This window comes from Paenarthrobacter sp. TE3676 (assembly GCF_056279165.1).
Window position 1 is genome coordinate 171,860 of record NZ_JBWBQU010000003.1, and the last position, 111,931, is coordinate 283,790.

Sequence of the window (111,931 nt, forward strand, 5' to 3'; positions counted from 1 at the left end):
TCCGCGCGTGTTGCTCGAGAAGTGGCGATGGGCCGAAACCAGCGATATCGCGTCGGTTCTGTGCATTGTGTCCGTGCTGGTGGGGATCGACGTCGTAGTGGTCGGCTTTCTGGACAATGGCTCGGTTGAGGCGGCGGGTTTCCAAGCGCTCGCCACCATTGCCAAGGGGCCCGTTTACGTGGCTGCAGGAACCGCGCTGGTTGCATTTCCCTTGCTTCGCACCCCTGGAGTCAAGGTCGGCGAGGTGCTGGGCGCTTCTTTCGCCTCGTTCGGACAGCTTGTGGTGGTGGCCTTCGCCATCATCGCCACGGCACCGCCCCTGATGTCCGGCGTCATTGTTCCGCAGAAGTATCACGGCTCCCTTGGACTCCTGCCATGGCTGGCGGCTTCCGGTCTCGGCTATGCCGTCCTGATGGTGCTCGCCACCATACTCCTAGCCATGCGTGCCTACCGCCGCTGCCAAATCGGCCTCGCTTGTGCGTGTCTTCTGGTTATTGGCGGGCTTTGGATCGGCTGGCAGCTGAACGCCGTCTCGGGAATGGCCGTGGGATCTGCCATCGGGGCCGTGACCGCCGGCCTGGTCCTGACACTATTGGCGCGTCCCGTGTTGGCGTCTGCCAACCCGGGAAAGCGGGCAGGCAGGTTCGCCATCCTGGCGTTCGCCTTGATCGTGGTCCTTGCCGTCGCCGCCCACCTGCAGCCCTTGCTCTGGTTGCTTCTCGCCGGCATCAGCGGTGCCACCGTTCTTGCTCACCAGCGCGGCATGCTGCCGCGCAGGAATGACTTCAAGATTTCCCGACGGCGCCAGGTCGGCAAACGCAGCAAAACGACCGGCCGCCGGTCGCATAGGGCGCTACACCGACGTGCTTCCCAAAGCCGATGCCACTGCTCCGGATTCAGCGGAGTTGTAGCGGGCAGGGTGCCCTCCAGAAATGTAGAGACGGGAAGACAGCTATGAGAGTTTTGCATTTGGGCTTTGAAGATCCACGCATGCCCGGGGCAGGCGGAGGGTCCGTGCGAACCCACGAAATCAATCGCCGCCTGACGGCAAAAGGCTTCCACGTCACAGTGCTGACCACCCGCTATCCGGGCTGGCAGGAACGCGTGGAGGACGGTGTGCACTATGTGCCCATCGGCTTCGGCGCCGGTGGGAACCGATTGACCAGGCTGGTGGCCTATGTGGCCCGGCTACCGTTTGAGGTATGCAAGCGCCGGTCAGCTACCGAGCTAGTGGTGGAGGATTTCTTCGCCCCGTTTTCCACCATGGCCGCACCGCTCTGGACCAAGCGCCCCACCATTGGTGTTGTCCAGTGGCTGCACGCCAAAGACAAGGCGCGGCAGTACAAGCTACCCCTGCACTGGATAGAGCGGCTGGGCGTGCGGAAGCACCGCAGGCTCATTTCGGTCTCACAGGGCATCGGAGATCGGTTACAGGACCTGAACCCGGAGCTGCATGTGGACGTCATCGGCAACGGCGTAGATCCTGGAGTCTGGAACAACCAACCCCGGCTGGGGAAGGATGTCCTCTTCATCGGACGACTGGAGTACGGGCACAAGGGCTTGGATCTCCTTCTGGAAGCCTGGGCTCACGCCTGCGAAAGGGTAGAAGGCGACCTGCTGATCGCCGGTACGGGCCCGGACGAAGAACGGTTGCGCATGTCCGTTCGGGACAAGGGTCTCTCCAAGCGCGTACAGATGCTCGGGTGGCTGTCCGGGGATAGGAAGTTCCAGGCTCTCAGCAATGCCCGGCTGCTGGTAGTGCCTTCGCGGCACGAGACGTTCGGGCTAGTGGCCATCGACGCGCTCGCGGCCGGCACTCCGGTTATCGCCTTCGACATTCCTTGCCTGAGAGAGATCATTCCTCCGGGCACGGGCTGGATAGTCGAGGCCTTCGATGTTCTTGCCCTGGCTGATGAAATTGCCACCCGATACTCCCAAACGGGGCTGGAGGACGTGGCTGAGCAAGGGCGGAAGTTTGCCGCCGGTTACAACTGGGATGCGCTCGCCGACCAGCAGGCGCAGGCCTACCGCACGGCTCTCACTGAACTGAAAAATCCTCAAACCCGGCGGCCCCAAGCCGTCGACGCTGAAAGGGCTTGAATGCCGCTCCAATCACGAATTGAACGTTCCATGGGGGGCGACGCCCCCTGGTTGTTCCTGTCACCCCATCTTGATGATGCAGTCCTGTCATGCGGCGCGCTTATTGAAGCCCAGGCCCAAGGGCGGCAGATCATCGTGGCCACGCTGTTCACTGAGGCAATGCCATCACCCCACACACGGGCGGCTCGGTCCTTCATGCGCCAATGCACCGTTCCGGATGCTGGGGACCTGTTCCGGGCCAGGCAGTCGGAGGACCGCGCCGTGCTGCAGGACATGGGAGTTGAGTCCATCCACCTCGGTGAAGTGGACGCGCTGTTTCGACGACGCAAGCCACCGATGCTGGGGAGCGGCGCGTGGGAGAGGCTGCTCCCGGAGCTCACCCACCGCTACCCCACGTACCGGTTCGACATCGCGTTGGGAAGGATCGCCAAGGGTGATCGAGCCCTCATCCGCCAGCTTCGCTCCGGCGTCGCCGGACTCATGGCACAAACCAAAGCCGAGCTGTTGTTTTGCCCGGCAGGGGTGGGGAAGCATGTGGACCACCTCATTACCCGCGAGCTGGGCCAGGGACACCCGGCCAACGTCGTGATGTACTCAGACTTCCCCTATGATCTGGCTGTCGGCCCGGACGAAACGCATATGTCTAAGTTGGGCTTTGTGCCATGGACCTGGGATACCGGACTCGACGCAAAACCCGGGCGAATCAGGCAGTATTCCACGCAGGTAGATGCCCTATTCCCCAGCGGAGTAATCCCACTGAAACCGGAATCGTACTTTGTACCCGGACTTATTAACGGCAGTGCCTGATGACTTCTATTGCACTCAAGGTATCTCGGCCGAGGAATCGAGCGCGGAGGTCTGCCCGTGCCTCGCAGAGGGCATTGCGGGGACACTTGTGGGTTGCAGTCCTTGTAGGTTTGTTGGCCACGGTCTTCCGGGTGTTCGGTGTTCAACGGGCCAATGACGTCTTCATTGACGAAGTAACCTATGCAGATATTGCAAGGCAAATAGCGGATGGGCACATGCCATCAATCTTTGGCACCCCGTTTTTCCTGCACCCCCCAGGCTCATACGCCCTTAATGCTGTGGTCATCCGCGTGTTGGGCCTGGAAGGCCACTCCACGGATTTGGTGTTGCAGTTGCGCTGGGTCAATAGTGTCCTCGGAGCAGTTGCGGTGGTTGTCTGTTTCCTGTTGGTTCGCCGTCTGGTGAGTGTTGGACCTGCTGTTGTGGCTGGCGTCATCCTGGCCAGCGACCCGTTTGTCCTTCGCATGGATGGGCGGTTGATGATGGAGACTCCAGCTGGCCTGACGGTCCTATCGGGATGGTTATTGGTCCTGTTGCTGCTCGACCGTAAGTCGGGGCGAACCCGTCTGTGGCTTGAAATCAGCGCCGGATTGGTCTTCGGACTGGCCATTGCAATGAAAGACATGACTGCCGTGTTCACCGTTGTTCCGTTACTTGCCGCGGTGGTCTGGCGCAGAACGGTGCCCCTCCAAACAGCCTTGCGAATCCTCGCATGCTCCACAGTTCCCTACCTGATTTATCTGGGTTTGATCGCTGCCAGCGGGCTGTTTCCGCAGTTCATTGAACAAAAATCCGTGGGTGTCCTTCGAATGATGGGCGTCGTTCAGATGACAGGCTTCAATTCAGTCCACAGCGTGAGCCTTACAGACCGGCTCATTGACCTGGCCGGACGCTTCGGCACCAGCTATCTGCTACTGGGCCTTTCCATCGTGGCGGGGGCAGTGACTGCTATGTCTCCGCTGGTGGGACGGCGGGCTATTGGTTTGTTCTCGCTTTTTACCGGCTTGGTGGGTATCTACTCCGTCTTCTTCGGGGCGGCAGAGGAACAGTTTGGCTACTGTGTGGTGCTGGCTGCCCTGGTCTCGGTGCCCGTAACCGCTGTGATGGTGGTGAAATGGCGGCCCAGCCTCCGGGGGGTCGTCATGGTTGCCACAGCAATCATGACCATGCTCAGTCTTTTTCTGGGTGTTCAGGCAAGGTCAGTAGTCGATGACGGACTTGTCCGTGCCCGGGACTGGATGAACGCCGAGCTGCCCCCGTCCTCCAAAGTGGGTTTGACATCAGTAACCGGTGAGTTCGCGCTCATGCCGCATGAGGGGTGGGAGGTCCTGCCATCCTTGCAGTCCCTGCATGACCGCGATGCGCAGTATGTCCTAACACAGGGGAGGCAACTGAGCGAGGGCTACGGTTTCGCTTCGCCTGAGTTCCTGGTTTGGCTGCAGGAGAACGCCCAACCGGTTTTCACTTTCACTGGACCAACCTCCGGTGACACAGTTGTTTGGCAGCTGGACCGAACAAAGCTCGAGGCCGCTATCGCCGGAGGGATGATACTGCCTCCGGTCACGGGCGGCTACCGGTGAGACGCCCTGTCACTTCTATCTTGCTGCCTATAGTCATGGCAACTGTGATCGTTGGTTGCAGTGTGGAGACCCAGCCAACGCCGGAGCCCTTGTCCTTCGGGGTCCTGGGCGCCATGTGCACTCCTGAACGCCTCGCAGCACTTCACGACGCAGGCGTGTCCGTAGTCGAATTACCGTTGGCTTGGGATCGGTATCAGCCGGGAGCCGGACGGGTGGACCGTCACTACGTGGCGGAGGTTCGGGAACGCCTGAACCGTTGCCGTGAGGCCGGCCTGGCTGTGGTTCTGTCCCCTGGCCTGCATTACCCGCCTGATTGGGTAAGGCGTCTGCCCGGAGGTGTGCTGAAGGGAAGCGCAGGGGGTGTGCCAAAGGACGAGGGGGCCGAGCTCGTATTCAGTGCCAATGTGCGGGATGCGGCGCAAAAGTACTTGGCCCTGGTCACATCGGACCTGGGGTTTGTGGGCATAGCAGCAATACGAGTCGGCACGAATGCCAGCGGGGAGCTGGGGTACCCAGGGCCCGGTGACGGTGGAAATGAACGCGAGTACTGGGCATTTGGTGACGCCCCCCAGTACGGCATCGGTTTGGCTGAGGGCGTTGCGCCTTCCCCCATGCCGGGGTGGATTCCGGGCACCCGTTCATGGCATGGGCGGTCCGTAACTGACGAGCAGGTCCAACGGTGGTGGGACTGGTATTCCGGATCCACGGTGGACGCAGCCGTATGGCAGATAAGCGAGCTACGGAAACTTGGGTATCAAGGGCGAGTGCATGTTCCGGTAGCGGGCCGCGGAGTCTTGCCGAATGACAAAGCAAAAGCCATAGAAGGAGGCTTGGACGGGCGGGCCAATCCGGATGGCGCCCAGGAACGCGGCTTGGACTATTCTGTTCAGTTCGCTGTGCTCGCAACGTTGCCGGGCGTGGACGTGGACTTCACCGGCTTGGATGACGTGTCGGCCGTGAGAGCGGCCGCTGCCGTGCCGCGCCAAGACCACTGCCTTCCCACTGACACCGAGAACGTGCTGACGGACGACGTATCACAATGGTCCTCCCACAGGTACACGAGCGCCTTGGCTCGGCGAGCAGGGCTGGGACTGGTCGGTGAAAACCCCGGTCCTCCCGAGTCACCTTTCACTGGCGGCTCACCGCAGTCACACAGCCTTGCCGAACAATTGCGCACTGCTCCGGGGTACGCCTTGGAATGTGGGATGACAATGTTCCTGTTCGGCTTCGAAGAGAACCTCTTTGAGGAGTACGCCAACGTCCTAAACAAAGTCAGCACTGAGGACTACAAAGAAGTCATCCAGCAGCTGCACACGCCACTTTCAGCTTGACACCGACGAACTCAGAAAGAGCTACATCGACGATACTGCAAGTATCCAAGGCAGGATAAACGCGGCCGGAAATGCTGGCGGCGGAGTGGTAAAAATCCCTGGGGGTACGTTCATTCTTAATGGCAAGCTGCGCATGTTGAGCAATGTAAAGCTTGAAGGTGTTGGCCCTGAAACGATCCTGAAAGCTGGTCCTTCCTTCACGAGTAACACTGGCCCCGCTGGCGGATATCCTATCGTTACGACAGCCGGCGCCGACAATACGACGCTCTCCAACTTCACGGCAGATCAATCAGGTGACACACTGAACGGCAATGTGCCGGGCCGCTTGAATGAGTACGTGATTGACGTACGCAATTCGATGAATTCGCTAGTCCAGGGTGTTCATACTAGGAACCCGTTTACGTACTCAATCGCGTTTGTCGGCGGTGTGAAGTGGTGTGTTAAGGACAGCAGCACAGAGTCGGTAACCAACGGAAAGTACGTGGAACTGGATGGCATCCATGCGATGAACACGAGCAACGGAGACATTGTTGGAAATGTTGTGGACCAGCGCAAAGGTACTGACGGCGACGACGGTATCGCCGTTCACACATACGGCGATGAGGACGTTCACGACATCAGGATTGCCAATAACAATGTGCGCGGAGGCCGTCACGGCGCCGGGATCGACCTTGCGGGAGGATCCGGGGTTGTCTACAACATCGACCTTACCGGTAACACCGTCTGGGGTTCGCCGCGGGGGTTGCACGACGCCTACTACGACGGCACGAAGCAAATCCATCACATCCAGATCGTGGGGAACACCTTCAAAGACAACGACATCAAGACCACGGGCGGGGCAGTCGACTTCGAGCGTCCGGTGACGTATGTGACCATGACAGACAATACGGCATGCAACTCAGGCGATTACCGCCTTCCGGCGGGCATCGGGAATGTAAATGCCCGCAACATTCAGAGCTCAACGTGCTGATACAAGTTTGGCTCTCGGGTGGTGAGCCGGGAAGCTGCTGAAATCACCTTGACCCGTGATGTGGCAAGCTCACTCTGAGCGGAGGGCATCGGCCAGGGTCACCCGGTTCCGGCCGGAGGCTTTCGCTGCGTACAGGGCAAGGTCGGCTTCACGCAGGAGTTGCTCGGTTCCTGCACGGCGCCCCTCGGTGTACGCCGAGATGCCCGCACTGATGGTCAGGACGCCGTCGGGATCGCCGGAGTGCTCGATGCGCAGGGACTGCACTGCAGAGCGGACACGCTCCATGACCATACGAGCGCCGGGAGCCTCCTGATCCCGCAGGACCAGCAGGAATTCCTCACCGCCGAACCTGTAGACGGCGTCGGATTTCCTGACTTCGCTAGCCAGCGTCGAGGCGATGGCAACCAATGCGGCGTCGCCCGCCTGATGGCCATAGATGTCGTTGTAGCTTTTGAAGTTGTCCACGTCCACCATGGCCAGGCAGTAGTTGTGCCCGGTCACGCCCCCGCTATGCAGGGCACCCAGGTCTTCGGCCAGTTTCAGGCGGTTGTGGAGTTTTGTAAGGGGGTCGGTACGAGCCTGCTCACTCAGCGCGGAACGGTACCGGGCCAGGTCTGCATGCAAAGAGGTAATGCGTTGGGCAGCCAGGAGCCTGATGTGCAGGCTGAACGGATCCAGGGGCTTGGTGACATAGTCGTCTGCTCCGGCTTCCATTCCGGCCAGTACGTCTTTCCGGGAACCGTGCGAGGTCACCAGGATCACGTAGGTATACCGGTCCTCTTCGGCTGCCCGGATGGCGCGGCAAAGATCCAGCCCGTTGAGGCCGGGCATCATCAGGTCGGTCACGACAGCTTCCGGGCTGTGCTCTTTATAGAGTTGCCACGCCGAGTCGCCGTCGACGGCCACGATGCACTCGTGGCCCGACTGCTCGACGGCGGCCTTGGTGATCATCCGGGAGATCTGGTCGTCGTCAGCAATGAGGATTTTCACGGTGCTCCAGGTGAGTGTGCTTCAGTAAGTGTGCGCTCGAGTGCCTCGTCCACGTGGGCAAGTTCAGTGTGCAATTTATCCAGCAGCAGCGCTCCGGTGGATCCCAGTTCCGGTCCAGCATCGCGTCCGAGCCGTTCCAGTTCCTTGCAAAGGCCGGCAGCGCCGCCCGCTCCAATATTGGCGGCCGCGCCCGCGAGTTTGTGCGCTGCCGCTTCCAATTCCGCGGCTTGTCCGTTTTCCAGTGCAGCACGCAATGTATCCAAGGCTCCCTGGGAGTCCTGCCGAAAAGCCCTGACGGCTTCGGGCAACAGGCCCAAACCGTCGGCGGGTCCAAGTTCGCGCAGGATCTGCAGCCGCTCGAGTTCAAGAACAACGGAGTTCGACGCCGGTGCTGCCGCCTGCTGTTGCGGGACGTCCGCCGCAGCCGCGGCATCCACCCCGACGTCCGCCGTCGATGTTTGCGGTACCCAGCGCGAGAGGACCTCAGCGAGTGTGGCGAGATCCACGGGCTTGCTGATGTAGTCGTCCATGCCCGCAGCGAAGCAGCGCTCGCGGTCCTCATCCAACGCACCGGCCGTCATGGCGATGATGGGAATCCGGGCGGAGTGGCCGTTGCGGGCTCGGATGGCCCGGGTTGCATCGAAGCCGTCCATGACGGGCATGTGGCAGTCCATGAGCACTGCTGCGTATGTGCCGGTCAGCGCGGCGGAAACGGCCTGTTCGCCGTCGTCCACTATGTGCACTTCATAGCCGAGGCGGTTTGCCATGCCGCGTGCCACCAACTGGTTGACTTCGTTGTCCTCGGCCACCAGGAGCTTGCCGAGCCGCGGCACAGGATCCGCCGATTCAACCGGGTGGGCCATTGGCGGCGGGGTAGGCATGCCAGCTGTCTTTGTGGCCAGCACACGCAATAGACGGTTGTAGAGTTCGGAGCTGCGGACGGGTTTGGTGAGGTACTCGCGAATTCCCGCCGAGGTGAGGTCGCTCCTTTCCACCTGCATGGTGGAGGTCAGCAGGATGATCCCCGGGCTGCCGGAGCCGTTGCTCTCGTCCCTGATGTTGCGGGCAAGCTGGAGGCCGTCGATATCGGGCATGCACATGTCCACCACCGCGATGTCGTAGGGGTGGCTGGACAGGGCCGCGGACCGGTACTCGTCCAGTGCGGACGCGGCGTCGGCAACCGAAAGGGGAAACATTCCCCAGCTGGCCAGTTGTGTTTCGAGCACCAGGCGGTTGGTTGCGTTGTCGTCCACCACCAATACCCGGCGTCCGGACAGGCTGGCTGGCAAAGATTCCGTGTCCGAGGCTGCCGGGCCAACGGGGAGATCAAGGTCAAACCAGAACCTGCTGCCAACTCCAACCTCGCTGTCCAGGCCGATCCTGCCACCCATGACTTCCGTGAGGCGCCGGGAGATGGCCAAGCCCAGTCCCGTCCCTCCATAGCGGCGTGTGGTGGAGGCGTCCGCTTGGGCGAAGGATTCGAAAAGTCTCTGGTGATTTTCGGCGGTGATGCCAATGCCGGTGTCCCTCACCTCGAAGCGCAACGACGCCTTGCCGGCGTGCTGGGCAAGAACGGAGACCTGGACTTCCACCTCACCGGAGGGAGTGAACTTGACCGCGTTGGAAGAGAGGTTCAGCAGGATTTGGCGGATGCGGCCAGCGTCGCCCATCAGGCGAGCGGGAACGTCCGGGTGGCAGTAGGAGATGAGCTCCAGGTTCTTCCCCTGCGCAGCTTCCACAACCAGCCCCGCTACTTCTTCCACCAGAGCCCGGGGGTCGAAGACGTTGATGTCCAGGTCTACTTTCCCGGCTTCGAGTTTAGAGAAGTCGAGGATGTCGTTGATGAGGGTCAGCAGTACTTCGCCGGCGCCCTTCACTCCCTGGGCGTACTGCCGCTGGCCCTCGCTCAGGGGCGTGTCCATCATGAGCGAGGTCAGGCCGATCACCGCGTTGAGGGGAGTCCGGATCTCGTGGCTCATGGTGGCCAGGAACTCGGATTTGAGACGGCTGGCCTCCAAAGCTGCTTCGCGGGCGGCGAGGAGTTCCTTCTCGGCGGCTTTGCGTTCGGTGATGTCGCGGGAGATGGTGGCGACGCCACGAATGCCGGAGTCACCCCGAACCGGCGAGAGTGTCACGGACACCGGGATAACCTCTCCGTCACCGCGTAGGCGCTGGCTTTCGTAGTTCTGCACGCCGCCGCTTTGGGCAGTAACTTCCAACGCCTGGCGTTCGTTCTCCACCAAGTCCTGTGGAACAAAGAAGTCGCCTTTCCGGCCAACGGCTTCCGACGCCGGGTAGCCGAAAATACGCTCGGCGCCCGGGTTCCAGCTGGTGATGACGCCATCCGGGGTTTCGCCGATGATGGCGTCGCCGGAGGAGTTCACGATTGCTCCGAGACCCTCAAGTTCGGCCGTCCGTGCGGCCACCTTTGACTCGAGATCGCGGGTCAGGCTCACATTCTCGACGACGATCAGCACCTGCCGCACGATGACGAACCCCAAAACCACCAAGCCGGTGACCAGCAGGATGGGGTCATTGACGTTGATGGCGCGACTTCGGTTGAAGAAGACAGCCATGAACACCGGGACGTACGGCAAAAGTTCCAGGATGGCGGCGTAGCTGCGGCCGTCCTTCCGGGTGCTGCTTGTCTCCGGCGCCAAAGGACTGAGTGCAACCAGGAGGAAGGCAAGAACCCAGCCCAGCGCCAAGGGAGATCCGGTGATGCCGGTGACACCCTCGCTGGTCAGCCTCACATACGTGAGGTCGGTCAGCGCCAGAACCAGGAAGCCGAGTCCCAGGCACAGCCATGGAAGTCTTCGGCCACGGGCGGCCCTCATGGTCAAGACGATCACCAGAGAGACCATTACTACGTCCACAAACGGGTAGGCCAAGGTGGTCAGGAAAGCCAGAGTATCAGTGTTGCCGGCTTCGATCAGTGGTCCAAGAACGGTGCCCCAGGCGATGAACAAGACGGCGCTCGCCACAGTCCCGACATCCAGCACCGCCCGCCACAGTGACATCCGGGGCCCGTCACCCTTGGGGAGTAGGACAAGCCCGACGGCGACGGGCAACGCATAGCCAACGAACCCGATATCCGAGGCGGAGGGGAAGGGATAGGCGTGGTCCAGTGCCACTCCGTTGAACGCCCAGAATGCTTGGGCGCAGGACCAGAGCGCCAGACCCGCCACTACGAACCAGCGTGCTGCCTTGTGGTCCCGGCGCCTTCGGGCAGCGAGGGTGTGGGTGGTCAGCGCGGTGAGTGCGGCGAGGAGGATGGCTAAGTCACCGGCGAGTTGCGCCGTCGTCGTTCCTACTCCGCTTGCCAGCCCGAAAGCCAGCAGCACCAAACAAACGGCGGCGGGCACCAGAAAGAGTGGCCAAACCTGCTGCAACGACGAGCGCACTGGAAGAACCCCGTGCTTCACTCCTGCCACTGAACCCCTGCCTTCGAACGTGGCCCCACCCAAAAGCGAACAACGCGTCTTGCCTGCGTTGAGGAGAGCATACGCCGAAACCCAAGTAAGTAGCAGTAGATGCCGTTTTGAGGGCTCAAAACGGCATTAACTGCGACTCAGTTGGGTGAGGCTGCGTGGGTTAAGGCTGCGGGGTGAGGGCTTTCGAGTAGATCACCGCTCCCAAAGCATTGCGCAGGCTCACCGTGAACACACCGTCCGCAGCGAGGTCCACGTGGCCAAAGTACTGGTTCTCGCCGTCACGCGGTGACTCTCCCGGGAAGCGCCCGGCCTTGGCAAACAGAACTTCGGGCCCGAAAGTTTTGTCCATCTCGCTCGGACCGAAGGAGCCGGCGTTGATGGGCCCGGCCACGAACTCCCAGAAGGGGTCGAAGTCGGTGAACGACGCCCGCTCGGGGGAGTAGTGGTGGGCGGCGCAGTAGTGCACGTCAGCGGTCAGCCACACTGTGTTCTTGACCCCGTGCTTCTTGAAGGCGCTGAGCACTCCGGCAATTTCCAGCTCGCGTCCCAGGGGAGCGCCGGGGTCACGGTTGGCCAGGCTTTCCTGGTTCACGGCTCCGTCGGGAACGATGATGCCCAGGGGCAGGTCCGCGGCGATCACCTTCCATGTCGCTTTGGATTTGCGGACTTCCTTGATCAGCCAGTCCACCTGCTCTTGGCCCAGGATGTTGGTGGCGTAGGGTTCCTTGCCGTCGGTGTTGGGGGACTTGAAGGTCCTCATGTCCAGGCAGAAGATGTCCAACTGCGGGCCGCGGGAGATTTTCCGGTAGATGCGCGCGGGCTGGTACTGGCCGGCGTCGTACGTCCCGGGGCGCCAGAGTGCGGCGGCATCGGCGATCGGCATGTTCTCCTGCCATGCCTGCCGGCCTCGCGCTGCCAGGACATTGACGTTCCGTTCGGTGTAGCGGGGGTCGTCCAGGATTTCGCCGGGGTACCAGTTGTTGGTGGTTTCGTGGTCGTCCCACTGCGCAATCACGGGGACATCGGCGAACATGGCCCGCATATTGGCGTCCAGGGAGTTGTAGCGGTGCCGGCCCCGGTACTCCTTCAGGGTTTCGGCCACCTTGGATACTTCCTCGGTGACGATGTTCCGCCACACTCGCCCGTCCTTCTCAGTCACGCTTGCGGCGATGGGGCCGTCAGCGTAGATGGTGTCGCCGGAATGGATGAAGAAGTCGGGTTTCGTGGCGTGCATGGCTTTGTAGCCCCGCATGCCGCCGAGTTCCTCGTTGATGCCCCAGCCTTGGCCGGCGGTGTCGCCGGTCCACACGAAGGATTGCCCGTTCGACGACGAACTGCCGCCTCCGCGCGCGTCTTCAGTGCCGTCGTCGTGCTTTCCGTTGGTGGAACCCGGCGCTGTGCTGAAGGTGCCACGCACTGCCTCGCCTGGACCATTCTCGTCCTCGAAGGTCAGTTCCAACGCGAAACGTGTGCCTGCGGGAAGGCCCTTGGCATGGATTTTGGCGGTGAAGTCGCTGGCGTCCGTGGCCAAAGGTCCGCGGATGGTCCGGCTGAAACCGTAGCGTCCGCGAAGGATCTCACCGGCGCCGTCCACCGCCTGAAGCTGTGCCGAGAGTCGGCCCGGGCCGGAAGCGCGTGACCAGAGGACGGCGGAGTCCGTTGTTACGTCGCCGGTGGCAATCCCCGTGGGAAGCGTGAGCCGCTTGCGCACCAGGGGGATGGCGGAAGGGGTAGCGGACGCGGGTGCGGCTGTGCTGGTGGTAACGCCGGCGAGGGCGAGCGTGGCAAGGGAAGTCTTGACGAGTGAGCGGCGCGAGAGGTCAGTCATGGTTCCACAGTGCGTGGCCAGCGTGAACGGAGGGTGAGGGCGAGATGAAACCCAACTGTCTCGCATTTGTGGCTGCTACCAGGGCTGGGAGAGCCACAAATGCCAGTTAGTTAGGGCGGCCGGCGTGCCCGGGAGCAAGTAGTCCAATTCTGGAAACTGCGTAATGCCCAAGTAACCATTCAAGCCTTCAGAAGGAAAGTCGAGTAGTTCCTACTCGTGCGGCGGACATGGACCTATTCCTACCATTGAAATTCCTAGGGTTATAGCAATTCCGTTCCTCCGGCTCAGCGGTGGACCGCACCCCCAACAATTGTGGGCGGTGCCCCTCCCAATACGTAGCTGCGCTTTCCTACCCAGGTCCACAGGGGCCTGTCTTGCGCGGTCCAGAGCCATGGAGTCCGGGGTTTCCCATGAACATAAATGACTTAGATCTTCAATCTTCCCTGTCAACCAAGAGCAATGGCGATGTTCGGCGGCCGCACTCCAGTAAATCCAAACTGTTGATTGCCGGCGCAGTGCTCGCGATATTAGCGTTGATCCCATTATTTTTTGGCGTCGTCAACTGGGCGACGCAACCGGCGGGTGACACCGACCAAAATGTTTCACAGGAACAAGCGCCTTTTTCAAAAGGCGACAGTGCAAAAGCACCCGCAGCTTTGCCGGTCCAGGATGCCGAAGCGGAGGTAGCGCCGGAAGTACAAGCGGCTCCGGCAGCCGAAGCGCCAGCAGCTCCCGCTGCCGAAGCACCCGCTCCCGCTCCTGAGCCAGCCGCACCAGCTCCCGCTCCTGTCGAGGTGGCCCCCGCTGCGCCAGCTGGTGACCCCAACCTCTACACGGTGGCTTCCGGGGACACAGTAGGTGCCATTGCCTCCCGTTTCGGGGTGGATGTCACTGCGATGTTGGCTGCCAACGGGCTCAGCGCCTATTCGGTGATTGTCCCGGGACAGGTTTTGAAGCTCACTGGACCGCCCATCGCGGTAGTCGCTCCCGCACCGGCTCCAGCCGCTCCCGCCGCGCAGGCTGCCCCCGCGCCAGCACCGGCCGCTCCCGCAGCTGCTGCTCCAGCGCCCGCAGCAGCTCCGGCCCCCGCGCCGGCTCCCGCTGTCCGGACCATCTACGTAGCTGGTGCCGGTGGCCAGTCGATGGTGGACGCCTGTATCGGGCCCATCCACTACACGCCCACCAACGCCTACGCGACGTTCATCACGGAGCACGATTTCTGTGGAGGTTGGGGACGGTTCTCGGGAATCGGTGTCGGGGAAACGGTGTCGATCCCAGGTTATGGAACGTTCACGGCCACGGGCCGGGGCCAGGTACCCAACCCGGGAAGCACCAACGACGTCGCAGCAGTGTTCGGCGGATTCCCTGCAGTTGTCCTGCAGACCTGCATCCCCGGCACCAGCCAGATGCTGGTGATCGCCCTCAACTAAGCAATAAACAACTAGGCCGGCGCCGTCAGGCGCGCGAAACGGAGGATGCCTAGGATGGCCGGGGCCAGCTCATCCTCCATCTGGTGGTAGACCTCTTCCGCTCGTCGGTAGGGGTCTACCACATCGTTGTCTGCAGGATCGGACGGTAGCGCGAGGTGGCGGACTGAGGCCGCCCGGGTGGGAAGCGCCCGCCAGAACTCCGTGATGTCCCCGGCCGGGGCCGTATCGCCCCGGTTCTCCAGCACGGACAGCATCCGGGCAAATTCCCGCACGGTGAAGGTGCGCTTTAACAAGGACGCGTCCAACTGGAGGACTTCGCCGCGGTGCTTGGACGTCATGGCCAGCACAAGGTCGGTTTCCTTGAGGATCTTGGGGGTCAGCTGCCTGGCCGCGAAACCGTCAGGGTTTCCGCGGAAAGTGCTGATGATCCGGGCCGAGAGGGGCTGGATGGGCTCACCCACCATGGCGCGAGTGCCGGCGCTGCGGACTTCGAAGGACCCGGGACTGACCTGGTTGAGCCCGGTCTGCAGCAACCGTTCGGCCACGGGGGAGCGGCAGATGTTCCCGGTGCAGACGGTGAGAATCCTGAAGGGATGGGGCGATTCCACGTATGGCTCTTTTCTAGCGGTGACTGGGACAGCTGAGGTCCCACCCCAAGTTAACACGGCGGGCAGCGAGGACCTTGTCAACAACGCAGGGCCACGCAAACAGGTCCAAACGCCGACCGCACCAAAGACTCGAACGCTTGACTGAAATCACCCGCTCCGCATATTCTGAACGAACGGTCGGTAATTTATTAGGAGCAACCATGGCATCGCAGAATCTGCAGTCAGTGCCCGCTGAGCTGTCCCCGGAAGAGCAGGAGCGGGAGGCAGCCGGACAGGCGTATTTTGATCGCATCATTTCGGAGGACTCGCGCATCGAACCGCGCGACTGGATGCCGGCGGCTTACCGCAAGACTTTGCTGCGCCAGATCTCGCAGCACGCGCACTCGGAAATTATCGGCATGCAGCCGGAAGCCAACTGGATCACCAGGGCGCCGAGCCTGAAGCGCAAGTCCATCCTGATGGCCAAGGTCCAGGACGAGGCCGGCCACGGCTTGTACCTTTACTCGGCCGCTGAGACCCTGGGCCAGTCCCGGGACCAGATGATGGAAGACCTGATTGCCGGCAAGGCCCGGTACTCGTCCATCTTCAATTACCCCACGATTTCCTGGGCTGACATGGGGGCCATCGGATGGCTTGTTGATGGTGCAGCCATCTGTAACCAGGTCCCCCTGTGCCGTGCCTCGTACGGTCCTTACGGTCGCGCAATGGTGCGCATCTGCAAGGAAGAATCATTCCACCAGCGCCAGGGTTTCGAGATCCTGCTGGAGCTGTCCAACGGCACGCCTGCGCAGAAGCAGATGGCCCAGGACGCAGTGAACCGCTGGTACGCGCCGTCGCTGATGATGTTCGGCCCGCCGGACGACGACTCACCCAACTCCAAGCAGTCCATGGCATGGAACATCAAGCGGTTCAGCAATGACGAGCTGCGAAGCCGGTTCGTCGGCATGATGGTGGAGCAGGTCCGTGTCCTCGGCCTGACCCTGCCTGACAAGGACATCCGTTTCAACGAAGAAACCAAAAAGTGGGAGCACGGACCCCTGGACTGGAATGAGTTCAAGGAAGTCCTGGCCGGCCGCGGTCCCTGCAACTCGCAGCGCGTCGAGCGCCGCCGTGAGGCACACGAAAACGGTGCCTGGGTTCGCGAAGCCGCAGTGGCCTACGCCCGCAAGCAAGCACAGAAAGAGAACGCAGCATAATGGCTCCTCACGGTAACCCGGAAGCACCGGCCAGCGCCGCCAGCGAAATCAACCGCGAGGCCCCCAAGGTTGCGGCAACCAACGCTGAAAGCACGACGACGGCACCCGCCTCAGGCCCGGACGTCACCTCGCGTGGCGCCAAGGAAGAAACCCCCTGGTCCCTTTGGGAGGTCTTCGTCCGCTCGAGCCGCGGCCTGTCCCACGTACATGCCGGTTCCTTGCATGCGCCGGATGCGGCCATGGCCCTCCGGAACGCCCGCGATTTGTACACGCGCCGCAACGAAGGCGTCTCCATTTGGGTTGTCCCGGCCGAGGCGATTTCCTCCAGCGATCCCGACTCCAAGGGTTCCTTCTTCGAGTCCCCGCAGGGCAAGGATTACCGCCACGCAACGTACTACACCAAGAGCGAAGGCGTGAAGCACCTGTGAGCACTCAAGAAACTGCTAAAGACACTGACTTCGCCATTGAGGGCCACGGCGACATCTCAGTGGGCGTCCATGGAGCCGGCGCGTCCGGCGACGGCTCGGCCAGTGCCACCCGCATCACGCCGGGCAACGCGCTGCGCCCCGAAGACATCGCGCTCGAAATCAGCCGCGGGCAGGTCAAGCCCACTGAGGACGTTGCAGAGTTCGCCCTGCGCATCGGCGACGACGGCCTGATCCTCGCCCAGCGCCTGGGCCATTGGATTTCCCGTGCTCCCGAGCTCGAGGAAGATATCGCCCTGGGCAATATCGCCCTGGACCAGTTGGGCCACGCCCGTTCTTTTCTGACTTATGCCGGTGCCGCTTGGGACAAGTCCGAGGATGACCTCGCCTACTTCCGCAGGGAGCACGAGTTCCGTTCTGCCCACTTGTTTGAGCAACCCAACGGCGACTTCGCGGTGACCATCGCCCGGCAGTTCATCGTGAGCTTCTACCAGTACGAGCTCTACACCAAGCTCATGGAGTCCACCGATGCCACCATCGCAGCCATCTCCGCGAAGGCCGTGAAGGAAGTCGATTACCACCGCGATCACAGTGCGCAGTGGGTGCTTCGCCTGGCTGGCGGCACCGATGAGTCCCGGGCACGCATCATCCAGGGCTTCACGCTCGTGTGGCCGTATGTGGACGAACTCTTCGAAGACGACCAACTGACCACCCGCTTGGCCGAGGCTGGCGTCATTGTTCAGCCTTCAAGCCTTCGCGCAGAATTCGATCGCCTCACCGGAGAAATCATGGCCGAAGCGGAGCTGGAAATTCCCGGCGTCCCGCAGGCACTGGGCGGCGGCCGCAACGGCAAGCATTCCGAATTCCTGGGTTACATCCTTGCTGAAATGCAGGTCCTGGCCCGCGAACACCCCGGCGCGAGCTGGTGAGCAGCATGACGACTCTGTCGCGGACGCAGGAAAAGACCGCTGAGCAGCGGGCCTGGGACATTGCGTCCACGGTCTGCGATCCGGAGATCCCGGTCCTCACCATTGAGGACCTGGGGATCCTCCGTGGCGTGCGGGTTGTCCCGGTGGCGACCAACACAACAAGCCAGCACGACGGCGGCGCCTCAAGTTCCGCCGTCGAGGTCACCATCACGCCCACCTACTCCGGGTGCCCGGCGATGGACGCCATTGGTGACGATCTGCGGAAGGCCTTCGAGAAGGAGGGCTACGCCAGCGTGCACATCAACCTGGTGCTGTCCCCGGCGTGGACCACTGACTGGATGACCGAATCCGGCAAGGCCAAGCTGGAGGAGTACGGGATCGCCCCGCCCAGTGGCATGGCTGCCGCAGGTGGCCATTCCGGTCCCGTCCGCCTGAGCCTGGCCGTGAAATGCCCGCAGTGTTCATCGCTGAACACCAAGGAACTCACCCGCTTTGGTTCCACATCCTGCAAGGCGCTGTTCGTCTGCCAGGACTGCAAGGAACCGTTCGACTACTTCAAAGTCCTCTAAGGAATTCCATGACCACCGAAACCCAGACGGCCAGCCGCCGTCGTGCGTCTTTCCACAACCTGACTGTCTCGGAGGTCCGGCGCCTAACGGACGACGCCATTGAGGTCACGTTCGGTGTTCCTGCCGAGCTTGCCGGGCAGTACGACTACCTGCCCGGCCAGTACGTGGCCCTTCGCACTACGTTGCCGGATGAGCAGGGCGAGCCGCACGAGGTCCGCCGGAGTTACTCGATTTGCGCAGAGCCGCGCAGCTTCGAGGATGGCAGCAGCGAGATCCGCGTGGCTATCAAGAAAGACCTGGGCGGCCTCTTCTCCACCTGGGCCAACGCCGAACTGAAGGCCGGTGATGTCCTGGATGTGATGAGCCCGCAGGGTGCATTCATTTCGCGGCACGGCAAGGACGGCGCGTCGGTTCAGCACAACGTCATGAACTCCATGAACCACCCGGAGGAGCTGGCGGGGGAGCCGGGCAACTTCGTGGCAATCGCAGCTGGTTCGGGCATTACCCCGGTCATCGCTATTGCGCGCACTCTGCTGGCGGCCAATCCGGAGACCACCTTTGACCTGGTGTACGCCAACAAAGCTGCCATGGACGTCATGTTCCTTGAAGAGCTGGCGGACCTAAAGGACAAGTACCCGTCCCGCCTGGCGCTGCACCACGTGCTGTCCCGCGAGCAGCGGATCGCGCCGTTGATGACGGGTCGCATCGATTCGGAGAAGCTGCAGGCGCTGCTCAGCAGTGCCATCCGTGCCGAGGATGTGGACGAGTGGTTCCTGTGCGGGCCGTTCGAGCTCGTCCAGCTCTGCCGTGACACCCTTGCTGCCCGCGGTGTTGAGCCCGAGCACGTTCGTTTCGAGTTGTTCACCACTGGCCGTCCGGACCGTCCCGAGGGCAACGCCGGCCGGCCGGTTGTGGAGGACGAGTCGCAGGACACGTACAAGATCACCTTTACCTTGGATGGTCTCACCGGCGACGTCGCCAGTCCCACCCATGCTCGCGAATCCATCCTCAACGCCGCTTTGCGTGTTCGCCCGGACGTTCCGTTCGCGTGCGCCGGTGGCGTCTGCGGCACCTGCCGCGCCAAGCTGATCACCGGTACGGTGACCATGGATGAGAACTACGCCCTTGAGCAGGACGAGCTGGACAAGGGCTACGTCCTCACCTGCCAGTCCCACCCCACCAGCGAAGAAGTTACCGTCGACTTCGACGTCTAAGGAGTCCCCATGATCGAGCTCTCCATTGCCAACGGCATTGCCGAAATCGTCCTTAACTACCCGGACAAGCTGAACTCGCTCAACGAGGACGCGCTTGCCGAACTGGACAAAGCGTACGACGACGCTGCTGCCGCCGCCTCACGCGGTGACGTGCGGGCGCTGCTGCTTCGCGGAGAAGGCCGGGCCTTCTGTGCCGGCCGCGACATCTCGGGGGTGACCCCGGATACCGACGACGCGCAGGCGTACCTTGGCGGACTCGTGGAGCCGCTGTTGAAGAAGATGGCAGCGTTTCCGGCGCCCACGTTTGCCGCCGCCCACGGGGCTTGCCTTGGGGTCGGGCTGGGGCTGTTGTTGGCCACGGACGTGGTGTACGTGGCGGACAACGCCAAATTCGGTTCACCTTTCGCCAAGCTCGGTGCCACGTTGGATTCGGGCGGCCACTGGTACTTCACGGAGCGCCTGGGCATGCACCGCACGCTGGACCTGATCTACACCGCCGACCTCATTTCCGGCGCGGAAGCCGTGGAGCAGGGGATGTTCAGTCGGGCAATGCCGGCCGATTCCCTTCTGCCGGTGACGCGGGAGATCGTGTCGCGGGTAGCCACGGGGGCGACAGGTGCGTTCAACGCGTCCAAGGAACTCGTGGCACACATCCGAGACCAGCGCCTGGGCCTGTGGGCATCCATGGCCGAGGAAAACACAGAGCAGGCACGGCTTTGCAAGAGCGACGACTACGCCGAGGGTTTCCGTGCCTTCCAGGAGAAGCGGGCGCCGATTTTCAAGGGCTAGGTTCCTTGCGCGCAACGGGTCCCGCCCTTGTTCGCACCCCTCACCGTTGTACGGCGAGTAGGTCGGACAGAGACAGGTTTCGTGAAGCTCGCCTAGACGAAATCCTTGAGGAGCTTGTACCCGGCCACTTTTCCTTCCAAGGAGATGACGGCCATGTCTTGGTCCAGAGTGCTCACGTCGGTGAGGGCACCATAGGTGAATGCGGGGGCCGGGGACCCGCTCTTGAGGCATGGAAATGCGACGAGTGAGCCGGCCCCGATGTCGCCGCCTGGTTGATCCTTGTTGGGCCCGTTTGGCGGCGCGGTGTAGGTGGTTGCTTTCGTGCAAACAAAAGCATCGTCGAAGCTTGCCCCACTGGGTTTGCCGGTCCGGGCGTCCAACAGGGCCGACGAATAGTAGGTGCCGGCAATCACAAAGTCACCGTGGCCCGCTGAAGGTATAAGGCCGGTGGTTTCCCAACTGTGAACTTCCACCGGTTTGCTTTCCCAAGCGGCTTCGCCGGTGATGGGATCGTAGCCCACCACCTTCGAGTGTCCGCCCACGTATTTCCCTGCGGGAAATTCAACGGAGCCGTCGACGTACTCGCACCGAACAGGAAAAGCGTCCCCGCCCTCCAGCTTGGAAGAAGCCGTGCCTACTGTCTCGGCACATTCGAGCTGTGAACCATCAGCAGTCCAGAGGACCCGCCCGCTGGATGCCCGGAAGCCTACCGTTTTGGTGGATTCCCGGAGGTTCAGTGAAAAGTTTTGTTCCGCAAATTCCCCGGGGGCAAAATTTGTTGGGTTGATACCAACGGAGCCAACGTAGAGATCCAGCTTTTCCGAGTAAGTGAAGTGCCAGCCCATGTCTGTGGTGGCGCCCTTCCCGAAAATGCTTCCCAGCTCCACTTCCCACAGGACCTCGCCGTAAGAGACATGGGCCAGGGTTTCAACTCCGCCCGAAAGCACCGAGTAGAGTTCTTTGCCCACCGGCCGGAAGTTCCCGGTCAGCGGGTTCACTTCAGGTCCGGAAAGATTGTCGCCGGATTCCAAGTCCACCCAGTGTTCTACTGTCCCGAACGTTTCATCGAACGCGATAAAGCACATGTCCTGCAACTCGTCGCAAGCAAAGGGACGTGTACTAACTAGTTCTGCCCTCCCGCGGTAGAGCTCATCCCCGGTGCCCAGGTCAAAGGCCACCGGGGTAGTCCACCACTCGTAGCCGCTGTTGTTGGGCGGGGGAGCCGTAGCCTGCAGGAAGATGGCGGCACTCTTCCCTGCAGCGGTTCTCGTGACAACAGGTTCAAGGGGAACAGAAGGCGCGTCTAGCCCCGGGTGAACAGGCTGGGTCCAGAGCTGTTTCCCATCGGCAACAGAGAACGCATGGGCATTGACACCTGTGGGAGTCGACGCGTAGACCAAGGCAACGCCATCAGCCACCACAGGTTGGCCGATGGCGTCGAGCGGCAGTTCCCATGCCGCCGTCGTAATTTCTGTACTTCTCTCCACTGGAGACGTGCTGGGAGGCGGCGTTGTTGCGGCGGGATTCCCCGGAAGGGGAATCATGGTGCACGCGGACAGCAGGCTGGCAGCACCTACGGCCACGATGCCGGATAACACTGGCTTCCAGCGTGCAATGAAACGCGCGGATCGGGACTGAATCATGGTTCCCCCGGGAACGTCCATGGTTCAGCACCTGCAGGGCGTAGTTCCAAACCAGAAAAGGCCAACAAGACGTGGCTCAGATAGAGAATACAAGGCGCGCGGCTTAAACTTAGCCACACGTATGAAACGCGCTTAGCGCGTCAGCGTGCTGAGAACGGAGTGCGCCATGCTCAAGATGATCATGTGCAAGCTAAACCTTCACCACCACTGGCACGTGGAATCCGCGGAGGATGGCAGCGGCCGGTACAGGCGATGCACCCGCTGCGGCAAATACGACCGGGACTGGGACGGTAGCGGCTTTATGCACTGAGAAAGGCTCGAATTCACCATCCGAAAGTGTCTGTTATGGCACGGTCGGTCTTGTAGTCGGCCTTATCCGGGTATGCCCACCGGATGATCTTGTACTCGCCTCCCCGCCGAATTGCTTCAATGGCAACAAACTCCTGGTTTCCTGCCCGGTTGAACTCCACTACTATTCCGAGCACTTTTTCTTCTCCGGGCACCAGCTGGTAGATCTTGGGATCCCAGATTATTGGCTGCGGAACGGCCTCCTGCTTTGCCGCCATGTCCGCTTCGCTTTTCTTGCACTCGTCCACGGTTTGTTCACTGGAACTGTCCAGGAGGTCGCAGAATTTGCCGTCGTGACCTGCCAATGAGTAGGCGAAGGTGATTCCGAGGTCACTTGCTTTGGCGTCATCGTGCCCTTGGGCGCATCCGCTCAAGGCCAGCGCGGCTGCTGCAGAGAGTGCCACTGCTGCCAGGTATTTCCTCATGCTGTGCTGCTCCTATTTTGCCGCTTCGCCAGATAGCACCTTGGTCAGTTCCTCATTGGAGAGTTTCATCCAGCCCGAATCTGTGGACCCCTGCAGCGCGGCTTCCGGACTCTGTGTCTGGACCCACCATTTAGCTTCGAAGACGTGCTGACCCAGCATCACGCGGTCGCCCTTGTGATAAACGCTTGTGGCTGACCATGCCGGATATGTTCCGGCGGGAACAGTGACTTCAGGATTGGGCCGGTCGCCGGGCAGGACAGGGCCGATCAATTTCCACGGCGCAGCGGCCTTGTCCGGAACGGGATCGTTGGGCACGTCATCTTTGGTCCACCACTTGGCCTCGTAGACGTTGCCGTGCCAAACGATCCTGTCTGACTGCACGTACGTGGCCACGGGAGACCAGATCGGGTAAGGGCTGGTAGCGGGGTCGTCTACTACCGCCGTGGCGGTGGTTGTGCTCGTTGGCAGCACCGGAGCGGGGGAGTCCGTGGGTTTGGAGTCAATGTCAGCACCCAGCACATCGGAGAAACGTTTATCACGCTGCGGCACGCCACTGCAGGCGTCGGACACCACAGTCAAAGTGGGATAGTTTGGGCCGCATTCGGCGTCCCGGTTCAAGGACCACATGGACATCCTGCCAATGCCTTTGCCCTGCGCGAAGTCGTGCAAACCTTGGGCGTCGGCGAGGGTGAAAACGTCAGCCACAATGTCGTTCTGGCCGATCATGGGGGTTAAGCCAATTTTGCGCCATAGGGTTTGTGCCCCAAGGTTTTGCTGCGCTGCGGAGTAGATTTCACCCAGCTGGGAGTGGGTCGCCTCGGCTGCGGCGATTGAGGCCTGCAGCATGGACTGTCCGGCCACTCGGCTTTCGCCGTAGTCCATGGTCATGATGTTCACCCCGGCAAGTTCCACACCGGATGAGAGGAACTGCTCGACGGCGGCCGTCCCGTCTGAAGTTAGCCCCGACGGAGCCACGGGTAGCGTCAGCCAGACGGAGATGCTTTTGCCCTCGGCCCGCCTTCCTTGCTGCACTGCGCCGATGGCTTTGGCTTGCCGTGCGATGGCTGCCTTATCCGTCAGGGCGGTTCCCTCGATGTCGAGGTCAATGGTGTTGAGGTCGTAGCGGTCAACCACGTTCGAGTAGGCCTGCTGAAGCCTGTCGTCGTCGGTGCATGCGGTGGCGAGTTCCTTATTCGTTAGCCCACCGAAGGAAACGGCGATGTCACCGCCGGTTTGCCGGAGCCTGGCAATGCGTCGGTCCAGATCAAGGTCTGAGGCGGCCGCGTCCAGGCTGTAGAAGGAGCCCCAGGATGGCGTGCACCCGTCCTTGGCGTCGGCCACGATGAAGGACAAAACCACGGACTTGGTGGTGTCGCTGACTGGCTGCTCGAACGCGTACCGAGGTGTCGCCGTTACGTCGACGTAGCCAGTGAAAAGTGAAGGTGACGCTGCCGCGGCACGAGTATCAGTGTAGTTACGCCAGGACACGACGCCGGCCCCCACCACCACAGCTATGACAGCCAGCAGTACGGAGAGCCGAATCCAGGACAGCTTTCGCCCAGGAAAGTGCTTGGACATTTATCCCCCAACATTGTGACCCAAAAATTCGAGTGAGCAGAGTTAAAACCCATGAATGAGGCCAATAACTGTTCCAACAAATTCCCTGGACCTCACGGGAATCGTAAGGCTCCTGCTATCGATTACTATAAGGGCAATCGGCGAAGCTTTTTTACAGAAGGCGGACGTTCAACCGGCTACAGGGCCGGAAGACGCGGTTCACAGTTTGATGGGGAATAATGACGGACCAGTTGGTTGATTTGTCCGATGTAGAGCGGGAGACCAAAGAGCTTCCCGCGGAGCGTCAGGAAAGTACGGGTCGAAAGAGACAATGGGGGTCGGAGCGGCGGTCTGAACCGTTGGCCATTGTTCATCCAACGCCGTCATCCCGAAAAATCGTTCTTGGCAGGCTTGCCATGCTGGTGACGGTGGGGGCGTGGCTTTATTACGTTGTCTCCACCATTATTCGGCAGCTTGTTGACAATCCGAACTCAGGATTCCGCTTCGGATTTGAGTCGATTTCGTACCTTATTGTCGTCACGTTCCTGACGTTTTCCGCCCTGATGTACCTTATGGCGCGGCAAGGTGCTCTGTACCGGTTCAAGGAACACCGCAGGGTCCCTCGGGGTGAACTTGATAATCACTTCTCCAACTACAAAGAGGCCGTGACGGTGTTGGTTCCGTCCTACGCAGAAGAACCCCAGGTTGTGCGGGGTACGTTGTGGTCGGCCGCCCTTCAGGAGTTCCCGGATCTGCGGGTGGTGCTCCTGCTGGACGATCCTCCGCATCCTACCGAGCCGGAGAAGATCAACCGCCTTGAACAGACCAGGGCGCTGGCGGGGCAAATTGCAGATGCGTTATCTGCTCCGGCAGAGCGCGCAAACAAGGCGTTGGCTACCTTCAGGGAGAGGCACACGTCGCCCCTTGCAGCGGAAGCCCCTGCCACGGTTGAAGCGGACGAGCTCCAACTCCTGATTGCGGAGTATGAGGCCGCGGTGGAGTGGCTGGAAGCGATGGCGGAGGCTGAAACCGTGGAAGACCATGTGGACGAATTCTTCGTGGACCTGGTCATCATGGGACTGGCTCGTGAACTTCGCTTGGTTTTGTTGGCGCTGAATGCAGCGGAGGCGCAGAACACGGCCCCAAACCCGGAGCGGATGGAACAGCTTTACCTGAGGCTCACGTGGATTTTCAACGTTCAAACCGAGACTTTTGAGCGGAAGAGGTATGCCAGCCTGTCCCACGAAGCGAACAAGGCCATGAACCTCAACGCCTACATTTCCCTCATGGGAAAACGTTGGCGGCGGGAAGAGACTGCTGGAGGCGTGGTTTTGCGTCCGTCCCTGGTTCCACGTGATGACGATCTCTTGGTTCCGGACAGTACCTATTTGCTGACCTTGGATGCTGATTCCCTGCTGCTGCGGGACTATTGCCTGCGCTTGGTGTACTTCCTGGAATCTGCGGGTAACGAGCGTGTGGCAGTGACGCAAACACCGTATTCCTCGTTCCGGGGTGCACCTACCCGGATTGAGAGGATCGCTGGCGCCACCACGGATATCCAGCACATCCTGCACCAAGGCATGACGTACTATGGAGCGACTTTCTGGGTGGGTGCCAATGCGATTATCCGTAAGCACGCCCTCGAGGACATTGTTGAAGTTGAGACGGTTGGCGGGTTCGAAATCCGCACCTATATCCAGGACCGCACCGTCATTGAGGATACCGAGTCCAGCATTGACCTGGGCACGCACGGATGGACGCTCGTAAATTATCCGGAGCGCCTGAGTTACAGTGCAACGCCACCGGACTTCGGTTCACTGGTGGTGCAGCGTCGACGCTGGGCCAACGGAGGCTTGCTCATCCTTCCCAAGCTCTGGAACCAACTTTCGCAGCGGCGGAACCAGCGGCAAAGAATACTCATCCGCGAAGTTCTCCTGCGTGTGAACTACATGGCGTCCATTACCTGGGCCAGCTTCGGGCTCCTTTTCCTGCTGGCTTATCCCTATGACAGCAGGCTCCTTAGTCCTGCAGTGTTTATAGCTGCCTTGCCGTATTTCCTGTGCATGGGTTCAGACCTTCGCGATTGCGGCCATCGTTTTAGCGACATCTTCCGGATATACGGTTTCAACCTCATCCTGCTGCCGGTCAACCTCGCCGGCGTCCTGAAATCCCTCCAGCAAGGACTGACGGGGGACAAGATCCCCTTTGTCCGAACCCCCAAGGTCAAGGACCGGACAGCCGCCCCCGCCATTTATGTCCTGATTCCTTACGCCATCGTCGCGTTCTCGGTACTGACCGTTTGGAGGGACGCCCAGCAGGGGAATTGGGGCAACGTCGCCTTCGCATCGCTGAATGCAGTGTTGGCCATGATGTGCATCCAGTCGTATATCGGCTTGTGGAACTCGGCGGTGGATGTTGTCCTGGGAGCAGTCAATTGGCTTTACGTGACGCCCAAAACGAAAGCAAAGCCCGAATCGTTGGTTGAACCCAAAACGGCCGAGGAAGTTGATTGGGAATCGATCCTTTACCACGGCGACCGCAGGCTCAACCGGGACCTTCGCTGCGGAACCGACCGTCGTCGTCGAATTTCACTTCGCTGAACCTTTCGTTGATCAGCGAAACAGTGCACTGATCAACGAAACAGGGCCCTCCGCCATGTGGCGGAGGGCCCTGTTTTCTTGCTCTCAACGTTAGTCGGACCAGATGCCTCCGTCGAGCAGCGCTACGGCACTGTCGAGGATGCCATCACTGGTATCAGCAACGGCAATTTCCACGGTGACAGGTACGCCCGGTTGCACGGGAACCGAACATGTGAGGGCGGTGGTCATCCCGTCCATGGCGGTGTTGAATCCGCTTGCTCCGGCGGCATTGTCAATGTAATAACTTTCATTCGTGTGATCGTTGACGTTGTTCACGCTGATTGGGCTCTGGGTACCGGGTACCAACGCGCAGTTGGTTCCGTTGACGAAGACGCCCATGACGTCGTTGTAGGCACTGCCCACGTATTCGGGGTATTCCTCGCTGGCAAAGAAGTAACGAACATGGAGGGTGTCGCCTGAAGGAATGATTTTGGCCCAGTAGGAGGCTGCATCAAAAGTGGGCAGATCGCCGATGAAGTTGGACAGCGTGGCGTTTCCTGGTGTTCCCAGATCGCTGGACGCCTGCTGTTCGGGTGTGCCAACGGAGTTCTGCATGTTGCCCGTGGACAGGATCCATGCGGCGCCACCGGGACCATAGTCAGTTGCCCTGCCCCACTGGGACGAGTCACCTGCTCCGCCGTCTTCTTCCACGGCGATGCCGTCGCCGAATACTTCCTCAGAGACGTCGCCAACGGGCGGTGTGGGCTTGCAGAGGTCACCTTCCCAAAGAACCAGGTTCTTGGTGATCTCCTTCTTCCACTCGTCTGTCAGCTTCATGCCGAAGACCTCGACGCCGGCGATCACGCCTATGCGGCCAGCCAGGCCTACCTCGTGTGCACAGGTTTCCGGGCCGGTGGCGTAGTTGGCGTATGCATCGAATCCACCCGTAAGTCCCGCGATTCCATACAGCTTTGCGGTCAGGGTGGGTCCGATGGTTACTGAAGATTCACTGGTCAGCTGAGGGCCTTGGAATGTTGCTTCGGCGTTGCCGCCATACTCAGCGACGGGCTGGAAATTGCCGTCTTTGTAGGACATGCCAACCGTAGTGGTTGCAGATGCTGCAGCCGTGACATAGGTATCTGCGGTCCATTCGCTCTTGGCCTTGAGGTCGATGGAGGAGATGAACTGAATGTCTACAGGGACTGGGCCAACTTGGATATGCGCCCAGGTATTGACCGTGCCAAGGTTCTTTTCCGCGGTTCCGGTCAGCGTTCCCGTTGCGCGTGCAGTTGTTTCGGCGGACAAATCAGTGTCCAGCGTGAACTTCGCTTCCTTCAGTGACGCCCAGTGAATATCCACTTCTGCGTTGACAGCAGAATCAACACCGAATTCACTGCTGAGTGCCAGAGTTCCGGTGCCCTCCACATCCACGGTCTTCCACGCAGTTCCTGTGACGGATTTGCTCAGGGTGTCAGAGAATTTGAATGTTTTCTCGAAGATGGGCAGGGACACGTCACTTGGGGTGGCCAACTCGTCCGCTGGAATTCGACCGCCGTTACGGTTCAAGGGAGCCGCGGAGGCCTGCCCGTTATCAATGACGTCCACACCATCCGCCGGAATGAACTCCTGCTTCACGATGGTGGTGGTGGGGGTGACCAAACCGTTGGTGTCGTAAATGGCGTCCGGCAGGGTGGCCTGTTGGACAACAGCTGTCTGTTTTCCGTCCGGAGCATTAGTAACTTGCTGGACGCGAACCAACATTCCGTCCGGAGTAAACTCCGAGAAACCAGAAACAAGCACGTTGCCGGGGTCGATATCCGGTGCTCCCGCACCCACGGAGTTGAACGTGATGGTTGTATCGCCCTGAACGTATTCCTGTGCCAAGGTGTTGGTATCAATCACCAGGGTATCCGGCGATGTCACAACACCATCCGCTGCAGGGGGCAAAGATAAGCGGTACAAGTATGCCGCCATAGCGTCACGGTTGATGGGTGAGAGCGGGCGGTAGGAAGCCGTACCGTCTCCGTTATCCCAACCCGTAGCGATGCCCTTCGCATGCAGCCAGGAAATCTCGGTGTAGAACTGCGTTGTGCTGGTGATGTCAGAGAACGGAGGCGTTGCTGGTGCCTGGAAATCAGGCTTGTTTTCAAAGCGGTAGAGGAAGGCTGCCATGGCGTCGCGGTTGATCGGGGCCGTAGGGCGGTACTCCCGTTTACCGTTCCCCACATCCCACCCGGTGGAGATTTCCTCCTCGTGAAGCCATGCCATTTCCTTGTAGTGCTGCTGGCCGGGGCTGACATCCTGGAACGGGGAGGTGCTTGGTGCCGTGAATTCCGGCGATCCTGCCAGCCGGTAGAGGAACGCGGCCATTGCATCACGATTGATTGCGGTCAAAGGACGGTATGTTCCGTCGGACCAGCCGGTGGAGATGCCTTCATTTGCCAGCCATGACATTTCCTTCGCAAACATCATGCCTGCAGGTACGTCGGTGAATGTCACGGCATTTTCTGTTTCGCCGGCGGCTGTTGCTGCCGTTTGGCCGGTGAGTACCAAGGAAGCACAAAAAATGCCGACCATGACGGTTCGGCTGGATCGGGAAAAGTGGGTCCTTCGGGGGTGCCCCGCTTTGGGGCTGGGCATAGGCGTATCAGGTGATGTGCTCAAGGGGCGCTCTCTCAAAATGAATCGGGCAGCCGCCAATTGCCTCATTGGCGGAAGACCTGGGTGCGAACGGAATTGATGCGAGTCATTTAGGGCGGCTTTGCGATACTGAGCTATCGCAAAGTAGGGCATTTATTTTATTACTCCAGCGGGCTTCGCATGATAACGAATTTCGCTGTTGCCGTGATCATAAAGGTCTTTTAGTTATTAAGTCCATATGCACCACGAGTATGAAGCAAGGAGCCTGTCTGTTGGAGTGTCAACAAAGCCGGAACTTAGCTACCGAGATCGGCGAGGCTTTGCTGTGTGCTCAGAAGATGTGGGAGAAGGTGGTTGTAGGCAGTCCCGTTCCCGTGAGTTGGTAGTCGAGGGTGGTTTGAGAGACCGGGTCTTGCCGGGAGATACCTAGCGTGAATTGCAGGTTTCCGGGCTCCACCGCTGTGCTCGTGCACCGGACTTCTTTTGCGGCGTCGATATGTGCTGCGCAGGACCATCCTGCCGGTTGGATGAGTTTTCCCGGGATCAGGGTTGCCCCTTCGGAGACGGAGAAGATCACTTCAGCGGCTTCGGTGGCTGTTTGGCCGGCAATGGTGAAGGTGATTTTCGCCTCGACATCGGCTGCGTTTACGCCAGCCCCGGTGCTCACGGTGGCCGTGACCTCTGGTGCTACGGACCGGGTCGGTGTTGGGGTCGGGGTTGGCATTGGTGTTGGGGTTGTTGGGCCAGCCGTTGTGCCCATCCCAGGCGCTGTCGGCAGGACTGCAGGGGTCTTCGGAGGAGCGGCCATGGGCGGGGCAGGCAAAGCGACCGGACGGGGCGGCGGCGCGGGGAAGCTCGCTGGGCTGCGTTGGACGCCGTTCAGGGCGGGGAGTTCCTCGGGACCCGCGGGAGGGTCTTCCGGCAATGGGTTGGAGGTCCTCGAGGGGTGAGCCGTGGATACGGCCGGTACCTCACCGGCCTGCGGTGTGCCGGGGTTGTTGGTTCCGGTTCCTGCCAAAGCTATGGTGGCGCCCACAATAATGACCGCCCCTGTCAACCCCGCTGCCCCAACTTTCATCATGGCAGCGATGGACTTCGGAGCAGCCTCGCCGCCGGCACCGGCCACCACCCCGGTACCCGCGATCCCAGCAGTACCCGCGAGTCCAGCCGCGCCGGTGAGTCCAGCGGCGCCCGTGATCCCGGGAGCGGCCGAGGTCAGGGCCACTCCCGCGATCAAGGGGAAGATGATGGCCCTCATGGCAGACTGCACGTCATTGAGATCCAGGAGCAGGGCAGTGCATCTCGAACAGGATTCCAGATGGCTCTGGACTTTCTGGTGCGCCCGCCGACTCAGACCATTCCGCGAGTAGGCCCCCAACTGATCCGGATACCCTTCACATTCCTTGGAAGTTGAGTCTTTGATATGGCCCTGCAAATAGGCTTGCCGCAGGCCTTCACGGGCCCGGATGGCCAGCGACGAGACCCCGTTCGGGGTGATCCCTAAGACTTCCGATGCCGCGGCGGGTTTCATTCCCTCAATGTCCACGTACCACAGGACTTCCTGCCAGCGCTCGGGCAGGGATTTGAACGCGGCCGCCACCGTGCTGGACTCAAACCCGACCACCGCCGGGTCCTCAGGATCCTCAACCCGGTCCAGCACAAAACTATCCGAAACCGGCAGGCTACGGGCCGCCAACCGGTTCTGGGCCTGCGCGATCCGCCGCACCGCCGTCAGCAAATACGCCCTAAAGAAAGTATCAGGACCCTTGCCACGCATCAGGGCCTGATGGATTGAAACAAACGCCTCCGAAACAATGTCCTCAATATCGGCCCTGTTATCCACCTGCCCCGCCGCGACATACCGCGCCATATCCCGATGCCGGTCAAAAAGACTCGCAAAAGCCCCCTGATCCCCCGACCGAACCCTCAAGACAAGATCAGCATCACTCACAGTCTCCATCGCCGTCGCCACAGACGTTCCTATCTTTTAGGTCCTATCTATTAAGCCAGTGTTTCGTTCGGCGTGGAACAACGGGGCTTGGTGTTGGGCTGGGTTGGTCAAGACGTTGGCGTGGCCTCCATCGGTCAATGCCAGGACAGCGCTGGCGATGATGTCGCCGTACCCGCTTTGGTGGCGTAGGCATCACCGAGGCCGCTGGAAAGTGTCTAGATTGCCGCACCCCTTGGGAAGCTCAGTGTTAAGATGCTTAGACCGAATGAAGGAGTGAGTGCGCATGACCACCGAATCGCGGAACACTGACACGGACGCCGTGGACGCCATCATTGAGGACTGGCACCGCGAACGCCCGGACCTTGATCCCAGGACCATCGGCGTCTTTGGCCGCTTGCAGAGCCTGGTGGCACGGCAGCGAGCTGTGCAGGATGTGAACTATGAGGAGTACGGGCTCACGTTGGCATCCTTTGATGTTCTGGCGAACTTGCGTCGATCCGGCCCTCCGCACCGTAAGACTGCTGGTGAACTGGCCAGTTCGTCCATGCTGACCACGGGCGGCATCACCTTCCGGCTGGACCGTATGGAGGAACAAAACCTCATTGAGCGCGTTCGGTCGAAGGAGGATCGTCGGGTGGTCTACGCCCAGATGACGGACCATGGCAAAGAGCTCATTGACGAGGTCATTTCAAAGCATCTGGAAACGCAGCGCAACATGCTCGCCGGCCTGACCGCCAAGGAGATCGAACAACTGGCGCTGCTACTGAAAAAAACCGAAGCCTCCATCGTCGCCTACGACCCGAAGGCTTCCTCCGCGGACGAACTTACGCTGAACGTCTAGATCACGGCGCGGGTTCGTCCATCCACTCCATCAAGCAAGGAATCGAATGAAGCCAGGAGCCCGCAGGATCGGAATCATCGGACATGGAGCCATTGGGGCTCGTGTTGCTGCTGACATTGCAGCTGGAAAGGTCAAGGGGGCCACCCTTGAGGGGATCATTTGCCGCAGCGCCATAGACAACGCGCCGGCACCGCAGCTTGAGATGGAACAAGCGCTGGAGCGCTGTGACCTCCTGGTTGAATGTGCTGGGCAGGAGGTCTTGGTTGAGCATGGCGAGGCTGTGCTTTCAGCGGGGGTAGACCTGCTCGCTACATCACTCGGGGCGCTTGCGGACCCACACCTCTCACAGCAACTGTCGGCCGCAGGCCCTGGCAGGCTCTTCTTGACCCCGGGCTCCATTGGTGGCTTGGACCTGTTGGCGTCGGGCGCCCGCGCAACGGGGTACGACGCCGTCAGGATAACCACAACCAAGCTGCCTGGTTCCCTGATTCAGCCCTGGATGGACGAGGTTGAGGCTGATCGCATTCGGAATACTGCCGGCCCCATCGAGATCTTTGCCGGGTCCGCCGCCCGAGCCACTCAATTGTTCCCCAAGTCGCTCAACGTGGCTGCCGCCGTCGCCCTCGCGGTAGACGACTGGGACGCTGTGGCGGTCTCTGTGAGAGCCGACCCGGCGGCTGAGCTGACGACGCACTTGATCGAGGCTTCTGGAAACAGCGGGAATTACCGCTTTGAAATCTGCAATAAAGTATCGCCCCAAAACCCGCGCACCAGCGGCGTTGTACCGTTCGCTGTGCTCCGGTCCTTGGAACTGATCATCGGCGCGCGCGGCGGGATGATCTAAGCGCGCCTCGCGCCGATCACTTCTCCGAAGACTTCGTCGGGGTCCAGGCGTCGGAGTTCTTCTGCGAGGCAGTCTTTGAGGCTTCTGCGGGGGAGGGTGATGCGTTGTGCGGGCTGTCCCGGCTGGGTCAGGATCACCCCTGATTGACCCGGCCGGGACAGCTGGACATCCCCGTTATCGCGGCGGAGCCTGATGCTGCGGATGCCCATCCCTGTCTCTCCTTCCACAACAGTGGTGGGAGCGTTCAGGGAGTGCTTAAGCCACGCTGCCAAGAGGTGGGTGCTGGGGGAATCGGAGGCGCCTTGAACCTCGACGGCGGTCACGGACTGGGCGTCGACGTGGTCGAAGACGGCGGCGAGTTGCATGCGCCAGTTGGTCAGGCGGGTCCAGGCGAGGTCGGTGTCGCCGGCTTTGTAGGTGGCCCGGATGTTCTCCAGAGCCCGGCGGGGGTCGGGTTCGTTGGCTGAGTCGGTGATGCGCCGGTGCGCGATCCGGCCGATGGATGTCTCGCAGGCGCTTTCCGGGGCGCCGTGCGGCCACCAGGCCACGATCGGTGCGTCCGGGAGGAGCAGGGCCGCGACGAGGGATTCGCTTTCGTGGGCCATGTGCCCGTGTCCGCGCAGGACAATGACTTCGGACGCGCCGGCGTCGCCACCTACCCGGATTTGCGCGTCGAGCCGGTCCGGGCCTTCAACGCCTGCATCGGCCAGGACGATGATCCGGCAGGGGTGTTCCCTACTGGCTTCGTTGGCTGCCTCGATGGCGTCTTCTTCCTGCCCGGACTTGGTCACCACCACCAGGGTCAGCACACGCCCCAGAGCGATCACGCCGCCTTGTTCGCGCAGCGACATGATCTTCTTGGAGATCTTGGAGGTGGTGGTATCGGGAAGATCTACGATCATGGCCTTCTCCAGGTTCGTCCGTCACGGGCCAGCAAGGCGTCGGCCGAGGCCGGCCCCCAACTGCCCGGTGCGTAGGGTTGCGGTTGTTCATCGAGCCCGGCCCAGTATTCCTCGAACGGGTCCAGGATCTTCCAGGACAGTTCCACTTCCTGGTGCCGCGGGAACAGCGGCGGTTCGCCCAACAGCACGTCCAGGATGAGACGTTCGTAGGCTTCGGGGCTGGACTCGGTAAAGGAGTGACCGTAGCCGAAGTCCATGGTCACATCCCGGACTTCCATCTGCGTGCCCGGGACCTTGGACCCGAACCGGATCGTGGCGCCCTCGTCGGGCTGGACCCTGATCACCACGGCGTTCTGACCGAAGTCATCATCGTTGTGGTCACGGAACAGCAGGTTCGGTGCCCGCTTGAACACCACCGCGATCTCGGTCACCCGCCGGCCCAGGCGCTTACCGGCACGCAGGTAGAACGGCACACCATTCCACCGGCGGGTATTGATATCCACCCGGATCGCAGCATAAGTTTCGGTCTTCGAATCAGCCGGAATCCCGTCCTCATCCAAATACCCCAGGACTTCCTCACCGCCCTGCCACCCGCCGGTGAACTGACCCCGCGCCGAATGCGTGGACAGGTCCTCGGGCAGTTTGACCGCCGCGAGGACCTTTTCCTTCTCCGCCCGCAAATCATCGGCATTAAACGAGATCGGCTCTTCCATCGCGGTCAGCGCCAGCAATTGCAGCAGGTGGTTCTGGATCACGTCACGGGCAGCACCCACACCGTCGTAATAGCCCGCACGGCCGCCGGTGCCGATGTCCTCGGCCATGGTGATCTGGACATGATCCACGTAATTGGCGTTCCAGAGCGGTTCGAACAACTGGTTCGCGAAACGCAACGCCAGAATGTTCTGCACCGTCTCCTTCCCCAAATAATGATCAATCCGGAACACCGCATCAGCCGGGAACACCGACTCCACAATGTCGTTCAACTGCCGGGCCGACTCCAAGTCATGCCCGAACGGCTTCTCGATCACCACACGACGCCACTGACCCGGCTTGGCCTGCGCCAGGCCGTGCTTGGACAACTGCCGGCACACCTGCTCGAACGCCTTGGGCGGGATCGACAAATAGAAACCATGATTACCCCGGGTGCCACGGGTCTCATCCAGCTCATCGAGCACATCACCGAGACGCTCGAAAGCGTCATCGTCGTCGAACTCGCCCCGAACAAAACGGATCCCCGAAGCCAACTGCTCCCACACGGCCTCATCGAACTTCGTCCGGGCATGGGCCTTGACGTTTTCCTTGACCTCGGCCGCGAAATCCGCGTTATCCCACTCACGACGGCCGAAACCCACCAAAGCAAAGCTCGGAGGCAACAACCCACGATTAGCAAGGTCATAGACCGCCGGCATCAGCTTCTTACGGGCAAGATCACCAGTGACTCCGAAGAACACCAACGACGACGGCCCGGCAATACGATTCAGGCGCCGATCCCGCGGATCCCGCAAAGGATTCCGCCAGGCGTCTGATCCAAGCTCAAAAGGGGGCATGCATCTAGCATGGGGCCCTGGGCCGATAGCTGGAACGCCATAAATGGATGGGAGATACTGCCCGTTTGTGTAGTGGCGCGGCGGGTCTTGGCATCAGAAGCCAAGACCCGCCGTCGTAATTCCGCTACGGGTGGCCGGGCAGGGACTCGCACGCGATGCGGTCGCCGTCGGAGTCCAGGCGCGCGACGTCGCCGTACCACGGGTAGTAGGTGTCGAACCAGGCTTGGGCGGCCTGCCAAGTACTGAAACTCGTGCAGTTCTTGGTGTCACCAGGGTTGGCCGGAGGCTGCGGCGTAACAGGCGGCGGCGGAGTCACCGGAGGCTGCGGCGTTACCGGCGGCGGCGGAGGGGAACAGCTGTTCCCCGTGATTCCGCCGGCGCCACCATTGACGAAGCGGTACATAAACGCGGCCATGGCGTCGCGGGCCACCGGCTGAACCGGGTTGTAGGCACGGCAGCCGTAGCCAATGTCCCAACCAGTGGAGATGCCCTGCGATGCCAGCCAGGTGATCTGTTGGTAGAACTGGCTTCCGACCTGGACGTCCACGAACGGTGAGGTGCTCGGTGCCGAGAACGCGGGATTGCCCCCGAACCGGTACAGGAAGGCAGCCATGGCGTCGCGGTTGACCGGGCTAAGTGGACGGTAGGTCTTGGAACCGTCCTGCTCCGTCCATCCTGTGGAGATGCCGCTTGCCGCGAGCCACGTTATTTCCTTGTAGAACTGGCTCGACGGCGTGATGTCGGTGAAAGGCGACGTCGCCGGGGGAGTGAAGGCAGGTTTGCCGGCCAGACGATACAGGAAGGCCGCCATAGCGTCGCGGTTTACGGCATTCAGCGGCCGATAGGTCCGGCTACCGTCGGCTTCCACCCAACCGGTGGAAATGCCTTGGGAAGCGAGCCAGGAAATTTCCACGTTGAATTGGGTGGAGCCGCTGACGTCACTGAAAGTGATGGGGCCCGGATCAACGGGTGTGGATTCAACAGCGATGGTCGGCACGGGGACCACGTTGGTTCCGCAGCCGCCCTGCAAGGTGGAGGAAATTGCTGCGGATTCGGCTGCATCAACGGTCAACTGCCAGCGGTATTTCACCAGCACCCAGTCCGTGACGTATTCGCAGGCGGTTCCGGCCAGCGGTGGCATCCATTCTGCTGGATCGCGGTCGCTCTTGGACTGGTTCACGTTGTCTGTCACGGCTTCGAGGGCCACGTCCAAGGTGACGTCGTTGGCGTAGTCGCGCCGCTGCTCGGCCGTCCAGGCGCTCGCGCCGGAACCCCAGGCTTCCGCGAGGGGAACCATGTGGTCGATGTCGACGTCGGACGCAACAGTCCAGGTGCCGCCGTCGTACCAGGAGTTCCACTGACCCGTCGCTACGGTGCAGCCCGAGCCGAACGTCACCGGCGACAGTGACTCCAGTTGGAGCACCTCGGAGCGTGTGTCGCAGCCGTCGCCGTCGGCATCTATCCAATGCTGAAAGAGATCGCGGTCGTAGCCGGTGTTCGTTTCGGCCGTGACAGACAAGGACGAGAAAAGTGTTGAAACGCTTGCCGTTTCTGCGGCCATAGCGGTTTGCGGCATAAAGACAGCCGCCGACGCGGTCAGCGAAAGTGCCGCCAACCACGAAAGTGCCTTGGGCATCTGGGTTCCCCATATTCGATTGTGTGCGCTCTGAGCAGCGCATTCTCTCGGATGCTACCCGCGGGGACCGGCAGATAAAGAACATGGTTTAGTTGTGGCGTGGCGGGGCTGCGTCCGTCAGACTGATGATCGGCACATGGATGTTGGGGATCTTGTTGAAGACTGTCGATGCCCTCCACCTTGGGCTGGATCAACATTCTCCGAAAGGCATCCCCATGACACAGCCGCACCCCGACAACAATCCTGATACTCCGGAGGGCAACCAGCCTCCGGCGCCGCAGCAGCCGGATTATTCCGCTCAGCCGCCGCAGTACGCGCAACCGCAGCCTCCACAGCCGCAGTACGGCGCCCAGCCGCCTCAGCCTCAGTACTACGCGCAACCGCAGGTGCCCCAGCAGCCTCAGTACGGGGTGCAGCCGCCTCAGCCCAACATGGCCTACGGCTACCCTCAGCCGAAGTCGAAGATCGCCGCCGGCCTTTTGGGAATCTTCCTGGGCGGCCTCGGCATCCACCGCTTCTACCTGGGCTACACCACTATTGGAGTCATCCAGCTGGTTCTCACGGTAGTGCTGGGCATCTTCACGTTCGGATTGGTGGGTCTTTGGGGCCTCGTGGAGGGCATTATGATCCTTGCCGGTGCTGAGTACTTCCGGAGGGACGCCAAGGGCGTTCCCCTTCGCGACTGACGCGGGAAGGCAAAACTTTGAGCAACGTCATTCACGACAAGCCCGAGCAACTCGAGCAAATCAGGGCAGGTCTCCTGCAGGGCGAAATAGTCTATGCGGTCTACGACTGCATCGGTGTTGGTACCGGCTTCGTCGGGATCACGAACATGCGGGTCATCCTGCAAGACAAGAGCTTTGTGGGCAACAAGCTCGCCATCGTGTCCGTGCCCTACAAGAACATCCGGTCCGTCTCCATGCTGTCCAACAAATCGATGATGGGCCGGTTCGCTTCTACGTCGAGCATTGGCATAGATACCGGGGGAAGCATTAAAGAAGCTGATTTCCGCGGTGACGACAAAGCCCGGCATGCGCACGATCTGATTCTTTGGAACATGCTGACCACGAAGTAGTTTTCGCTGAAAGAGGGCGGCCGGAGATTTCGGCCGCCCTCTTGGCTTAGATCATTCGTATTTGTCGCATCATCGGGCAGCGGGACCCTGGCATTAGAGCGTGCCGAATTTGCTGTTGTAGCGGAACATGAACGCTGCCATCGCATCGCGGTTCACGGGCAACAGCGGCTTGAAGGACTTGGTGTTGCCTGTTTCAGCCCAACCCGTTGAGATGCCTTGAGCTGCGAGCCAAGTGATCTCCTTGTAGAACTGTGCTCCCACCGGAACGTCGGCGAAAGGCGAGACCTCGGGTGCCGTGAAGTCCGGCTCGCCCGCCAGACGGTACATGAAGGCGGCCATGGCATCGCGGTTCACTGGCTGCAGTGGCCGGTAGGTCTTGGTCTTGTCAGCCTCTTCCCAACCGGTGGAGATGCCCTTGTCAGCGAGCCAGGTGATTTCCTTATAGAACTGTGCTCCGACTGGCAGGTCCTTGAATGGGGAAACACCGGGCGCGGTGAAGTCAGGTTTCCCTGAAAGCCTGTACATGAAGGCAGCCATGGCATCACGATTTACGGGGCTCAAGGGCTTGTAGATCCTGGTCCCGTTCACTTCCCAGCCTGTAGAGATGCCTTTGTTTGCGAGCCAGAGGATCTCGTCCTCGAATTGTGCGCTCAGCGGGACGTCGTCGAATGCTTGAGTGCCTTGCGTGGCTGTGGCGTAGTTGAGGGTCCCGATGTCCGTGTTCCGCCCCGGTGCAGTAGAAACGGACCTGGCGTTCGCTTCGGAAAGGACGTTGCCGGAGAAGATCGGGCCGGAACCACCGTCAGGTCCGGCCGAAACGAAGTAGTTGCCTGTGCTGAGGCCGGTGACTTGGAAGGTTCCGTCCCCCTGGGTGTTCGCTTTACGGGTCACCAGCGTGTCGTCCTTTGTGTACACACGGACCGGTACGTTGGTCAGTGGGGCGCCGCCGGGCCCCAGGATCTTGCCCGAGAGGGTTCCACCCACCCGTGACGTTGGGTTGATGTTGGTGAGGGTCTGCCCTCCCGCTACTGTCACCGACGTCGCGCTTCCCAAACCGGAGCTCTCTGGAAGATTGTTGTAATACTGACCTTCCTGAGCAGTCGTGAACCCGCTGGAGCGGTTGAACTGGACTTTGTAGGTGCCCGGGAAAAGGTTGGGCACCATGAACGATTGGGGCCCTGTGGAGAAACCGCCCTGGACAACGGTCCCATCGGCCGTGACGACCTGAACGTCCGTGTTGGATGCCCCGGAAGCATGGGAACCTGTGATCGTGGCTGCCGGAACTGCCGTGTCCGTCGGACCGGTTAGACGTTCGCCTGCGGCCACTGTGATGGTGGGCGACGCCGCTGCAGTGGGCAGCCCGCCGTGCCACATGGAGGCAATCTTGATATCGCTGGCATTGAAGAACAGTTTGTATGTTCCGGCCTCAAGTCCTCCTATGCTGTAGACCCCGTTTTCGACGTACACCGCGGAAACTGCTTGGAGATCATTGCTCGACCTTGCCTCCGCGAATATGGAAAAAGGTACTGCATCAGCGGGGAGTGCGAGACGACCGGAGATTATCGCGGCCGGCTGCAGGGTTTGGTTGATCCCTGTGACGATGTCTCCTTGGGCCACGGAGATCTTCTGCGCTTGCTCGTGGTCCTTGACTCCTGGGTAGTAGGCCTGAAGCACCGGGATCGGTTGAACCGACGTGCTGAAGTTCAGCGTGTAGTCGCCAGGGGCCAACGGACCCACGTTGTAGGAACCATCCGGTGAAGCAACCGCGCCTTCTTGGTATGAATCTGAGCTAACACCCACGTACATGTCAGCAGCCTTGGTTCCAGCGGGAACCGAGACTTTGCCTTGAATACGCCCGCCGGTGGACATTTGCTGGTCAATCCCGGTCACTGCCGTGCCCGCGGCGACGTCCACCCGTGTCGATTGCTCATAGACGGCGGAGCCGTAGTACGTGCTGTACACGTGTTTGGGGCTGGCATCCTCCTCGAAGCGCACCGAATATTCACCCGCTGCGAGTCCCACTATCGTGTATTCGCCGCTGGGATTCACCCCCAAGGTCCGATAAGTCGGGCCAGATACGGTGACATTGACTTTGTTCACGTCCACACCCGCAGGAACCGTAACCGTACCCGAGATGCTGCCCGTGGCCGCGGCGACGGCGGGGGATGCAAACCCGCTGGGCAGAGTGGCCAGGATAGTTCCTGCAACCAGTATTAGTGCGAGCCTGAAACGGCCACGCGAAATTGCCCTCATGGGTCCCCATATTCCGTGCGATTGAAGAGCCTCGATACAACGGGCCCGAGGTGATCATAAGGGCTCTGTGTGGAGCTAGCCGAAACGCCTTTGTAAATAGTCGCGTGCAGATTCGCGGGAAACTCTACTCGTTGGCTAAACTCATGCTGGCCGTTGACTTGCGGCCCCATTCCGCGCTCTCTCGGGGCGTTTATGCAGAGGGCGTTTCGTAGTGAAAAACCGGCTAATAGCAAGTGTGCGCTCCCGTTTGATGTTTGCCGGTATTGCCGCAATGGTGGGGGCTGCCTTGCCGGTGATTCCCGCCGTCGCCGATGACGCACCGGCGCCGGTCGCCGAACTGCGAGCTATGGCCACCGAGTCCGTGCCAGTTCCCACGGACCAGTTCATTGTGAAGTTCAAGGAACGGGCGGGCATCAAGTCCGCCGACCGTCAGTCCTCCCTTGGCCGCGCGAGCAGCGCCTTGGGCATCGCCGTTAGTTCCTCACGGACTACCGCCTCCGGCCAAGAGGTGCTCAAGATGGACCGGAAGCTGGACGCCGGTGAAGCCACTGAACTCGCGGCGGCGCTGGCAGCGGATCCCAATGTGGAGTACGCCGAACCGGACACCATCATGCGGCCTTTCGCGGTGGCGCCCAACGACCATTTCTATAACCTTCAGTGGCCGCACATCCCAGGGGCTGGCGGCATGAACGTCCTTAAGGCTTGGGATATCAGCCAGGGCGAAGGATCTGTAGTCGCCGTTATTGACTCGGGAATTCTAAGCCACACCGATCTGGACACGAACGTCCTGCCGGGCTACGACATGTTGAGTTTTCCGGAGATGGCCAAAGACGGGGACGGGCGGGATCCCAACCCCCGCGATGAAGGGGATGCTACCTATTACGGTCAATGCGGACCCGGGTCTCCAGCCGAGGGCGACACCTGGCACGGGACGCATCTGGCTGGAATCGTTGCTGCGGTTGCCGGCAACAAGATAGGCGTAGCCGGCGTGGCTCCCAAAGCCAAGGTGGTACCCATTAGGGCCATGGGGGTTTGTGGTGGATATTCCTCAGACATTGCTGAGTCAGTCATTTGGGCCGCAGGCGGAGCCGTTCCCGGCGTACCCACAAACGCCAATCCTGCGCGCGTCATCAACCTTAGTCTTGGTAGTCCGGGACAGTGCACTGCCATCTACCAAGACGCTTTCGACTTTGCCCGGAGCAAGGGTGTATCTGTGGTGGTCTCAGCGGGCAACAACAGGATCGATGCCTCGGCGGTTGCGCCTGCCAACTGCCAAAACGTCCTTGTGGTCGGTGCCACCACACGCACGGGAAGTAAGGCGTGGTACTCCAACTTCGGGGTAAACGTTGACGTGGTTGCGCCCGGGGGAGACATGTTCGGCCAGGCGCTCAATGGTGTGGTGTCCACGCAGCACTCGAACGATTACTTCTTCAAGCAGGGAACCTCCATGTCCGCGCCGCACGTAGCAGCGGTAGCAGCGATGATGTATTCCGTGCTGCCGGCCTTGACGCCTGCCGAGGTGGAACAGAAATTGAAGGCAACCGCACGGCCTGTCAGCGATTGCCCGGGTGGATGCGGTGGCGGCCTCGTGGACGCTGGGGCGGCCCTTGCAAACGTTGCCGCGGACGCTGTCTCGATTGTCCCCGGCACCCCTACAATTTCCGGCGACGCGATAGTTGGTGGGACTCTAACCATGTCTCCCGGCGCGTGGGAGCCTGCTGGTTACGTCGTTACCGAGCAGCAGTGGAAGCGAAATGGCGTTGTCACTAATGCCACCGGAACTCAGTACGTTCTGGGGCCTGAAGACTTGGGCGCTACCATCACAGTGACTGTGACGGGCAAGAAGCCGAAGCAACCCGATGTATCTGTAACGTCAGCGCCCACCCAACCCGTGGCAATTGGGAAACTAACCGTTGCCGAACCCGCCATCAAGGGCGCTCCGTACGTCGGTGGTTTGCTGACAGCCGACGTCGGCACCTGGGCGCCTGCGCCTGTGAACCTCGCCCTGGAGTGGCGACGCGATGGAACTCCCATCGACGGCGCCACGGGACAGACCTACACCATCACTGATGCGGACCTGAGCAAGGCGATCACGCTCAAGGTTTCCGCATCAAAGCCGGGCTACCAGCCACAGTCGCTCCTCAGCGAGCCCACTGGCTTGGTGGTGGCTGCAGATAGAGCAGTAACTCCAGAATCCGTGGTCTTCACGGACGCGCCGTATACGGACAATGACACCTACGCTATCCCCGAGGTTGCGGGCATTAACTACCTTATCGACGGCGGAACGGTCGCCTCCGGGAGTCATCCGGCCACCGGCCGGGTCACGGTCTCAGCAGTCGCCAAGGAAGGTTACGTGCTGCTTCCGGGTGCCACCACCTGGACGGAGCGTTTCAGTGCCAAGGGCCCGGATTTCGTGCCGCCGGCCGAGTCGCCGTTCACGGACGTCCTGACCACCCAGCAGTTCTACAAGGAAATGGCGTGGCTCGCAGATCAGGGCATCTCCAAAGGTTGGACAGCGGCTGACGGGTCGGTGGCCTATAAGCCGTTGACGCCTATTAACCGTGATGCCATGGCCGCATTCCTTTACCGGATGGCAGGTTCGCCGGATTACGCTCCGCCAGCCACCTCGCCGTTCAAGGATGTGCTGACCACCCAGCTGTTCTACAAGGAGATGGCGTGGCTTGCGGACCAGAAGATCTCCTCCGGTTGGACAGAGAACGATGGCTCACGAACGTACAGGCCTCTGACGCCGATCAACCGCGATGCCATGGCTGCTTTCCTGTACCGTCTCGCTGGGGAGCCCCGGATCGACAACATGGATCTCCGGCCTTTCAAGGACGTGGTCCCGGGCCAGCAGTTCTCCTACGAAATGGCATGGATGTCAGAGATGGAAATCTCGACGGGTTGGGTCGAATCCGACGGTAGCCGGGTCTACAAACCCCTTTCGCCGATCAACCGGGACGCCATGGCGGCATTCCTTTACCGCATGCCATAGCCATGGCACAGTGAGCGGCATGACTCGAATCCTGATGATCGGCATCCACGCCAGCGCGCTCGACTACAGCAAGCTCCCTCCCGGACTCGATGAAGCCATCATGACCGAGCGGATCGAGGCCGGATTCGGGGCGACCATTGCCGCCGGCTTTGATGCTGTGTCCTGCCTCATTGGAACCTCACCGGACGAGGCCGAATCGGAGATCCGTGCAGCGTTCTGGCGTGATCGTTTTGGTCTGGTGATGGTCGGCGGCGGCATCAGGATGGTCCCGGATTACACGGAACTCTTCGAGCGGGTGATCAATACCTGTAGCGCAGAGTCGCCGGGAATCCAGTTCTGCTTTAACACCTCGCCGGAGACCACCCTGGATGCTTTGCGGCGCCACATCCACAACTAGGTCACTGTGGTGTAAGTTGTAGCGCGTGCGTGTTAAATGCGCGGCAGTGTGGAGTATGGGCGACTCGGAAGGTTCCCTGCAACCCATGGCCGGACGGGTGGTTCCAACGGAATTTCCCCGCGGCCGTCGCGGATCACCAAGACCACTGCCCCTATCGCAGCGGCCAAGCAGATCATGCCCATCAGGACCAGGGCAATTACCAAAGCCAGAGACATCGCCATACCCTCTGCCTTCAATTTTAGTGCTGTTTCTTCGTGAGGGCGCAGCCATTTCCAGCTCATCGAACATCGCGGCACCCACAAGCGAGTGCGTCGTTGAGCACGGTTGACGCTAGGGTCGAGGACATGGCGGTGTCCTTCAGCGATGTTAGTGAACCAACGATTCACCATTCCGTGACCGGGCACCATCCAGTCCCCATGCGCTGGTACTACCCGGCAGGCGAAGGTTCGGAGACGACAGGTGTTCCGACGTTGGTCTGGGCGCATGGCGGCGGCTTCTTCTCTGGTGGTCTCGATCAGCCTGAAGCACACGATGTGGCCCGGGCGCTTGCTCAACGGGGTCTGCCGGTGGTCACGGTTGATTATCGCCTTGCTCCGGTTCCCGGGCTCTCTTGGCTCCGCAAAGGTGACGTGCGGCCCCGGGGACGGTTTCCCCTCCCGGTGGAAGACCTACTGACAGCTTTTCGAAGTGTTAGCAGCCAGTCTGCAGGAGGGGTGCTCCTTGGTGGTGCCAGCGCCGGGGCATGCCTTGCAGCCGGAGCAGCACTCCAAGCTCTCGACATGGACTCAGCACCAGAGGGTGTCATCTTTGCCTACGGCTTTTTTCATTCCTCGCACATTGGCTCCCGCGAGATCCAACGCCGGGTTCGCGATCACCGCCGGGTGACACACTCCCGGTTGCTCCTGAACGCCGTGAACCGTAACTACGCCGGCACACGGGCGGCGCTGAATGACCGTTACGCGTTCCCGGGAGGCCACGAGCTGGGCGGCTTCCCTCCAACGATGATGATCAATGCAGATCGCGACGCCATGCGCGCATCGGGTGACCGATTCGCTGCCGAACTGCTAAGCGCGGGAGCCGACGTCGAGCAGCACACGCTCCCCGGCACCCGGCACGCTTTCCTGAACCGACCACGCCTGGACGCCTTCACCACGGCTGTTGACCTCATGGCCGAGTGGTCTCTGACTCGTTAGCGGAGGCGACGCCGGAACCCGGCGCCGCCTCCTTCCCGGCTCACAGGATCGGAAGGCCCCATCCCGTGAGGTCTTAGTGCGTCAGGCGCAGGGGTTTCCTCGGCTGACGATGCCGTCTTTCACCTGCTGGTAGCCACGACCGGCGTTGTAGTTGTTAGTTCCGTTGTTGTCCCATGTTCCGGCCCCATTGTTGAATGCTGCGGTTATTCCGGAAGCTCCGTTGAGGGGGATGGAGGTGGTTACCCAGCCAGGGCATGAGGCAGCCATGGTTACGCCAGGCGCAGTGGTCCACGCTCCGGTGCCCACCCGATAGTGGGAGTTATAGGCAGACCAGTTTTTGTTGGTTGAGTAGAACAGCACTGTGGTGTCTGTCGGCTCAGGGGTAGATGCACCGCTGCAAGGATCAGCATGACTAACCACGCTGCCATTCACCGCTGCGATCCCACCGTCCAAGGCATAGTTGCTGGTGTTGTTGTTGTCCCAAACGCCGCTTCCGTTGTTGAACGCGGCCGTTGCCCCGGTTGATCCGGCGGGGATCGTGTACGCGACCCAGCCTGTGCAGGCGGCGGTCATGGTGACGCCCGGTGCAGTTGTCCATGAGCCTGTGCCTACCCGGTAGTGCATCTTGTAGTCACTCCAGCCCTTGGCTGTGGAGTAGTACACCTTGAGGTTGCTTGCCCCCGGCTCTGTTTGTCCGCCCGCTTTAGCGTTGATGTGCAACGCGAGGGCGGCGTTCTGACCGACGGTGGCCTGGAAAGTCCCGGATGCATCCACGGTTACCGCGTCACCCGCCGAGCAGCCGGAAGGGGTGGGCAGTCCCACAATCACGTTGCAGTAGCGGCCAGCCGGCAGGGAGCTCTGGAAGCTCCTGGTGATGGCATTGCCACGGTTGATCGCCACGTAGCCTTTGTCGCCACGACCAAAAGCGAGGGCATTCGAGCCGTTGTCCCACTTGTTGACGATCGGCGCACCATAGCTTGTATTGCGGAAGCCCACCATGTTTTCGATGTTGGTCTGCGCATGCTTGCACGTCCAGCCATTCTGGCCGCACACGGGATCCATGACCTCCCCGTTGGAGGCAACCGCCGGTCCTGTCTCATTGTTGGAGAAGGAATAACCCGAATGGATCGACGGGGACCCGTAGTTCCAAGCCAGTGTGAAGATCTGGGCAAGATCGTAGTTTGCCCCGTCCTTGTAAGTGAGCGTTTCGCCATTTCGCTCAGTGTCATGGTTGTCGACGAAGACCGCGGCGTTCTGTTGAGGAAGGAAACCGGCCCAGCTGGAGCCAATGCCACTACCTGTGATCAGCCAGTTGATGTTCCCGCCGTTGAAGGCCTCTTTGAGTTTGCGGGCGAAGGCAAACTCGTGGATATCACCGTTGCTGGTGTATTCCTCCGGTTGGACAGGTTCGTTGGCCCGGATAACTTCCTGGACCACGTATAGCCTTGCGCGGTCGTTGACCTTGGAGAGAATTCCTTGCATGTCGCTGGCCGCAATATGTTTGACGGCGTCGATCCGGAACCCGTCAACTCCCAGGCCCACCAAGTCATTGAGGTAGCTGGCGATTCTTCCCTGAACGTAGGGGGAGGACGTGTTGAGGTCAGAGAGGTTTACCAGATTGCACTCCTGAACTTCCCATCGGTTTTGGTAGTTCACGATGTCCCGTCGGCATGAGTGAAAGTCCTGCCCTTGGTAGTTTCCGGGATAGTCGTAGTGCTGGAATGTTGTTCCTGCCCAACCCGTACCGCCGGCGCTCTTCCCGGACATGTGGTTAATCACGGCGTCCGCGATCACTTTCACACCCGCGGTGTGGCATGTGTCCACCATGTGCTTGAACTCCGCACGCGTGCCCAGCCGTGACTCAACCTTGTAGCTGACCGGCTGGTAGTGGGTCCACCATTCCGGGCCTTGAACGTGTTCTTGCGGGGGAGATGTCTGTACGTATCCGTATCCGGCCGGGCCGAGGTTCTCTGTACATTCACGGGCTATGGCGTTCCATGTCCAGGAGAACATCACCGCGGTGGCGTCTTTGGGCCCGGGAGCTGCGGCTTGGGCTGGCGGAGCAGAAGCTGTGGAGGAAAACAGGGTGCCGAAGAAGGCCAGGAGGACTATAGCGGCTAGGAGCTGAAAGCGTTTCCTTCTATCAAGGAAGTGGACTGCGACGTCCTTGTCGTGTGCTGGCATGGAGGTGAGTCTCCTCAATGATGGGGCCGCTGCAGGCCGGGAATCCTGGCAACGACTGACACCGCCCTACAGTTCGGGCGGCCGCGTCACGATGACGGCTACCCATCAAGGTAGGCGGAGTTTAGTCATTAAACAAGAGCAAAAGAGCAGAAAACTGGAAGCGCTTGCAGAGGGAAGTGGGCGCGACTGACGCCACCAAAAGCCAAGCGCACAAGAAGGGTTTCCTGATAGTTCAGAAGGGGCTGGACGAGCAAAGGCGCCCGGCGCTAAAGCTGGGCCGTCGCCACTGATGATGGGGCAGGTGCGGGAGGAGCGGTCAGCGCGACCTCCTCGACGACGGGCTGGTACCGGCGTGCGGCGGGCTCCCATAGGGTGTTCCACCGGTCAAGGGTGGTTTCGTTGGCGGGGGTTCCTGAATGGTCCGGGGCTGCATTCATTGTGTCTCCGAAGTTAATTTGGACTCAAAATTTAGTGCCTGAAGTATTATGTGACCTGAGCTACAGAGAGGTCAAGACCCCATGAGCGCCCCTTCCTCCTCGCCGACGCCGCAGATGCTTCGGCAGGCTAGTCTCAGATCGGTCTTGGACTTCATGAGGGCTTCTTCCATCGTGACGATCTCGGACGTCATGGAAGGGACGGGGCTAGCTAGGGCAACTGCCATCTCTGTGTGCGAAGAGATCATGGACCGGGGCTGGATCACAGAGCTGGAAAATCAGCGCGAGTTTGGTGAGTACCTCAAAGGACGTCCCGCCCGACGGTTCGTCCTGAACCAGGACGCCGGGTATGTCGTTGGCTTGGACGTGGGAGTCGCCAAGGTGACGGCCGTGGTGTCCAACCTGCGTGGAGAAATCGTGGGCAGGGCGAGCCAGCAGTTCCGCGGAGTTCAGATCACGGCTGATGACAGCATTCCGGGCTCCGATATCAGTCCCCTCGAGCGTGTATCAGCCATTGACAGTACGGCGTGTGATGCCCTTGGCCAAGCTGGCGTCACACCTGATGCGGTCCTCGCAGTCAGTGCCGGAATTGCGGCCCCGGTGGGCCGTAACGGCGATGTTTTGGTGACTCAACCCTTCTGGGCTCTTCTGGACGTTGGCTTGAAATCGGCGCTGAAGGATCTTCATGGGTGGACGGTGTTGCTGGCCAACGACGGAAACCTGGCGGCCTTGGGTGAGTGTTGGCGCGGTTCGGCAGCGGGCGTGGACGACGTCGTGGTTATCCTTGCCAGTGAGCGCTTTGGGTCCGGAGTGATCGACGACGGCAGGCTCCTGCACGGCTGTGGCGGAGGCGCCGGCGAGCTGGCGTTCCTTAAGCAAGTTGAGGGGGTGGGGGATACCTTTGGCATTGCCCTGATGGCACGAACGTGGGCTGCCGAGGCCCTCGCTGGAAGTGACGACACACAACTTCGCGAATATCCTGCAGAGGCAATCGAAGCTGAACACGTCTTCGCCGCCGCGCTCCAAGGTGACGCTGTGGCACGGCGGATTCTGGATCGGCTTGCCGATCGCATGGCGAGGGTTATCGGGGCCGTCGCTACCATCCACAATCCGGAGCTTGTAGTGATAGGTGGCGCAGTAGCCAAGTCAGCAGGCGCGCTTCTGGACCCAATCGCTGACTTGCTGCCCCAATTCACCGCAACCCCTCCGCGGCTGGCCGTTTCACCCCTGGGCGACTCGGTGGTGACCATGGGTGCTGTCCGAAGCGCGCTGGATTTCGTCGAGAAGGAAACCCTGGATATCGACCTACACCACAGCTAGGTCAGCAGCTCCGATAGTTTCGGGTGCAGATGATCACTTTCAACGGCAGTGCGGGCCTGTGCCGCGGCCGCCGTCAGGGCATCGTCAATGGTGGCGCCGTGGAGTGTCGCGGCCAGGAAACCGGTCATGAAGGCGTCACCGGCACCATTGGTATCAACCACATCGGCGGGAGGAGCACTGACCTCGTGCCGCGCTCCGGAAGCCTCCAGCGCAAAGGCACCCTCTGCTCCGCGGGTGCAAACGGCCAAGCGGGGCCCGCGTTCCAGGCAGGAGCGCATAAGGTCCCACGGGTCCTCTGCGCTGTCATCACTCATGAACACCGTACTGGCAGCGCGAAGGAACGGTTCATGGAATTCCGACGACCCGTCGTAGTCGTGAAGGTCCGTCCAGATGGGCGTCTTCTGAACGTCCAAGCGTTGCAGTAGGAGGGCACCGAGTTCGCTGAGGTCAACGACGGCGACGTCGGCGGCAGCCACCGCCTCAGCAGCGATGCTGAGTTCGTGCTCGGTGGGCGTGGACGGAACCGCAACGTACAGCGACACTCGCTTGCCGTCGTCGGACATTAAATTGACGTGGCGTTCGGTCTGCTCGGACGCCAAGGGCTCGACGGCGACCCCGGCTGCCGTAAGGGCGCTGCGGATCCGCTGGCCCTCGGAATCTGTTCCAAGAGGCGAACACAACCGCACGTTAATGCCAAGGCCGGCCAGATGCAGGGCCTTGCCAGCGGAGGTCCCGCCGATTGTGTGCCACGAGCGGCGGGCAAACTGCATGTGGGGGACAGGCTCCGGAAGGTGGTCGAGGAGGATGAGCTGATTCCACGACGCAGGGCCGCAGACAACTACGGAGGGAGGTACAGGCATGGCCATATCCAATCACTCATCCGACGCGCTGGTACAGAGGGGGTCAAGCGCGGCGCAGCAAGGGCCCGCCGGGCCCTCGTTTCGCGCCGGGAACAGCATCTATATCCTTAAGTGATGAGTGACGTAGCGCGTTCCACCATCGCCTTCGAAGGGCATTTCGCACGGGAGCTCCCGGAGCTGGCTATTCCTTGGCGTGCGGAGGAGGCTCCGGATCCGCAGCTTCTGCTGCTCAACCAGCCGCTCGCCGTCGAGCTTGGTTTTGATCCTGACTTTCTCCGGAGCCCGGAGGGCGTTCGGCTGCTGATCGGCAATGCCATGCCGGAAGAAGCGACTCCGGTGGCCCAGGGCTACGCCGGCCACCAGTTCGGCTGGTACTCGCCGCGTTTGGGGGATGGGCGTGCCCTCTTGCTCGGCGAGATTTCCGGTGCAGACGGGACGCTTCGCGACATCCATCTCAAGGGTTCGGGACGCACTCCCTTTGCCCGGAATGGTGATGGCCAGGCGGCGATTGGTCCCATGATGCGCGAGTACATCGTGAGTGAGTCCATGCATGCCCTGAACATTCCCACTACCCGTTCCCTCGCGGTGGTGGCCACAGGGCGTAAGGTTCAGCGGGAGACTCTGCTGCCGGGAGCCGTTCTGTCCAGGGTGGCCAGCAGTCACCTGCGTGTGGGCAGTTTCCAATATGCCAGGGCATCAAATGACATGGATTTGCTGCGCCGGCTTGCTGATCATGCGATCGAACGCCACCACCCGTCGTCGGCCGATGAAGCAAACCGCTACCTGGAACTCCTCAAGGGCGTCATTTCAGTGCAGGCGAAACTTGTGGCGCAGTGGATGCTGGTCGGATTCGTGCACGGTGTCATGAACACCGACAACATGACGGTGTCCGGTGAAACAATCGACTACGGTCCGTGCGCGTTCATGGAGGGCTTCGATCCCGGTGCCGTGTACAGCTCCATTGACGAAATGGGACGTTATGCCTACCGCAGCCAGCCGGTGGTGGCGGAGTGGAACCTTGCACGCTTCGCCGAATCCATTGCGGCCCTGATCCACCAGGATGAGGAGCAGGCGGTACACCTTGCTGTCGAGGCGCTCAATGGATTCCGTCAGGAGTACAGCGCCACGTGGTTCAACGGCATGAAGGCCAAGATTGGGCTGCCGGAGGGAATTGACGACGACGTGGCCTCACCTTTGGTGGATGACCTCCTTCAGCTGGTTCAAGAGGCGCGCGCGGACTACACCTCGTTCTTCCGGAGCCTTGGAAAGGCAGCCCGCGGGGAGGCTGAGCCCGCGCGTCGGCAGATCCTGGACCTGGCCGCCTTCGATGCATGGTTGGAACGCTGGCGGGCACTCAATCCGGATGCCGAAGCCATGGACAGGGTCAACCCGATCTATATTCCACGGAACCACTTGGTGGAGGAAGCCCTTGCTGCCGCAACCGAGGGGGACACGGGCCCCACGGAGCGGTTGCTAGCGGCCCTATCCGACCCGTTCTTGGAACGCCCGGGCTTGGAAAAGTACGCCCAGCCTGCGCCGGAAAGCTTCGGCCCCTACCGGACCTTCTGCGGAACTTAAGGAACGCTGCATGTGAGGAAAGCAAAGGGCAAGCGACCCGATCGGCGTCGCTTGCCCTTGACTTGTTGTTCGCGTGTCCTAGCTCCAGACGGCCCGAACCACCATGTCTGCGCCTGCAGCCAAATGATGTCCGGTGTGGCCTGCATCCAGAACGCACACGTCCTCGGATTCAGCTGCGCTTGTTGTTACGAGGCACTCTGCTGCCCTGAAACTCAGAAGATCTACGGGGAGGCTGTCGCCTATTTGGAGTTCACTCATGATGCCCTTACTGCTCGTCCGGGTATCACTCTCAGTGGCTATAGCCCGGTGTGGTCGTTGGAGAGACCCTCTCCATGGGACGCCGGACTTCATCAGCGGATAACTCCATATTGCTAGATAGACAAGCTTTCGTCTACGCGGGGTACCCTAACACTCAGTTGAAATTTGCGTGGCGCACGATTGCCAGAAGCTCTTCGCGGAGGTCCTCGGAGTCCAGATTGACGGCTGAGAGCACATTGTTCTCCTGGCGGTGGGACTGCTCCAGCAACGTCAGGCCCAGGTCGGTAATCGATATCAGCTGGCTGCGTCGGTCAAATCTGTTGGGTTCACGACGGATGAAGCCTCGCGATTCAAGCCTGGTAAGCAGCGGGCCCATGGTCTGGGCTTGCACCCGGACGCTTTTTGCCAGATCTCCAGGCGTGATAGGCCCTGCCGTTGCAACGGCATCAAGAGTAAGTACCGCCGGATAGGTCAACCCCAGCGGGCGTAGTCTGTCGTTCCATGCAAGCTCCACGAGCCGCGCTGCCGTGGACAGCAGCCGGCTGGTTGGCCATAGTTCCATATCAGGCATTCAGGCACCCCCACGCTTGTAAGAATAGTCAGCTTACTTACTAAGGCTACATCAGGCCTGCAGCGTTGAAAGCTGACTGCCGGTCAGGGACGCGGCTCGCAATAGGGGCACGACGGCGGAACTCGCCTTTGGGAGCAGATGGTTCCGGTCCAGCTAGCCTTCACATTCGGTGCAGTACTTCTGCCCGTTGGTTTCCCGCGCGAGTTGGCTGCGGTGGTGGACCAGGAAGCAGGACATGCACGTGAACTCGTCGTTCTGAATGGGGACGATCTCAACTTGGAGTTCTTCGCTGGAAAGGTCAGCGCCGGGAAGTTCGAAGGCGTCAGCCAGCTCCCCTTCGTCCAGGTCAATCGTGTCCGTGCGTGTAGCACCCTTGGCCGGTGCCAGCTCGGCCAGAGGCAAGGCCTCCTCTTCGGGCAGGGCCCGCGGTGCGTCGTAATCGGTGGCCATAGTGGTGAACCCCCTTGTAAAAGTGCCTGTTTGGTTATGTGCGCACTTTGTAACTCGGGCCGCTTGATTTGTATTCCCCGCAGTGGAAGACGTTGCCAAAACGATGGTGGACACCAGCCAGGCTGGTGTCCGCCTCTAACTGACTAGGAAAGGTCGAACGCCGAACGTCCCGAGCCTCGCTCGGCGCCGTGCACCTGCAGGGCGTGGCGCATGGCTTGGCGGTTGTCTTCTGCGAGTTCAGGTTGGTCGGCGACTCGGTAGAGGTCCGCTGCCCACTGAAATTCATCGGCAGCGGCACGAAAGCGGGCTTCGTCGAAGAGCCGCCTGCCGATGTGGTGGCGTACGTAGGCTTCCTCTTCCGGTGTCCGGACGGTTCGGAGGGCTTTTTCGTGAAGCACTGCGGCCTCGTGCCATCTGTACTGACGTTGATTGATTTGGGCAAGGACCAGCAGCAGCTCCCGGCGGTCCGGTGTGTGGGGGAGCAGTTTGAAGCCTTCGTCCAGAGCTTCAGTGTCGCGCCCAAGTAGCGCAAGGTACCTGATGCGTTCCACGGGAGGACACTCGCCCGCTAACGCAGCTTCCAGGGCTTGACGGTCGATCACCACGTCACGAAACGTGGCAGGATCAGTACGCCAAAGACTTGCAGTATCTTCCACCGTGATGTGCCCCCCATAGGCTTGTTACGGAGCCAACTGAGTCGCAGCACTGTCAATGGCAGGCTGCCGGAACCTCCATGATCTCATGAACGGTTGGGCCCGCAAGTTCGCCTCAACCTCGCTGGCATCAGTGGAGTTGGCTGTCCGGAGGAGTAGCCCGCCAGGAATGAAAAGGGACTGTCAGCCCTGCGCGTGTTGGTGCGCAGGTGAACGGCCCGGCGAGTGCGACCAGGTCAGGTGCCAACGGCACAACACGTACTAATTGGAGGTCGTCGCTGCCCGAACCAGCGCGGATGCTTAGGGCGTCGCCCGAGCGGCTGATCCGAATGCGGACCCGCCCACCGTTCCAGTCCGGGACAGGCGCCAAGGACCAGTCCGAGAAGCGATCCGTCACCACCGCGCCCACTTGAGCGGCGCCGTCGGCGAATTCCACACCGGCCTTGATCCAATGCTCGGCGCTGATGCGCACGAAGATGCCTGCTTGGTCGAACTGTTGGGAGAACGCGGCAGTGAACTCAACCTCCATGGCACTGTCCTGCGGGAAGGGCGCGAGCAGCGCGTGCTCGGTGTCGTGGATGAATCCGTAGGACGTCACGCGCCAAGCGTCGCTGCTTTCGGCTGCAGTCACCAGAAGGTCACCTGCCTGCTCGACGACGGCGGCCGGCCGGTTTGTCCACTCGCCGCGGCTCCAGGGAATGTCAGTTGGCACTGGGCTCCTCGATGTTCATGAATGGGTAGGTTTTTCGCGGAACACAACGGCCTTCGGCTGGGACTAACCTAGCCGACTCGCTTTGTTTAGACGTTGCTGAATAAGGACTCCAGCCCCTGACCATATGCTTCTGATTGTGCGCACGGCAAGGATGCCAGAGGATAATGCGGTCATCAGGGCGGCGGCGGATGCGGCGACGATCATCACTCCAATGAGGTGAACAACCAAGACAGCCAACATCACTACAGTGTGTGCGTCGATAGATTCCATGCTTCATTTCTGTGCTTCAGGGGGTTGTCCCGCCAGGGGTGGTGGGTCCCGGTCCAACAAGTTGCGCCCTCAGCCGGACAGGGATGCCCTTGGTGGCGAATTCGTCGTCCATGGACTCCTGAACGGTAGTGAATTTATTGTTGGGGTCGTTTTGGAGAGCCGATGAGTGGGACTGCCAGTTGTAGACGCTGGTCCATAACTGTCCGAAATCGGTCAGGTACCGTCCGTTGTCCTGGAGTGTGGCGATGTTGTACCAAGCGTTGCCGCCGTCAAGGCCGATGGCCCTAATTCCTTCATCGGAGATGGAGTAGGCGAGCCATCCTTCGGCGCAGCCGAGGACGGTGTAGTACTGCTGTTCATTGGTCGGGATGGGTTTGATGGCCCTGACTTGATCAGCACGTTGGATGTCGATGTTGGCGGGTGTGCAGGCACCTGCTGCGGGTCCGGGAGGCGCTGCAATGGTGGGCGGCACGGTTGTGGGGGCGGGAACCGGCGGGGCCACCGGCGCAGTTGTGGCCACAGCCGGGATGGTGGGCGTCGGCACTTGGGTAGCCTCCGCCGTCGGGATTGCCGTTGGGGTTGGCGTTGGCGAGGGCGATGACGTGGCCGTCGGCGTAGCCGTCACAGTGGGGGTATCGGTGGTGGCAGGTGCCGGCGCAGACTGAGGTGCCAGGTTCCCGGCTACAACGACTGCCCCGACGACGGCCGCCGCAGCGAGAACCACACCTGCGGTGCCTACCCACCCCGATCGCCGACGCTTGTGCTCGGCGAGAGATACGACGTTGGGATCGTCGGAGAAGACACGGGACCGGCCCGTCAGGACACCCGGGGTGGTGCCTGGTTCGGGGACGTGGGGTTTTGAGTTTTTCATGAGTTGTTCGATGCGGTCCATGGTTAGACTTCCCGTTCTGTCATGAGGTATGTCGGTGCGGCTTTCGCGAAGGCCTTGCGGGCCCGGTGAAGCCTGACGGCTGCAGCCGATGGGGAACACCCCAGGCTCTCGGCCAATTGCGCTGTAGTGAGGTCGTCCCAGTAGGAGAGCATCAGGATCTCGCGGTCCTTGTCCTTCAGCTTGGAGAGAATGTCGGCAACGTTGGCCTGTTGGTCATCTTCGCCTTCGGATGCCCTGATGCGGGCTTCTTCTGCGAGGCGCTCCATAAGCTGTTCGCGCCGTCGCCGGCCTTTGTATTCGTTGCCCAGCACGTTCCGGGCTGTGGCTATCAGCCACCCGATGCCCGGCGGTTCGGCAGGCATTTTTTCCCAGACGATCCGGAACACATCATTAGCCAGCTCCTCGGCCCGTTCCCGGTCGTTGATCCGATACGCGATGTATTGGTAGATGCGGCTGAAGTGTTCAGCATGAAGAGCACTCAGTTCCTGCTCTCTAGTAGCCAACATCTTTATTTCTTTCCCCCGGGCTAGCGCTTGATGATTCAAACACTTAGTTTCCCGGAGACGGCTGTTTCTTACATAACTGCTGAGAACTTAAAGAGAGATACCCGGCAGGCCTCCTGGTGGGCTTGCCGGGTATCTGGAGCGCTTGGTGGTTAGGCAGCGTAGCGGAGACTGGTCAGCAGTGCCCGAAGCTTGACGTATTGATCAGTTTTCATCCACGCTGCAGCGGTTTCAGGCGTCATGGACGCGTCGATCTCGGCAACCGCGGTTGCTGCCCCGTTCGGCATGATCATGAAGCTGTTCACGGAGGTGCTGTCGGGACCTTCTGTCATGAAGTACTCAGCCACAACGCCCATGTAGTAGCGGACCGGAAATTCAGGGAAGGTATAGTCATCCCTCACGAAAGCGAAGTGAGAGGCACCGTTACGACTGTCGAACGCACTGAGTTCCTCTGAGTCGAGGATGGTGCGGTTGACCGGCCCTCCGACCAGACCGCCGGTTCCTCCGCTGGTGATGTGGGCAACTTTGCCACCGGTTTCGTCAAAGATATTGGCAGCCAGTGAGTTCTCCTTTCCACCGGGATGCTCGGCATATTCGTTGTACGGCGCCTGCTCCACCTGTACAGTCCAGCCGGCGGGCACATCGAAGGAGATGTGGCCGTCCGGGAAGGTAAACGTGCCGTTCCCGTAGTCGGGCGAGACGTGCGGGGTTGAGGGGACAACGGGAGTAATCGGCGCCTCTACAGTGACTGTCGGTGGGGTGGTCACCTGAGACGAGGGGACCGAGGGCTCGACAGGGACAAGGGGTGCTGCCGGCACTGAAACCGGCGTTGGCCGTGGGGACGTTCCAACAAGCGGGGTCACTACCGCAGGTGTCGGAACATTGGGCAGGGACTCGTCAGCCTGCGTGAGGGCGCTGGTTGCAGGGGAGGGAAGCCCCTCATCTTCCATGGGAGCAGGAGATGGCGGCGTGAGGGTCGAGATTTCCTTCGAAACTGTAGCCGTGGTTGATCTCCCTGCCACGGGTGGCGCCGACGTGCACGCGGTGAGAGCAAGTGCAAGTGCAAGCGATGTGAGAATGGCGTACTTCGCGTAGTCGGATCGGTGGTACTTCATGGCTGGGTTCCTTCCCCCTTAGTCGAGCCGGGCAGATCAGCCCGCTCACACATGTTGTTTCCGGGTAGGAACGAATGCTTACAACGGCTCCCAAAATCTTTTCAGAACATGCTTCGTTTCCATCTGGAGGGTGCCGCTCAGCCGCTTCTGTGAAGCGTGAGAACATCATTGAGTGACCGACAGTACTTCGCTTGAACTGCCGCCCCTCTACGAGTCCCTGACCTGGCTTACCCCGCTTTCCGAGGAACGTGCTGCACACCTTGTGGCGTTCTTGACCGACCCGGCGCCGGTTGAGGTTCTGGACATGGGGTGCGGATGGGGTGAACTACTACTTCGGGTTTTGACGTCGGCCCCGCCGGCACGGGGACGCGGCGTGGACTGTGTTTCCGCGTTCATCGACCGAGCGAGGCAGCAAGCATTGACTCGTGAGCTGCTCGACAGAGCGACGTTTGATTCGATGCCTGGGCTGGAAGCCCAGGATCGCCCAGCAGACGCTGTCATCTGCATCGGCGCGAGCCAGATCTGGGGGCCGCCGGTAGAGGACGCGCAGCCGCTCGACTACGCCGCAGCCCTGCGAGCCCTGCGAGCCCTGGTGCTTCCCGGCGGCCGACTCGTCTACGGCGAGGCGATCTGGTCAGCAACACCTCATCCGGCTGCCACCGCCCCTCTGGCTGGACGTGATGACGAGTACCTGACACAAGATGCGTTGCGCGAGCAGATCCGCGCCGCTGGTTTCGAGGTGGTGGACGACGACCAGGCAAGCGTTCAGGAGTGGGACGTCTTCGAGGCCGGGTATCGCGACAGGTTTAACCGTTGGCTAGAAGCACATGATGCCGACCATCCCGCCGCAGAGCAGGTCCGTCGGCAATATGAGGAACAGCGCGCTGCATATGAAGAGGGCTACCGAGGCGTACTCGGGATGGCGTATTTCTGCCTAAGGGGGTAGGAGTTCACGGCGACTCACCTTCATGTGACGCATAGACATGCTGGCGTTCCACCAGGGGCTCGTTCACCGAGGGACCTCCCTTGTTATCTGCATGAGGTAGACGCTTCCCTTTGCGACCATATCCCTACCGATCCTTTCGGAGTGCATCGTCCGGAACGACATAGGAGCTGGAGTAGTGAACCCATTGGTCCCTGCGTCCCTCCCTGAAAAGGCGGTCTGCAACCATCCGGCACTCCTGCCAGTCCTTCCGGGAGTCCTGCGGCCCATAACCGACAGCTTGACCGAGTTGATCCAACGTCACCAGCCGTGTGACTCCCGGCGCAGTCGCTACTTCGTAAGTGAAGGTTCCTTTGAGGGAGAACCATCGATTGCGGACGGGAGTTTCGATCAGACGGAAGTAAGTGCCTCCATTGGCGAACATGGCAGCAGCCGCGCTCTCGTTCGATTCCGGCTCAGCATTCATGAAATCCGTGAACTTCTGGAGAAGTTCTTCGTACTCGGCGTTGAGGACTTCATCCACTGCTCCGTCCTTCTGCACGTACCGGTCACTGAGGCTTCCGCTGCCGCCCTTCAGTGACGAGCGGAGCCACAGGCGTACTTCCTCCACAGACTCTTCCGATGGTTCGGTCTGAAGGGCTCTGGCAAGGGATTCGTATGTGAGCGCCACGACAGAGAGGTTCATGTGTCTTAGCAGGGACGCAAATCGCATCATGTTGGCTGCCAGTACTTCAGTGTCCGTTTTCATCAGGCTTCTTTCGCGGGGTAGGGGTAACGCGAACCACGGGAGGACGTCGCCTTCACGGTATCCCGGCTGTGACTTTCAACAGTAAATGGCGGCGTTTTACCGGGCATGGAAGCCGAAACTCGTTCCCATTTACAGGGTGCCCTCGTTTGGTTCATAGTCGAGGCATGAGAGCGGCTGACATTCTCCCCGAGGATGCCCCCGACCCCCGTGCCGAATGGGTCGAGAACCTGAAACTCATGCCTATTCCGGTGCTAGGGCTCATGCCCCAACCGTCGCTGGAGGACACGGACTCCGTCGGTCTGAGCTACGGCTTGGATGATCGTGGGTACAGCGAAATGACGGCGAGCATCACCTACACGCTCTGGCGAAACCCGGATGACCGCTCAGACCGCGTTAACCTCGCGGATCTCGACGAGGAGACACGCAGGGCGATCGAGGAAGTTCCGCCATGGCCGCGGCCCCCTTGGCTGATCGAGCAGGTGGAGCGAATGCGCTATCCGCAACTGTGGGAGGCAGTGCGAACCACCTGGCACCGTGAGCAGTCCGAGCGCTCTTCAGTTCAAAGCCTCCTGGCTGACCATGTCAACCACATCCTCATGAACCAGTACCGGCAGGAGCTCTGGCCGGGCGGCAAACCGTGGGACCAGCACGCACCCGCAGTAACCGGCCGGATGGTCAATGGCCAAGCCAGGACCGTCATCAACGGAATCGATGTGCCCGGTGCGGAGGTCGATACGGACTCGTTCGTGTACGGCATCGGAGCCCGACTGGCAGGCGGTGGCGTCGTAACCGCAGTGCTTCCACGCGCTGAGCTGAGGCGCATCCAGGTCCAGTTCACGACCCGGAGCTAACGGTCACACGCCAGCGTCCGTAAGCCGACGGTTTACCGGGCACCTCTCGAGTCGGATGGGCACGTGCCGTTTGGTTTGAAGACCTAGCCTGACCTAATCGTCGACGCCGGAAAGGCTGCATCACCAGAGGTGGGTACCAACCAAACCGTCCTGATGGGCTCCAATCAAGTTGACACAGTCAAACGCTGGCGGGAAAAATGCACCCGACAGGTCACACAAGTGGACCTCAACTACGAGCCAAGGGGCCTTGGAGGCGGTTTCTGGTGCCCATCGATCCGAATTCGCTTCCAAGGATCGTCTATTGAACTGGAGTTGGGTGAGCCAGGGACGGGCTGTGTTCCAATTCCGTCGTCCAACAACATTATTGTGCGGGAGGAGTCGGTGAGGGATCCTTCACCAGGCTCCCTGCGCAATCCTGGGCTGCGGAGGGATCACGTGAGCGCCTGTGCGCCGACCACCCCAGGGAAGGGCGGCCCGATCCGATCGGAATGGAGGAGAAGTGGAAGGAAACCGACTTGAGATGCAATTTCTGGACGCAATGACCGCGGTAGCCCGGCTGGTACTTCAGCCCGGCAGCGGACGTACCTACGACGTCACCATGGATAACGCCGGTCAGTTCATTTCTGAGTTCTTCGATTGCTCTCAAGGTGGTGCCGCGTACGCCATCTGGATGGAGGTCAGCGACTACTTGGACGACCCAAGGGGCCCGATGACGGAGGAAGCGTGCGAGCAGGTCGGACGCAAAGTGGCTACTGAATGGCTGTCCGTCGACCAGTCATCTCCCGAGGCCGTAAGCACGTTCTTTGCCCGGTGGCGCAGCCCGGAGCCGTGGCCAGCTTAAGAGCTGGGAGAGGATCTGCAATCGGAGGCGTGTTGGCGATGCTTCCTATATGCCACCCTGACAAGTCTGACCGCCGCGACAGCGCCCGGTGAAGGATCCTTGACCGGAGACATTATTGCGCAGCGAGATCCGGATTCACGAGGGTGCGGGCAGGTGCCATCAGTGCATGGGCCATTGCTAGGTTTCTGCGTCGCGAATGATCTGTTCAAGATATGCCACATGGGAGAGGAAGGCTTTTCGGCCCGTCTCCGTCAGCGAGGCCCAGCCGTGTGGGCGGGTGTTGACCGTGCGAGAGGAGAGTTGTATGTAGCCGGCTTCCTCGAGCCGTTTGAGGTGTTTGCTGAGAACTGAGGGGCTTATGTCCAGGCTGTCACGCAGGAGCTGGTATTCGGTGTCGCCGAGCCGGTGCAGGAGGCTGCAGATTCGCAGGCGGTATGGGCTGTGAATTACGTCGTCCGAGGCTGGCAGCGGAGATTCTTGGGCAGGCATTACCGGTTCTCGCGGATCGAAGTGGCGAGTGCATTCTCCATTCGGGCGCTTGACCAAAGGCATGCGGCCCCTGCGAGGACGGATCCGAGCCAGAGTACCCATTCCTCTTTTGTGATGGTGAAGAGGAGGATGCCGGCTGCCCCGAATACGAGTACGGCTGCCGTTTGGAGCAGCCCCCATCGAAGGGCCAGGCTGTCGGCCCAGGGATCGGCTTGGGTCTTGGTCACCCAGGGACGGATAAGGCCTAGTCCTACCGCAGCTGCGGCGCTGATGGAGATAACCAGGATGAACGCGCTACCTTCCAATCCGAAAGCCCGGATAAATGCAACCACCGCCAGTGCAAACCCGAAGCGGTACCAGAATGGAGCACGAGCCCTCTGGGTGGCCCTCGATGTGTCCTGCCGGAGCATTTCAAAGGCTTTGCGAGCTGCGGTTGCCTCAGTTCCCCCGTTTTCATTTTCCATCTTGGAAATCTATCGATTTCTAATGCGGAAAGTCAAGAACCGATGATCGGGTTGAGTTGATTTCAGCGTCCCAAATGCGGTCGTCCACCATGCACGTCAGCGCCCGCATGGGATCGGCTACCGGGCGCAAGTTCGTCGAATCGAATTGTGGTTCAAGGGCTGTCTCTTCTGAAGAAAACGGCGGCGGCCTCTTCTGTCGCCGAAAACCGCACAGAAATGGCTCTTGGCGGAGGCACTTTCCAGACATCGCTGGTGCCAAGCAATTCAAAGGCCTTGGCATCAGGAAGCAGCCTCATCTCGCCGTAAGGCTCCTGGCAGGAGTAGAGCTCAACAAGTCCCATGGCAAGGAGTTCAGAGACGACGTTCATTGCCTCTAGGACTAGGGATTCCTCACTGGCTGAAGGGTAGAGTGCTCGGAGTTCCCAAGGCGATTCCCATAATCCTCCGTAGTCCTCAACGGCCTGCCACAAAAGGATGCGCTGGCTTGCAGAAAGGTCCGGAACCGTCATGGCTGGATCATACGGCCGTCTCTCTCGAAAGCGTCCGTAAGCCGATCCATTACCGGACGTCGTTTGCTGAGCTTCTGAACGTCAGAACCATGAAGCGGAACGTGAGGCGCGAGAGCTTTGTGGCCGGCGGGTAGACTTCCTGATGGCAACGCGGGAGTGCCCGCCACATGCGAGGGGGCACGCCACAATGGGCAAAGAGCAGCAGCCACAGACCGGTCATTCCGATTCAACGGTGCAAGACGACGCACAGACATTGCCAGCTGATGGGACGGCCGCCCTTGTCCCTGACGGTGCGACAAGGTTCAGGCGCTATTGTCTAGGATTTTTTTACCTCATGTCGGGGTCGGCCGTTGCCTGGATTACGATCATGAACACGGTAGCGGTGAATGGGAAGTTTCTGGATTATCAGGCTGCTGGCAGACCCGTGCCGGCTGGTTGGATTGCCACAGTTGTTGCTGTGATCGTGGGCTTCGCCGTGGTGTCCCTCGCCGGCCTCTTTGTGGGAATCTGGAATCTACTTTCTTTGAAAACCATGACCCCGTCCCCACTGATCGCAGGGATTTTCTTCTCTGCAGCGTCCGTCGTGATGTTGATGCTGTTTTTTGACGACTCATCCAAGTTTGCTTGGGCATTCATACAGGCCCTTGTCATTTTTATGACGATCAGAATGCTACGGCAGGAAGGCTGGCGCTCTCTCAGAGCCGTCCGACGGCACAAATACCCCGAAAATGCCCGGTAGAGCATGGCTATGCGGACATATTTATGGGGTGTCTCAACGAAAAGACTAACGGCCTCCTGATGCGCGCCATCATGGTTCCCATGACATCTGAACTTGATTGGGCGCGCGTCCATGAAGCTTTCGGGGATGACCCCGGTGTGCTCCCCGATGGAGAGTTGGTCGGGAGTGTGGAACACGACTGGGATGTGCTGTTTGCGATGCTGCACGACAGCGATTGGAAGGTGACGACCAGTGATGGCCATTCACCGCTTCCACCCGACAGGCACGGTCTTGCCGAGTTTGAGATTGTTGCCGTTTGGCCGATCGATGGAGTGCGTGTCAACTTCTTCCCAGGACCCGACGGCGTATATTTCGACATCGACCTTCGGGAACTCGTCGACCAAGCCGCAATGGACGGGCTAGCCCACTTGATGCGCAAGCTCGGAGCAACGATTCGTCGAGATGTCGTGCTTAGAGACGAGGGGTCAAGAGGTGCCCCAGTCATTCGTTACGCCACTGCGACAGACCTGTTCACAATAAGTTAGACACAAAAAGACCCCTTCAATGACCCATACGTTGCACACCCCAGCCCGCCCGGTGAAGGATCCTTCGCCGGACGTTCCTTGGTGGCTGCCGGCTGTGCAGGCGCCTCACGTGCCGGACTTGTTACGGAGCTATTGTGGCTCCAGTATGTCGAAGTGATGGAGGATGAGCTGTGAATGCGCATGAAAGGGTTCAGCTCGACCTCGATGAGGATGAGCGCGAGGTACTGAGGCGGGGCCTGACCGACTGGGCCGGTCCGGCGGCCCCTACGGAGGCCATGGCCTTGGCTATGGGCTTTCGTGACGTTGCTGATTTGATTGCCGACGGCGAGCGAATTGCTGCGTTCATCCGGGCCGGACGATCCCTGACAAAAGCTGACTGGCGCCGGGCCCTGCTGGCAACCGAGATTGCTTTTGCTAGCAGCACAGTTGGGGCTGGGCTGGACTGGTCTATCGTCACCGGCTATCAAGACGACGAAACCATAAGGATCCTCAGAGCGATCCAACGCAAGATGGGTGGCAGTAGAACCTGGCCTGAGAATGGGCCTTCAACGGCCGAGTCTCCGGATCGCGATTCAGAGTGGACAAAGCCTCTCTTCCCTCCCCCGGGCAGTTGGAGGGTGCCTGTGCACCCGCAGATGGAGCCGACCGCGGTGCTGCCAATGGAGGCGGGTGAGAATGTCGCAGGAATGGGATCCGTGACAACGCGTCAACAGACAAGGCGGATAGCCGAGGGCTTGGCGCTAGGTGTCCTGGCCTACGACGTAGTACGACTGCCCAACGAAAGGACCGCACTCGAAACGGCTTTGAACAGTGCCTGGGAGTCGTGGCCCAGAGCGGGAGACTTCGGGAACGTACGCGTGCCAGAGGCTGGACGGGACATCTGGGCTGGCATGGAAAAGTCGGGAGGCCGCCGCGGTGTTATAGCGGCGTGGGAGGACCACTCCGTTCCTCACTTATTGCCCGCCTTTGCGGATGTGCCGATCGCCGACTGTCTAAATCGCATTGCCGACGAGCAAGCGACAGCAGACGATTGGATTTACCTTGGGTACCTATTCTTAAAAGCCCTGTACCAAACAACTGTGACCGAGCCTCAAGGGTAGTCGTGTGGGGCCGGCTTCCCGCCCGCAAAGAGATCCCTCACCGGACATCCCAGACATAACGTCGGGCCGTCCACGGAGTGCTTTGAAGAGACTGACTATTGGCCTGAGGATCCCGGCAGTCTTTTCTGTGTCCGTGGCGGGGGCCAACTAAAGTCAATCTGCACCGGCCTCTTGTCCGTTTTTGGATCGGGAACGCCTCTGTCCCATCGCCGGGCCCGCGCGTCCCAGTCCTCACGCGCCCAATGGACGAGAAGCCAGGCGTAGAGACCGATGCCGGCCGGCAAAAACAGGCGGGCCCATTGACCGTCTGATGCCGAGGATATGACTGACATAACCAGCGCGACGAGGCCAAAAGCTATGATCATCGCGGCAAAGGTCGTCATGAACCAGAGCGGCGCGACTACCGGGACGTACTTCCCACCGAGGGTTATTTCATCCCGTCGATAGCTATAGAGGTCACCGTCAGTCGTCCAGGCTAGGACTCGGTCCTCCCCTGCGGCGACGGCGCGGTCGTGCCATCGCTTCACGCCCTCCTCGATCTCCCGACGCAAAGTCACGTCTTCCGCGTGTGTTGCAGCAGCGCTAACCGACTCCGTCACGCATTCCCCCACATAGACATGTCTACCTTGGCCACAGGAAGGCGCCTAAGAAGACCAACCCGGCGGTGGCTACGATACCGGCTGCGACTTTCGACCAAGCGAGTTGCTGCTCGTAGGTCTTGAACTGATTCCCCTCAGGAAGCCACGCCCAACCGTCGACACCGAAACGGGCCATGACGTGACGCATCAGGTACAGCACAAAGCCGCTGAATATCAGGAAGGCCCCGACAATGGCGAGGAAGGGGTCACCCATCTAAATACCTGCCCACGGTGGACGGAAAATGAACGTCAGCACCACAATCATCACGCCCCAAACGATCAGCACAGAGCAGAAAAACACCCCGAGCATCTCGAAACCCCGAACCCGTTCCGCATCTAACTCCGCGTATGCATCACGGTCCGATTCGGACTTGGCGACGGTGGATTTCCGGCCCAGCATTTCCAAAGCGACCCAATACTGCCGGCGGGCGATCCACTTTCTGAGCGGCAGCCACACCAAACCAATCCCGATGAAGACGAACCCCAGCGTCATGCTCCCCCTTATGTCCTCGTCGTTTAATCATCCTAGAAGCGATTACCCCGAAGACATGGGGCAAACGGGTTGTCCAGCTCATGGTCTGCTACCTGCATTGATCAGCTTTGGTGGAATGCGATGGGGCTTAGGGACTCGCTCAGCTCTTCCTGGGTTCCAACGCGCGTTGCACGGGACTGCCCACCGATCCGGTGTCCGGTAGAGGATCCTCCACCGGACACCCATTCCGGCTGCCTACCTCAACTGTTGTGTTCGGCCAGTCTCATAATGAAGGACGCCATCGCGTTCCAATGCGAACAATCTGTCGGCGACTTCCTGTGCCTGGGGATCGCCGCAAGATATGGCGAAGAACCGCGGAGAGATGAAATCGAGGAGGCATCCTTGCTCGGCAAGTTCAGAGGCCAGGGGCTGCCAGGCGTTGGGGTCATCCGATTTCAGCAGGACTCTGAATGTGAAGTTGAGAGCGTCACGCTCCACTCCGGTGGCAACAAGCGCGTTCTCCGCCGATCGCATCACGTTCACGCGGTCGCCAAAGTTGACGTCATAGAGATACGCGGGGACTGCCAGGACAGTCGCTGTGCCGTCCTTTTCCAAGCGACCCCGAAGACCCTCCCACATCTGCTCCGTGTCAGGTTCAGGGGGCACCGCAAACCATAGGGTCTCTTCCGCTTCCTGAGCTTCTGGAAGCGGCTGGAGTGAGCCATCGTTCCACTGCGCCACGACGCTGGGATGTTGCCGGTAGTCAGTCACCAGCTGAGACTACCCAACGAACGCATCCATGAGAGGGCTTCGGCGGACATGCATGCCCTGTGTCCGATGAGGGATCGGCTTACGGGCGTGTGTTTACCGGAGATATCCAAAGCCCGGACGTTGGGACCATCAAATGAAGGGACCCCACTGGAAGACGGTGTGGTCTTAATACATGTCGGTGCTTTGAGGCGGCGAACCGCAATGAATCGTGGATCCTTACTTTTGAGGACTCTGAGAAGTACTGACTGGCTGGATTTCTCTAGGCAGTCTGGCCGCTCTCCTCGTCGTTGACCGCCCGATCGCCGTCTTTGGCCATGCTGGCTTCGGGCTGGAACATTCCTGCAAGCCAGGCTCCGATAAATGCAGGGTAGTACGACACAGAGAAAAACTGGCTGGGGCCATCTATAAGGGCCAAGACAAAAAGTACGGCAATAAGCACAGTCAGCACGGACAAAGTAACGAGGAGCCAGCGGGCAGGAGCGAATACCAACTCAGAGCCCTTGGCGTGCCCGCGTAGAAGATAGACCGCACCACCGCCGGCGCTTGCAACGACGAACAGCAAAGCAATCCAGCCAAGAACATCGCCGTCTCCGTGTTGACCCCCGGATACTCCCAGTGCCAACGAAATCAGTGTCAGGAAACTAACAATGCATACAGCCGCCGTGCGCTGCCTTCTTTGCCTCACCGTGGCCATGGGATCATCGAACGCCAGTGCGCCACCTCTGTCAACGTTCCGTTAGCCGGCGGCGCGCATAACGTCCCGATAGGGAACCAGCTAACGGGAGGACGCGGGCGGGCCTTTGCCGAACCGACAACCGGGGAGCGGTGGCTTCTTCCGCGTCCTGGAGCACCGCTCAACAATCAAGTGGTCGGGGTCAACCCTGCTCTTTGGTGTTGACGTTGTCTTCGTATCGAAAATCGCGTTGAAGGTTCTTGATCATCTTCCTGGTCAAGAACCAGCTCAGAACGGCGGCGATCGCAGCTATTGCCGCCCACCATAGACGTTCAACCGTAGGATTCTGAAAGGCGAGAAAGATGATGAAAATAGCACCAGCCATGAACGCGGCAGACTGACCGGCCCAAAAAATGGTCCCTCGTCTTACTATTGGATGAACCCATTCCTTGGCCCGTCCCTTAAACCGATGGCCCATACATCCCCTTTGTTTAGACCTTCCCGAATAAGGACCTCAGCGTATGGCCGCGCCGGCCGGTTTTGTAGAGCCTAGGACAAGCGACAGGATATCCAGCCATTAGAGACAACATACAAGTGGCTGTGACAGGTTTGGAGGGCCCCGGTAGGACGGATGTATCTGGCCCCACTTCGTGACTCGCCGGGCACCTGTGACGGTTATTCGTTGCCCCACCTTCAACGTTGGATTCATCAGTGCATGGATGCGACGGAAGGCTGGTCTTGGGTGGAGTCGAAAGTGGAGTTGTTCGCGCAGATCCGAAGGGATGCCCGAGTTGAGGGCCTCTCGGTTCGTGCTCTGGCAGCCAAGCACAGGGTTCACAGAAGAACAGTGAGGCAGGCCTTGAAATTGGCAGCCCCTCCGGAGCGGAAACCAAGACGAGGGGTCTCGTGGCGACTCGAGCCGTTCAAGCCCTTCATCGATGCCATGTTGATCGAGGACACCGCAGCGCCCCGGAAGCAGCGTCATACAGCGCGCAGGATTCTCGCCCGGCTCATTGAGGAGCACGGAGCGGAGGATCTGTCCTATTCGTCGGTACGGGACTACGTGCGAGTCCGCCGGGCACAGATCGATGTGGAGGCCGGCCGCAGGGTCGAGGTTTTCGTTCCGCAGGAACACGCCCCCGGTGCAGAGGCGGAGGTCGACTTCGGCGAGGTCTGGGTAATCCTGAACGGCGTGAAGACCAAGTGCCACATGTTCGTTTTCCGGTTGTCCCGGTCCGACAAGGCCATCCATAGGGTTTACCCGACACAGGCGCAGGAAGCTTTCCTCGAGGGACATATCGAGGCTTTCAACGAAATCGGCGGCATCCCGGTCAAACATATCCGTTACGACAACCTGACCAGCGCAGTCACTACTGTGGTGTTCGGTCAAGGTCGGCAGAGGGTTGAGAACGACCGATGGGCGTTGTTCAAATCCCACTACGGGTTTGATGCATTCTATTGCCAGCCTGGCATCGCGGGAGCTCACGAGAAGGGCGGTGTTGAGGGCGAGGTCGGCTGGTTCCGTCGTAACAGGCTCTCCCCGATGCCCGCCGTCGAATCCCTCGATGAGCTCAACGATCGCATCCGCTGTTGGGAATCCCAAGACGACAACCGGCGGATCAATGACCGTCTCCGCACCATCGGGCAGGACTTCGAGGCTGAACAGCCGTTCCTTGCAGCATTGCCGGCAGAGGAATTTGATCCAGGGCTGGTGCTGACCCCCCGTGTTGACCGGTCTTCGATGATCACGGTGCGGATGGTGAAGTACTCCGTCCCGGCCCGGTTCATCGGCCACAAGGTCCGGGTCTCCTTGCGGGCATCCGAAGTCGTGGTGTTCGACGGACGTGTCGTTACTGCCAGGCATCAGCGGATCGCTGCCAAGCGTGGGCAGTCTGTCCAGCTGGATCACTACCTCGAAGTTCTCAAGACCAAACCAGGCGCATTGCCTGGATCCACTGCCTTGGCCCGTGCCCGCGAATCCGGGGCGTTCACCAGCGCCCATGAGGCGTTCTGGGCAGCATCGCGCAGGGTTAACGGTGACGCCGAGGGAACCCGTGAACTGATCGAGGTCCTGCTGCTGCACCGCTCGATGGGTGCCGAAGAGATCGAAGCTGGAATAGCGGCAGCCCTGGGCGTGGGCGCCGTGAGTGCGGACGTGGTCGCTGTTGAAGCCCGCCGACACGCAGCTGGCGTTCCGGTGGGTGGGGCCAGCTCGGAACGTCATCGTGGTGGTCAAGACGCAGTGAATGTGCAACGAGTTGTCAGCCTTACCCAGCGCCGGCTCATGGACCCCGCCGCGGTCATCGCAGGGCTGCCTGCTGATGCCCGCCCGCTGCCCTCAGTTAATGGCTATGACGAGCTGCTTGCCAAACGCGCCGAACGTCCATCAGGAACCGCTTCGAAGGAGAACATCTCATGAGCCCCTCAGCACCGGCAGCAACCATCACTCCGACCCTGCGCCGCAGGCGGGGCCTGACAGAACAAGCCGCTGTCGCGGCCGTTGATCAGGCCTGCCGCCGCTTGCGTCTGCCCACTATCCGGGCCGTCCTGGATGAAGCCCTGACAGTTGCGGGGAAGGAGCAACTCTCCTATCAGGGTTTCCTGGCCGAACTGCTGCTCGCGGAGTGTGATGACCGGGACCGGCGCTCCTCGATCCGCCGAGTCAAAGCCGCCAACTTTCCTCGGGACAAATGGATTGGGGATTTCGATTTCGGAGCCAACCCAAACATCAACTCCGCAACCATCCATACCCTCGCGAGCGGAGACTGGATCCGCAAAGGATCCCCCCTGTGCCTGATCGGGGACTCCGGAACGGGCAAATCCCACTTGCTGATCGGTCTCGGGACCGCTGCGGCGGAGAAGGGCTACCGCGTCAAATACACCCTGGCTACCCGTTTGGTGAACGAACTGGTGGAAGCCGCCGACGAGAAAGTACTCGCCAAGACCATCGCCCGTTAGGGCCGAGTGGACCTGCTCTGCATCGACGAACTCGGCTACATGGAACTGGACCGCCGAGGTGCCGAGTTGCTCTTCCAGGTCCTCACTGAACGCGAAGAGAAGAACTCCATCGCTATCGCCTCCAACGAATCCTTCTCCGGCTGGACCAAGACCTTCACCGACCCCCGGCTGTGCGCAGCGATAGTAGACCGGCTGACGTTCAACGGAGCCATCATCGAAACCGGCACTGATTCTTATCGGCTCGCCCACACCATCGCCCAAAGAGCTGCCAATTAGCGGATGCGGGCGGGTTGCCGTTGCTAACGCCAGCACTCAGTCGTAGAGATTCGCTGCCTGACTGGGGTTCCGATATTGACCGTGGGGCACGCGGCCCGGAGCCGGCGATGGACTGCGGAGCGCCGGTGAAGCTAACGGTTGAGCGGAACGTGGCACAAGCCAGCCAGAGCCAGAGAAACGTCGTAGACGCCGTGCTTTTCCTCGAGTGAAAGAACCGGCTATCAAGTGGGCACGCTGGAATACGCGACCTCCGCAGACATGAGGCGTAGCCTTAGCGGCATGGGGAAACTGTCAGCTGGCATCGTCGTACGAGCCACAGTGGTCAGCACGGCCTTGATGTCGTTGGGAACCGGATGCGCAGCGCCTGGTCAGTCCGCCGGTATCCCAGTTCAGTCTGCCGATAATCAGGTTTCGGTAAGCAAACCTGACGTGGTGCTGTGCCAGGGTAACAGGGTACCGGTTCAGGCACTGGAGAACCCGAGACCGGCAAGCGAGCTGGCACCCGAGGCTGCACCGGCCCTCCAAGGCCGCGGCGTCTCGGCTTTTGACCCGTTCACATGGCTGATTGCGCAAGAGAGCAATGATCGCGTGATGCTCATGACCAAGCTCGCAGCTCCCCAAGATGGCGGCCAAGGCGATATCCGCGACTACATGTACATTGTCATTTCCACCCACTCCATGGCCTCGGAACCAGGCAAGCCGGTATGGGATGTCGTTGAGTCATCGACCTGCACGCCCACGCTCGACCTCGGCCACCTGACTGCCGGTACCGTCACCCTCGACCCCTCATCGCCGCCGGCCCCTGAGTCCGACCGCCTCGCGTTGCTGGTCACGGAGTTCGACTGCAATTCGGGTCAGAACGCCGAAGGACGGGTGGAAGTCGTCAACCTCACCGAAACAGAGTCCACGGTCGAGGTCGTCCTAGGGGTGCGTCCGTCCGGAGCGCAAACGGCCTCGTGTCAGGGAAACCCGGCGACACCGTTCACGGTCGATCTCGAACGGTCGCTCGGGGACCGTACAGTCCTCAACGCCGCCGTGATGCCCGCCCGGGAGATCACCGCACCAGTGGTGCGTTGAATCGACGGGCCGCATCAGGCGCGGCAATAGCTGGCGAGCGACGCAACCCAGAAACACCGCCGCGGAAGCGCACCGCTGATGTGCGCATGCCGGCTGAACTCTTCTGCATCCGATGAGCAGTCACTTCTTGCCGGGTACATCTAGTCGTTTTCCCACACGACACCGTCGGATTCGGTAAGTAACGGGGGAAGTTCAGTGCTTTCGCTTGGAGGCATTAGATCTTCGGACGGCACTTGACCGCGAGCAGCAGAGCCCGGCCAGAAATTCATGCTGGCACCCCACTGGCTAAGAAGCGTGTCAATCGGTAAGTAGCATCCGTATGTAACACCCTCGTAGATCGCTCTCCCGACGTGCATGCCCAGGGCTCGCAGGCCTTGGCTATCCGATCGCCAGACTGGCCCTCCGGAGTCTCCTTTGGCGCGGGAGTACGTTGCGCAGTAGGAATTGAGTCCGTTCCACGGGTGGTAGCGGAACTGAACCGTCCCTTCAGTTTTGCCGGTCACCATACCCATCTTGCCGACCAGGGTGCCGTACGTCTGATCATCATTGGACATCTTCCCGGTCACCTGTCCACTGCCATTAGGGCCGGGAGAAATCCCAGTCTTCGGATCAACAATCGTCTGGTACATATCAACTCCGGCATCGGCTCGGATGAGCCCGGAGTCGCCGTCAGTGGTGGTCCACTTTAGGTATGCCAACGTGCCGAACCCTGAGGTCGTGCCCTCCACTCGTTGGCCCACTCCGTAGCAGTGGCCGGCCGTCAGGATAAATGTGCCGCTCGCACCGTTGATGACGTAGCCGCCAGTGCATTCGGGGATGCCGTTCTCGTAGAGGGGGTGGCCGACCAGATAGTTGTACCAGCCTGCTTGGGCCGGCTGCACTCCAATCACGACGACAAGAAGCGCCGTCAGTAGGGCTGAGATACCGCCCCTAATTATGTTCCGCACTATGACCCCCATGCTCAAAGTCCATCGCCGGGCTGCGCGCCAGCTACGGCAGACTCTAACGGGTCTAAATGACAACCCGTTGCCGCCACGCTCACTTGCAATACCACGAGCAAAAAGCATGCAGACAGGCCCGACTGACAACAGTCTGCGGCCGTTAGCTAGTCCATGAAGTGGGGCCAGAAATAGCCGCCCTGCCGGGGCCAGAATTAGTTGACATACTCATACAAGCGTCCGGTAAAGGATCCTTCACCGGGCGCTTGCCATTTAACGTCGGGAGTATAGGACTTTTCCCGTCGAGGCGTCCCGGACCTCGGTGACGCGGTCGGTAAAGAAGAAATCGATCGGATGGCCAGCCACGAACGGGCTCGCATTAGTTGTCACATGCGCGTATTCATCACCGAGGTCGTATCCCCAAGCAATGTTAAAAACTGTGAAAGTGGGCCCGTCTTGTACATCCACCAAGGTTCCGAGGCCGTCACGAGCGTTCAAGAGATCGACTAAATCCGCATCTCGGGGCTCAGGGTGCGAATCTTCCATGAAAACAGACTATCGGCACCACTTCCCGTTCATTGGCAGGGGTGCCGTGGCTCCAGCCCGAGCTGTCCAGGCGTCTTGCTCAAACAGAACACGCTCGGCTGGTGAACGAAGCACGCCCGGTGAGGGATCCTTTAGCGGGCGGCCGCGGGCGTGTCTAGAGCTGCATGCTCAGGACTGTTCGGACCGGGATGTTCCCGCCTCGATCATCAGCGACGCGGTGCATTCCGACTTTCTCAGCTACCCGTTCAGAAGCTCGATTATCCGGATGGATGATAGCTATCAGTTCCTTGGCTTCAATATGTTCTCGGGCATACTCGCGACAAGCAGTGGCTGCTTCCGTCGCGTACCCCTGGCCGTGTAGGTCGGAACGCACGTGGTACCCGACCTCAAGCTTCTGGGCGCTGTTCACCTGCTGCCAGGTCAGCCCGCAGTCGCCTATGAACTCTCCGTCATGCGTCTCGACAATCCATAGGCCGTACCCGTGCTCCGCGTAGTTCTCCTGATTCCAATGAATCCAGCTGGCTGCTTCCTCCTGAGACTTGGGTGCAGGGTAGAAGCGCATCACCTCGGGGTCTCCGAGCAACGCGGTCATGTTGTCGAGGTCGGCATCAGTCATCGCACGGAACTGCAATCGATCAGTCGGTTGTGGCATTAGCATCCAACGATGCTATTTCGAGTGCGCGGCTAAGGCACGCAAGCCGATCGCCTTACGGACGTTGTTCTAGAGGGGCTGCGTCTTCGCTTCTGCTTTAGTTCTTTCCAAGATCTCCGCGAAGTGCTGACGGTCGAGATAGTCCGCGCCGGCTAGCCGAATCATGCGCCCCATGTAAGGATCTCGCTGCATCAACTTCCGGTTGCCAAGCCGGATGGTTGTGTAGCCAGCCTTCTTCTCAGCATCTTCCCTAAAGCCCGCCCAATTCATAAGGACGATCAATAGGAGTGCTGAAACGACCAGCAGACCTAGCAGCAGATCAGTAAACAAAGACTGAGGGATACCGGCTTTTTGAAGAACAAGGCCCACCAAGCCAGTTGACGCTCCAACGGCCGTTGCGCGGTGGCGCCACCGTGTTACCTGAAAAGCAGTTCGGCCACTGATCAAACCACTACGGGATCCCGTGTTTATCAAGTCACAGCTCCATATTTCGCCCAGCACTCTCCAACTCTCATGGTTCCACGCCCGTCGGTGGTTCTTGGAATGCCGGACGCCCCGTGAAGGGCCCCCAACCGAACGCAAGATGGCTGCTACATACGTAGAAGTGTGTCGTGGACCGTCACGTGCTCGCCGACCCGCACGATCGACTCGCCAGCCATTCCTTCCCAGCGAGACCAGACGTGGAACTCAATGACCCCGCGTTCGTCTCTGACACTAACCTTCACCGGGGTCTCTCGTTCAAGAACAAGGCGCACTTCGTCACCGTTGAGCCAGCGGATGCTCGCTGACCCAGCGATCTCGTCCCAGGTAAGCGTTACGGTGCTTCCGTCGTTCGCCCACGCGACCAGAGAGACCACCCCAGGCTGATCGGACGGCTCGACCCCAACCCCGATATCATTTAGGTCTTCAAGCCTTGGAACTTCAAGCTGCGCGCTCATAACCACATGCTGCCATACCAGCCAGCCACAATGATCGAGGCCAGCTGCACGCTGGAGGATCCTCAAACGGGCATTTCTCGGGCACAAGATGTCGGCCGCAGCGTCCCACTTCCTTGGAAGTGGGACAACGTTTCCTTCAGGTTCGAATCGTTGCCGGTGCCACCGTTCCCTGCTAGGTTTCCCCTAATCGTTGGGGGAACTATGACTAACCGGGGCCGTCTCGTTCTAGGCAATCTAATTCTCTGTGTCGGAATGCTATCTATTCCTGCTTGCGCGCAATCAGGTGAACCAGCTTGTGAAGCGCCTACGCCGGCCCCTTTCGCTACCTCTAAGTCAGCCGTCGACGTGCCCGCACTGTCGACTGCTTCGCCGAGCCCTACACCTTCTGACACGTGCAAGGACCACACACTAATAACTAGATAGAAACTGATATTGGAGGCCCGGAGCTCCTACTCGAGTACCAAAGCGATAACATCAGGGCTGTACCCCAAAGGAAGAACAGCGGATCCCATAGCCATGCGTGGCCAATCATCGCGTTGAGTTCATACCCACCTGCAGGACGAATGATGCCTCCAAGAACGGCGCCGCTGACAAAGGTGTTCACGACCCCGTAGATGACAAGGAGCAGGCCGCCAGCCCAGCTCACCGCACGCCAGAACCTCTGCCAAGGCATGCGTCCATAAACGACGACGACGGGGATCGTCGCTGCCAGCAACTTCCCTAACGCGACAATGCCAAGCACGAGTCCTGCCTGGATCGGGGCCTCGACTGAAAGCTGGACTGCCCATTGGCCGACCGTGGCCAAGAGCCATTGCCCACCCATGGCCCAGTACAAGCTGAACCCGGCATGCACAGCACCGGCTACGCCGGTAAGGGCTGTTTGACTCCCCTCTGGGGGAAGAAACACACATTTGTCGTCCCCCGATGTCACTGAAATTGGGGGAACTTTGAAAAAACTGAGAATGGCTTTTGTTGCAGCAGCTGCGGTTACGCTCTGTATGACCGCGGTGCCGCCCGTGGCGACGGCAGCAAGCACTAACGGAGAAAGCCGCGAATCTCGAGCGGACGCGATCCTGGCTTCCAAGTACTGGAGTACGACAACGCCAGCATCAGAGGCGCAGAAGGCTAACCGCAAGGCCCTTCCCGTCGACGTCAAAGAAGCTCTGGTAACCATCGCCCTTGACGAGGAGCTTAGCGATCAGCAGTCCGCGCTTCTCGCCAACGCAGGTCTAGCTGAACTGGATCCCAAAAATACAACCTGGAAATTCACTGAAGCGAAGACGGTAGCGGTCCCTGTGGAGAAGTCGTCGGCGGCTTCGCCTCTGAGCATTAATTTGATGGCAGCCCAGTGTTGGATCACGACAGCCGAGGTCCAGAAGTGGAGCTTCGCGACTCAGTCGTTCGGCTGGAAGAGGCAAGTCGACTGGTGCGCTGACGGGTCTCGAGTTACGAGCCGGCACAGAGACTTTCCCTCGGTCGGTTATGTCGATTTCACGTATCACTACCGAGGAGCGGACGGCATTCAAGCCAATGATGTCGGCGGATGGCAGGTGCGCACGTACCAGGCAGCAACGTTCGAGCAGTGCCCGTCTCATCTGGGATGCACCAATACATATCGGCCGTGGATCGAGTTTCAGTTGTACGGCAACAACACCGCCACACATACTAAAGGTGTCTGATGGGCAGTTCGAAATAAAGTCGAGGGGGAGCAATGAACGGTCGAGCATGGGTTCTGGTGATAGCTGGAACTGCTTTTCTGGTTTTTGTTTTGCCGTATGTCTTGGCAGCCTTTGGACTGGCGCCAAATGGAACCGAGACGATGCTGTTTGTGCTGATGCTTTGGGCCGCCACATGGACGGTAAGCCGCCGCAGGCGTGCTCGAGGCGGCGCGTCAGCTGGGTAAGACTCCACAGATATTTGAGACATGAAGGACCGCGCTAAATGCGCGGTCCTTCATGTCATGCCATCCAAGTTAACCTGCAGTGGAGGTGCGGACAGAGACGGTGTCCACTCCACGATGGGGTGAATTCCAAGATTGTCCGCAGCCCTGAAGAGCTCCATGGGTTCGTGGATGCCCGTAAGCCGATCCTTTACCGGGCGGCATGGTCACTAATCAAGAATCTGCACAAGGTTGGTGGTCCTGCCTACGAGCGGCACCGCGACCGGGCAGACTGCTGTCATGACGACTGACTACTTTCGGCGGCATTGGAGTGAGTCGCGCGGTGACGAGCATGCTTCCTGGGGGTCTGCTACCTACTACTTCGAGGTCGGCGATGACGGTTGGCCAATTCGCCAGATCGAGATATGTGAGGCTGGCCCGACCCTGCGCTACGGACCGGAGCACGCGGAGGACAGGTATGGTCAACTCAGCCAGACGCAAATCCGAGCCGAAGACTGGCAACCATGGGCTATCTCGGAAGCTGAATTTAGCCAGGCTTGGCAGACGCGCGACTAGCGCCCTAGCCTTCGAGTCCAGCCTCAATGACTGCGCGTAAGCCGATCCCTAGACGGGCACTTGGGACGTCCGTTAGGCCACCAGCCTACGTGCGGCCAGGGTGGTCGTACCCTCCGATGGTGAGATCTGGCGTTCTATAGCGTGACGTTGGGTTTCTGGTCCTGGAATGGGGGATGCCGATAGGTGACCACAGCAAATGTGAGGCCTATGATCAATCCCAGTACCATGCCAAACAACCACGGGTCGAAACCCACAACTATGTGGGTTATATACAAAGCTACGAATACGCCTGATGACGCCCAAGCCATCAGACCCATGGCAGTCACACGCACCATAAGAGGCACCCGTTCGGGGAGGGCTCGGTGGCACCAAAGGACCAGCCCGCCAATCACTATGCCGGCTAGAGCTCCTACAGGAATCTCTAAAAAGACGAAGGACATCAGTGCCCACTGCAAATAGGCCAGATTGAACTCGGTAAAGAAGTAGTACACGCGCGCTGCCAGTGCTACCGCGGCTCCAACCAGAACGCCCAGCCACAGTAGACGGCGTGCGCAAGTTCGTGATCGCCACCAGCTGGCCCACGAACTACTCTTCACCGTACTTCTTCGCTGCTGCGGTCAAATTCGCTGCTTGGGTTAACCAGAGTCTGGTCAACGAGGTATATCTTCCGAAGTGACGCCTGGGCAAGGTGGTGTGGTGCTGGCATACGCATGGCATCCATCCTTTGATTGAAGGACCAAACTCACGGCCGCTGATCCCTTGCTGAAATTACACTAGTTGCCACATGAAACATGCCTGATCATGCGCCCGTAAGCCGATCCTTCACCGGGCACCCTGAGGAGCAGCTCAGTGTCCAGTCAGATCGCGTCAATTCCAAGCATCGATGAAGTCTGCGATCAAAGTGTTGCCCATACGGCGCGCGTAGTCAGATGCGGTCATGCCTACGAATCTTTCGTCAGTTCCGTCGTCCCTTATTCGAGGATCTGCTCCTGCCTCTAGAAGGACCCTGACCATCTCCACCCCCTCCGAGGACTCCGCTGCCGCCATCAGAGCCGTAAATCCGCGGGGTTTCTCATCTATGCGCGCTCCTGCGGCGATGAGCAGCAGTGCAACTTCGACATTTTCGTAGTTGGCTGCACGTAACAAGGGAGACCACTGCAGGCTGGATTCCCTGACTTTAGGGTCGGCTCCAGCGGCAAGGAGGAGACTGATCGTCTCGGTGTTCCCTGGACCAGCGACGTTGAGCAACGGAGTGAAACCGGAATCGTCCATGACGTCGACCGGACACCCCGCTTTGAGCAGTACCCGTATGATCTCAGCGTGGTTCCGGGATGCAGCGGCGTGCAACGCGGACCACCCGTTGGAATCGGCTTCAGCAGGTGAAACGCCTTGGGCAAGCAGTGAATAGACCTTGCCAAGGTCTCCAGTTCGGGAAGCGCGCACTAATGGCGGGATTCCTTCCAGAAATTCCACTTCATCAAGCTCGTCCACGCCGTACCTCCGCAGTTTCTACAAGACCTAGACCATAGCCTCCATCGGCCCTACCACCGGGACTATAAGGCCACGATGTGCGCGCAAGCCGGTGATCCAGGCGCCCGGAACGGGATCCTCAATCGGACGCCTTCGCTTAGCCCACCAACTTGTGGCCGGTAGCCCGCAGCACGTCTCCTAACCACACGAGAGCGTAAGAAATGGCTTGTTCGGGATCTGCCGCGACGCTTCTGATGCTGTCCAGTGATTCAGTGAGCTGACCAATGGTGAATTCGGTCGGCTGGTCATAAACGTTGTAGATCGCATCAGGTGGGATGGACCAGAAATAGTCCACGTCCACCTCCATGGTCGAGCCATGGCGTTCCTCGACGTGCCGCATCAGGACATCAAATACCTCGCGCAATTCCTGGGTTGTGAATCTCGTTGGATGGTCGGTCATTGAGGGCCTTCCTTCATCCACAAATCTTCGGCGAGCTGTGAGTCTTTAGATCGAACAAGCATGACACCAATCGTCCTGGACCATGATGTGTGCTCGTATTGCCCGGAGAAGGATCCTTCACCGGACGTGGCGATGGCGGCCAACTTGCCATGTCCTAAGCCTCGTCGGCTAACACTTTCATCCGCAGACGCTGTTCTTCCCACATTTCGGGCGTGAAGTCGGGAATGTTCGGCGCGGACGGACGCAAACCGATGAAACCGTCTAACTGCTCGCGCACGATGTCCAAGTGTCCGGCATGACGGTGAGACTCCGCAATCATATGCACCAGAAGGCGTTCCACTGTAGTGTGTCGGTGCTTTACCCACCACGGCACCACCGCCGGTGAATCCAGCTCCAATTCGTCGAGCACTGCATCGGCCGCGCCGGTTGCCTCTCGATAGATCTCAACGGCACCGGCCAGCGTCATGTTCGGCGGCGGGAGGAAGTCTGCCTGAGCGTCCTCGGATGCGATAACGCCTTGGATAACGGGGTTATCAATTTCCCGTCCAAGACATGAAATGAAGTACTGGGTCTCGGTGACGGCCAGGTGGAGCAGTAGACCCATGACATGCGTGCCCGTCGGAGTCAGGGGAGTACGCGCCTGGGCATCACTCAAGTCCTCACATTTCCACAAGATTGCTTCGCGGGCATCGTTCAGATACTCAAGAAGCTGTGCCCCTCTGTCATTCTTAGCAATTGGCATGAACTGAACGCTATACGTGCGTTGATGCACATATCCACTGTCCCGACGTTGCTGTTGATTTTTTGAACCAAGGACTCATGGCGTGACTGCGGCGAACCTTGGGTTCGGTCTCGCAGCCGGGGCCCCTGATGGTCCAGGCCTTCGCTCGCGCACGTGGCCAGGGCTATTCTGGGTGACTTCCCAAGATCCTCCGGCAGGGTCGGTCCTTGCGCGGGGAAGCCAAATTCAGATCACCTTCGTTCAGGACGGTCAAGCACGAAGCGACGTGCCGGAGCAGACGGGTGGGCCGACCCCCTCATTGCAAACTCATGCGGAGGGCGACACGGAGTCGTGAGTTGTCCGGTGAGGGATCCCTCACCGGGCATCAGATCAAGAAGGCCTACCCAGACGTTTGGCAGGAGTTGGCGGAGCCCCCGACCGCTCCCGCAAAGCCGTGGTCCTCCCGGACCTGGCCTGGCCTGGCTCGGACAGGCAACCACCCTCACCAAACTACGGGCAGGACACACACTTGCCGGGTGTAGGCATCTTGCAGGTTCGATCCGAGCATATGCTGCGCAGTCAAAGAATTGAATTGGGCTCCAGATGCACTCGTCCATGGGGCTCTCCTTTGGTTTGCAGGGCCCTTTAGTCACGTTCACGACGATCTGTTAGTCGTTTTTGGTAAGGATGTACTTGTCTTCCGCTATGTCTGGAAACCCGACATAGATGACCAGCCGCACTGTGCCGTCATCGTCCTTCTCTACCGGGAGTATGCGGCCAGTCTTCACTCCCGGTTGGGAATCCGGGTTTGTGAATGTCAAGTCCACGCCGGACTGCTTGTCGTACTTCGGATGCCCGTCCTCGAGGTTTTGTAGGAACCCCCAAGACCCTTCCGAGGTCACCGGCCGTTCACTCAGCATTTCTCTGTAGCCGCTGTCGAGGGGGAAGTCTTTGATGGCGAGGGTGTGGTCAGCACGAAGTTCTACTTCGGCGGCTGGTCCCGGCATGCCTTTTGCGCTTTCATCCGCTGAAAAGGTCCAAGTCCCAACTACTTCATGTTCCTTCACTTCTGGCATGTGAGTGCAAGCGGTAAACACGAGAAGCGGAGTGCACATCAAAAGCGCCCGTCTAACCCTTGCGGGTGCCGAATTGGCGGCCATATTGATCCTTTATTCGGGTCACCCAGCCCACTAGTGGCACTGCTGGTTCGGGTGGCGCGTGGTCTGACCCCATCGTAAGGGACCAAGACCAGAACGGATGTCCGGGACAAAGCCTTTCCCCCTTGCTGGGTGTTCTCTGTACAAGGCCACTGCTCGGAGCCATCCGGGGATGGCACCTCCAACCACGAATCGGGCGCTCCCAGGCCGCTGCTCTCGCTATTCGCGGTCTTGCCTGGTGACTCCCGGGTTGACGGCCCTCGGTACGTTGACCCGGAATTGCCCTCCGGATTCGGATTCCTCGCCGAGGGATGCCGGGGTGAAGTACTCCGCGGCGGAAAGCTCGTACCGCACACTGCCTGCATGGTCGTCTACCCAGTCGACAAGGCGGACGAATCACAGTCGGTAGCGGCGGGATTACCTGTGAGGTGCCATGTTGTCACGCCGCCTCCGCAAGACCTGCACAGCCCGCCCGCAAGCCGGTCCTCCACCGGCCGCTGTGCAGTCCGATCTTGTGGGCGTCGAAATTCCCACCGTTCCGGGTCCCCGGATTCCCGTAAGACCCGCCCGCGAAACTGCCCGGTGAAGGGGCCCTAAACGCTACACTCGGCGTCATGCTTATCGGCTACGCCCGCGTCTGCACAAACACTCAAGTTTTGACCGCCCTCGGGATGCCCTCGCGGCGCCAGCGTGGATCCCGAAGCTATCTACGTGGATCACGGATTCACAGGCATCCAGCGGGAACGGCCCGGCCTTGGCAAAGCCCTGGCCGCATGCCGCAACGGAGACACCCTCGTGGTGACCAAACCTGATCGCCTCGCGCGGTCGCTGCCCGACGCGAGGAATATCGCGGCCATCGATAGGCTCAAGCCATGACGCCAAGGAAGCAGCAGCCCACGAAGGTGCAAGCGGTCTTTTTTGGTGTTCTAGCTCTGATGCTGCTTGGGAGCAGGGTCCTTTCGCTGTTAGAGGGTCATTCTCCAACAGTCCCTTTTTGGATCGTTGTGGGGCTGAATCTCGTCCTCTTAGGCTTGTGCATTTGGTGGTATATCCGCGCTGCAAAGGTCCCCAAACGCTGAAGTGGGGCAATCAGAGGGCCTGATATGGACCCAATATTCGCCCCACTGGTCATGGGCTCCATGTTCCTGGTGGTGGGCACCGTGTCGTTCTGGGCCCGCCGCAAGTTGTCGCGAATGGGAGCAATGCTTGCTGCGGCCAGTCATTTGGTGGACTTGAATACGATCGAGTCGAAGACGCCCCGTGCCTCTCTCGTCAGTTCCGGGTTGATCGATTCGTGGAACGTGGTGAAGCCGACGACAGCGCGTTCGCCGTTCAGGTTGACCACCCGGTAGGTTTCCCGCTGAGCGACGCTTGAGTACCAGCGGGTGCATATGGGCGAGAACTCCGAGCGGACACAGATCTTGTCTTCGTCGCAGCCTTTGATGTCTGCGATGCCTTCGACGGGGTGGTCGAATTCGAAGCTGCGGTAGTCGCCCACCACGACCTCGACCGGAGGGGTGCTCGCCGTTGACGATTGCGCCGTTATTGCGTCGACAAAGTCTTTAGCGGACGGATCGAGCTCGACCAGCGCCCGCCTGCCACGCGCATGCGCCCGTCGGTACGTAGTTCGAAGGCCAGAAAGTCAGGTAGACGGCCATGTCACCCGGGTGATCCGGGTCGTCCTTTCCAAGGCCGTCTTCTTCGGCCGTCCAGCCGTCCGGGACGGTGATCTCGAAAGGTTCCTTGAAACTGGTGGCGAGGTATGTGACGGCGTCGATGACGCCGCTCTCCGGCAACGGTGGGCCCGCGGAAGCCACCGAAGTCGGAGGGCTGGAGGACGGGGAGATATCGTCCGGCTTAGACTCGCACCCGCTGAGACATCCAAGCAGGACGATAGCCACCAAAAGCAAGAGATGGTGCGACCGCTGAGCGGCCTTTCCGAGGGGCGTCAAGGAGCTCATCGGTCGGCGCAATGGGCACAACTGCCCCCACGGGAAGTTCACTGGTCACCCCCGCGGGTGATTTACTGGCGTGACCGTCACATACTTCAGGGGGACAGGTATGAAGGGCTTGGTTGCCACTTTTTTGCTCACGTCGTTGGTGCTCACGGGCTGTGCTGCTGCAGTTCCTAACGGCTCCGCGACGGCGTCAACGGCGCCTTCCGTACTAACGGGCGCGAAGACCTACGCAAGGTTGGACTCGGCGGGCATCGAGCAGATCAAGAAGTCGAGGATGGCAATTTTCGACATGACGTCCGGGGAGCTCACAAAGGAGAACGTCGGCCTCGAAAATGGAACCAGCCAAGCTCCGGATGTCCTTATTTCTGACGGGCTGATGGAGCTGAAGATCGAAGCGCCGACGGGACTGATCAGCGCTAAGACTGATCGGCTCAGGCTCAACGGTATGAATAACAGGTCCGACTTCCGCGAAATCACGTACTTCCTTAAGGCCGAATCGTTCGAGGACTTCACAGCCCTGATCCGCGACGGCGTGGACCGCTACGGAATTCCCAGCGAGTCAGCAGAGGGCTGGATCGAATCGATGTCCAGCCGGCCAGAGGATGAAGGTGACTTTTCCTTGGCTCCGGGCACCTCAACAGGCCTCCAAGTCTCGTACGACCTCCGATACGACGGTTCAAAGGACGTACAGGTCATTATTGTGCACGTTCACCCCGCCTAATCCCTGCACCAGCCCTCCGTAGGAAGAGCACCGTGGAACCTCACAACCCGTACTCCCCGAATTATTTCCCGAGTCACCCCGGACAGGTCCAACCTCCGCCGTTGCCCGCGTGGGCCAGGACATTTCGGACGATCCTGCTGATCCTGGCAGGTCTTCTGGTGCTCCTGCTGCTGCTGCTTTTCGGCGCAGGTACGTCCGGATCGGCCGATATGTACAGCGAAGGCGGGCTGAGCGTTTTACAGGCCACAATCTGGCTAGGTTTGGGGACAGTTTTGCTGGCGTTCCCGTACGTGATCGCCAGCATCATCTACGCTGCTCTATGGGCCGGCAAGCTGCGCGGGAGAGGTTACCGTCGGCACCCAGGGACGACCTGGATCCTGATTGCCGGCCCAATTGTTTCTGCGTTACCTATATTGGGCCTAGTAGGGCTGATCACTGCCGACCCCAGCACGTTGTGAACCTCTGACCAGCTGACCTGAAAGAAAGACCGGACCATGAATTCCGACCGCCATCGGCGCAATGATGACGTGTACGCAGAGCACAAGGCTGCAGTGGCCGCCGGGGAAAAACGCGTACTCCGCAACACCAGTACCGGCGAACTGCACAGCTACCCGGCAGACGAAATTGGCTTTACGCCAGGCAGTGGGCAGGCGCAGGTCAGCACATGGTGGGGGATGGGAATTCTCGCGGTCGTTGCCGCGATACTAACGGTCTTTTCGGTGGTGCTGTTGCTGGCTCCGCTGGGACAGGGGCAAAGCCCTATGTGGGGCGCGCTGTTTCTGACTGCCGGAGGCGGTGCCTTCACCTTCTATGCAGTCATGCTGTCGCGCCAAGAGTACCGGGCGACGCAGCTCCGTAAGTTGCGGGGTTCGCCGAAACCAAACTCGACCGGCAGGGCAGACTATTGGGAGCCCGCTCAGCAGCCACCGCAGCCGCGACCTGAGTCAAAGAGCAAGGTGAAATCCCTGGACGACTACACCGACGACATTCATAACCGGCCATCAAACGGGGAACTCCGTTTTTGGATCGCTTTTCAAGTGGTCGTCGTGGGCGCACTTGGCTATGTGATCCCGCTATTCAGCCTGCACTGGGTTGGCCTGCGGCAATGGGCCCTGGTCTTCATTCCATTGCTATGCGCGGCGGCGTTGGTCTGGTGGCTCCTTCGCTCCCTGAAACGACGCGGTGTGAAGACCAAAGCCTTGTACCGGTCTTACGGTGGCGACCCCGCCGGCACCAGTGACCTGCTGTTCGGCCAAGTGACATACAAGATCACGCCGGATGGCCGTTGGAGCTGGCCAACGTCAAGCTCGGGGGACTAGCGCTGGAGAGCAGCGTAGGCGACCTGAACCGCCTGATTTACTCCACGAGCTTTCCGGCGACCGAGTCTTCAGCATGGGCCTCAGCCAAGGCCCGGAAGGAGTCTGGAGCTGGGGCCAACGTTTCGAAGCCGACACCTTCACCTGGTGACCAGACAAAGTTTCCCTGCAGTGCGGGATCCAGCGTTGGGTAGTCGGCACGGTTGTGTGCTCCGCGGGTTTCGCGGCGTTCAAGAGCACACTCCAGGGTGGCTCGTGCAGCGAGGAGGGAACCTAGAAGGTCGTAGGCGTGGGCCAGATCGTCGAACCCCGCAATGTCCGGGTGCGCTGTAACGAACTGCGCACGTCCCTCCAGATCATCCAGCTTCCCGAGTCCCGCCAGCAGCCCCTGTTCGGTGCGCACTACGCCGGCATGTTCGGTCATCAGATTCCGCAGTTCACGCTGCAGCCGACGCGCTGACTCCGTACCCTTCCCGTTCAGCAGGCTTCGCATTTCGTTGCGGGCAAGACCGACTGCTGCAGGATCCCGATGCACATCGGTGAGCGAACGTACGTAGTCGGCCACGTGCTCGCCGGTAATACGCCCGTAGACGAGCAGCTCAATCAGGGAGTTTCCTCCGAGGCGATTGGCTCCGTGCAGCCCCGAGGATGCCTCGCCGATGGCATACAGTCCGTTCACTCCCGTTCCGTGGTCCTCCGGGGCAACCCAGACTCCGCCCATCGAGTAGTGAGCGGTAGGCGCGATCTCCATCTTGGTAGTGGTGATGTCCAGCATCTGAAGGTCAATCAAGGTGCGATAAACCCTGGGCAGCTTTTCCATGATGGTCTCTCGAGGCAGGTGGGAGACGTCCAGGTAGACCCCGCCCTTCGCAGTCCCACGGCCCTCCGCAACCTCGGTGAATCCGGCCAGGGCCACGCGGTCCCGGGTGGAGAGTTCCATCCGCTCGGGATCGTAACGTTCCATGAAGCGCTCGCCGAGTGCGTTGGTGAGGATGCCGCCTTCTCCGCGTGCCGCTTCGGACACCAAGGTGCCTGCGGCGTCGTCGGGCTCAAGCAGGCCGGAGGGGTGGAACTGGACCAACTCGGCGTCGCGGATCCGGGCACCGGCCAGGGCAGCCAGACGGAAAGAGTCGCCGGTGTTTTCATCGCGTCGTGAGGACGTGTGGCGCCAGATGCGCGTATGCCCACCGGCGGCGAGGATGACCGCATCGGCGTGGATTTGGACGGGGGTGCCATCCACTATGTCGAAACCATAGGCCCCGAAAATGGTGCCGTCGGACACTAGTAGCCGGGTGATGTACACGGTGTCGATGATGGGTACGTTCAACTCTGCCGCGCGGCGCATGAGCGTGCGCTGGATCTCCAGCCCGGTGTAATCCCCGGCATAAGCGGTGCGGCGATACTTGTGAGCGCCGAAGAAGCGCTGGGAGATGCGACCGTCCTCCTCGCGTGCGAACGGCATGCCCCACTGTTCAAGGTCCTCGATACCGCGGGCCGCGTTCTGGGCCACGGTTTCCACAATGGTCGGGTCGGCCAGGAAGTACGACTCACGCAAGGTGTCTGCGGCGTGCTGCTCCCAGCTGTCTTCCGGGTCCATGGTGCCCAAGGCAGCGTTGATGCCACCGGCGGCCAGGCTCGTGTGCGCGTCATGCTTTCTGCGCTTACCTACAGCGAGCACTTGGACGCCTCTCTGGGCGAGTTCAATGGAGGCGCGCAACCCGGCGCCGCCGGTGCCGATGACCAGCACCGAAGTGGACAAGAGACGTTCTGGGGCTGAAGAAAGGTTCATATCAGCAACGGTAGGAGGAAAGCCGCAATGTCTCCAATGAAGTATTTGCCTCATCCTGATGCGTTTATGCTATGAGCATGAAGCTAGACCAGTTGCGTTCCTTTGAGATGGTGGCTCGAGTAGGCCATTTCACACGCGCCGCCGAGGAACTGTATCTTGCTCAACCGTCATTGAGCCGGCAGATCGCAGCACTTGAGGCTCATCTCGGTACGGAGCTCTTTCACCGTCGGCCTTCAGGCGTGACGCTGACAAACGCAGGAGAGCTGCTCCTGCCTATTGCCCGCCGCATGCTCGGCGATGCACAGGCCGCACAGGACCAAATCCAGGAACTCGCAGGATTGCGCCGCGGCCGCGTTCGCCTCGGCGCCCCACCTACTTTGTGCGTCTCGCTGGTAGCCGATGTGCTGGCCGCTTTCCGCAACGCTTATCCCGGCGTGGAGTTGCACATCACTGAGGGCGGTTCGCGTTTTCTGGTTGAGGCCCTCAACGAAAGCACCCTGGATCTGGCCTTGGTGGTCACGCGCGGAACCGACCCCTCCGTGCCGGGCACTGAGCTGGTCCCACTGCTTTCCGAGGAGCTGGTGGTCATATCCGCTGTGAAGTCAGGGGCACCGGAAGAATTCACGCTCGAGGAACTTGCGCACGTGCCGCAGGTGGCGTTCAACCGCAGTTATGAGCTGCGCGTGGCGACAGATGCTGCGTTCTCCGCCGCCGGTCTCGAACCCGTGATCGCCGTCGAGGGCGGGGAGATGGACGCCGTGCTGCGGTTCGTGGAACGCGGCCTGGGTGTGGCGGTGGTGCCGGCGATGGTGGTCATTGACCGGCCCGGACTGCGGAGTGCACGTTTGGTGCGTCCCTCCCTGACGCGAACCGTCAACCTGGCGCGCCGCAACGACGTCGGACCTTCAGCGGCCGCCGCCGCTATGCAGCAGTTCATCTTCGACACCGTAGACCGGCTCGCAGCACCGGGCACCGAGCTGTCGCGGCTGGTCACGGCAGCGCCACGTCACTGATCGACATCAAAACGCCGACGACGGCGGCCGGCTGGCCTCAGCGCGCACGACGGCACTCCGTAGTTGAACGAAGCTAGACTGTGCGGATCAGGACGGATTGGGGGATTCCGTGCGAGCTGTTGTCGCCGTTCCGCTGGTCGGTCGTTGCCAGCAGCCAGCGAATTGAGGACACGGCATGAACTTCTTCGAGGACTTCCCTAAGCCTGAACACGTTGAACAGGCCAAGAACGTGAAGTTCGTTCCGCCTCCATGGGTCGGCCCGCCGCAGGACGAGCTCCCCACAGTGATGCACATCGGGCAGTTTCTGCACCGCAGTCCCAACCTGGTTCTGCTCGTCAAGAGCGCGGAGATTTACGCCACGGGCTGTTCGTTCGACCTTGCGTGGATCATTCGTCGTGTTGACGAGAGCGACGAGGAATGGACCATGCTTCATGCGTCGGTTTTCCAGCACGGTCCCGGGATGGGACCCACCAGCGAGGACCGGCAGTTGCTGTTAGGTGTCCAGCTCCCGGATGGCGGCAGTGCGAGGACGGGCATCTTTGCACGGGCTAGTTTCTTGAATCTTAAGGATCAACCCGAAGCGCCAACTCTGGCGTTCCGCGGGGGCGGCGGTAGCGGCAACGACGACGAGGTATCAGCATCAGGAAACCTCTGGCTGTGGCCGCTGCCCGCTGACGGAGACATCCGGCTGCTGGCGCAGTGGAAAGGGCTCGGCGTCGCGGAGTGCTCCATCGTGATCGATGGGAGCCAGTTAGCGGCTGCCGCGGCCAGCGTGCAGAGCCTCTGGCAGTAGCGCGCAGCCAGAAATAGCGCGTACGACGGCGTTGCTGCCGCCACCTCAAGTGGTGACCGGTCGGATCAGGCGAGCAGTCTCGGCTTTCCTTCGGAATCCCGCCCCAGCCGTGCAAAGAGCATCAACACGAGCGCGGTTCCGGATAAAACTCCGTCTGCGATGCCCGCTGGAAGGAGGAAGATCATCAACGTGAGCGTAACGACGCAATTGATCAGCGAAAGACCGAGGCCCCAGAGGCGGTTACGCAGCAAGCCGATAGCGCCAAGAACACGGAGCGCAGCAAAAATGCCGCTCATGGCCATCATGAAGTACAGGTTTTCCTGCAAGAACGGCAGGGCGAAAACATCGGCTCGTTCAGAAATGACTTCCTGAGGGACGCCGATGGCGAGCAGGACGATCAGCCCGACGAATACGAGCCCTTCCATAAGAATGCCCTGTGCCAGAAGTAGCGTGCCCGCCCACCGGTACTGCCGCCGTCGAGTTTGAAGAGCCTTCACGCTGTGCTGATCGCTGACGATTCCGGAAAGAAGTGAATTGGCCCCAGACATGGCTCAATAGTTGCACGGGCAAGCACCACTCCGGTTGTCGACCATCCCTAGATGAATCTGAATGACCAATCCCTGCTCCCGCCCGCTACGAACCATTCACATGACAAACCTCGGAACCCGGGCTAAAGGCCCCACCATGATGGCCGCACTGGCAGGCGTGGTGTCGGCCGCCGTCGTTCTTGCCGTTGCAGAGCTGATCGGCGCATTCTTCACTGCCAGGGCAACCCCGGTGTTTGCGCTGGGATCCACGTTCATCGACTTCACGCCGTCGTGGATGAAGGACTTCGCGATCGCCACGTTCGGTACCAACGACAAGGCTGCGCTGTTCGTAGGCATGGGCTTGACCATCGCACTGCTCGCTTGCGTATTGGGCGTAGTGGCTTACCGGAAGTGGGCTCTTGGTGTCCTGGGCGTGCTGTTCATGGGCGTAGTGATTGTGGCCTCAGTCCTGACGCGCGCCGGGGTGGGACCCGCCGATGCGATCCCTTCCGTGGTGGGAACCATCGCCGGCCTCGTAGCCCTGCGGCGCCTTATGGTGCCGTTGTGGGGGTTGAAGGCCTGGCCGGAAGCTCCCGCTGACATAGCGGCCGACGTCGAAGATCAGGTTGGTGGCATCGGCACCAGCCGCCGTCGCTTCTTTGCTGCTGCCGGGATTACAGCGGTGGCCGCCGGAATCGCGGCGACCGGTGGGCGGCTGCTGGGTGCCGCGCGCAACAATATAGCCCAAGCCCGGGATGCCCTCAGGCTGCCGGCGCCGGCTAGGGCTGCGGCCGCGGTACCGTCGGGCGTCCAGTCCCCGGTTGCCGGAGTTACCTCCTGGCTGACGCCGAACAGTGAGTTCTACCGCATTGATACGGCCCTGAGCGTCCCCGAAATCAACATCGATGATTGGGAACTGCGGGTGCACGGAATGGTTGAGCAGGAGGTCACCCTCACCTTCCAGGACCTGCTCGACGCCGATCTGATCGAATCGCACGTCACCCTCACCTGCGTATCGAACCCGGTGAGCGGAAAGCTGGTGGGAAACGCCAAGTGGCTGGGCCTTCCCATCCGCGATGTCCTGGCCAGAGCGAAACCCAAAGAGGGCGCGGACATGGTGCTCTCAAGGTCGATTGACGGCTTCAGCGCCTCCACTCCGTTGGAGGTCCTGCAGGATGACCGCGACGCCATGCTGGCCATTGGCATGAACGATGAGCCGCTTCCTGTGGAGCATGGGTTCCCCGTGCGGATGGTGGTTCCTGGGCTGTACGGCTTCGTCTCTGCCACCAAGTGGGTGGTGGACTTGGAGGTCACCCGCTTCGCGGACAGCAAGGCTTACTGGACCGAGCGCGGCTGGTCGGAGCGTGGCCCCATCAAGACCATGGCACGCGTGGACGTACCCGCGTCGTTTGCGAAAATGCCGGCGGGGAAGGTCGCCGTGGGCGGCACCGCATGGGCGCAGACGCGGGGAATAACCAAGGTGGAAGTCCAGATCGACGACGGCGATTGGGTGGAAGCAACGCTTTCAGACGAAGCTTCCGTGATCACCTGGCGCCAGTGGTCCTACGAATGGGACGCCACGCCCGGCATCCACTACGTCAAGGCCCGGGCCACCGACGGAACCGGCGAAACCCAGACGGACAAGCGTGCCGATCCGGTGCCTGACGGAGCCTCGGGCTGGCCGTCGGTGATGGTCACTGTGGAGTAGTTGGTTGTTCGCCAGGGATACGGACGGTTCGCCAGGTGTCCACTGCAATGACTGCACTGAGCACGATAAGTGACAGTGACACCGACGCCACTGCGTCGCTGGCCCAGTGATAGCCCAGATAGAGCCGGCTGACTGCCGCCAGAAAAACGCCGATGATAGCGACGACAAAACTGAGGACGGTGGCCTTGGGGTTCCGGTGCCGTGAGAAGACCAGGAAGGTAGTGACCAGCAGGACGTCAGAGGCTCCGAGGACATGCCCCGAGGGAAACGAGTATGTGTAGTCGACGCCGAACAACATGAGGTCAACAGGTGGCCGCTGTCGTCTCACGGACCTACCCACAAGCTGGGCCAGCCCCACGCCCGTCAGCATCGCGGCCGCAAGGAGCGTCGGACGCCAGGCGTGCTTGGCCAGGACGCCCCACGTCACAGTGACGATCAGGACGATGATGGGCAGCGCTACTGGACCGAAGATGACGGCGAGAATGATCATCAACACAGTCAGCGTTTCCGTACGAACACTCAAGAGCCACTCTCGTGCCGTGCTATCGGCGCTGGCCAGCCCGTCGTTGTTCAGGACACCGATGAGGGCTGCAAGGAATACCGCCGAGCCTGTGATGGCCAAGAGTGCTGCGGTCCGGTACAGGGCTCTTCTGGCATGGGGTTCAACGTAGCGCTCTTCCACGACGAATTTCTCGTGAAAGACACCCCACCAGCCGGTTTGTTTGCTAGCCATGGCTCAGTGTCAGGGCGGCAAGGTTGCCGCGTCAACGGAGAGCTTTCGACTGTTGTCCGTGAGTGCGCAATCGGCCTCTCCGTTGGGGGCCATCGCATATATCGAAAACCATGTTTCTTTGCTACATTGCTGCCGAGAGTTTACTGCATGCCGAATGACCCGAGTGCGTCGGGTACTGTCCTGTTGGCCGTGATGGTGATGGTGAGGTGTGGAGTTGGAGAATACGACTGCCGCTGCTTGGTCTGCAGACTTTGAGCAGCTAAGTGATCTGATTGTCGAAACAGAGGACATCAAAGCTTTTCTTGATGGGATGGCTTGCCTCGCGGCCACGGTGGTCTCCCGTTCGGCTGGTACGCGTGTTGAATGCGCGGTGACCCTAGGCCGGCACAAGCGGCCCGGGACCATCGGCGGCAGCACGGACAAGGCCATGGTGTTGGAGCGCATTGAGCAAACGCTGGGGGAGGGGCCCTGCATTGATGCGCTGGTCAACGGCCATCCGGTCCTTCTTGATGATGCCCACGAATCTCCCCAGTGGCCTGATTACAGGGGCGCGCTGAATGCGGCCGGTATGCATAGCGCCCTGGGTGTGCCCCTGGCACTGGCCCAGGACGGCAGTGCCGCGCTGACTTTCTTTTCCACGGCCCCGGGAAGCTTCACCCGGGATGTAGTCGCCGAGGCTCTGACCTTCTCGGATCTGGCGAGCAAAGCACTCCGCGTGGCGCTCCGGATAACGAGTCTGAATGAGCTTGCCGAACATCTTGATGCTGCCATTAAAAGCCGATCCGTCATCGACACCGCCTGTGGTGTGATCATCTCTCAGAACAGGTGCACGCAAGATGAGGCCTTCGCCATTTTGCGCAAAGCATCAAGTGACAGGAACCAGAAGTTGCATGACCTGGCAGCTGCATTGGTTGACGGCGTGGGCCATCAGCAAACTAGTCCCGCCAGGGGTGGGGCTTCTCATCCAAAGCGTCCAGTGACCCGGACATGAGGCTTATCGATCCACAGGACGCGGCTCGGTCAGTTTCTCGGGGCCGAGTGGTTTGGCGAAGCGTTGCCGACCACGCAGAACGAGGTACACGGCGGCTCCCAGGACTGGCAGCGCGACTATCAGTACGGCCCATCCAACGCGCGCCCATCCTGATAACGCGCGGTCCGTGACTGCAAGTAAGAGCGTCGCGAGCACTGCGATCCCGAGGATGACGCTCGGTAGTGCCGACAGAGCCATCAATCCAAAGTTTGGCTGCAAGGGACTCTCCTGGCCCTGCAGTAAGACTACGAGCTCGTTGCCCATGCTGAGCTTCCTCCCACGTTTAGTTGGCTGTGCATCCGTAGAGCCCCGCCGTTGTGGCGCGGTTCCGCGGTCCATGAATGGTTCACTGGACTATGACCATGGGCGAACTGCGCACCGCGATGACCGATGACCTCGAGATTGCATACTACGACAATGGCCCGGCGGACGGACCAGTCGCGGTACTCCTCCACGGCTTCCCGTACGACGTGCTCAGCTTCGAGGCCGTTGTCCCCGTGCTGGCGGAGCGGGGGATCCGCACCATAACTCCGTACCTACGCGGCTACGGTCCCACCCGGTTCCGTGAGGCCACGACGCTTCGCTCCGGCCAACAAGCGGCCATCGGACAAGATCTGATCGATCTCATCGACGCCCTCGAACTGCAGCGCCCAGTGGTCGCCGGGTATGACTGGGGCGGCCGGGCGGCCTGCATTGCCGCAGCTGTGCGCCCCCAAGGCATAGCCGGTCTCGTGACTGTCGGGGGCTACGCAATCCAGGACATCGCCGCGTCGGTCGAGCCGGCGGCCCCGCTGGACGAGTATCGGGACTGGTACCAGTGGTACTTCAACACCGATCGCGGACGCGCCGGACTCCAGGCAAACCGCGACGAATTGTGCCGCCTGCTCTGGCAATTGTGGTCACCGGAATGGACTGAGGCTGGCCATGCGTTCACCTCCAGCAGTCCCAGCCTGCACAACCCCGACTTCGTTGATGTCGCGGTACATTCCTATCGACATCGCCATCGTGCCGCGGTTGGCGACGATCGATTTAGCGAGCTCGAAGCATTTCTCGCTAATTCGCCGCCCATCAGGGTGCCAACCATTTCGCTTGACGCTCTGGCCGACGGGTTCGGGCCAGACGACTCTGAGCGGGATAGGCAGCATTTCACCGGTCCTTTCGAAATCCGCAGGCTATCGGGAATAGGCCACAACGTGCCTCAGGAGGCGCCGTGGGCGTTCGCCAACGCCGTCGCCGACCTTCTGGCCGCGCTTCCTTGAGTAAACAGGTAACGCGTACGACGGCGTTGCTGCCGCCAGCGAACTTACTCCACCTACCCGCCGTCGGGCTTCCTTCCAAGAACTACAGCAGAGGCCTCTGGCCGACATCCCGCGCAGCAGGCATCTGCTGGTGTCGCGTCTGCATCCTTAGTGTTCACAGTGACCGTGATGGTTGATGACGATGAGGGCTCCTTGATGGGTGCACAGCAAGTGTCGCCGCGCCAAGCGTTGATGCCTTCCCGGACAGCGATGCCTGCGATGACCAGTGCCGCGCCGGCGTCGGCCCACCACCAGCCCAGCGTGCTGTTCAAAACCAAGCCAATCAGCAGGACGGCCGAGAGATAGGTGCAGAGCAGAGTCTGTTTGGAATCGGCGACGGCGGTCTTGGAGCCGAGCTCTCGTCCCGCCCGGCGCTGTGCCCATGACAGGACAGGCATGATTGCCAGGCTCATGGCAGCAATGACAATGCCGGGGGTGGAATGCTGCGCTTCACCTGCTCCTGTGAGCGAACGGATGGCATCGAAGGTCACGAACGCGGCGAGGGCGAAGAAGGAGATGGCAATAATCCGCAGTGTGAGGTGCTCGCGTCGTTCCGGAGCTTTACTCGCGAACTGCCAGGAGAGCGCCAAAGCGGAAGTGACTTCGATGATCGAGTCCAGTCCAAAGCCGATGAGCGCGGAGGAGTCTGCAACACCGCCCGCCCACAATGCAACAAAAGCCTCGATGACGTTGTAGCTGATGGTCGCGGCTGCAAACAGTCTGATGCGCCGCATGAGTATCAGTCGACGCTCCGGGGCCGTAAGCGTCAGTGCGGTGCTCATGTCAGGCATGTCCCGTCGGGTGCGCAGCAAGCCGGGTCGACGGCGAGGACCACGCCCACCAAGTCCTTGATCGCGTGGCCCAGCCGTGCATCGGCAAGCTCGTACCGGGTCCGTCGGCCGTCCGGGACAGCAACTACCAAACCACACCCGCGCAAACAGGTGAGGTGGTTGGACATGCTCTGGCGGGAGACACCAATAGCGTCCGCCAAGTCAGATGGATATGACGCAGACTCTGCGAGCGCCAAGAGAACTCGGGCGCGCGTGGGATCTGAGATCGCGTAACCGAAGCGGGCCAGCACAGGCGCATGCGTAAGGGCTTCCATGCCCAGGATAATACACCCGGGTCTGTATTCATCCAAGACTGTACTATTCGGCCATGGCGGTTGCTTGTTCAGGGCGGTTCCACCGGCGTGGAAGCTGGCGTTAAGGATTCGTCAAGAAATCTCCGATTCCCGACTGCTGCCTCCTCATCGGTGCTAATTTCGGCACGGGTTGTGGTGACGAGCTGCGCGGAAGGGGATCTTGTGGATAAGCATCCTTGGGTGCATGCCGCATGACTCGCGCGCCGGAAGGATTGCCTTCGTCTGAACGCCCCGTGATCCGCCGCAACCCGGTTCTGCAGGCCCTCGGCCACGAAGGGGATCGCCTGAAGGCAGCGCTGCTGCACCCAGTCCGTTTAGTGCACTGGCGTTCCTGGCCGTGATCATCGTTGGTGCGGGAATATTGATGCTGCCAATATCTCGGACAGGCGAGGGCGAAGACATCGTCACCACGGCGTTCTTCACCGCCGTTTCGTCTGTCTGCGTCACCGGTCTTATCACTGTGGATACAGCTACCTACTGGACCCCGTTCGGGCACGCGGTGATTCTGGGGCTCATTCAGGTGGGAGGTTTCGGGATCATGTCCCTGGCAACCCTGCTGGCTTTGTTCGTCCGCAAGACCATCGGCCTGCGAGGCCAGCTCGTGGCCCAGTCCGAAACCCACACGCTGAACTTCGGTGACGTCAAGTCTGTGCTTTTCAGGGTGGTGAAGATTATGGCTGTCTTTGAGGCGATCACGGCCCTTATCCTGACAGCACGCTTTTGGGTGGCGTATGACGACAACCCCGGTACGGCTCTATGGCACGGCGTTTTCCACGCCGTCTCCGCATTCAACAACGCGGGCTTTGCCCTATACAGCGATAACCTCATCGGCTTCGCGGAAGACCCATGGATCATCGTCCCCATCTGCGCCGCCATCATCGCCGGAGGACTCGGGTTCCCGGTGATCATCCAATTGTTTAGGGACCGTCCAAAGTTCAAGAATTGGACGATTCACCTCCGCTTGACCATTTTTGGTTCATTGATTCTGCTGACATTGGGTGTAGTTCTGTTTGCTGCCTTTGAGTGGAACCGTGCAGAAACCCTTGGGCCGCTGAGCTTTGGCGGGAAAATACTGGGCTCGTTGGCAGGCGGCGTGTTCCCGCGAACGGCAGGTTTCAACAGCATCGACTACGGGGTAGCCACCCCGGAGACACTGATGATCACCAACGTACTGATGTTCATCGGCGGCGGAAGCGCAGGAACGGCCGGCGGTATCAAGATCACCACCTTTTTGGTTCTGGGCTTCGCAATTTGGAACGAAGTCCGTGGCCGCGAGCAAGTCACCATCGCACACCGTTCCATCAGCTCCTCCACTCAACGCCAGGCTCTCACCGTCGCCCTGCTGGGGGTCGGGGCGGTCATCCTGGGGACACTGCTGCTCCTCATGTCCACCGACTACAGCCTGGAGAAAGTACTCTTCGAAACCATCTCTGCCTTCGGAACGGTTGGCCTGAGCACGGGAATCACGTACAACCTTCCACCCACTGCAGAGTGGGTACTCATGGCCTTGATGTTCGCCGGCCGAATCGGAACGGTCACGGTTGCTTCCGCCATCGCCCTGGCCTCCAGGCCCCGGCTGTTCATGCTGCCCGAAGAACGGCCCATCATCGGATGAAACTTTCAAAAGGACAAACGAAGCGCTAGAGGTCACACCGCAATTCAGGGGCGCCCACTCTTGGACGCCTCGCTTTTCTCCCGGTCCTTCTCCTGCGCGGAGTCAGGGGCTTCCCGGCCGCCACGGTGTTCTGACCGGTACAGCCCAATGAGCATCATCATGATGACTCCCACCCACATCACGGCCGTCACAAGGACAAAGCCCATCAGAACCAGAGCCTGCATGAGCGAAGTCTATCCATCGCAACGTCGACAGAGTGTTCCGACATTCAGCCCGCGAAAAATCAAGGAAAAGAGCCCTCGCAGCAAGTAGAGGGCTCTCGGATAGGGATGAAAAACGAGTACCGACTACTCGTGCTCCGGCAGTACCCAGAGGTCTTTACTGAATACAGCGGCTCAGGAACGACCGCCAATAAACCCCCAATATTTGGTGGTTGTACGAACCGCGGGCCGGGGCCGGACAAGGTACCCAAATACAGTTGTCCGGCCCCTCGCCCTAACAAGTCGGCACCCGTCGAGTTCCGTCGAACGAATGTCCATGATGACGACGTCGGGGGCTACTTCGTCAGCGAGGCGCTGAGAAACGACGCTGTAGCTTGGGCGATCGGGCGCGAATGTGTGCGGTGGAGGTAATGTTCGCCGTTGAGGGTGATCATGCGACCGTTGTTCACGCTGCTGGCCTGTCGTTGGTGCAAGTCAACCCAACCCTCGACGTCGATGTTTTTGGTACGGACTATGAGCAGCACCGGGAGTTCCTCGCGAAAGGTCGTCCCACTGACTGCATCGAAGTTCGTGGGCGCGTTGTCTATCTCATTCAGCAGTGTAGGCGCGGCTGCGTTCTTGGTGTTAAGCAGATTCAGTTGCTTCCTGGATTTCTCGTCATAAGGTCCTCCCGCGTAGGGGTCGTCGGTAATTGATGTGATGAGGCGGGTGATCCCGAGCTCCTTTAGGACCTTTATCGCTTCCGTGGGGACCCGTTCGTTCCAACCTGGTTGGTTGGGGACGCTGGTGTCGATGCCGACGAAGGCTGAGACCTCATCGGGATAGGCTGCGCTGTAGGCGAGGGAATAGATACCGGCCATCGAGTGACCCATCAGTACATAGCGATCAGTTTCCAGGTACTGGAGCGCCTCGTGAACCTCGCGCACGATGTTCGCGGCGGTGCGCTCGGTCCCGGTCTGATCACTAAGACCGGTGCCGAAGGGCTCTACGGCAATGACGCGATATTGGGCTGCAAGTTCTTGGATCAGCGGCTGAAAGTCCAGTCCCGGCGCGGCGGTGCCGAGGCCGGGCAGCAGGACTATCGTTTCATTTCCTTCGCCGCTGACCACAACGTTCATGTTCTTGCCATCAACTGGAACCAATTGCCCATATGAGGTGATCTCCGCCGCTTCCGTGTTGGTCGCAACGGCGTTAACTGTGGCTGTCGTCCCCAGGAAGAGCAGTGGGATCGCCGCGGCAATAGCGAGTGTGGTGAGAGTGGCTCGGCGTAACTTCCGCATAGGGCTCATTTCAGATGAGAGGAACGTTGATTGGCTCGCGAGGTGACCAAATAATCGACGATGCGATGTCTGGGGGAGGTTCCGTCCTTGCTTCGAAGACTTGCGCCGGCGACAATCAGCGTGGCGAGGACGATTGCCGCTCCCACGAGCTGGCCCGGGGCAAGATTCTCATGCAGCACAATCCAGCCAGTACCGACGGCAACCAGTGGACTCAGGAGGCCGAGCAGCGCGGTGGTTGATGCGGGCATTCGGTGGACTCCGCGGAACCAGATCGAATAGGCGAACGCGGTCCCAAAGATTCCCAAATACAGATAGCCAAGGACATTGGCGGGTGTGAAGGACTCTGGGAGAGGGCCTTCGATCATCAAGGCCAGGGGTGCCAGGATGATTCCTCCACCAATCAGCTGCCATGAGGTGGTTGCCAGAAGGGTGTCTGGCTGCCCCCACTTTTTGCTCAGCACCACCCCGGCGGCCATTGCTACCGCGCCGCCCAGTGCGCAGAACACACCCAAGGCATCCAACCGCGCGTCGGCTTGAAGGACCAGCAGTGCAACCCCTCCCAGTCCGGCAGCACCAAGTGCCACCTTTTTCGTTGAGAGCCTTTCGCCGATCCACCATGCTGCGAAGACGGAAACAAGAAGGGGCTGGACTGCGCCGATCGTGGCTGCCACCCCACCTGGCAGCCGGTACGCGGCGATGAAAAGCAGGGCAAAAAAGATGCCGATGTTCAAAGCTCCCAACACCAGCGCTTTCCACCACCAGGCTCGAGACGGCAGTCGTCTTACGAAGAGCAACAGCAGAAGGCCAGCAGGTAGCGAGCGGAGGACGGCAGCAAGCAGCGGCCGCTCGGGAGGCAGGAACTGCGCCGTCACCAGATAGGTGGTACCCCATATGGCGGGCGCTAGAGCGGTCACGAGAAGAACAATCCATTTATTGCTAAGCACTTAGCAAACATAGCTAAGCGCTTAGCAAATTGCTAGTCTGGGTCCATGAACGATCCAGTGGAGCTCATCCTCAAGCAGTGGGGCCGGGAGCGCCCGGACCTCGACGTGTCCCCGATGGCTGTGATTGGCAGGTTGGCGCGCGTTGTAAAGAGATTCGATGAGCGGCTGTCACGCTCCTTTGCAGAGCATGGCTTGGATTCGGCCAGCTTCGACGTCCTGGCCTCGTTGCGTCGATCGGGGCCACCTTTTGTTCTCAGTCCCAAGGAACTGTCTGGAAGCTCGATGGTGACCACCAGTGCCACGGCACAGAGGCTGAACAAGCTTGAAAAGGAAGGTTTGGTACGACGCGCTTCCAGCATCGTTGACGGGCGAAAAAAGAAGGTGCAGCTCACCGAGAGGGGCAAGGACATTATCGACGGCGCCCTGTCGACCCATGTGCAGGCGGAGCATGCGTTGCTGCGAAACCTGGATGGCGCCGAGCGCGAAGTACTCGCAACACTGTTGGCCAAACTCGACGCCGGGGCTGAATCGGATGTCAGCTGAAAGCCAGTAAGTAGCCTAGCCGTTACTCTCGTGCCTCAACTCGCGTACCTTCGATTCCGCGCTCGGCTCGGAGTCCCGGCGCATTATTTGGGTTCATCGAAGACGCGTTGCGCGTCGCGGATGTGAGCCTCGGAGAGGTTCCTGGCCGTCGCGACGTCACCAGCTGCGATCGCGCTGGCGATGTCTTCGTGCTGTCTGGCTGCTTCTTTGGCCCAGTCATCATGCTCCAGGTTCAGGGCTGTTGACACTGCAAGTCGCGCAATGGCCCTTCGGTGCGCCTCCGCCAGGAATTCATTGCCGCTTGCATCCACGATCAGGTCGTGGAATCGCATGTTGAGCCTGCTGGAGGTGCGGGCGTCGCCGCTCTCCACCGCTTCCGCAAACTCGCGGGCTGCGTCTCGAAGGCTGGTGAACCAGGCGGGAGCGATGAGACCGTCTCGAGCTCGTGTGGCAGTAAGTTCGGCAGCGAATCCTTCGAGGTTCCGTCTCAAGTCGAATAATCGACGCATGGCCTCGTGATCCAGTCCGGAAACTACGACGCCGCGGGCCGCGGGAGTAACCAGGCCTTCCGCCAGCATGCGACTGAGGGCCTCGCGAATGGGAGTGCGACTGATTCCCAGTTCATCCGCCAAGGCAGCTTCCGGCAGCCGATTCCCCGCAGTGTAGGTGCCATCAAGGAATCGCGACCAAATGATGTCGTAGGCCGAACGTGTTGATCCTGTAGCTCCAGTGTCCCCAGTCATGAACTCAGCATACATCGCATGCAAACTCGCTATTGCATTCATTGCATACACTGCGTACATTCAGTTCTGGAGGTGAAAGATATGGAAGTTACATCGGTATTGCTGTTGGCCCTGGCTGGAGCCGCTGCCGGGGCAATCAACGCAGTTGCAGGCGGAGGTTCCCTGGTGACTTTCCCTGCCCTGCTCGCTCTCGGCTACCCGCCGGTCTCGGCCAACGTCATCAATACGGTTTCTGCACTTCCGGGTTATGTGGGTGGCGCCTGGGGTTACCGCCGGGAACTGTCCGGTCAGTTGCGCCGGGTCCTGGTACTGGGGTCGGTTACTGTCGCTGGGGCGCTTCTGGGGTCTGCCCTTCTACTGCTCGGGCCCGAATCTACCTTCGTAGCTGTGGTTCCTTGGTTGGTGCTCGGGTCCACCCTGTTACTGGCTGCCCAACCGTGGATAGCCAAGCTTTCCGCTGCCGGCAGCGGGGTGACGCAGGACCGTGCATCAGGTGTGCCAATGGATGAACGGCTCCGTTGGCCGGGACTCGGGCAGTTGGGCGTTGCCGCCTATGGCGGTTATTTCAATGCTGGCCTTGGAATCATGATGCTCGGGGTCCTCGGAGTGGCCCTCGATGATCGACTTCCTAGACTCAACGCGCTCAAAAGCGTGCTGTCGGCCGTGGCAAGCGCGGTATCGCTTGTGTTCTTTGCAATCTTCGCGACCGTCGCATGGCCTGCGGCGCTCGTGATTGCCGTAGCGGGGTTGTTCGGTGGATGGCTGGGCGCTGTGCTTGGCCGGCGCCTACCCTCCGAACTCCTGCGGCGGTGTGTTGTCATTTTCGGCCTTGTCATATTCGTCGTCCTTTGGGTGGATCATGCTTCCTCAACGCTCTAATTTGCTCCTTCAGAATGCCTACGTTCTGTCTCTCGATTCACATGTCCCGGAGGGCGTGGCGGACATTCTGATCCGCGATGGCTCCATCGAAGCGATAGGACCCCGCCTTCCCATCCCGGACTTAGTGGAGGTCATTGACGCTTCCGGTAGCCTCGTGCTGCCCGGCTTCGTCGATACGCACTGGCACTTATGGAATTCCTTGCTCCGCGGCACCGTAGGCGACGCTCCAGGGCGGGACTACTTTTCGGTCAAACGCGGGCTGGCACCGCATCTCCGTACCGACGATTTCTACTGGTCGGCACGGTTTGCCCTCGCTGAGGCTGTCCAGAACGGCATTACCACTGTGCACAACTGGGACCACAACGTCCGTGGTGCCGAGGACGTGGATGCCAACATCCAGGCCCAACTCGATTCGGGACTACGTGGGCGGTTCTCCTACGGACCTCGGGACTCTTCGGCCGCCGACGAGCCCATGGATTTCGCCGGGCTGGACGCGGCCAGGACGCGGTGGACGGGGCAGCGGCTGGACGACCGAATCCACTTCGGCGTTGCGTTGAGAGGCCCCTACCGTACCTCGACCGAACTTTCCGACTTTGAGTGGCGGTCGGCACGCGAACGCGAAATGCCTATCACCATGCACTGCGACCGGTGCATGCGGGAACCCGGATGTCAGTCGTGCGGTCTGACGAGGCTCGAGCGGGAGGGCTTGCTCGGGCCGGATGTGCAGATCGTCCATGCTGTTCACGCTTCACCGGACGATATCGCGGCGGTTGCACGAACCGGCACAAGCATTTCGGTCAGTCCTTTATCTGAGATGCGGACCATGGGTTTCCCGCTTGTCACAGAGTTTTTGGAGTCCGGCGCGCTGACCTCTCTCTCGATCGATACGCTCGCGATGCCGGCAAATGCCGACATCCTCGCCACCCTTCGCGCACTGGTCTCGGTGGAGCACGCCCGCACTGGACGTGCAACCTTGACCCCTCGAATCGCCTTGGAGATGGCCACCATTCGTGCAGCACGCGATCTCGGTATTGAACACATCACCGGTTCCCTCCGTCCCGGTAAGCGGGCTGACCTGATCGTGATCGACAAGAACCACACATCAATGCTTCCGAGCGGAGACCCGGTGGAAAGCCTTATCTACAACGGTATGTCCAGCGCGATCCAGACGGTCATTGGGGACGGCCGAATCCTGCTACAGGACGGCAAGCTCGTGCAACCGTCAGCCCGCCACGCGATCCAAAGCGCAGACGAGCGACGCGACGATCTGGTCCGGCGGGCTCGTGCCGCCGGAACCTGGGGCGACCAAACCACACTCACATAGGAAGGTAATCAACGATGATCAGCCAGAACTCCTCCCAACCCCTACCCACGCAACGGCCACCGGATGCAGGTCAACCAGCCAAGGGACTCTCGGGTTCCAAAGCGGCACTGCTCATGTTCGTACTCATTCTGATCGCATATTCGGTCAACGCAATGGACCGTATGGTCTTTCCCGTCCTCCTGAGCGAAGTCCGATCCGAGTACAAGTTCGGGTTACCGGAAGCGGGGTTGCAATCCACCTTGTTCGCCCTGGGGATGGGACTCACGGGCATCCCGGCCGGCATCGCCCTCCGGAAAGTGAACCGCAAATATGTCCTTGTGGCAGGGACTGTTCTCTTCTCGGTGGCGACCATACTCACCGTTGTCAGTTTCGGTTTCTGGGACATGCTGGCATGGCGAGTCCTCAGTGGAGTTGGGGAAGCCCTGCAACTCGTCGCAATTCTGACCGTTGCTACACATGCATTCCCACGGCACCGAGGCGTCGCCATCGGCTCAGTCAATGTCGCTTTCGCCACGGGCGCCCTGATAGGGCCGAACCTCGGAGTAGCGCTCCACCAAGCCTACGATTCGTGGCGCGCCCCGATGATCGCCTTCGGAGTCATTGGTCTTGTAGCGGCAGTCCTTGTCATCGTGTTCGTGCGTTCTTCCTTCACCGAGCAAAAATCGGCTCACAAGGTTGTCCACTACGTTGGCGGGGCAACAAGCTTCCTGAGCCGCAACCCGCTCATCCTTGCAGTCATCACGATGATGTTTGGCCTCATCGACTTTGGTTACATAGGAATGTACGCCAGCTTCGTGATCGAACACCTCGGTCTCAGCCAAGCCGACGCCGGTTTCGCGATGGGCCTGTCAGGGCTCGCGGCGTTCGCCTCGCCCCTGGGCGGTTGGTTGGTTGACCGGCTGACCCCAAAAATAGCCATAACGGCTCTGAGTATCGCCCAAGCGGTGTGCGGCATCGCCTTGTTCACGGGTCCTGCAACGCTGGCGTGGCAGGCCACATGGTCATTTCTTTTCGGTCTGGTGGCGAGTTCAGGACTGTACGTTGGCCTGGTCGCTTCCCTCGTCAAGAGCATGAACGAGACGCACTCTTCACGGGCCTCCGGTCTCTTTACAACCTGCATCTACACCGCGGCAGGCTTCGCCGGACTTGTCTTCAGCCTCATCGTCGGGGTAGTCGGATGGAGCGCGGCCGGCCTGATCCAAGTCTCGGGTCTCTCCATTGCCTCCGCGGTTCTTGCTCTCGCCTTGCGCAACCGGGAGTTCAGCAGGCTTGCCGCCGTCGATCGAACAGCCACCCCACAATCCACCATTCAGGAGTAATGACATGCAAGCACTTTGGACAGAAGCCCCGGTATTGATCCCCGTCGTTGGCACGGACGCCGGATTCCCTGTGCGCCGGATCTACTGCGTCGGAAGGAACTACGTAGATCACATCCGCGAAATGCGGGAAGGCGACGAACGCGACGACCCCTTCTTCTTCCAGAAGCCAACGGACGCAATCGAACTGGACGGCTCTTCAATTCCCTACCCGAGGGCAACAGAAGATTTCCAGTTTGAAGGCGAACTTGTCATTGCTGTCGGGGAGCGATTGCGGAACAGCGACCCTGCGGAGTCCATGGATGCCATTTACGGCTATGCGGCAGGTATTGACCTGACTCGCCGCGATCTGCAGAAAGCATCCGTTTCCCAGTCACGCCCGTGGGAACCCGGAAAGTCATTCGATAAGTCCGCACCTTGCGGCCCCATTCTCCCCAAGGAGTCCCTCCGGAATCCGGAAAACGGAACCCTGGTTCTCCAGGTCAACGGGGAAGAGCGGCAACGGACAAGTCTCCAGCTGATGATCTGGTCGGTTCCCGAGATACTCGCGCGACTCAGCGAGCTGTACACGCTCGAGCCGGGCGACCTGATCTTCACGGGCACCCCCGCGGGTGTCTCAGCGGTGAGCCCCGGCGATCGTATCAGTGTCGAAATAACAGGACTTCCGGCCCTTAGCATCACCATCACTGACCAGGAGGAATCATGAAACCGAGTGAACGAATCGACTACAGCGCGATTATCGACCGCCCACGACGCCTACTCCCTGACGGCAAGAAGGTAGCTGTATGGGTCATCGTCAACATCGAGGAGTGGAACGACGACGAAGCAATGCCTCGCACCGTACTCACACCCCCTGCCGGCGGAATACCCACGCCTGACGTCCCCAACTGGTGCTGGCACGAATACGGGAACAGGACGGGATTCTGGCGTCTGCTGAAGACACTGGACAAACATGGCATTCCCGTGGCGCTTGCCATCAACGGCAAAGCCGTAGCAACTTACTCCGCTATTTCAAAGGCAGCGATCGAGCGGAACTGGGAATTCATTGGTCACGGATTCGGGCAAAAGAACATGCAAAAGGTGCCTGATGAACGCGAGGACATCCGCCTCACCACCGAAGCCATTCGCAAAGCAACGGGCCACGCACCTCGCGGCTGGCTCGGCCCCGGACTGACCGAGACCTGGGAGACTCCCGACATCCTCGTCGAGGAAGGTTACGAATACGTCTGCGACTGGGTTCTTGACGATCAGCCGGTGGAACTCCGGACAAGAAGCACGCCCATCACCAGCATCCCTTACACACAGGAATGCAACGACGTCGCAATGATGCTCATCCAACACCATCCGGCCCGGGAGTACCTTCAAAGAGCCAAGGATCAATTCGACCAATTGGCCGAAGACGCCGAAGACTCCGCAAGGGTCATGGCCCTGGTTGTGCATCCATACATCATGGCGGCACCTCATCGGCTGAGATACCTGGACCAGGCCCTCAGCCACATCCGCGCCGATGAACGATCAGTCTTCATGACAGGCGGGCAAATACTCGACTGGCACCGCCAGACCGCAACACAGGAGACCATGGCAACGCTATAACGGAACTGCTGAAGTGTCCGGAGCAAACACGAGGGGCGACGGCGGAAAGACGACCAGGCTGCCGTCGCCCCGGAGGACGATCTGTGCGTAGCGCGAAAGTAGTTCTCACGTGAACAACGGGGCGTGACGTGCTCGACGCTGGGGCAGGCGAGTATGGATGCCAGGGGGCCGCGAGAACCTCGCTCTCGGGCCAGGTTCTTGCCGAATGTTAGGCTCAGCTCAAATTGGGGTATCCGGGCTGGGGGGAATCATGGGAACTTTTCGTGCATTTGCGTTGAAATCAGCGGCACTTGCCGTGTTGATGGTGGGCTCGACAGTGGCGGGCATAGCCCCGGCCACGGCTGAAGAGGGCGACGGGGCCATAGCATCTACAAGCGAGTTTGTGCCCTTGATGCATGGAATGCCCAACGTGGGATCCGAGCTGACAATAGGAAGGTTCTTCACGCGTTCCTGTCCCGTGACGGAGGAGGCCCCGCATGGGTTCACCATGGAGTGGCTGAGTAACGGTGTGCCCCTGCCTGCCGAGCGGCAAGGCGAATTCCTGAAACTCATCCCGGAGGATCGCGGCAACCGCATCTCCTTCACTGCTCAGTCCTCTTGCAGGGAAGGAACGGTGTATCACAGCGCCGAAACACCGCCCATTGCCGCTTCCAACCGGGCCATGGGTTGGACAGGGCGCGGGAACTTCGAGCTTCTGGGCCGAACTGACGACGGTGACCTTGTCCTGTACCCCCGCACGTACGAGTCAACTTGGAGATTCTGGGACATGTCCTTCGAGGGGCGCTATTACAGCAGCTCCTGGGATGAACCGAGGGTAGTCGGAACGGGCTGGGACATCTTTGATGTTGTCTTCTCCCCAGGGGACTTCGACGGCGACGGCTACAACGATGCCATCGGCCGCGACCGTTATGGAAACCTGCACCTTTACCCGGGCGACGGAGACGGGGGCTGGCTGGCGCCCTCCCAGGTCGGCTCAGGCTGGAACATGTTCGATTCCATAGTGGGTCCCGGAGACTTCAACGGGGACGGAAACAACGACGTCCTCGCACGTGACCGCAATGGAAACTTGCATCTGTACCCGGGCGACGGCCAAGGCGGTTGGCTGGAACCCTCGCAGGTGGGCGCAGGCTGGCAGATCTTCAACAAAATCATCGCCCCCGGGGACACCAACGGTGACGGAGCAGTGGATATCTTCGCCCGCGACAACAGCGGTGTCCTCCACCAGTACCCGGCAGACGGGCAGGGCGACTGGAAGTCGCCCGCCGTGGTGGGTTCTGGATGGGGTGCCATGACCGAGATCAGCGGCGCCGGCGTGTTCAGCCGAAACTGGGTCACTTACAACCCGACAAGTGCCGGGCGGGGACCTAGAAATGACGTCATCGCAATAGATCAAGAAGGCGACCTGCGGCTGTACAGCGGCGCCTATCCATACGACACCGGCCTCTACGAAGTTGCCGAAATCGGTAACGGCTGGGACATTTTCAAGGACCTGATCTGATTCCCGCGCACCCCAAACTACTCAGAAAGTAGTACTCAAGTGAACACCTGGGGGTGACGCGCACGGCGCCCTGGCAGGCGAGGCTGGATGCCAGGGGCGCACGGTGTGCCCTGGGAGAGGCACGTTTGAAGAGGTCTGTTAGGAAGCTGCTCGTAGGGGTCACGGCCGTTGGTGCCGTGCTGGCGGTCGGCTTAGCGACCACCACCGTGGTGAATGTGGTGGCGAGCGAGGGCGAGAGCCACCGGATCGAGTCGTACGGGCAAAGAGTGTCGGTTGACGGCGGCGAGATGAACGTCCTTGTCACGGGTGCCGGGCAGGAGAACGTGGTGCTTTTGCCGGGATTCGGCACGTCGTCGCCCGTCCTGGACTTCGGGCCGCTGGTCAGGGACCTCGCCACGGACCATCGGGTGATTGTGGTGGAGCCCTTCGGTTACGGCTTGAGCGATGGCACGGGCAAGGAGCGGACCACGGAGAACATCGTGCAGGAGGTTCATGGCGCACTCGAGGCGCTGGACATTGACCGCTACACGCTGATGGGTCACTCCATCGCCGGCCTTTACGGCATCGAATACGCCACCCGCTACCCGGAGGAGGTGACGGCGTTCGTCGGCATCGATACGAGTGTCCCCGGACAGCCGGGCATGGACACGCAGTTCCCCACCGGTCTGATGTCCGCGGCGAAGAACCTCGGCCTGCTCCGGATTATGAACGCTGCCTCCGCCGCCAGTGACCTCGCAGGCTACACAGACCACGCCCGTGAGCAGATGCAGATGCTCACCAACAAGAACTCGCTCTCACCCACCTACCTCAACGAGATGGGCCACATCAAGACCAACTTCGAGCGCGCGGAGGGCACGGGCTTCCCGAAGGACTTGCCGCTGCTGTTGTTCGTGGTCGCCGAGAACGAGAAAACCCCGGAGTGGCTCGAGCTGCACCACCGTCAGGCCGCGAGCGTCACTAACGGCACCGTTGTGCCCCTCCCTGGCGAGCACTACCTCCACCACACGCACGCGGGGGAGATCGTTGACGGGATCAGGGACTGGGAAGCGGGACGGCGCTAGGACGGACGCGTCGACGGAATACGCTCGCAATACGGGATAAAGCGTACGACGGCGCTGCTGCCGCCGACTTTTGCGGTTGGCGGTTGTCCGGGTTCGCGAAGGGAGAACTCAGGCTCCCCAGCGGCAGCAAGGACCGTTTGGGTTCCTATAACGACACTAGAGATCCTCGGCGATCTCGCCGGCAGCTATCCGTTCAGCAGCAATCAAGTAAGCCTGTTCAATATAGTCCTCAAGATCCTTGGTACCGATACGCCAGATACCCCGCCCACCGATCTGGAATCCACGCAACTCACCGGACTTCAACAACTGGCGGACAGTAGGAAGCCCAACAGCTAGCTCCTCGGCTACCTGCTCGATCGTCAAGAATCTGGGGCGCTTCGGTTCATCAATCACCTGACAACCATAACTAGAAGAGGCCCTCAACTGCGTCACCGCAGCCAGGGAACAACGGCCTTGTCACGTACATCGCCCGCCAGCGGCCGGATGAACGTACTGGCTGGGCACATGCGTAGCAAGCCCTCTGTCCTAGGGGGCGAGCGCGGATTTGATGTGAGGTTCTATTAGTTTCGCCATGTATACATGGCCAGCGTCTGTTGGATTCACCTTATCCCCGCCTATTAGGGCGGCGTTCTCACCGAAGAACCAGCCCTCATTTAGCGGGTCGACAAAGGCAGCTCCGGCGTTGTCGGCGGACGCCTTCACGGAGTCGCGCAGGGCAGTCATGGTGCTGGGAACATTTTCATTGACCCAGATGGGGCCAACGACGAGTATCCTCGCGTTTGGCGCAGTTTTCTTTACCAAGGCATAGGTCTCAGCCGATGCGACGCGGACTTCCTCAGGTGTGGAACGCAGATCGTTTCGGCTACCGACAATGACGACCACGTCAGTGGTTGGGCCAATGATCTGTGGCACGACCTGAGGGAACATCAGCTTGGCAGTACCTGGGGTAGCGTAACCCGCAGCACCGAGGCCTCGGACCGAAAGGTCCATTTGTAGACCCTCGGCGAACAGGTCAGCCCTTGCAATCTTGGTCCAATTAGCGGAGTTCATCCCACCGAGGGTCGTACCTGCGGTATAGGAGTCTCCTATGATGCTGACGATAGGCAGGTCATGTGCATGCGGCGACGACGTGTAGGTAACGGCGGAAGCGGGTGGGTCCAAGCGTACGAATAGGGCAATACCGAGCACAACAATTGCTGCTGCAGTGAGCAAGGCCAAACCAATGTACTGCCAACGGAATGCTCGACGTGCCTGCGGTATGCCCTTGCCCATTATTTCCCCCATGAAACCCTATGTAAGTCAACAGCCGAATTGTATGTTCGCACTCAGGCAAATAAGGCCGGTTGAATGCCGTCGCAGGAAACGAAGCAGCGGTTGCAGTCCGCGAACGGCCGTTCTTTGCAGGAAGGGTGAGGAATCTTGGTGCTTCCTCTGGAATAATGCCCGCGAGCAAATATATAAGCGGTCTGGACAACACCGGCACACAGGTCCCCCTCTCGACGACCCAGCCAACTCAAGGACGGCTGCTAACGCCTCGGCCCAGCTCTATTGATGAGCAAATCTGGGATGGGTGTTGTTGTCGGCATTTGCGTGGTTTGGCGCTGTGGTTGGGATGCCTTGGCCTTGACTTTGGGCGAGTGCAGGAAAAGCCGTTGCACGACCCACCAGACGATGAAGCATTGCACAGCGATCCAAACCTGTGCCAAGGAGTTGCCTCGAGCGAAGGCAACGGCGAAACCAGCTGTCAAGAGCAGGACACCTGTCATCGTTCCATCAGAGGCCATCAAATGGCGTTCGAAGCGTGCAGCCATAATTCCAAGAATTAGCATTCCGACGACGAGCCCGGGCAATGCTAGGTCTGAGTACAAAATCCCCACGATGCTCGGCACTGGGCAGGCACTTTGGTAGCCGCAGTTGGCCCCGAAGGACTGCGTGAGAAGATAGTCAGCCCACCGCTGGAAGGGTGTGATAGCAGCAGGAAGTGGCATGGTGATGAGCTCACCGATTGTGCCGCGACCCATACCGAATGGGATGGTCTTGCCCATCGTCTGGGTCATGTAGGCAACGTAGTTGAACATTTCAGTGTCGTATGACAAGAAGAAGTTGTTCAGCGTTCCACGAAGCCCGACATCTTGGAAGTAGGCGCCCATCGCGCCAACAAGGTCAGCTTCACCGCGGGCCGTCCTGGAACCCGCACTGCGGACAAATGGGAGGATGGCTAGCGCAACAAACGCTACAACACCGACAACAATCCAGGACGGTTTGATCCGCTTCTGCCAGTGGTTCGACAGTGTGCCCATGAGCGCGATGATGACACAGGGTATGAGGTAACGCCGGGTCCCCAATGCCGAGGGTGGAACGATTGATCCGATTGCAACAAGCCAATACGCGATGTTCTGCGACTTGGTGTATGGCTGCAGCCTTTCATACCGGAATCTGACTGTTGCAATAACAAGACATCCAATGGCCGGCAGCGCCCCAACAAAAGCCGGAACGTTCTCAAGCTTGGAAATGACGGCCTCAGAACGCCCCCCAAATAGTTGGGCGAGGAAACCGACTCCACCGCCGACCACGATCATGAGGAGAAGCCAGCCTATGCTCAGGGACCAGGCGATGACTACCGACCGACGCGGTGCCCACGGTTGGACAGGTGTCAGATCAGTTGTGGTTAGCGGCTCTTGCTTCCGGGCCACCAGTAGGCGCCAAGAAAGGGCTCCTACTATGAAACTGATCGTGCCGACGAAGCCGAGGAATGTGGCATCCTCGAATCCAAGACTGATGTCAATGCCATAGAAGCCGAACGACTTTGGCTCGTCTGGCATAAGCAGCGGGCGAACGCCGAAGATCGAAACTAGGATCAGCAGCATAAGCGAGTAAGGACTAAGCAGCGAACCCCGGCGTAGTTTCGTGCCGACCAGCCATGCCAAAAATCCGATAATCAGTGTCAAGGTCGGCCAAAAAAGGTAGTTACCGCTCAAGGGTCCCCCAGCGTTTCAACAAGATGCAATGGACAGTCTATCGTCGGCCCCGCTAGTTGTACGTGCCACAAGCCAGAATGCCTGCACTTGTGACGTCAGACGCAAGCGATGCCTGCAATCGCATCTGCAATAAAGCCCCGCAGGCGTCCATACCAGGGGGCGGCTGACATGCTATTGCTGCGACCAACAGAGCATCCTGCACGTGCTTCGTAGCGTAGACACTGCCGAGAACCTGCGGGCCGGTTACGAGGATGGTAAGGCGCGTTCTAGCGGGTTGTGAGAGCGAGGCTCACGACTGCGATAGTCGCGACGAGAAGTAATCCAAGACCGACATAGGCCTGCCACTTGGGTCTCGTTTTGTGAGGGTTGATGTCTATATACGGCACGCGGTGTAGTTCCCTTCAAAGAGCAATATTGCTAGTTCTGGTGCGGTGAGTTCTGGGTCGCGAAGAGTGCCCATGGGTGATAGTTGTGGTGGTTGCAGCGGCACGCCTCTGTTTGGGCAACATTTGAGTGAGGCGTGCCGCCCGCATCAGCATATGGCTACTTGTCTGAATGTCTGAATGTTTCATGTGAATTGTCGCGCTCCAGACTTATCCCGTCGAGTCTGCGGCCTCGTGACGAGAGCACGGCAGGCGTACGCTTGGGTGATGAAGTCCGAAGTTAGGACTCTCGCACTGCGTACGGGAATTCGGACGCCGTGTTTGGTTCACGGACACCTGAATGAAATACCCGATGACGGCGGCGACCCGCCTCTGCTGCTTTTGCATGCCTGGGGAGAATCCTGGCGCAGTTTTGAGCGGTTAATTGCCTCATTGTCGTCTCAGGTGCTGGTGGCACCTGATCTTCGCGGCCATGGTCAGGCGGACAAACCTGAGACAGGATACTCACTCAATGACGTCGTTGAAGATGTTGTTGCGCTCTTGGACGCCTTGGGCATTGAGCGGGCACATGTTTTAGGCTCATCCAGCGGGGGATACGTGGCGCAGCAACTTGCGGTCACGCACCCGGAATTCGTGGCATCGCTCATTCTTGTCGGAGTTCCCCTCAGCCTGCACGTGAGACCTCCGTTTGCTGACGAAGTGGACCTGCTGCATGATCCGATTTCAGAGGAATGGGTTCGCAATACGTTGTCCTGGTATCGGCTTTTGCATGAAGTGCCAACATCCTATATCGAAGACCGCGTGCAGGATGGGCTCGGCATGCCGGCGGCTATCTGGAAGGCATCCCTGCGAGGCCTCTACGAGGCTGCACCACCAACCGAGCTGGGCTCTCTTTCAGTTCCCACACTGATTCTGTGGGGTGCACATGATCATTTAGTACCGCGTCACCATCAAGCGACCCTCGCTGCACGCATTCCCCGTTCGCAATTGAAGATCTACGGAGCGACGGGGCATTTGGTGCTCTGGGAGTGTCCGGAGCGGGTTGCTGAGGACACGAGAGATTTTCTCGCCAGCTACCTCAGGGATGGATGACTTCCCGGATTGTTTGCACATGACGCTGCAAGCGAGTCTCTTGTGCTCGATTGCAATCGTCGTAGAACCACCATTGAATATTCCCCTCCGTCGCCCTCGCTGCGGTGATTACCTCTTCGCTCTCGAGTCCCTCATTAATTAAGAAATTCGGCATGTTCCCCCAATCAAGAGTGCAGGACGCACTGCCCTCATTAT

Annotated in this window: 112 protein-coding genes and 1 pseudogene (1 of these 113 only partly in view); 54 read left to right on the forward strand and 59 right to left on the reverse strand. The window is 60.3% G+C overall.

The annotated features are described in order from the left end of the window. The 6 genes from ACZ881_RS08365 to ACZ881_RS08390 all read left to right on the forward strand — a co-directional run. Nucleotides 1-958: the 3' portion of a lipopolysaccharide biosynthesis protein gene (locus ACZ881_RS08365; protein WP_476114144.1), read on the forward strand. 662 nt of this gene lie to the left of the window's left edge; only the last 958 of its 1,620 coding nucleotides appear in the window; the start codon falls outside the window, past its left edge; it ends in the stop codon at nt 956-958. Nucleotides 959-1,014: 56 nt separating this feature from the next. Beyond that, on the forward strand, nt 1,015-2,100 hold the full coding sequence (locus tag ACZ881_RS08370; RefSeq protein ID WP_237715785.1) for a glycosyltransferase family 4 protein: 1,086 nt from the start codon (nt 1,015-1,017) through the stop codon (nt 2,098-2,100). A 30-nt stretch (nt 2,101-2,130) separates the two neighbouring features. Next, complete coding sequence (locus ACZ881_RS08375; RefSeq protein WP_476114147.1) at nt 2,131-2,907, forward strand: PIG-L deacetylase family protein; 777 nt, start codon at nt 2,131-2,133, stop codon at nt 2,905-2,907. Nucleotides 2,908-3,122: 215 nt separating this feature from the next. Then, a complete protein-coding gene (locus ACZ881_RS08380) occupies nt 3,123-4,487 on the forward strand; it encodes an ArnT family glycosyltransferase (RefSeq protein ID WP_476114149.1) in 1,365 nt (454 codons plus the stop codon). A 35-nt stretch (nt 4,488-4,522) separates the two neighbouring features. Then, complete coding sequence (locus ACZ881_RS08385; protein WP_476114151.1) at nt 4,523-5,818, forward strand: hypothetical protein; 1,296 nt, start codon at nt 4,523-4,525, stop codon at nt 5,816-5,818. 337 nt (nt 5,819-6,155) lie between these two features. Beyond that, a complete protein-coding gene (locus ACZ881_RS08390) occupies nt 6,156-6,788 on the forward strand; it encodes a hypothetical protein (RefSeq protein WP_476114153.1) in 633 nt (210 codons plus the stop codon). A 69-nt stretch (nt 6,789-6,857) separates the two neighbouring features. Here the strand turns inward: ACZ881_RS08390 and ACZ881_RS08395 are convergent, their stop codons facing one another. The 3 genes from ACZ881_RS08395 to ACZ881_RS08405 form a co-directional block, all read right to left on the reverse strand. Next, nucleotides 6,858-7,778, reverse strand: coding sequence for a GGDEF domain-containing response regulator (locus ACZ881_RS08395; RefSeq protein WP_420178871.1), 921 nt, complete (start codon nt 7,776-7,778; stop codon nt 6,858-6,860). After that, complete coding sequence (locus ACZ881_RS08400; protein ID WP_476114156.1) at nt 7,775-11,212, reverse strand: hybrid sensor histidine kinase/response regulator; 3,438 nt, start codon at nt 11,210-11,212, stop codon at nt 7,775-7,777. Before ACZ881_RS08400 ends, ACZ881_RS08395 begins: the two co-directional genes overlap by 4 nt. A gap of 160 nt (nt 11,213-11,372) precedes the next feature. Then, nucleotides 11,373-13,040: an alkaline phosphatase D family protein gene (locus ACZ881_RS08405; protein ID WP_476114159.1), complete on the reverse strand. Its 1,668-nt coding sequence runs from the start codon at nt 13,038-13,040 to the stop codon at nt 11,373-11,375. A gap of 410 nt (nt 13,041-13,450) precedes the next feature. On the opposite strand from ACZ881_RS08405, the gene ACZ881_RS08410 reads away from it, so the two are divergent. Then, nucleotides 13,451-14,470: a LysM peptidoglycan-binding domain-containing protein gene (locus ACZ881_RS08410; RefSeq protein ID WP_476114161.1), complete on the forward strand. Its 1,020-nt coding sequence runs from the start codon at nt 13,451-13,453 to the stop codon at nt 14,468-14,470. 11 nt (nt 14,471-14,481) lie between these two features. On the opposite strand, the gene ACZ881_RS08415 is transcribed toward ACZ881_RS08410, so the two are convergent. After that, complete coding sequence (locus ACZ881_RS08415; RefSeq protein ID WP_091470584.1) at nt 14,482-15,078, reverse strand: arsenate reductase/protein-tyrosine-phosphatase family protein; 597 nt, start codon at nt 15,076-15,078, stop codon at nt 14,482-14,484. Nucleotides 15,079-15,278: 200 nt separating this feature from the next. Here ACZ881_RS08415 and paaA point away from each other — a divergent pair, with 200 nt between their 5' ends. The 6 genes from paaA to ACZ881_RS08445 are packed head-to-tail and all read left to right on the forward strand — an operon-like array spanning nt 15,279 to nt 20,200. Further along, complete coding sequence (gene paaA, locus ACZ881_RS08420; protein ID WP_024817856.1) at nt 15,279-16,274, forward strand: 1,2-phenylacetyl-CoA epoxidase subunit PaaA; 996 nt, start codon at nt 15,279-15,281, stop codon at nt 16,272-16,274. After that, a complete protein-coding gene (gene paaB / locus ACZ881_RS08425) occupies nt 16,274-16,702 on the forward strand; it encodes a 1,2-phenylacetyl-CoA epoxidase subunit PaaB (protein ID WP_476114167.1) in 429 nt (142 codons plus the stop codon). The genes paaA and paaB overlap by 1 nt, the downstream gene beginning before the upstream one ends. Further along, the gene (gene paaC, locus ACZ881_RS08430) at nt 16,699-17,628 is read left to right on the forward strand and encodes a 1,2-phenylacetyl-CoA epoxidase subunit PaaC (protein ID WP_476114170.1); all 930 of its coding nucleotides are present in this window, start codon (nt 16,699-16,701) and stop codon (nt 17,626-17,628) included. The genes paaB and paaC overlap by 4 nt, the downstream gene beginning before the upstream one ends. 5 nt (nt 17,629-17,633) lie before the next feature. After that, nucleotides 17,634-18,197: a 1,2-phenylacetyl-CoA epoxidase subunit PaaD gene (gene paaD / locus ACZ881_RS08435; RefSeq protein ID WP_208295845.1), complete on the forward strand. Its 564-nt coding sequence runs from the start codon at nt 17,634-17,636 to the stop codon at nt 18,195-18,197. A gap of 8 nt (nt 18,198-18,205) precedes the next feature. Beyond that, complete coding sequence (gene paaE / locus ACZ881_RS08440) at nt 18,206-19,411, forward strand: 1,2-phenylacetyl-CoA epoxidase subunit PaaE (RefSeq protein WP_091470592.1); 1,206 nt, start codon at nt 18,206-18,208, stop codon at nt 19,409-19,411. Nucleotides 19,412-19,420: 9 nt separating this feature from the next. Further along, nucleotides 19,421-20,200: an enoyl-CoA hydratase/isomerase family protein gene (locus ACZ881_RS08445; protein ID WP_476114174.1), complete on the forward strand. Its 780-nt coding sequence runs from the start codon at nt 19,421-19,423 to the stop codon at nt 20,198-20,200. A gap of 92 nt (nt 20,201-20,292) precedes the next feature. Here the strand turns inward: ACZ881_RS08445 and ACZ881_RS08450 are convergent, their stop codons facing one another. From ACZ881_RS08450 to ACZ881_RS08460, 3 genes are all read right to left on the reverse strand, one after another. Further along, nucleotides 20,293-21,864 (reverse strand): hypothetical protein, encoded by a 1,572-nt coding sequence (locus ACZ881_RS08450; protein WP_476114175.1) that lies wholly within the window; start codon nt 21,862-21,864, stop codon nt 20,293-20,295. Nucleotides 21,865-22,166: 302 nt separating this feature from the next. Beyond that, nucleotides 22,167-22,616, reverse strand: coding sequence for a hypothetical protein (locus ACZ881_RS08455; protein ID WP_476114177.1), 450 nt, complete (start codon nt 22,614-22,616; stop codon nt 22,167-22,169). Between the two features lie 12 nt (nt 22,617-22,628). Further along, on the reverse strand, nt 22,629-24,194 hold the full coding sequence (locus tag ACZ881_RS08460) for a chitinase (RefSeq protein WP_476114179.1): 1,566 nt from the start codon (nt 24,192-24,194) through the stop codon (nt 22,629-22,631). A 218-nt stretch (nt 24,195-24,412) separates the two neighbouring features. Here ACZ881_RS08460 and ACZ881_RS08465 point away from each other — a divergent pair, with 218 nt between their 5' ends. Next, nucleotides 24,413-26,773, forward strand: a complete 2,361-nt coding sequence (locus tag ACZ881_RS08465) for a glycosyltransferase family 2 protein (RefSeq protein ID WP_476114181.1) — start codon at nt 24,413-24,415, stop codon at nt 26,771-26,773. A gap of 90 nt (nt 26,774-26,863) precedes the next feature. Here ACZ881_RS08465 and ACZ881_RS08470 read toward each other — a convergent pair whose 3' ends face one another. Both ACZ881_RS08470 and ACZ881_RS08475 read right to left on the reverse strand, forming a co-directional pair. After that, on the reverse strand, nt 26,864-29,329 hold the full coding sequence (locus ACZ881_RS08470; RefSeq protein WP_476114182.1) for a choice-of-anchor L domain-containing protein: 2,466 nt from the start codon (nt 29,327-29,329) through the stop codon (nt 26,864-26,866). 394 nt (nt 29,330-29,723) lie between these two features. Further along, complete coding sequence (locus ACZ881_RS08475) at nt 29,724-31,352, reverse strand: sigma-70 family RNA polymerase sigma factor (RefSeq protein WP_476114183.1); 1,629 nt, start codon at nt 31,350-31,352, stop codon at nt 29,724-29,726. A gap of 274 nt (nt 31,353-31,626) precedes the next feature. Here ACZ881_RS08475 and ACZ881_RS08480 point away from each other — a divergent pair, with 274 nt between their 5' ends. Continuing rightward, nucleotides 31,627-32,184, forward strand: coding sequence for a MarR family winged helix-turn-helix transcriptional regulator (locus tag ACZ881_RS08480; protein ID WP_429330382.1), 558 nt, complete (start codon nt 31,627-31,629; stop codon nt 32,182-32,184). 46 nt (nt 32,185-32,230) lie between these two features. Next, nucleotides 32,231-33,028: an aspartate dehydrogenase domain-containing protein gene (locus tag ACZ881_RS08485; protein WP_474658764.1), complete on the forward strand. Its 798-nt coding sequence runs from the start codon at nt 32,231-32,233 to the stop codon at nt 33,026-33,028. Here the strand turns inward: ACZ881_RS08485 and ACZ881_RS08490 are convergent. The 3 genes from ACZ881_RS08490 to ACZ881_RS08500 form a co-directional block, all read right to left on the reverse strand. Further along, nucleotides 33,025-33,930, reverse strand: coding sequence for a glucose-6-phosphate dehydrogenase assembly protein OpcA (locus ACZ881_RS08490; protein WP_476114184.1), 906 nt, complete (start codon nt 33,928-33,930; stop codon nt 33,025-33,027). The genes ACZ881_RS08485 and ACZ881_RS08490 overlap by 4 nt on opposite strands. Then, nucleotides 33,927-35,477, reverse strand: a complete 1,551-nt coding sequence (zwf, locus tag ACZ881_RS08495; protein WP_476114186.1) for a glucose-6-phosphate dehydrogenase — start codon at nt 35,475-35,477, stop codon at nt 33,927-33,929. Before zwf ends, ACZ881_RS08490 begins: the two co-directional genes overlap by 4 nt. Before the next feature lie 124 nt (nt 35,478-35,601). Further along, the gene (locus tag ACZ881_RS08500; protein ID WP_476114188.1) at nt 35,602-37,113 is read right to left on the reverse strand and encodes a GmrSD restriction endonuclease domain-containing protein; all 1,512 of its coding nucleotides are present in this window, start codon (nt 37,111-37,113) and stop codon (nt 35,602-35,604) included. 215 nt (nt 37,114-37,328) lie between these two features. Between ACZ881_RS08500 and ACZ881_RS08505 the strand changes: the two genes are divergently transcribed. Both ACZ881_RS08505 and ACZ881_RS08510 read left to right on the forward strand, forming a co-directional pair. Next, the gene (locus ACZ881_RS08505) at nt 37,329-37,799 is read left to right on the forward strand and encodes a TM2 domain-containing protein (RefSeq protein WP_476114189.1); all 471 of its coding nucleotides are present in this window, start codon (nt 37,329-37,331) and stop codon (nt 37,797-37,799) included. A 17-nt stretch (nt 37,800-37,816) separates the two neighbouring features. Continuing rightward, nucleotides 37,817-38,188 carry a PH domain-containing protein gene (locus tag ACZ881_RS08510; protein ID WP_091469526.1) on the forward strand — a complete coding sequence of 124 codons (372 nt, stop codon included), beginning with the start codon at nt 37,817-37,819 and terminating at the stop codon, nt 38,186-38,188. A 93-nt stretch (nt 38,189-38,281) separates the two neighbouring features. Here the strand turns inward: ACZ881_RS08510 and ACZ881_RS08515 are convergent, their stop codons facing one another. Further along, nucleotides 38,282-40,441 carry a carboxypeptidase regulatory-like domain-containing protein gene (locus tag ACZ881_RS08515; RefSeq protein WP_476114191.1) on the reverse strand — a complete coding sequence of 720 codons (2,160 nt, stop codon included), beginning with the start codon at nt 40,439-40,441 and terminating at the stop codon, nt 38,282-38,284. Between the two features lie 250 nt (nt 40,442-40,691). Between ACZ881_RS08515 and ACZ881_RS08520 the strand changes: the two genes are divergently transcribed. Further along, nucleotides 40,692-43,436, forward strand: a complete 2,745-nt coding sequence (locus tag ACZ881_RS08520; protein ID WP_476114192.1) for a S8 family serine peptidase — start codon at nt 40,692-40,694, stop codon at nt 43,434-43,436. 19 nt (nt 43,437-43,455) lie between these two features. Further along, the gene (locus tag ACZ881_RS08525) at nt 43,456-43,833 is read left to right on the forward strand and encodes a hypothetical protein (protein ID WP_476114194.1); all 378 of its coding nucleotides are present in this window, start codon (nt 43,456-43,458) and stop codon (nt 43,831-43,833) included. 32 nt (nt 43,834-43,865) lie between these two features. Here ACZ881_RS08525 and ACZ881_RS08530 read toward each other — a convergent pair whose 3' ends face one another. Continuing rightward, complete coding sequence (locus tag ACZ881_RS08530) at nt 43,866-44,054, reverse strand: hypothetical protein (RefSeq protein ID WP_476114196.1); 189 nt, start codon at nt 44,052-44,054, stop codon at nt 43,866-43,868. Nucleotides 44,055-44,225: 171 nt separating this feature from the next. On the opposite strand from ACZ881_RS08530, the gene ACZ881_RS08535 reads away from it, so the two are divergent. Then, complete coding sequence (locus ACZ881_RS08535; RefSeq protein WP_476114198.1) at nt 44,226-45,026, forward strand: alpha/beta hydrolase; 801 nt, start codon at nt 44,226-44,228, stop codon at nt 45,024-45,026. 81 nt (nt 45,027-45,107) lie between these two features. Here the strand turns inward: ACZ881_RS08535 and ACZ881_RS08540 are convergent, their stop codons facing one another. Both ACZ881_RS08540 and ACZ881_RS08545 read right to left on the reverse strand, forming a co-directional pair. Next, a complete protein-coding gene (locus ACZ881_RS08540; RefSeq protein ID WP_476114200.1) occupies nt 45,108-47,210 on the reverse strand; it encodes a carbohydrate binding domain-containing protein in 2,103 nt (700 codons plus the stop codon). A gap of 266 nt (nt 47,211-47,476) precedes the next feature. Next, nucleotides 47,477-47,647 (reverse strand): hypothetical protein, encoded by a 171-nt coding sequence (locus tag ACZ881_RS08545; protein WP_476114202.1) that lies wholly within the window; start codon nt 47,645-47,647, stop codon nt 47,477-47,479. A gap of 81 nt (nt 47,648-47,728) precedes the next feature. Between ACZ881_RS08545 and ACZ881_RS08550 the strand changes: the two genes are divergently transcribed. Further along, on the forward strand, nt 47,729-48,964 hold the full coding sequence (locus ACZ881_RS08550; protein WP_476114206.1) for an ROK family protein: 1,236 nt from the start codon (nt 47,729-47,731) through the stop codon (nt 48,962-48,964). Here the strand turns inward: ACZ881_RS08550 and ACZ881_RS08555 are convergent. Beyond that, entirely contained in the window at nt 48,961-49,824 is an 864-nt protein-coding gene (locus ACZ881_RS08555; RefSeq protein ID WP_476114209.1) for a carbohydrate kinase family protein, read from the reverse strand. The two genes, ACZ881_RS08550 and ACZ881_RS08555, sit on opposite strands and share 4 nt — an antisense overlap. 114 nt (nt 49,825-49,938) lie before the next feature. Here ACZ881_RS08555 and ACZ881_RS08560 point away from each other — a divergent pair, with 114 nt between their 5' ends. Continuing rightward, complete coding sequence (locus ACZ881_RS08560) at nt 49,939-51,402, forward strand: protein adenylyltransferase SelO (protein WP_476114211.1); 1,464 nt, start codon at nt 49,939-49,941, stop codon at nt 51,400-51,402. A 78-nt stretch (nt 51,403-51,480) separates the two neighbouring features. Here ACZ881_RS08560 and ACZ881_RS08565 read toward each other — a convergent pair whose 3' ends face one another. The 8 genes from ACZ881_RS08565 to ACZ881_RS08600 all read right to left on the reverse strand — a co-directional run bounded on the left by ACZ881_RS08565 (nt 51,481) and on the right by ACZ881_RS08600 (nt 56,826). Continuing rightward, nucleotides 51,481-51,660, reverse strand: a complete 180-nt coding sequence (locus ACZ881_RS08565; protein ID WP_091469501.1) for a hypothetical protein — start codon at nt 51,658-51,660, stop codon at nt 51,481-51,483. 154 nt (nt 51,661-51,814) lie between these two features. Continuing rightward, nucleotides 51,815-52,231, reverse strand: coding sequence for a MarR family winged helix-turn-helix transcriptional regulator (locus tag ACZ881_RS08570; protein WP_476114214.1), 417 nt, complete (start codon nt 52,229-52,231; stop codon nt 51,815-51,817). Nucleotides 52,232-52,384: 153 nt separating this feature from the next. Next, nucleotides 52,385-52,681 carry a DUF4193 domain-containing protein gene (locus ACZ881_RS08575; protein WP_476114216.1) on the reverse strand — a complete coding sequence of 99 codons (297 nt, stop codon included), beginning with the start codon at nt 52,679-52,681 and terminating at the stop codon, nt 52,385-52,387. A 143-nt stretch (nt 52,682-52,824) separates the two neighbouring features. Beyond that, nucleotides 52,825-53,286 (reverse strand): hypothetical protein, encoded by a 462-nt coding sequence (locus ACZ881_RS08580; protein ID WP_476114218.1) that lies wholly within the window; start codon nt 53,284-53,286, stop codon nt 52,825-52,827. 178 nt (nt 53,287-53,464) lie between these two features. After that, entirely contained in the window at nt 53,465-54,046 is a 582-nt protein-coding gene (locus ACZ881_RS08585; RefSeq protein ID WP_476114221.1) for a DUF1349 domain-containing protein, read from the reverse strand. Between the two features lie 286 nt (nt 54,047-54,332). Next, nucleotides 54,333-55,208: a hypothetical protein gene (locus tag ACZ881_RS08590; protein ID WP_476114223.1), complete on the reverse strand. Its 876-nt coding sequence runs from the start codon at nt 55,206-55,208 to the stop codon at nt 54,333-54,335. Nucleotides 55,209-55,210: 2 nt separating this feature from the next. Beyond that, on the reverse strand, nt 55,211-55,714 hold the full coding sequence (locus ACZ881_RS08595) for an RNA polymerase sigma factor (protein ID WP_476114226.1): 504 nt from the start codon (nt 55,712-55,714) through the stop codon (nt 55,211-55,213). Nucleotides 55,715-55,863: 149 nt separating this feature from the next. Continuing rightward, nucleotides 55,864-56,826 (reverse strand): hypothetical protein, encoded by a 963-nt coding sequence (locus ACZ881_RS08600; protein ID WP_476114228.1) that lies wholly within the window; start codon nt 56,824-56,826, stop codon nt 55,864-55,866. Nucleotides 56,827-56,998: 172 nt separating this feature from the next. Between ACZ881_RS08600 and ACZ881_RS08605 the strand changes: the two genes are divergently transcribed. Then, nucleotides 56,999-57,772: a cyclopropane-fatty-acyl-phospholipid synthase family protein gene (locus tag ACZ881_RS08605; RefSeq protein ID WP_476114230.1), complete on the forward strand. Its 774-nt coding sequence runs from the start codon at nt 56,999-57,001 to the stop codon at nt 57,770-57,772. A 124-nt stretch (nt 57,773-57,896) separates the two neighbouring features. Here the strand turns inward: ACZ881_RS08605 and ACZ881_RS08610 are convergent, their stop codons facing one another. Then, a complete protein-coding gene (locus ACZ881_RS08610; protein WP_476114232.1) occupies nt 57,897-58,517 on the reverse strand; it encodes a hypothetical protein in 621 nt (206 codons plus the stop codon). 164 nt (nt 58,518-58,681) lie between these two features. Between ACZ881_RS08610 and ACZ881_RS08615 the strand changes: the two genes are divergently transcribed. Then, a complete protein-coding gene (locus tag ACZ881_RS08615) occupies nt 58,682-59,368 on the forward strand; it encodes a hypothetical protein (protein WP_476114234.1) in 687 nt (228 codons plus the stop codon). Between the two features lie 499 nt (nt 59,369-59,867). Further along, a complete protein-coding gene (locus tag ACZ881_RS08620) occupies nt 59,868-60,209 on the forward strand; it encodes a hypothetical protein (RefSeq protein ID WP_476114237.1) in 342 nt (113 codons plus the stop codon). A 177-nt stretch (nt 60,210-60,386) separates the two neighbouring features. On the opposite strand, the gene ACZ881_RS08625 is transcribed toward ACZ881_RS08620, so the two are convergent. From ACZ881_RS08625 to ACZ881_RS08635, 3 genes are all read right to left on the reverse strand, one after another. Beyond that, entirely contained in the window at nt 60,387-60,698 is a 312-nt protein-coding gene (locus tag ACZ881_RS08625) for a transcriptional regulator (RefSeq protein ID WP_476114240.1), read from the reverse strand. Next, nucleotides 60,698-61,162, reverse strand: a complete 465-nt coding sequence (locus tag ACZ881_RS08630; RefSeq protein ID WP_476114242.1) for a hypothetical protein — start codon at nt 61,160-61,162, stop codon at nt 60,698-60,700. Before ACZ881_RS08630 ends, ACZ881_RS08625 begins: the two co-directional genes overlap by 1 nt. A 152-nt stretch (nt 61,163-61,314) precedes the next feature. After that, nucleotides 61,315-61,671 (reverse strand): hypothetical protein, encoded by a 357-nt coding sequence (locus ACZ881_RS08635; protein WP_476114244.1) that lies wholly within the window; start codon nt 61,669-61,671, stop codon nt 61,315-61,317. 187 nt (nt 61,672-61,858) lie between these two features. On the opposite strand from ACZ881_RS08635, the gene ACZ881_RS08640 reads away from it, so the two are divergent. From ACZ881_RS08640 to ACZ881_RS08650, 3 genes are all read left to right on the forward strand, one after another. Beyond that, nucleotides 61,859-62,410 (forward strand): hypothetical protein, encoded by a 552-nt coding sequence (locus ACZ881_RS08640; RefSeq protein ID WP_476114246.1) that lies wholly within the window; start codon nt 61,859-61,861, stop codon nt 62,408-62,410. An 80-nt stretch (nt 62,411-62,490) separates the two neighbouring features. Next, nucleotides 62,491-62,934, forward strand: a complete 444-nt coding sequence (locus ACZ881_RS08645) for a hypothetical protein (protein ID WP_476114248.1) — start codon at nt 62,491-62,493, stop codon at nt 62,932-62,934. Between the two features lie 170 nt (nt 62,935-63,104). After that, entirely contained in the window at nt 63,105-64,034 is a 930-nt protein-coding gene (locus ACZ881_RS08650) for a hypothetical protein (RefSeq protein ID WP_476114250.1), read from the forward strand. 621 nt (nt 64,035-64,655) lie between these two features. Here the strand turns inward: ACZ881_RS08650 and ACZ881_RS08655 are convergent. From ACZ881_RS08655 to ACZ881_RS08670, 4 genes are all read right to left on the reverse strand, one after another. Beyond that, nucleotides 64,656-64,886, reverse strand: a complete 231-nt coding sequence (locus ACZ881_RS08655; RefSeq protein WP_476114252.1) for a hypothetical protein — start codon at nt 64,884-64,886, stop codon at nt 64,656-64,658. Continuing rightward, nucleotides 64,887-65,165, reverse strand: a complete 279-nt coding sequence (locus tag ACZ881_RS08660; protein WP_476114254.1) for a hypothetical protein — start codon at nt 65,163-65,165, stop codon at nt 64,887-64,889. It abuts the gene before it with no gap. A gap of 234 nt (nt 65,166-65,399) precedes the next feature. Then, nucleotides 65,400-65,915, reverse strand: a complete 516-nt coding sequence (locus ACZ881_RS08665; RefSeq protein WP_476114257.1) for a DUF4265 domain-containing protein — start codon at nt 65,913-65,915, stop codon at nt 65,400-65,402. A gap of 259 nt (nt 65,916-66,174) precedes the next feature. Continuing rightward, on the reverse strand, nt 66,175-66,537 hold the full coding sequence (locus ACZ881_RS08670) for a hypothetical protein (RefSeq protein WP_476114259.1): 363 nt from the start codon (nt 66,535-66,537) through the stop codon (nt 66,175-66,177). A gap of 793 nt (nt 66,538-67,330) precedes the next feature. Between ACZ881_RS08670 and istA the strand changes: the two genes are divergently transcribed. From istA to ACZ881_RS08685, 3 genes and pseudogenes are all read left to right on the forward strand, one after another. Beyond that, nucleotides 67,331-69,007, forward strand: a complete 1,677-nt coding sequence (gene istA, locus ACZ881_RS08675) for an IS21 family transposase (protein WP_476115024.1) — start codon at nt 67,331-67,333, stop codon at nt 69,005-69,007. Next, a pseudogene (istB, locus tag ACZ881_RS08680) lies at nt 69,004-69,822 on the forward strand (IS21-like element helper ATPase IstB). The gene istA and the pseudogene istB overlap by 4 nt, the downstream one beginning before the upstream one ends. A 279-nt stretch (nt 69,823-70,101) precedes the next feature. Then, on the forward strand, nt 70,102-70,899 hold the full coding sequence (locus tag ACZ881_RS08685) for a hypothetical protein (RefSeq protein ID WP_476114261.1): 798 nt from the start codon (nt 70,102-70,104) through the stop codon (nt 70,897-70,899). A 140-nt stretch (nt 70,900-71,039) separates the two neighbouring features. Here the strand turns inward: ACZ881_RS08685 and ACZ881_RS08690 are convergent, their stop codons facing one another. The 6 genes from ACZ881_RS08690 to ACZ881_RS08715 form a co-directional block, all read right to left on the reverse strand. After that, nucleotides 71,040-71,846 carry a trypsin-like serine protease gene (locus ACZ881_RS08690; RefSeq protein ID WP_476114263.1) on the reverse strand — a complete coding sequence of 269 codons (807 nt, stop codon included), beginning with the start codon at nt 71,844-71,846 and terminating at the stop codon, nt 71,040-71,042. A gap of 264 nt (nt 71,847-72,110) precedes the next feature. Continuing rightward, nucleotides 72,111-72,383 (reverse strand): hypothetical protein, encoded by a 273-nt coding sequence (locus ACZ881_RS08695; protein WP_476114265.1) that lies wholly within the window; start codon nt 72,381-72,383, stop codon nt 72,111-72,113. 154 nt (nt 72,384-72,537) lie between these two features. After that, on the reverse strand, nt 72,538-73,041 hold the full coding sequence (locus tag ACZ881_RS08700; protein WP_476114267.1) for a GNAT family N-acetyltransferase: 504 nt from the start codon (nt 73,039-73,041) through the stop codon (nt 72,538-72,540). Nucleotides 73,042-73,104: 63 nt separating this feature from the next. After that, nucleotides 73,105-73,404: a hypothetical protein gene (locus ACZ881_RS08705; protein WP_476114271.1), complete on the reverse strand. Its 300-nt coding sequence runs from the start codon at nt 73,402-73,404 to the stop codon at nt 73,105-73,107. A gap of 221 nt (nt 73,405-73,625) precedes the next feature. Then, the gene (locus ACZ881_RS08710; protein ID WP_476114273.1) at nt 73,626-73,973 is read right to left on the reverse strand and encodes a hypothetical protein; all 348 of its coding nucleotides are present in this window, start codon (nt 73,971-73,973) and stop codon (nt 73,626-73,628) included. A gap of 415 nt (nt 73,974-74,388) precedes the next feature. After that, complete coding sequence (locus ACZ881_RS08715) at nt 74,389-74,880, reverse strand: DUF3995 domain-containing protein (RefSeq protein ID WP_476114275.1); 492 nt, start codon at nt 74,878-74,880, stop codon at nt 74,389-74,391. Nucleotides 74,881-74,935: 55 nt separating this feature from the next. Between ACZ881_RS08715 and ACZ881_RS08720 the strand changes: the two genes are divergently transcribed. From ACZ881_RS08720 to ACZ881_RS08730, 3 genes are all read left to right on the forward strand, one after another. Further along, a complete protein-coding gene (locus tag ACZ881_RS08720) occupies nt 74,936-75,652 on the forward strand; it encodes a hypothetical protein (protein WP_476114278.1) in 717 nt (238 codons plus the stop codon). 343 nt (nt 75,653-75,995) lie between these two features. Further along, nucleotides 75,996-76,163: a hypothetical protein gene (locus ACZ881_RS08725; protein ID WP_476114281.1), complete on the forward strand. Its 168-nt coding sequence runs from the start codon at nt 75,996-75,998 to the stop codon at nt 76,161-76,163. Then, on the forward strand, nt 76,153-76,428 hold the full coding sequence (locus ACZ881_RS08730) for a hypothetical protein (protein WP_476114284.1): 276 nt from the start codon (nt 76,153-76,155) through the stop codon (nt 76,426-76,428). The genes ACZ881_RS08725 and ACZ881_RS08730 overlap by 11 nt, the downstream gene beginning before the upstream one ends. An 867-nt stretch (nt 76,429-77,295) precedes the next feature. Here ACZ881_RS08730 and ACZ881_RS08735 read toward each other — a convergent pair. The 5 genes from ACZ881_RS08735 to ACZ881_RS08755 form a co-directional block, all read right to left on the reverse strand. Continuing rightward, the gene (locus tag ACZ881_RS08735; protein WP_476114286.1) at nt 77,296-77,871 is read right to left on the reverse strand and encodes an ankyrin repeat domain-containing protein; all 576 of its coding nucleotides are present in this window, start codon (nt 77,869-77,871) and stop codon (nt 77,296-77,298) included. A 184-nt stretch (nt 77,872-78,055) separates the two neighbouring features. Beyond that, nucleotides 78,056-78,358, reverse strand: coding sequence for a hypothetical protein (locus tag ACZ881_RS08740; protein ID WP_476114288.1), 303 nt, complete (start codon nt 78,356-78,358; stop codon nt 78,056-78,058). A 154-nt stretch (nt 78,359-78,512) separates the two neighbouring features. Beyond that, on the reverse strand, nt 78,513-79,100 hold the full coding sequence (locus ACZ881_RS08745; RefSeq protein WP_476114291.1) for a DinB family protein: 588 nt from the start codon (nt 79,098-79,100) through the stop codon (nt 78,513-78,515). A 647-nt stretch (nt 79,101-79,747) separates the two neighbouring features. Further along, nucleotides 79,748-80,239, reverse strand: a complete 492-nt coding sequence (locus ACZ881_RS08750; protein WP_476114293.1) for a hypothetical protein — start codon at nt 80,237-80,239, stop codon at nt 79,748-79,750. A 216-nt stretch (nt 80,240-80,455) separates the two neighbouring features. After that, entirely contained in the window at nt 80,456-80,590 is a 135-nt protein-coding gene (locus ACZ881_RS08755; protein ID WP_476114295.1) for a hypothetical protein, read from the reverse strand. A 336-nt stretch (nt 80,591-80,926) separates the two neighbouring features. Here ACZ881_RS08755 and ACZ881_RS08760 point away from each other — a divergent pair, with 336 nt between their 5' ends. Beyond that, entirely contained in the window at nt 80,927-81,112 is a 186-nt protein-coding gene (locus ACZ881_RS08760; RefSeq protein ID WP_476114296.1) for a recombinase family protein, read from the forward strand. A 343-nt stretch (nt 81,113-81,455) separates the two neighbouring features. Here ACZ881_RS08760 and ACZ881_RS08765 read toward each other — a convergent pair whose 3' ends face one another. Then, on the reverse strand, nt 81,456-81,737 hold the full coding sequence (locus ACZ881_RS08765; protein ID WP_476114298.1) for a hypothetical protein: 282 nt from the start codon (nt 81,735-81,737) through the stop codon (nt 81,456-81,458). 61 nt (nt 81,738-81,798) lie between these two features. Then, nucleotides 81,799-82,053 (reverse strand): hypothetical protein, encoded by a 255-nt coding sequence (locus tag ACZ881_RS08770; RefSeq protein ID WP_476114302.1) that lies wholly within the window; start codon nt 82,051-82,053, stop codon nt 81,799-81,801. Between the two features lie 244 nt (nt 82,054-82,297). Between ACZ881_RS08770 and ACZ881_RS08775 the strand changes: the two genes are divergently transcribed. The 3 genes from ACZ881_RS08775 to ACZ881_RS08785 are packed head-to-tail and all read left to right on the forward strand — an operon-like array spanning nt 82,298 to nt 84,234. Then, a complete protein-coding gene (locus ACZ881_RS08775) occupies nt 82,298-82,915 on the forward strand; it encodes a hypothetical protein (protein WP_476114305.1) in 618 nt (205 codons plus the stop codon). Nucleotides 82,916-82,947: 32 nt separating this feature from the next. Continuing rightward, nucleotides 82,948-83,373, forward strand: coding sequence for a hypothetical protein (locus tag ACZ881_RS08780; protein ID WP_476114307.1), 426 nt, complete (start codon nt 82,948-82,950; stop codon nt 83,371-83,373). A 36-nt stretch (nt 83,374-83,409) separates the two neighbouring features. Then, nucleotides 83,410-84,234: a LapA family protein gene (locus ACZ881_RS08785; RefSeq protein WP_476114311.1), complete on the forward strand. Its 825-nt coding sequence runs from the start codon at nt 83,410-83,412 to the stop codon at nt 84,232-84,234. 37 nt (nt 84,235-84,271) lie between these two features. Here ACZ881_RS08785 and ACZ881_RS08790 read toward each other — a convergent pair whose 3' ends face one another. Continuing rightward, entirely contained in the window at nt 84,272-86,020 is a 1,749-nt protein-coding gene (locus tag ACZ881_RS08790) for an L-aspartate oxidase (protein WP_476114315.1), read from the reverse strand. A 71-nt stretch (nt 86,021-86,091) separates the two neighbouring features. On the opposite strand from ACZ881_RS08790, the gene ACZ881_RS08795 reads away from it, so the two are divergent. After that, entirely contained in the window at nt 86,092-87,033 is a 942-nt protein-coding gene (locus tag ACZ881_RS08795; RefSeq protein ID WP_476114318.1) for a LysR family transcriptional regulator, read from the forward strand. Between the two features lie 175 nt (nt 87,034-87,208). Continuing rightward, nucleotides 87,209-87,826, forward strand: coding sequence for a hypothetical protein (locus tag ACZ881_RS08800; protein ID WP_476114322.1), 618 nt, complete (start codon nt 87,209-87,211; stop codon nt 87,824-87,826). Nucleotides 87,827-87,891: 65 nt separating this feature from the next. On the opposite strand, the gene ACZ881_RS08805 is transcribed toward ACZ881_RS08800, so the two are convergent. Next, a complete protein-coding gene (locus ACZ881_RS08805; protein ID WP_476114324.1) occupies nt 87,892-88,374 on the reverse strand; it encodes a hypothetical protein in 483 nt (160 codons plus the stop codon). Nucleotides 88,375-88,474: 100 nt separating this feature from the next. Here ACZ881_RS08805 and ACZ881_RS08810 point away from each other — a divergent pair, with 100 nt between their 5' ends. Beyond that, complete coding sequence (locus tag ACZ881_RS08810; protein ID WP_476114326.1) at nt 88,475-90,061, forward strand: molybdopterin-dependent oxidoreductase; 1,587 nt, start codon at nt 88,475-88,477, stop codon at nt 90,059-90,061. On the opposite strand, the gene ACZ881_RS08815 is transcribed toward ACZ881_RS08810, so the two are convergent. Next, nucleotides 90,048-90,794 carry a phosphatase PAP2 family protein gene (locus tag ACZ881_RS08815; RefSeq protein ID WP_476114329.1) on the reverse strand — a complete coding sequence of 249 codons (747 nt, stop codon included), beginning with the start codon at nt 90,792-90,794 and terminating at the stop codon, nt 90,048-90,050. The two genes, ACZ881_RS08810 and ACZ881_RS08815, sit on opposite strands and share 14 nt — an antisense overlap. Nucleotides 90,795-91,104: 310 nt before the next feature. On the opposite strand from ACZ881_RS08815, the gene ACZ881_RS08820 reads away from it, so the two are divergent. Next, the gene (locus tag ACZ881_RS08820; RefSeq protein ID WP_476115026.1) at nt 91,105-91,785 is read left to right on the forward strand and encodes a GAF and ANTAR domain-containing protein; all 681 of its coding nucleotides are present in this window, start codon (nt 91,105-91,107) and stop codon (nt 91,783-91,785) included. Nucleotides 91,786-91,788: 3 nt separating this feature from the next. Here ACZ881_RS08820 and ACZ881_RS08825 read toward each other — a convergent pair whose 3' ends face one another. Beyond that, entirely contained in the window at nt 91,789-92,088 is a 300-nt protein-coding gene (locus tag ACZ881_RS08825; protein ID WP_476114332.1) for a hypothetical protein, read from the reverse strand. A gap of 98 nt (nt 92,089-92,186) precedes the next feature. On the opposite strand from ACZ881_RS08825, the gene ACZ881_RS08830 reads away from it, so the two are divergent. Continuing rightward, nucleotides 92,187-93,083 (forward strand): alpha/beta fold hydrolase, encoded by an 897-nt coding sequence (locus tag ACZ881_RS08830; protein WP_476114334.1) that lies wholly within the window; start codon nt 92,187-92,189, stop codon nt 93,081-93,083. Nucleotides 93,084-93,136: 53 nt separating this feature from the next. Here ACZ881_RS08830 and ACZ881_RS08835 read toward each other — a convergent pair whose 3' ends face one another. Continuing rightward, nucleotides 93,137-93,904: a cation diffusion facilitator family transporter gene (locus ACZ881_RS08835; RefSeq protein ID WP_476114336.1), complete on the reverse strand. Its 768-nt coding sequence runs from the start codon at nt 93,902-93,904 to the stop codon at nt 93,137-93,139. Then, nucleotides 93,901-94,227, reverse strand: a complete 327-nt coding sequence (locus ACZ881_RS08840; RefSeq protein ID WP_476114339.1) for an ArsR/SmtB family transcription factor — start codon at nt 94,225-94,227, stop codon at nt 93,901-93,903. Before ACZ881_RS08840 ends, ACZ881_RS08835 begins: the two co-directional genes overlap by 4 nt. A gap of 403 nt (nt 94,228-94,630) precedes the next feature. Here ACZ881_RS08840 and ACZ881_RS08845 point away from each other — a divergent pair, with 403 nt between their 5' ends. Beyond that, nucleotides 94,631-95,881, forward strand: a complete 1,251-nt coding sequence (locus ACZ881_RS08845; RefSeq protein ID WP_476114342.1) for a TrkH family potassium uptake protein — start codon at nt 94,631-94,633, stop codon at nt 95,879-95,881. 44 nt (nt 95,882-95,925) lie between these two features. Here the strand turns inward: ACZ881_RS08845 and ACZ881_RS08850 are convergent, their stop codons facing one another. The 3 genes from ACZ881_RS08850 to ACZ881_RS08860 form a co-directional block, all read right to left on the reverse strand. Continuing rightward, the gene (locus ACZ881_RS08850) at nt 95,926-96,105 is read right to left on the reverse strand and encodes a hypothetical protein (RefSeq protein WP_476114344.1); all 180 of its coding nucleotides are present in this window, start codon (nt 96,103-96,105) and stop codon (nt 95,926-95,928) included. Between the two features lie 332 nt (nt 96,106-96,437). After that, nucleotides 96,438-97,382, reverse strand: a complete 945-nt coding sequence (locus ACZ881_RS08855; RefSeq protein WP_476114349.1) for an alpha/beta fold hydrolase — start codon at nt 97,380-97,382, stop codon at nt 96,438-96,440. Between the two features lie 5 nt (nt 97,383-97,387). After that, the gene (locus tag ACZ881_RS08860; RefSeq protein WP_476114352.1) at nt 97,388-98,296 is read right to left on the reverse strand and encodes an EamA family transporter; all 909 of its coding nucleotides are present in this window, start codon (nt 98,294-98,296) and stop codon (nt 97,388-97,390) included. Nucleotides 98,297-98,371: 75 nt separating this feature from the next. Between ACZ881_RS08860 and ACZ881_RS08865 the strand changes: the two genes are divergently transcribed. Continuing rightward, nucleotides 98,372-98,869 (forward strand): MarR family winged helix-turn-helix transcriptional regulator, encoded by a 498-nt coding sequence (locus tag ACZ881_RS08865; RefSeq protein ID WP_476114355.1) that lies wholly within the window; start codon nt 98,372-98,374, stop codon nt 98,867-98,869. Nucleotides 98,870-98,952: 83 nt separating this feature from the next. On the opposite strand, the gene ACZ881_RS08870 is transcribed toward ACZ881_RS08865, so the two are convergent. Continuing rightward, on the reverse strand, nt 98,953-99,612 hold the full coding sequence (locus tag ACZ881_RS08870; RefSeq protein WP_476114357.1) for a GntR family transcriptional regulator: 660 nt from the start codon (nt 99,610-99,612) through the stop codon (nt 98,953-98,955). A gap of 81 nt (nt 99,613-99,693) precedes the next feature. Here ACZ881_RS08870 and ACZ881_RS08875 point away from each other — a divergent pair, with 81 nt between their 5' ends. The 7 genes from ACZ881_RS08875 (at nt 99,694) to ACZ881_RS08905 (ending at nt 107,283) form a co-directional block, all read left to right on the forward strand. Beyond that, nucleotides 99,694-100,491 carry a sulfite exporter TauE/SafE family protein gene (locus ACZ881_RS08875; RefSeq protein ID WP_476114360.1) on the forward strand — a complete coding sequence of 266 codons (798 nt, stop codon included), beginning with the start codon at nt 99,694-99,696 and terminating at the stop codon, nt 100,489-100,491. 55 nt (nt 100,492-100,546) lie between these two features. Continuing rightward, entirely contained in the window at nt 100,547-101,815 is a 1,269-nt protein-coding gene (locus ACZ881_RS08880; protein ID WP_476114362.1) for an amidohydrolase family protein, read from the forward strand. A 14-nt stretch (nt 101,816-101,829) separates the two neighbouring features. After that, entirely contained in the window at nt 101,830-103,134 is a 1,305-nt protein-coding gene (locus ACZ881_RS08885; RefSeq protein ID WP_476114364.1) for an MFS transporter, read from the forward strand. Nucleotides 103,135-103,138: 4 nt separating this feature from the next. Beyond that, nucleotides 103,139-103,837: a fumarylacetoacetate hydrolase family protein gene (locus tag ACZ881_RS08890; RefSeq protein ID WP_178997499.1), complete on the forward strand. Its 699-nt coding sequence runs from the start codon at nt 103,139-103,141 to the stop codon at nt 103,835-103,837. After that, nucleotides 103,834-104,724: a polysaccharide deacetylase family protein gene (locus ACZ881_RS08895; RefSeq protein ID WP_476114368.1), complete on the forward strand. Its 891-nt coding sequence runs from the start codon at nt 103,834-103,836 to the stop codon at nt 104,722-104,724. Before ACZ881_RS08890 ends, ACZ881_RS08895 begins: the two co-directional genes overlap by 4 nt. A gap of 250 nt (nt 104,725-104,974) precedes the next feature. Further along, the gene (locus tag ACZ881_RS08900) at nt 104,975-106,222 is read left to right on the forward strand and encodes an FG-GAP repeat domain-containing protein (protein WP_476114371.1); all 1,248 of its coding nucleotides are present in this window, start codon (nt 104,975-104,977) and stop codon (nt 106,220-106,222) included. A gap of 125 nt (nt 106,223-106,347) precedes the next feature. Then, on the forward strand, nt 106,348-107,283 hold the full coding sequence (locus ACZ881_RS08905; RefSeq protein ID WP_476114373.1) for an alpha/beta fold hydrolase: 936 nt from the start codon (nt 106,348-106,350) through the stop codon (nt 107,281-107,283). Nucleotides 107,284-107,439: 156 nt separating this feature from the next. Here ACZ881_RS08905 and ACZ881_RS08910 read toward each other — a convergent pair whose 3' ends face one another. The 3 genes from ACZ881_RS08910 to ACZ881_RS08920 all read right to left on the reverse strand — a co-directional run bounded on the left by ACZ881_RS08910 (nt 107,440) and on the right by ACZ881_RS08920 (nt 110,261). Continuing rightward, the gene (locus ACZ881_RS08910; RefSeq protein ID WP_476114375.1) at nt 107,440-107,676 is read right to left on the reverse strand and encodes a helix-turn-helix domain-containing protein; all 237 of its coding nucleotides are present in this window, start codon (nt 107,674-107,676) and stop codon (nt 107,440-107,442) included. 132 nt (nt 107,677-107,808) lie between these two features. Further along, nucleotides 107,809-108,567, reverse strand: coding sequence for an SGNH/GDSL hydrolase family protein (locus tag ACZ881_RS08915; RefSeq protein WP_476114377.1), 759 nt, complete (start codon nt 108,565-108,567; stop codon nt 107,809-107,811). Between the two features lie 242 nt (nt 108,568-108,809). Beyond that, a complete protein-coding gene (locus ACZ881_RS08920; protein WP_476114379.1) occupies nt 108,810-110,261 on the reverse strand; it encodes a hypothetical protein in 1,452 nt (483 codons plus the stop codon). Nucleotides 110,262-110,911: 650 nt separating this feature from the next. Between ACZ881_RS08920 and ACZ881_RS08925 the strand changes: the two genes are divergently transcribed. Continuing rightward, nucleotides 110,912-111,736, forward strand: a complete 825-nt coding sequence (locus tag ACZ881_RS08925) for an alpha/beta fold hydrolase (RefSeq protein WP_476114381.1) — start codon at nt 110,912-110,914, stop codon at nt 111,734-111,736. Nucleotides 111,737-111,931 lie beyond the last annotated feature (195 nt).

What these genes read in the sequence shown, in the direction of transcription:
- ACZ881_RS08375 (WP_476114147.1), top strand. Translation starts at nt 2,131, where the DNA reads ATGGGGGGCGACGCCCCCTGGTTGTTCCTGTCACCCCATCTTGATGAT.
- ACZ881_RS08380 (WP_476114149.1), top strand. Translation starts at nt 3,123, where the DNA reads ATGCCATCAATCTTTGGCACCCCGTTTTTCCTGCACCCCCCAGGCTCA.
- ACZ881_RS08385 (WP_476114151.1), top strand. Translation starts at nt 4,523, where the DNA reads ATGGCAACTGTGATCGTTGGTTGCAGTGTGGAGACCCAGCCAACGCCG.
- ACZ881_RS08405 (WP_476114159.1), bottom strand. Translation starts at nt 13,040, where the DNA reads ATGACTGACCTCTCGCGCCGCTCACTCGTCAAGACTTCCCTTGCCACG.
- ACZ881_RS08410 (WP_476114161.1), top strand. Translation starts at nt 13,451, where the DNA reads ATGAACATAAATGACTTAGATCTTCAATCTTCCCTGTCAACCAAGAGC.
- paaA (WP_024817856.1), top strand. Translation starts at nt 15,279, where the DNA reads ATGGCATCGCAGAATCTGCAGTCAGTGCCCGCTGAGCTGTCCCCGGAA.
- paaB (WP_476114167.1), top strand. Translation starts at nt 16,274, where the DNA reads ATGGCTCCTCACGGTAACCCGGAAGCACCGGCCAGCGCCGCCAGCGAA.
- paaD (WP_208295845.1), top strand. Translation starts at nt 17,634, where the DNA reads ATGACGACTCTGTCGCGGACGCAGGAAAAGACCGCTGAGCAGCGGGCC.
- paaE (WP_091470592.1), top strand. Translation starts at nt 18,206, where the DNA reads ATGACCACCGAAACCCAGACGGCCAGCCGCCGTCGTGCGTCTTTCCAC.
- ACZ881_RS08445 (WP_476114174.1), top strand. Translation starts at nt 19,421, where the DNA reads ATGATCGAGCTCTCCATTGCCAACGGCATTGCCGAAATCGTCCTTAAC.
- ACZ881_RS08450 (WP_476114175.1), bottom strand. Translation starts at nt 21,864, where the DNA reads ATGGACGTTCCCGGGGGAACCATGATTCAGTCCCGATCCGCGCGTTTC.
- ACZ881_RS08455 (WP_476114177.1), bottom strand. Translation starts at nt 22,616, where the DNA reads ATGAGGAAATACCTGGCAGCAGTGGCACTCTCTGCAGCAGCCGCGCTG.
- ACZ881_RS08460 (WP_476114179.1), bottom strand. Translation starts at nt 24,194, where the DNA reads ATGTCCAAGCACTTTCCTGGGCGAAAGCTGTCCTGGATTCGGCTCTCC.
- ACZ881_RS08465 (WP_476114181.1), top strand. Translation starts at nt 24,413, where the DNA reads ATGACGGACCAGTTGGTTGATTTGTCCGATGTAGAGCGGGAGACCAAA.
- ACZ881_RS08470 (WP_476114182.1), bottom strand. Translation starts at nt 29,329, where the DNA reads ATGGTCGGCATTTTTTGTGCTTCCTTGGTACTCACCGGCCAAACGGCA.
- ACZ881_RS08475 (WP_476114183.1), bottom strand. Translation starts at nt 31,352, where the DNA reads ATGGAGACTGTGAGTGATGCTGATCTTGTCTTGAGGGTTCGGTCGGGG.
- ACZ881_RS08480 (WP_429330382.1), top strand. Translation starts at nt 31,627, where the DNA reads ATGACCACCGAATCGCGGAACACTGACACGGACGCCGTGGACGCCATC.
- ACZ881_RS08485 (WP_474658764.1), top strand. Translation starts at nt 32,231, where the DNA reads ATGAAGCCAGGAGCCCGCAGGATCGGAATCATCGGACATGGAGCCATT.
- ACZ881_RS08490 (WP_476114184.1), bottom strand. Translation starts at nt 33,930, where the DNA reads ATGATCGTAGATCTTCCCGATACCACCACCTCCAAGATCTCCAAGAAG.
- zwf (WP_476114186.1), bottom strand. Translation starts at nt 35,477, where the DNA reads ATGCCCCCTTTTGAGCTTGGATCAGACGCCTGGCGGAATCCTTTGCGG.
- ACZ881_RS08500 (WP_476114188.1), bottom strand. Translation starts at nt 37,113, where the DNA reads ATGCCCAAGGCACTTTCGTGGTTGGCGGCACTTTCGCTGACCGCGTCG.
- ACZ881_RS08505 (WP_476114189.1), top strand. Translation starts at nt 37,329, where the DNA reads ATGACACAGCCGCACCCCGACAACAATCCTGATACTCCGGAGGGCAAC.
- ACZ881_RS08515 (WP_476114191.1), bottom strand. Translation starts at nt 40,441, where the DNA reads ATGAGGGCAATTTCGCGTGGCCGTTTCAGGCTCGCACTAATACTGGTT.
- ACZ881_RS08520 (WP_476114192.1), top strand. Translation starts at nt 40,692, where the DNA reads ATGTTTGCCGGTATTGCCGCAATGGTGGGGGCTGCCTTGCCGGTGATT.
- ACZ881_RS08525 (WP_476114194.1), top strand. Translation starts at nt 43,456, where the DNA reads ATGACTCGAATCCTGATGATCGGCATCCACGCCAGCGCGCTCGACTAC.
- ACZ881_RS08530 (WP_476114196.1), bottom strand. Translation starts at nt 44,054, where the DNA reads ATGGCGATGTCTCTGGCTTTGGTAATTGCCCTGGTCCTGATGGGCATG.
- ACZ881_RS08540 (WP_476114200.1), bottom strand. Translation starts at nt 47,210, where the DNA reads ATGCCAGCACACGACAAGGACGTCGCAGTCCACTTCCTTGATAGAAGG.
- ACZ881_RS08545 (WP_476114202.1), bottom strand. Translation starts at nt 47,647, where the DNA reads ATGAATGCAGCCCCGGACCATTCAGGAACCCCCGCCAACGAAACCACC.
- ACZ881_RS08550 (WP_476114206.1), top strand. Translation starts at nt 47,729, where the DNA reads ATGAGCGCCCCTTCCTCCTCGCCGACGCCGCAGATGCTTCGGCAGGCT.
- ACZ881_RS08555 (WP_476114209.1), bottom strand. Translation starts at nt 49,824, where the DNA reads ATGCCTGTACCTCCCTCCGTAGTTGTCTGCGGCCCTGCGTCGTGGAAT.
- ACZ881_RS08560 (WP_476114211.1), top strand. Translation starts at nt 49,939, where the DNA reads ATGAGTGACGTAGCGCGTTCCACCATCGCCTTCGAAGGGCATTTCGCA.
- ACZ881_RS08565 (WP_091469501.1), bottom strand. Translation starts at nt 51,660, where the DNA reads ATGAGTGAACTCCAAATAGGCGACAGCCTCCCCGTAGATCTTCTGAGT.
- ACZ881_RS08570 (WP_476114214.1), bottom strand. Translation starts at nt 52,231, where the DNA reads ATGCCTGATATGGAACTATGGCCAACCAGCCGGCTGCTGTCCACGGCA.
- ACZ881_RS08575 (WP_476114216.1), bottom strand. Translation starts at nt 52,681, where the DNA reads ATGGCCACCGATTACGACGCACCGCGGGCCCTGCCCGAAGAGGAGGCC.
- ACZ881_RS08590 (WP_476114223.1), bottom strand. Translation starts at nt 55,208, where the DNA reads ATGGACCGCATCGAACAACTCATGAAAAACTCAAAACCCCACGTCCCC.
- ACZ881_RS08595 (WP_476114226.1), bottom strand. Translation starts at nt 55,714, where the DNA reads ATGTTGGCTACTAGAGAGCAGGAACTGAGTGCTCTTCATGCTGAACAC.
- ACZ881_RS08600 (WP_476114228.1), bottom strand. Translation starts at nt 56,826, where the DNA reads ATGAAGTACCACCGATCCGACTACGCGAAGTACGCCATTCTCACATCG.
- ACZ881_RS08610 (WP_476114232.1), bottom strand. Translation starts at nt 58,517, where the DNA reads ATGAAAACGGACACTGAAGTACTGGCAGCCAACATGATGCGATTTGCG.
- ACZ881_RS08615 (WP_476114234.1), top strand. Translation starts at nt 58,682, where the DNA reads ATGAGAGCGGCTGACATTCTCCCCGAGGATGCCCCCGACCCCCGTGCC.
- ACZ881_RS08625 (WP_476114240.1), bottom strand. Translation starts at nt 60,698, where the DNA reads ATGCCTGCCCAAGAATCTCCGCTGCCAGCCTCGGACGACGTAATTCAC.
- ACZ881_RS08630 (WP_476114242.1), bottom strand. Translation starts at nt 61,162, where the DNA reads ATGGAAAATGAAAACGGGGGAACTGAGGCAACCGCAGCTCGCAAAGCC.
- ACZ881_RS08635 (WP_476114244.1), bottom strand. Translation starts at nt 61,671, where the DNA reads ATGACGGTTCCGGACCTTTCTGCAAGCCAGCGCATCCTTTTGTGGCAG.
- ACZ881_RS08640 (WP_476114246.1), top strand. Translation starts at nt 61,859, where the DNA reads ATGGGCAAAGAGCAGCAGCCACAGACCGGTCATTCCGATTCAACGGTG.
- ACZ881_RS08645 (WP_476114248.1), top strand. Translation starts at nt 62,491, where the DNA reads ATGACATCTGAACTTGATTGGGCGCGCGTCCATGAAGCTTTCGGGGAT.
- ACZ881_RS08655 (WP_476114252.1), bottom strand. Translation starts at nt 64,886, where the DNA reads ATGGGTGACCCCTTCCTCGCCATTGTCGGGGCCTTCCTGATATTCAGC.
- ACZ881_RS08660 (WP_476114254.1), bottom strand. Translation starts at nt 65,165, where the DNA reads ATGACGCTGGGGTTCGTCTTCATCGGGATTGGTTTGGTGTGGCTGCCG.
- ACZ881_RS08685 (WP_476114261.1), top strand. Translation starts at nt 70,102, where the DNA reads ATGGGGAAACTGTCAGCTGGCATCGTCGTACGAGCCACAGTGGTCAGC.
- ACZ881_RS08695 (WP_476114265.1), bottom strand. Translation starts at nt 72,383, where the DNA reads ATGGAAGATTCGCACCCTGAGCCCCGAGATGCGGATTTAGTCGATCTC.
- ACZ881_RS08700 (WP_476114267.1), bottom strand. Translation starts at nt 73,041, where the DNA reads ATGCTAATGCCACAACCGACTGATCGATTGCAGTTCCGTGCGATGACT.
- ACZ881_RS08710 (WP_476114273.1), bottom strand. Translation starts at nt 73,973, where the DNA reads ATGAGCGCGCAGCTTGAAGTTCCAAGGCTTGAAGACCTAAATGATATC.
- ACZ881_RS08720 (WP_476114278.1), top strand. Translation starts at nt 74,936, where the DNA reads ATGGCTTTTGTTGCAGCAGCTGCGGTTACGCTCTGTATGACCGCGGTG.
- ACZ881_RS08730 (WP_476114284.1), top strand. Translation starts at nt 76,153, where the DNA reads ATGACGACTGACTACTTTCGGCGGCATTGGAGTGAGTCGCGCGGTGAC.
- ACZ881_RS08740 (WP_476114288.1), bottom strand. Translation starts at nt 78,358, where the DNA reads ATGACCGACCATCCAACGAGATTCACAACCCAGGAATTGCGCGAGGTA.
- ACZ881_RS08745 (WP_476114291.1), bottom strand. Translation starts at nt 79,100, where the DNA reads ATGCCAATTGCTAAGAATGACAGAGGGGCACAGCTTCTTGAGTATCTG.
- ACZ881_RS08750 (WP_476114293.1), bottom strand. Translation starts at nt 80,239, where the DNA reads ATGGCCGCCAATTCGGCACCCGCAAGGGTTAGACGGGCGCTTTTGATG.
- ACZ881_RS08775 (WP_476114305.1), top strand. Translation starts at nt 82,298, where the DNA reads ATGAAGGGCTTGGTTGCCACTTTTTTGCTCACGTCGTTGGTGCTCACG.
- ACZ881_RS08785 (WP_476114311.1), top strand. Translation starts at nt 83,410, where the DNA reads ATGAATTCCGACCGCCATCGGCGCAATGATGACGTGTACGCAGAGCAC.
- ACZ881_RS08790 (WP_476114315.1), bottom strand. Translation starts at nt 86,020, where the DNA reads ATGAACCTTTCTTCAGCCCCAGAACGTCTCTTGTCCACTTCGGTGCTG.
- ACZ881_RS08795 (WP_476114318.1), top strand. Translation starts at nt 86,092, where the DNA reads ATGAGCATGAAGCTAGACCAGTTGCGTTCCTTTGAGATGGTGGCTCGA.
- ACZ881_RS08800 (WP_476114322.1), top strand. Translation starts at nt 87,209, where the DNA reads ATGAACTTCTTCGAGGACTTCCCTAAGCCTGAACACGTTGAACAGGCC.
- ACZ881_RS08805 (WP_476114324.1), bottom strand. Translation starts at nt 88,374, where the DNA reads ATGTCTGGGGCCAATTCACTTCTTTCCGGAATCGTCAGCGATCAGCAC.
- ACZ881_RS08810 (WP_476114326.1), top strand. Translation starts at nt 88,475, where the DNA reads ATGACAAACCTCGGAACCCGGGCTAAAGGCCCCACCATGATGGCCGCA.
- ACZ881_RS08815 (WP_476114329.1), bottom strand. Translation starts at nt 90,794, where the DNA reads ATGGCTAGCAAACAAACCGGCTGGTGGGGTGTCTTTCACGAGAAATTC.
- ACZ881_RS08820 (WP_476115026.1), top strand. Translation starts at nt 91,105, where the DNA reads ATGGCTTGCCTCGCGGCCACGGTGGTCTCCCGTTCGGCTGGTACGCGT.
- ACZ881_RS08825 (WP_476114332.1), bottom strand. Translation starts at nt 92,088, where the DNA reads ATGGGCAACGAGCTCGTAGTCTTACTGCAGGGCCAGGAGAGTCCCTTG.
- ACZ881_RS08830 (WP_476114334.1), top strand. Translation starts at nt 92,187, where the DNA reads ATGGGCGAACTGCGCACCGCGATGACCGATGACCTCGAGATTGCATAC.
- ACZ881_RS08835 (WP_476114336.1), bottom strand. Translation starts at nt 93,904, where the DNA reads ATGAGCACCGCACTGACGCTTACGGCCCCGGAGCGTCGACTGATACTC.
- ACZ881_RS08840 (WP_476114339.1), bottom strand. Translation starts at nt 94,227, where the DNA reads ATGGAAGCCCTTACGCATGCGCCTGTGCTGGCCCGCTTCGGTTACGCG.
- ACZ881_RS08845 (WP_476114342.1), top strand. Translation starts at nt 94,631, where the DNA reads ATGCTGCCAATATCTCGGACAGGCGAGGGCGAAGACATCGTCACCACG.
- ACZ881_RS08850 (WP_476114344.1), bottom strand. Translation starts at nt 96,105, where the DNA reads ATGCAGGCTCTGGTTCTGATGGGCTTTGTCCTTGTGACGGCCGTGATG.
- ACZ881_RS08855 (WP_476114349.1), bottom strand. Translation starts at nt 97,382, where the DNA reads ATGCGGAAGTTACGCCGAGCCACTCTCACCACACTCGCTATTGCCGCG.
- ACZ881_RS08865 (WP_476114355.1), top strand. Translation starts at nt 98,372, where the DNA reads ATGAACGATCCAGTGGAGCTCATCCTCAAGCAGTGGGGCCGGGAGCGC.
- ACZ881_RS08870 (WP_476114357.1), bottom strand. Translation starts at nt 99,612, where the DNA reads ATGACTGGGGACACTGGAGCTACAGGATCAACACGTTCGGCCTACGAC.
- ACZ881_RS08875 (WP_476114360.1), top strand. Translation starts at nt 99,694, where the DNA reads ATGGAAGTTACATCGGTATTGCTGTTGGCCCTGGCTGGAGCCGCTGCC.
- ACZ881_RS08885 (WP_476114364.1), top strand. Translation starts at nt 101,830, where the DNA reads ATGATCAGCCAGAACTCCTCCCAACCCCTACCCACGCAACGGCCACCG.
- ACZ881_RS08890 (WP_178997499.1), top strand. Translation starts at nt 103,139, where the DNA reads ATGCAAGCACTTTGGACAGAAGCCCCGGTATTGATCCCCGTCGTTGGC.
- ACZ881_RS08895 (WP_476114368.1), top strand. Translation starts at nt 103,834, where the DNA reads ATGAAACCGAGTGAACGAATCGACTACAGCGCGATTATCGACCGCCCA.
- ACZ881_RS08900 (WP_476114371.1), top strand. Translation starts at nt 104,975, where the DNA reads ATGGGAACTTTTCGTGCATTTGCGTTGAAATCAGCGGCACTTGCCGTG.
- ACZ881_RS08915 (WP_476114377.1), bottom strand. Translation starts at nt 108,567, where the DNA reads ATGGGGGAAATAATGGGCAAGGGCATACCGCAGGCACGTCGAGCATTC.
- ACZ881_RS08925 (WP_476114381.1), top strand. Translation starts at nt 110,912, where the DNA reads ATGAAGTCCGAAGTTAGGACTCTCGCACTGCGTACGGGAATTCGGACG.